Source organism: Nonomuraea guangzhouensis, assembly GCF_019396345.1.
In the GTDB taxonomy this organism is placed as follows: Bacteria; Actinomycetota; Actinomycetes; order Streptosporangiales; family Streptosporangiaceae; genus Nonomuraea; species Nonomuraea guangzhouensis.
The window spans coordinates 286052-396201 of the sequence record NZ_JAHKRM010000009.1 but is presented as its reverse complement, the minus strand read 5'-3'; the positions used below and the strand labels follow the sequence as shown (position 1 = coordinate 396201).

116 protein-coding genes and 3 pseudogenes (2 of these 119 running past the window's edge) are annotated in these 110150 nt (G+C 69.2%); 61 read left to right on the top strand and 58 right to left on the bottom strand.

The genetic code is table 11. The features are described 5' to 3' along the window. Nucleotides 1-290, top strand: partial view of a class I SAM-dependent methyltransferase gene (locus tag KME78_RS21120; RefSeq protein WP_219530807.1) — the 3' end only. 337 nt of this gene lie to the left of the window's left edge; only the last 290 of its 627 coding nucleotides appear in the window; its start codon lies off the left edge, out of view; its stop codon occupies nt 288-290. Continuing rightward, entirely contained in the window at nt 283-1881 is a 1599-nt protein-coding gene (locus KME78_RS21115; protein ID WP_219530806.1) for an MFS transporter, read from the top strand. Before KME78_RS21120 ends, KME78_RS21115 begins: the two co-directional genes overlap by 8 nt. Here the strand turns inward: KME78_RS21115 and KME78_RS21110 are convergent. Together KME78_RS21110 and KME78_RS21105 are read right to left on the bottom strand one after the other, a co-directional pair. Beyond that, nucleotides 1818-2543 carry a VOC family protein gene (locus KME78_RS21110; RefSeq protein WP_219530805.1) on the bottom strand — a complete coding sequence of 242 codons (726 nt, stop codon included), beginning with the start codon at nt 2541-2543 and terminating at the stop codon, nt 1818-1820. The genes KME78_RS21115 and KME78_RS21110 overlap by 64 nt on opposite strands. Before the next feature lie 152 nt (nt 2544-2695). Next, a complete protein-coding gene (locus KME78_RS21105) occupies nt 2696-4885 on the bottom strand; it encodes an ATP-binding protein (RefSeq protein ID WP_219530804.1) in 2190 nt (729 codons plus the stop codon). A 163-nt stretch (nt 4886-5048) separates the two neighbouring features. Between KME78_RS21105 and KME78_RS21100 the strand changes: the two genes are divergently transcribed. Further along, nucleotides 5049-6179, top strand: coding sequence for a NucA/NucB deoxyribonuclease domain-containing protein (locus KME78_RS21100; RefSeq protein ID WP_219530803.1), 1131 nt, complete (start codon nt 5049-5051; stop codon nt 6177-6179). Between the two features lie 32 nt (nt 6180-6211). Further along, nucleotides 6212-6709, top strand: coding sequence for a hypothetical protein (locus tag KME78_RS21095; protein ID WP_219530802.1), 498 nt, complete (start codon nt 6212-6214; stop codon nt 6707-6709). 122 nt (nt 6710-6831) lie between these two features. Here the strand turns inward: KME78_RS21095 and rox are convergent, their stop codons facing one another. Together rox and KME78_RS64475 are read right to left on the bottom strand one after the other, a co-directional pair. Then, nucleotides 6832-8256, bottom strand: coding sequence for a rifampin monooxygenase (gene rox / locus KME78_RS21090; RefSeq protein WP_219530801.1), 1425 nt, complete (start codon nt 8254-8256; stop codon nt 6832-6834). Between the two features lie 175 nt (nt 8257-8431). Further along, the gene (locus KME78_RS64475; RefSeq protein WP_308127053.1) at nt 8432-8734 is read right to left on the bottom strand and encodes a cytochrome P450; all 303 of its coding nucleotides are present in this window, start codon (nt 8732-8734) and stop codon (nt 8432-8434) included. 184 nt (nt 8735-8918) lie between these two features. On the opposite strand from KME78_RS64475, the gene KME78_RS21080 reads away from it, so the two are divergent. Beyond that, nucleotides 8919-9560 carry a TetR/AcrR family transcriptional regulator gene (locus KME78_RS21080; RefSeq protein ID WP_219530800.1) on the top strand — a complete coding sequence of 214 codons (642 nt, stop codon included), beginning with the start codon at nt 8919-8921 and terminating at the stop codon, nt 9558-9560. A gap of 10 nt (nt 9561-9570) precedes the next feature. On the opposite strand, the pseudogene KME78_RS21075 reads toward KME78_RS21080, so the two are convergent. Next, a pseudogene (locus KME78_RS21075) lies at nt 9571-9770 on the bottom strand (ferredoxin). A gap of 134 nt (nt 9771-9904) precedes the next feature. Between KME78_RS21075 and KME78_RS21070 the strand changes: the two are divergent. The 4 genes from KME78_RS21070 to KME78_RS21055 all read left to right on the top strand — a co-directional run bounded on the left by KME78_RS21070 (nt 9905) and on the right by KME78_RS21055 (nt 12977). Next, nucleotides 9905-10555, top strand: coding sequence for a TetR/AcrR family transcriptional regulator (locus KME78_RS21070; protein WP_219530799.1), 651 nt, complete (start codon nt 9905-9907; stop codon nt 10553-10555). 117 nt (nt 10556-10672) lie between these two features. Beyond that, nucleotides 10673-11116 (top strand): acyl-CoA dehydrogenase family protein, encoded by a 444-nt coding sequence (locus KME78_RS21065; RefSeq protein ID WP_219530798.1) that lies wholly within the window; start codon nt 10673-10675, stop codon nt 11114-11116. Nucleotides 11117-11223: 107 nt separating this feature from the next. After that, nucleotides 11224-12336, top strand: coding sequence for a CapA family protein (locus KME78_RS21060; RefSeq protein ID WP_219530797.1), 1113 nt, complete (start codon nt 11224-11226; stop codon nt 12334-12336). A 2-nt stretch (nt 12337-12338) separates the two neighbouring features. Then, nucleotides 12339-12977, top strand: a complete 639-nt coding sequence (locus tag KME78_RS21055) for a protein-L-isoaspartate(D-aspartate) O-methyltransferase (RefSeq protein WP_308127052.1) — start codon at nt 12339-12341, stop codon at nt 12975-12977. Between the two features lie 22 nt (nt 12978-12999). Here KME78_RS21055 and KME78_RS21050 read toward each other — a convergent pair whose 3' ends face one another. From KME78_RS21050 to KME78_RS21040, 3 genes are all read right to left on the bottom strand, one after another. After that, nucleotides 13000-13779, bottom strand: coding sequence for an NAD(P)-binding domain-containing protein (locus KME78_RS21050; protein ID WP_219530796.1), 780 nt, complete (start codon nt 13777-13779; stop codon nt 13000-13002). Between the two features lie 41 nt (nt 13780-13820). Further along, nucleotides 13821-14666, bottom strand: coding sequence for a TetR/AcrR family transcriptional regulator (locus KME78_RS21045; protein ID WP_246651480.1), 846 nt, complete (start codon nt 14664-14666; stop codon nt 13821-13823). 149 nt (nt 14667-14815) lie between these two features. Beyond that, nucleotides 14816-15520, bottom strand: a complete 705-nt coding sequence (locus KME78_RS21040; protein WP_219530795.1) for an IclR family transcriptional regulator — start codon at nt 15518-15520, stop codon at nt 14816-14818. Nucleotides 15521-15654: 134 nt separating this feature from the next. On the opposite strand from KME78_RS21040, the gene KME78_RS21035 reads away from it, so the two are divergent. The 13 genes from KME78_RS21035 to KME78_RS20975 all read left to right on the top strand — a co-directional run bounded on the left by KME78_RS21035 (nt 15655) and on the right by KME78_RS20975 (nt 31316). Next, entirely contained in the window at nt 15655-17136 is a 1482-nt protein-coding gene (locus KME78_RS21035) for an aldehyde dehydrogenase family protein (RefSeq protein ID WP_219530794.1), read from the top strand. 101 nt (nt 17137-17237) lie between these two features. Next, nucleotides 17238-17900 carry an NAD(P)H:quinone oxidoreductase gene (wrbA, locus tag KME78_RS21030; RefSeq protein ID WP_219530793.1) on the top strand — a complete coding sequence of 221 codons (663 nt, stop codon included), beginning with the start codon at nt 17238-17240 and terminating at the stop codon, nt 17898-17900. Beyond that, the gene (locus KME78_RS21025) at nt 17897-18589 is read left to right on the top strand and encodes a DsbA family oxidoreductase (RefSeq protein ID WP_219530792.1); all 693 of its coding nucleotides are present in this window, start codon (nt 17897-17899) and stop codon (nt 18587-18589) included. The genes wrbA and KME78_RS21025 overlap by 4 nt, the downstream gene beginning before the upstream one ends. 396 nt (nt 18590-18985) lie before the next feature. Further along, a complete protein-coding gene (locus tag KME78_RS21020; RefSeq protein ID WP_219530791.1) occupies nt 18986-20461 on the top strand; it encodes an APC family permease in 1476 nt (491 codons plus the stop codon). 59 nt (nt 20462-20520) lie between these two features. After that, a complete protein-coding gene (locus tag KME78_RS21015) occupies nt 20521-22473 on the top strand; it encodes a primary-amine oxidase (RefSeq protein WP_219530790.1) in 1953 nt (650 codons plus the stop codon). A 248-nt stretch (nt 22474-22721) separates the two neighbouring features. Then, the gene (locus KME78_RS21010) at nt 22722-24296 is read left to right on the top strand and encodes an acetolactate synthase large subunit (RefSeq protein ID WP_308127051.1); all 1575 of its coding nucleotides are present in this window, start codon (nt 22722-22724) and stop codon (nt 24294-24296) included. 8 nt (nt 24297-24304) lie between these two features. Beyond that, a complete protein-coding gene (locus KME78_RS21005; protein ID WP_219530789.1) occupies nt 24305-25816 on the top strand; it encodes an aldehyde dehydrogenase family protein in 1512 nt (503 codons plus the stop codon). A 26-nt stretch (nt 25817-25842) separates the two neighbouring features. Beyond that, nucleotides 25843-26637 (top strand): SDR family NAD(P)-dependent oxidoreductase, encoded by a 795-nt coding sequence (locus tag KME78_RS21000; RefSeq protein WP_219530788.1) that lies wholly within the window; start codon nt 25843-25845, stop codon nt 26635-26637. Nucleotides 26638-26660: 23 nt separating this feature from the next. After that, nucleotides 26661-27683 (top strand): WD40/YVTN/BNR-like repeat-containing protein, encoded by a 1023-nt coding sequence (locus KME78_RS20995; RefSeq protein ID WP_219530787.1) that lies wholly within the window; start codon nt 26661-26663, stop codon nt 27681-27683. Between the two features lie 10 nt (nt 27684-27693). Further along, a complete protein-coding gene (locus tag KME78_RS20990; protein WP_219530786.1) occupies nt 27694-28191 on the top strand; it encodes a VOC family protein in 498 nt (165 codons plus the stop codon). A 16-nt stretch (nt 28192-28207) separates the two neighbouring features. After that, entirely contained in the window at nt 28208-28810 is a 603-nt protein-coding gene (locus KME78_RS20985; protein ID WP_219530785.1) for an amino acid synthesis family protein, read from the top strand. 8 nt (nt 28811-28818) lie between these two features. Then, nucleotides 28819-29688: an alpha/beta fold hydrolase gene (locus KME78_RS20980; protein WP_219530784.1), complete on the top strand. Its 870-nt coding sequence runs from the start codon at nt 28819-28821 to the stop codon at nt 29686-29688. After that, nucleotides 29685-31316 (top strand): bifunctional 3-(3-hydroxy-phenyl)propionate/3-hydroxycinnamic acid hydroxylase, encoded by a 1632-nt coding sequence (locus KME78_RS20975; RefSeq protein WP_219530783.1) that lies wholly within the window; start codon nt 29685-29687, stop codon nt 31314-31316. Before KME78_RS20980 ends, KME78_RS20975 begins: the two co-directional genes overlap by 4 nt. 88 nt (nt 31317-31404) lie before the next feature. Here KME78_RS20975 and KME78_RS20970 read toward each other — a convergent pair whose 3' ends face one another. Then, a complete protein-coding gene (locus KME78_RS20970; protein ID WP_219530782.1) occupies nt 31405-32304 on the bottom strand; it encodes an aminoglycoside phosphotransferase family protein in 900 nt (299 codons plus the stop codon). 85 nt (nt 32305-32389) lie between these two features. Then, nucleotides 32390-32869 carry a MarR family winged helix-turn-helix transcriptional regulator gene (locus tag KME78_RS20965; RefSeq protein WP_219530781.1) on the bottom strand — a complete coding sequence of 160 codons (480 nt, stop codon included), beginning with the start codon at nt 32867-32869 and terminating at the stop codon, nt 32390-32392. 113 nt (nt 32870-32982) lie between these two features. Between KME78_RS20965 and KME78_RS20960 the strand changes: the two genes are divergently transcribed. Next, on the top strand, nt 32983-34077 hold the full coding sequence (locus KME78_RS20960) for an epoxide hydrolase family protein (RefSeq protein ID WP_219530780.1): 1095 nt from the start codon (nt 32983-32985) through the stop codon (nt 34075-34077). Here KME78_RS20960 and KME78_RS20955 read toward each other — a convergent pair. Then, complete coding sequence (locus KME78_RS20955; RefSeq protein ID WP_246651479.1) at nt 34070-35638, bottom strand: multicopper oxidase family protein; 1569 nt, start codon at nt 35636-35638, stop codon at nt 34070-34072. The two genes, KME78_RS20960 and KME78_RS20955, sit on opposite strands and share 8 nt — an antisense overlap. Beyond that, nucleotides 35631-36035, bottom strand: coding sequence for a hypothetical protein (locus KME78_RS20950; protein ID WP_219530779.1), 405 nt, complete (start codon nt 36033-36035; stop codon nt 35631-35633). Before KME78_RS20950 ends, KME78_RS20955 begins: the two co-directional genes overlap by 8 nt. A gap of 109 nt (nt 36036-36144) precedes the next feature. Here KME78_RS20950 and KME78_RS20945 point away from each other — a divergent pair, with 109 nt between their 5' ends. Both KME78_RS20945 and KME78_RS20940 read left to right on the top strand, forming a co-directional pair. Further along, on the top strand, nt 36145-37035 hold the full coding sequence (locus KME78_RS20945; protein ID WP_246651478.1) for a LysR family transcriptional regulator: 891 nt from the start codon (nt 36145-36147) through the stop codon (nt 37033-37035). Between the two features lie 90 nt (nt 37036-37125). Further along, nucleotides 37126-37560 (top strand): ester cyclase, encoded by a 435-nt coding sequence (locus KME78_RS20940; protein WP_219530778.1) that lies wholly within the window; start codon nt 37126-37128, stop codon nt 37558-37560. Between the two features lie 356 nt (nt 37561-37916). Here KME78_RS20940 and KME78_RS20935 read toward each other — a convergent pair whose 3' ends face one another. Together KME78_RS20935 and KME78_RS20930 are read right to left on the bottom strand one after the other, a co-directional pair. Continuing rightward, nucleotides 37917-38924 (bottom strand): Gfo/Idh/MocA family protein, encoded by a 1008-nt coding sequence (locus tag KME78_RS20935; protein WP_219530777.1) that lies wholly within the window; start codon nt 38922-38924, stop codon nt 37917-37919. Then, nucleotides 38921-39655, bottom strand: a complete 735-nt coding sequence (locus KME78_RS20930; protein WP_246651477.1) for a ThuA domain-containing protein — start codon at nt 39653-39655, stop codon at nt 38921-38923. The genes KME78_RS20935 and KME78_RS20930 overlap by 4 nt, the downstream gene beginning before the upstream one ends. 547 nt (nt 39656-40202) lie before the next feature. On the opposite strand from KME78_RS20930, the gene KME78_RS67220 reads away from it, so the two are divergent. Beyond that, nucleotides 40203-43172, top strand: coding sequence for a DUF7824 domain-containing protein (locus KME78_RS67220; protein WP_219530775.1), 2970 nt, complete (start codon nt 40203-40205; stop codon nt 43170-43172). Further along, nucleotides 43169-43609 (top strand): WD40 repeat domain-containing protein, encoded by a 441-nt coding sequence (locus tag KME78_RS20920; protein ID WP_219530774.1) that lies wholly within the window; start codon nt 43169-43171, stop codon nt 43607-43609. The genes KME78_RS67220 and KME78_RS20920 overlap by 4 nt, the downstream gene beginning before the upstream one ends. Before the next feature lie 67 nt (nt 43610-43676). Here KME78_RS20920 and KME78_RS20915 read toward each other — a convergent pair whose 3' ends face one another. Beyond that, a complete protein-coding gene (locus KME78_RS20915) occupies nt 43677-44594 on the bottom strand; it encodes an aminoglycoside phosphotransferase family protein (RefSeq protein WP_219530773.1) in 918 nt (305 codons plus the stop codon). A 49-nt stretch (nt 44595-44643) separates the two neighbouring features. Beyond that, nucleotides 44644-45888, bottom strand: coding sequence for an MFS transporter (locus KME78_RS20910; RefSeq protein ID WP_219530772.1), 1245 nt, complete (start codon nt 45886-45888; stop codon nt 44644-44646). 133 nt (nt 45889-46021) lie between these two features. Between KME78_RS20910 and KME78_RS20905 the strand changes: the two genes are divergently transcribed. Then, nucleotides 46022-46957, top strand: coding sequence for a LysR family transcriptional regulator (locus KME78_RS20905; protein WP_219530771.1), 936 nt, complete (start codon nt 46022-46024; stop codon nt 46955-46957). Nucleotides 46958-47032: 75 nt separating this feature from the next. On the opposite strand, the gene KME78_RS20900 is transcribed toward KME78_RS20905, so the two are convergent. Beyond that, entirely contained in the window at nt 47033-47314 is a 282-nt protein-coding gene (locus KME78_RS20900; RefSeq protein ID WP_219530770.1) for a hypothetical protein, read from the bottom strand. Here KME78_RS20900 and KME78_RS20895 point away from each other — a divergent pair, their 5' ends adjacent. Further along, entirely contained in the window at nt 47315-47506 is a 192-nt protein-coding gene (locus KME78_RS20895) for a hypothetical protein (RefSeq protein WP_219530769.1), read from the top strand. Between the two features lie 86 nt (nt 47507-47592). After that, on the top strand, nt 47593-48561 hold the full coding sequence (locus KME78_RS20890; RefSeq protein ID WP_219530768.1) for a TolB-like translocation protein: 969 nt from the start codon (nt 47593-47595) through the stop codon (nt 48559-48561). Between the two features lie 21 nt (nt 48562-48582). Here the strand turns inward: KME78_RS20890 and KME78_RS20885 are convergent, their stop codons facing one another. The 3 genes from KME78_RS20885 to KME78_RS20875 all read right to left on the bottom strand — a co-directional run bounded on the left by KME78_RS20885 (nt 48583) and on the right by KME78_RS20875 (nt 50180). After that, entirely contained in the window at nt 48583-48822 is a 240-nt protein-coding gene (locus KME78_RS20885; protein WP_219530767.1) for a type II toxin-antitoxin system RelE family toxin, read from the bottom strand. Further along, on the bottom strand, nt 48819-49115 hold the full coding sequence (locus KME78_RS20880) for a type II toxin-antitoxin system Phd/YefM family antitoxin (protein ID WP_219530766.1): 297 nt from the start codon (nt 49113-49115) through the stop codon (nt 48819-48821). Before KME78_RS20880 ends, KME78_RS20885 begins: the two co-directional genes overlap by 4 nt. A 129-nt stretch (nt 49116-49244) precedes the next feature. Continuing rightward, nucleotides 49245-50180 carry a GbsR/MarR family transcriptional regulator gene (locus tag KME78_RS20875; RefSeq protein ID WP_219530765.1) on the bottom strand — a complete coding sequence of 312 codons (936 nt, stop codon included), beginning with the start codon at nt 50178-50180 and terminating at the stop codon, nt 49245-49247. A 138-nt stretch (nt 50181-50318) separates the two neighbouring features. Here KME78_RS20875 and KME78_RS20870 point away from each other — a divergent pair, with 138 nt between their 5' ends. Beyond that, complete coding sequence (locus tag KME78_RS20870) at nt 50319-52034, top strand: serine hydrolase (protein ID WP_246651476.1); 1716 nt, start codon at nt 50319-50321, stop codon at nt 52032-52034. A gap of 47 nt (nt 52035-52081) precedes the next feature. Here KME78_RS20870 and KME78_RS20865 read toward each other — a convergent pair whose 3' ends face one another. The 4 genes from KME78_RS20865 to KME78_RS20850 are packed head-to-tail and all read right to left on the bottom strand — an operon-like array spanning nt 52082 to nt 55495. Continuing rightward, complete coding sequence (locus KME78_RS20865; RefSeq protein WP_246651537.1) at nt 52082-53041, bottom strand: HEAT repeat domain-containing protein; 960 nt, start codon at nt 53039-53041, stop codon at nt 52082-52084. Nucleotides 53042-53092: 51 nt separating this feature from the next. Then, a complete protein-coding gene (locus KME78_RS20860; protein WP_246651475.1) occupies nt 53093-53740 on the bottom strand; it encodes a HEAT repeat domain-containing protein in 648 nt (215 codons plus the stop codon). Between the two features lie 49 nt (nt 53741-53789). Further along, nucleotides 53790-54407 carry a hypothetical protein gene (locus tag KME78_RS20855; RefSeq protein ID WP_219530762.1) on the bottom strand — a complete coding sequence of 206 codons (618 nt, stop codon included), beginning with the start codon at nt 54405-54407 and terminating at the stop codon, nt 53790-53792. Between the two features lie 50 nt (nt 54408-54457). Beyond that, on the bottom strand, nt 54458-55495 hold the full coding sequence (locus tag KME78_RS20850) for an Lrp/AsnC family transcriptional regulator (protein WP_219530761.1): 1038 nt from the start codon (nt 55493-55495) through the stop codon (nt 54458-54460). Nucleotides 55496-55652: 157 nt separating this feature from the next. Between KME78_RS20850 and KME78_RS20845 the strand changes: the two genes are divergently transcribed. From KME78_RS20845 to KME78_RS20810, 8 genes are read left to right on the top strand one after another with little or no spacing between them, the layout of a single operon-like run. Beyond that, on the top strand, nt 55653-56891 hold the full coding sequence (locus KME78_RS20845) for a metal-dependent hydrolase family protein (protein ID WP_219530760.1): 1239 nt from the start codon (nt 55653-55655) through the stop codon (nt 56889-56891). Nucleotides 56892-56903: 12 nt separating this feature from the next. After that, a complete protein-coding gene (locus KME78_RS20840; protein WP_219530759.1) occupies nt 56904-57791 on the top strand; it encodes a sugar phosphate isomerase/epimerase family protein in 888 nt (295 codons plus the stop codon). A 55-nt stretch (nt 57792-57846) separates the two neighbouring features. Beyond that, a complete protein-coding gene (locus tag KME78_RS20835; protein ID WP_219530758.1) occupies nt 57847-58971 on the top strand; it encodes an ABC transporter substrate-binding protein in 1125 nt (374 codons plus the stop codon). Beyond that, the gene (locus KME78_RS20830) at nt 58935-59375 is read left to right on the top strand and encodes a periplasmic substrate-binding domain-containing protein (protein WP_219530757.1); all 441 of its coding nucleotides are present in this window, start codon (nt 58935-58937) and stop codon (nt 59373-59375) included. Before KME78_RS20835 ends, KME78_RS20830 begins: the two co-directional genes overlap by 37 nt. Before the next feature lie 26 nt (nt 59376-59401). Beyond that, nucleotides 59402-60343 carry an ABC transporter permease gene (locus KME78_RS20825; protein WP_219530756.1) on the top strand — a complete coding sequence of 314 codons (942 nt, stop codon included), beginning with the start codon at nt 59402-59404 and terminating at the stop codon, nt 60341-60343. Continuing rightward, a complete protein-coding gene (locus tag KME78_RS20820; RefSeq protein ID WP_219530755.1) occupies nt 60340-62118 on the top strand; it encodes a dipeptide/oligopeptide/nickel ABC transporter permease/ATP-binding protein in 1779 nt (592 codons plus the stop codon). Before KME78_RS20825 ends, KME78_RS20820 begins: the two co-directional genes overlap by 4 nt. Next, entirely contained in the window at nt 62115-62939 is an 825-nt protein-coding gene (locus tag KME78_RS20815; RefSeq protein ID WP_219530754.1) for an ATP-binding cassette domain-containing protein, read from the top strand. The genes KME78_RS20820 and KME78_RS20815 overlap by 4 nt, the downstream gene beginning before the upstream one ends. A 22-nt stretch (nt 62940-62961) precedes the next feature. After that, nucleotides 62962-63579 (top strand): response regulator transcription factor, encoded by a 618-nt coding sequence (locus KME78_RS20810; RefSeq protein ID WP_219530753.1) that lies wholly within the window; start codon nt 62962-62964, stop codon nt 63577-63579. Between the two features lie 25 nt (nt 63580-63604). On the opposite strand, the gene KME78_RS20805 is transcribed toward KME78_RS20810, so the two are convergent. Both KME78_RS20805 and KME78_RS20800 read right to left on the bottom strand, forming a co-directional pair. Further along, a complete protein-coding gene (locus KME78_RS20805) occupies nt 63605-64117 on the bottom strand; it encodes a flavin reductase (RefSeq protein WP_219530752.1) in 513 nt (170 codons plus the stop codon). Between the two features lie 96 nt (nt 64118-64213). After that, complete coding sequence (locus tag KME78_RS20800; protein WP_219530751.1) at nt 64214-65683, bottom strand: PAS domain-containing sensor histidine kinase; 1470 nt, start codon at nt 65681-65683, stop codon at nt 64214-64216. A gap of 135 nt (nt 65684-65818) precedes the next feature. Here KME78_RS20800 and KME78_RS20795 point away from each other — a divergent pair, with 135 nt between their 5' ends. Beyond that, nucleotides 65819-66982 (top strand): acyl-CoA dehydrogenase family protein, encoded by a 1164-nt coding sequence (locus KME78_RS20795; protein WP_219530750.1) that lies wholly within the window; start codon nt 65819-65821, stop codon nt 66980-66982. Between the two features lie 322 nt (nt 66983-67304). Here the strand turns inward: KME78_RS20795 and KME78_RS20790 are convergent, their stop codons facing one another. From KME78_RS20790 to KME78_RS20780, 3 genes are read right to left on the bottom strand one after another with little or no spacing between them, the layout of a single operon-like run. Beyond that, complete coding sequence (locus KME78_RS20790; RefSeq protein ID WP_246651474.1) at nt 67305-68096, bottom strand: MBL fold metallo-hydrolase; 792 nt, start codon at nt 68094-68096, stop codon at nt 67305-67307. Then, entirely contained in the window at nt 68093-68722 is a 630-nt protein-coding gene (locus tag KME78_RS20785; RefSeq protein ID WP_219530749.1) for an NAD(P)-dependent oxidoreductase, read from the bottom strand. The genes KME78_RS20790 and KME78_RS20785 overlap by 4 nt, the downstream gene beginning before the upstream one ends. A 32-nt stretch (nt 68723-68754) precedes the next feature. Continuing rightward, the gene (locus tag KME78_RS20780; protein ID WP_219530748.1) at nt 68755-69381 is read right to left on the bottom strand and encodes a TetR/AcrR family transcriptional regulator; all 627 of its coding nucleotides are present in this window, start codon (nt 69379-69381) and stop codon (nt 68755-68757) included. A gap of 51 nt (nt 69382-69432) precedes the next feature. Between KME78_RS20780 and KME78_RS20775 the strand changes: the two genes are divergently transcribed. After that, the gene (locus KME78_RS20775) at nt 69433-70014 is read left to right on the top strand and encodes an FAD-dependent monooxygenase (protein WP_219530747.1); all 582 of its coding nucleotides are present in this window, start codon (nt 69433-69435) and stop codon (nt 70012-70014) included. Between the two features lie 43 nt (nt 70015-70057). Here KME78_RS20775 and KME78_RS20770 read toward each other — a convergent pair whose 3' ends face one another. From KME78_RS20770 to KME78_RS20755, 4 genes are read right to left on the bottom strand one after another with little or no spacing between them, the layout of a single operon-like run. Further along, nucleotides 70058-70573, bottom strand: coding sequence for a VOC family protein (locus KME78_RS20770; protein ID WP_219530746.1), 516 nt, complete (start codon nt 70571-70573; stop codon nt 70058-70060). Further along, nucleotides 70570-71562 carry a zinc-binding dehydrogenase gene (locus KME78_RS20765; protein WP_219530745.1) on the bottom strand — a complete coding sequence of 331 codons (993 nt, stop codon included), beginning with the start codon at nt 71560-71562 and terminating at the stop codon, nt 70570-70572. The genes KME78_RS20770 and KME78_RS20765 overlap by 4 nt, the downstream gene beginning before the upstream one ends. Nucleotides 71563-71571: 9 nt before the next feature. After that, a complete protein-coding gene (locus KME78_RS20760) occupies nt 71572-72687 on the bottom strand; it encodes an MBL fold metallo-hydrolase (protein ID WP_219530744.1) in 1116 nt (371 codons plus the stop codon). Continuing rightward, nucleotides 72684-73130 (bottom strand): ester cyclase, encoded by a 447-nt coding sequence (locus KME78_RS20755; RefSeq protein ID WP_219530743.1) that lies wholly within the window; start codon nt 73128-73130, stop codon nt 72684-72686. Before KME78_RS20755 ends, KME78_RS20760 begins: the two co-directional genes overlap by 4 nt. Nucleotides 73131-73232: 102 nt before the next feature. On the opposite strand from KME78_RS20755, the gene KME78_RS20750 reads away from it, so the two are divergent. Continuing rightward, on the top strand, nt 73233-73871 hold the full coding sequence (locus KME78_RS20750) for a TetR/AcrR family transcriptional regulator (protein ID WP_219530742.1): 639 nt from the start codon (nt 73233-73235) through the stop codon (nt 73869-73871). A gap of 199 nt (nt 73872-74070) precedes the next feature. On the opposite strand, the gene KME78_RS20745 is transcribed toward KME78_RS20750, so the two are convergent. The 3 genes from KME78_RS20745 to KME78_RS20735 form a co-directional block, all read right to left on the bottom strand. Next, nucleotides 74071-74754, bottom strand: coding sequence for a hypothetical protein (locus KME78_RS20745; protein WP_219530741.1), 684 nt, complete (start codon nt 74752-74754; stop codon nt 74071-74073). A 160-nt stretch (nt 74755-74914) separates the two neighbouring features. Continuing rightward, nucleotides 74915-75673 (bottom strand): class I SAM-dependent methyltransferase, encoded by a 759-nt coding sequence (locus KME78_RS20740; RefSeq protein ID WP_219530740.1) that lies wholly within the window; start codon nt 75671-75673, stop codon nt 74915-74917. A gap of 140 nt (nt 75674-75813) precedes the next feature. Beyond that, on the bottom strand, nt 75814-76083 hold the full coding sequence (locus tag KME78_RS20735) for a fumarylacetoacetate hydrolase family protein (RefSeq protein WP_281428792.1): 270 nt from the start codon (nt 76081-76083) through the stop codon (nt 75814-75816). A gap of 71 nt (nt 76084-76154) precedes the next feature. Between KME78_RS20735 and KME78_RS20730 the strand changes: the two genes are divergently transcribed. Together KME78_RS20730 and KME78_RS20725 are read left to right on the top strand one after the other, a co-directional pair. Further along, nucleotides 76155-76649 carry a VOC family protein gene (locus KME78_RS20730; protein ID WP_219530738.1) on the top strand — a complete coding sequence of 165 codons (495 nt, stop codon included), beginning with the start codon at nt 76155-76157 and terminating at the stop codon, nt 76647-76649. Nucleotides 76650-76658: 9 nt separating this feature from the next. Beyond that, nucleotides 76659-77459 carry an IclR family transcriptional regulator gene (locus tag KME78_RS20725; RefSeq protein WP_219530737.1) on the top strand — a complete coding sequence of 267 codons (801 nt, stop codon included), beginning with the start codon at nt 76659-76661 and terminating at the stop codon, nt 77457-77459. A 77-nt stretch (nt 77460-77536) separates the two neighbouring features. On the opposite strand, the gene KME78_RS20720 is transcribed toward KME78_RS20725, so the two are convergent. Then, nucleotides 77537-78253 carry a FadR/GntR family transcriptional regulator gene (locus KME78_RS20720; protein ID WP_219530736.1) on the bottom strand — a complete coding sequence of 239 codons (717 nt, stop codon included), beginning with the start codon at nt 78251-78253 and terminating at the stop codon, nt 77537-77539. Nucleotides 78254-78359: 106 nt separating this feature from the next. Here KME78_RS20720 and KME78_RS20715 point away from each other — a divergent pair, with 106 nt between their 5' ends. From KME78_RS20715 to KME78_RS20700, 4 genes are read left to right on the top strand one after another with little or no spacing between them, the layout of a single operon-like run. After that, complete coding sequence (locus KME78_RS20715; RefSeq protein ID WP_219530735.1) at nt 78360-78884, top strand: flavin reductase family protein; 525 nt, start codon at nt 78360-78362, stop codon at nt 78882-78884. Between the two features lie 2 nt (nt 78885-78886). Then, nucleotides 78887-80056, top strand: coding sequence for an acyl-CoA dehydrogenase family protein (locus KME78_RS20710; RefSeq protein WP_246651472.1), 1170 nt, complete (start codon nt 78887-78889; stop codon nt 80054-80056). 8 nt (nt 80057-80064) lie between these two features. Further along, nucleotides 80065-80910 carry a fumarylacetoacetate hydrolase family protein gene (locus KME78_RS20705; protein ID WP_219530733.1) on the top strand — a complete coding sequence of 282 codons (846 nt, stop codon included), beginning with the start codon at nt 80065-80067 and terminating at the stop codon, nt 80908-80910. Next, nucleotides 80910-81818, top strand: coding sequence for a VOC family protein (locus KME78_RS20700; RefSeq protein ID WP_219530732.1), 909 nt, complete (start codon nt 80910-80912; stop codon nt 81816-81818). The genes KME78_RS20705 and KME78_RS20700 overlap by 1 nt, the downstream gene beginning before the upstream one ends. An 8-nt stretch (nt 81819-81826) precedes the next feature. On the opposite strand, the gene KME78_RS68020 is transcribed toward KME78_RS20700, so the two are convergent. The 5 genes from KME78_RS68020 to KME78_RS20675 all read right to left on the bottom strand — a co-directional run bounded on the left by KME78_RS68020 (nt 81827) and on the right by KME78_RS20675 (nt 86352). Next, complete coding sequence (locus KME78_RS68020; protein ID WP_219530731.1) at nt 81827-82063, bottom strand: RICIN domain-containing protein; 237 nt, start codon at nt 82061-82063, stop codon at nt 81827-81829. Beyond that, nucleotides 82002-83000 (bottom strand): carotenoid biosynthesis protein, encoded by a 999-nt coding sequence (locus KME78_RS20690; RefSeq protein WP_219530730.1) that lies wholly within the window; start codon nt 82998-83000, stop codon nt 82002-82004. Before KME78_RS20690 ends, KME78_RS68020 begins: the two co-directional genes overlap by 62 nt. A gap of 48 nt (nt 83001-83048) precedes the next feature. Further along, nucleotides 83049-83939: an RNA polymerase sigma-70 factor gene (locus KME78_RS20685; RefSeq protein WP_219530729.1), complete on the bottom strand. Its 891-nt coding sequence runs from the start codon at nt 83937-83939 to the stop codon at nt 83049-83051. Between the two features lie 89 nt (nt 83940-84028). After that, nucleotides 84029-85231 (bottom strand): NAD(P)/FAD-dependent oxidoreductase, encoded by a 1203-nt coding sequence (locus KME78_RS20680; protein ID WP_246651471.1) that lies wholly within the window; start codon nt 85229-85231, stop codon nt 84029-84031. Between the two features lie 272 nt (nt 85232-85503). Continuing rightward, nucleotides 85504-86352, bottom strand: coding sequence for a TrmH family RNA methyltransferase (locus KME78_RS20675; protein WP_308127050.1), 849 nt, complete (start codon nt 86350-86352; stop codon nt 85504-85506). Between the two features lie 145 nt (nt 86353-86497). On the opposite strand from KME78_RS20675, the gene KME78_RS20670 reads away from it, so the two are divergent. Then, nucleotides 86498-87271, top strand: coding sequence for a TIGR03084 family metal-binding protein (locus KME78_RS20670; protein WP_219530728.1), 774 nt, complete (start codon nt 86498-86500; stop codon nt 87269-87271). A gap of 75 nt (nt 87272-87346) precedes the next feature. Here KME78_RS20670 and KME78_RS67215 read toward each other — a convergent pair whose 3' ends face one another. Beyond that, nucleotides 87347-88810: an aminoglycoside phosphotransferase family protein gene (locus KME78_RS67215; protein ID WP_219530727.1), complete on the bottom strand. Its 1464-nt coding sequence runs from the start codon at nt 88808-88810 to the stop codon at nt 87347-87349. A 25-nt stretch (nt 88811-88835) separates the two neighbouring features. Beyond that, entirely contained in the window at nt 88836-89201 is a 366-nt protein-coding gene (locus KME78_RS64460; protein WP_246651470.1) for a signal peptidase II, read from the bottom strand. A 151-nt stretch (nt 89202-89352) separates the two neighbouring features. Here KME78_RS64460 and KME78_RS20655 point away from each other — a divergent pair, with 151 nt between their 5' ends. Together KME78_RS20655 and KME78_RS20650 are read left to right on the top strand one after the other, a co-directional pair. Beyond that, nucleotides 89353-89934, top strand: coding sequence for a TetR/AcrR family transcriptional regulator (locus KME78_RS20655; protein ID WP_219530726.1), 582 nt, complete (start codon nt 89353-89355; stop codon nt 89932-89934). A 120-nt stretch (nt 89935-90054) separates the two neighbouring features. Further along, nucleotides 90055-91071: an NADP-dependent oxidoreductase gene (locus KME78_RS20650; RefSeq protein ID WP_219530725.1), complete on the top strand. Its 1017-nt coding sequence runs from the start codon at nt 90055-90057 to the stop codon at nt 91069-91071. A 164-nt stretch (nt 91072-91235) separates the two neighbouring features. On the opposite strand, the pseudogene KME78_RS68015 reads toward KME78_RS20650, so the two are convergent. Then, a pseudogene (locus KME78_RS68015) lies at nt 91236-91418 on the bottom strand (MBL fold metallo-hydrolase); the annotation flags it as partial. 151 nt (nt 91419-91569) lie between these two features. Here KME78_RS68015 and KME78_RS20640 point away from each other — a divergent pair. Further along, nucleotides 91570-91728: a hypothetical protein gene (locus tag KME78_RS20640; protein WP_219530724.1), complete on the top strand. Its 159-nt coding sequence runs from the start codon at nt 91570-91572 to the stop codon at nt 91726-91728. Nucleotides 91729-91872: 144 nt separating this feature from the next. Here the strand turns inward: KME78_RS20640 and KME78_RS20635 are convergent, their stop codons facing one another. After that, nucleotides 91873-92871, bottom strand: a complete 999-nt coding sequence (locus KME78_RS20635) for an NADP-dependent oxidoreductase (RefSeq protein ID WP_219530723.1) — start codon at nt 92869-92871, stop codon at nt 91873-91875. A 178-nt stretch (nt 92872-93049) separates the two neighbouring features. Between KME78_RS20635 and KME78_RS20630 the strand changes: the two genes are divergently transcribed. Continuing rightward, on the top strand, nt 93050-93916 hold the full coding sequence (locus tag KME78_RS20630) for an alpha/beta fold hydrolase (RefSeq protein WP_219530721.1): 867 nt from the start codon (nt 93050-93052) through the stop codon (nt 93914-93916). Nucleotides 93917-94025: 109 nt separating this feature from the next. Here the strand turns inward: KME78_RS20630 and KME78_RS20625 are convergent, their stop codons facing one another. The 3 genes from KME78_RS20625 to KME78_RS20615 form a co-directional block, all read right to left on the bottom strand. Continuing rightward, nucleotides 94026-94598: a TetR/AcrR family transcriptional regulator gene (locus KME78_RS20625; RefSeq protein ID WP_219530719.1), complete on the bottom strand. Its 573-nt coding sequence runs from the start codon at nt 94596-94598 to the stop codon at nt 94026-94028. Nucleotides 94599-94926: 328 nt separating this feature from the next. Beyond that, nucleotides 94927-95127: a nuclear transport factor 2 family protein gene (locus KME78_RS20620; RefSeq protein WP_219530717.1), complete on the bottom strand. Its 201-nt coding sequence runs from the start codon at nt 95125-95127 to the stop codon at nt 94927-94929. Between the two features lie 644 nt (nt 95128-95771). After that, nucleotides 95772-96365, bottom strand: coding sequence for an alpha/beta hydrolase (locus tag KME78_RS20615; protein WP_219530715.1), 594 nt, complete (start codon nt 96363-96365; stop codon nt 95772-95774). A gap of 286 nt (nt 96366-96651) precedes the next feature. Between KME78_RS20615 and KME78_RS20610 the strand changes: the two genes are divergently transcribed. From KME78_RS20610 to KME78_RS68005, 3 genes and pseudogenes are all read left to right on the top strand, one after another. Next, nucleotides 96652-97002 (top strand): hypothetical protein, encoded by a 351-nt coding sequence (locus KME78_RS20610; RefSeq protein WP_219530713.1) that lies wholly within the window; start codon nt 96652-96654, stop codon nt 97000-97002. Between the two features lie 17 nt (nt 97003-97019). Further along, entirely contained in the window at nt 97020-97433 is a 414-nt protein-coding gene (locus tag KME78_RS68010; RefSeq protein WP_372454917.1) for a Tn3 family transposase, read from the top strand. Then, nucleotides 97430-97840: pseudogene (locus tag KME78_RS68005) on the top strand (Tn3 family transposase). Before KME78_RS68010 ends, KME78_RS68005 begins: the two are co-directional and overlap by 4 nt. 250 nt (nt 97841-98090) lie before the next feature. Here the strand turns inward: KME78_RS68005 and KME78_RS67205 are convergent. Both KME78_RS67205 and KME78_RS20585 read right to left on the bottom strand, forming a co-directional pair. Continuing rightward, nucleotides 98091-98738 carry a YdeI/OmpD-associated family protein gene (locus KME78_RS67205; protein ID WP_219530709.1) on the bottom strand — a complete coding sequence of 216 codons (648 nt, stop codon included), beginning with the start codon at nt 98736-98738 and terminating at the stop codon, nt 98091-98093. A 51-nt stretch (nt 98739-98789) separates the two neighbouring features. Beyond that, the gene (locus KME78_RS20585; protein WP_308127049.1) at nt 98790-99167 is read right to left on the bottom strand and encodes a carboxymuconolactone decarboxylase family protein; all 378 of its coding nucleotides are present in this window, start codon (nt 99165-99167) and stop codon (nt 98790-98792) included. Between the two features lie 184 nt (nt 99168-99351). Here KME78_RS20585 and KME78_RS20580 point away from each other — a divergent pair, with 184 nt between their 5' ends. Then, on the top strand, nt 99352-99954 hold the full coding sequence (locus KME78_RS20580) for a TetR/AcrR family transcriptional regulator (protein ID WP_219530707.1): 603 nt from the start codon (nt 99352-99354) through the stop codon (nt 99952-99954). A 4-nt stretch (nt 99955-99958) separates the two neighbouring features. Beyond that, nucleotides 99959-100192, top strand: coding sequence for a recombinase family protein (locus tag KME78_RS68000; RefSeq protein ID WP_219530868.1), 234 nt, complete (start codon nt 99959-99961; stop codon nt 100190-100192). Here the strand turns inward: KME78_RS68000 and KME78_RS20570 are convergent. Both KME78_RS20570 and KME78_RS20565 read right to left on the bottom strand, forming a co-directional pair. Beyond that, nucleotides 100148-100735: an HD domain-containing protein gene (locus KME78_RS20570; RefSeq protein WP_219530706.1), complete on the bottom strand. Its 588-nt coding sequence runs from the start codon at nt 100733-100735 to the stop codon at nt 100148-100150. The genes KME78_RS68000 and KME78_RS20570 overlap by 45 nt on opposite strands. Nucleotides 100736-100931: 196 nt before the next feature. Then, nucleotides 100932-101849, bottom strand: a complete 918-nt coding sequence (locus tag KME78_RS20565) for a helix-turn-helix domain-containing protein (RefSeq protein WP_308127048.1) — start codon at nt 101847-101849, stop codon at nt 100932-100934. 140 nt (nt 101850-101989) lie between these two features. Between KME78_RS20565 and KME78_RS20560 the strand changes: the two genes are divergently transcribed. Both KME78_RS20560 and KME78_RS20555 read left to right on the top strand, forming a co-directional pair. After that, nucleotides 101990-102655, top strand: a complete 666-nt coding sequence (locus KME78_RS20560; RefSeq protein WP_219530705.1) for a DsbA family protein — start codon at nt 101990-101992, stop codon at nt 102653-102655. A gap of 14 nt (nt 102656-102669) precedes the next feature. Then, nucleotides 102670-103320: an NAD(P)-dependent oxidoreductase gene (locus tag KME78_RS20555; RefSeq protein ID WP_219530704.1), complete on the top strand. Its 651-nt coding sequence runs from the start codon at nt 102670-102672 to the stop codon at nt 103318-103320. A 69-nt stretch (nt 103321-103389) separates the two neighbouring features. On the opposite strand, the gene KME78_RS20550 is transcribed toward KME78_RS20555, so the two are convergent. The 4 genes from KME78_RS20550 to KME78_RS20535 form a co-directional block, all read right to left on the bottom strand. Beyond that, the gene (locus KME78_RS20550; RefSeq protein WP_219530703.1) at nt 103390-104265 is read right to left on the bottom strand and encodes an NmrA family NAD(P)-binding protein; all 876 of its coding nucleotides are present in this window, start codon (nt 104263-104265) and stop codon (nt 103390-103392) included. A 69-nt stretch (nt 104266-104334) separates the two neighbouring features. Beyond that, nucleotides 104335-104553, bottom strand: a complete 219-nt coding sequence (locus KME78_RS20545) for an SCP2 sterol-binding domain-containing protein (protein WP_219530702.1) — start codon at nt 104551-104553, stop codon at nt 104335-104337. Nucleotides 104554-105144: 591 nt separating this feature from the next. Further along, on the bottom strand, nt 105145-105741 hold the full coding sequence (locus KME78_RS20540; protein ID WP_219530701.1) for a carbonic anhydrase: 597 nt from the start codon (nt 105739-105741) through the stop codon (nt 105145-105147). An 83-nt stretch (nt 105742-105824) separates the two neighbouring features. Beyond that, nucleotides 105825-106490 carry an HD domain-containing protein gene (locus KME78_RS20535; protein ID WP_219530700.1) on the bottom strand — a complete coding sequence of 222 codons (666 nt, stop codon included), beginning with the start codon at nt 106488-106490 and terminating at the stop codon, nt 105825-105827. 73 nt (nt 106491-106563) lie between these two features. Between KME78_RS20535 and KME78_RS20530 the strand changes: the two genes are divergently transcribed. Next, entirely contained in the window at nt 106564-107520 is a 957-nt protein-coding gene (locus KME78_RS20530) for a GlxA family transcriptional regulator (protein ID WP_219530699.1), read from the top strand. A gap of 253 nt (nt 107521-107773) precedes the next feature. Here KME78_RS20530 and KME78_RS20525 read toward each other — a convergent pair whose 3' ends face one another. Next, nucleotides 107774-110150 carry the 3' portion of a DNA/RNA non-specific endonuclease gene (locus tag KME78_RS20525; protein ID WP_219530698.1) on the bottom strand. The gene runs 6026 nt beyond the window's last position, so only the last 2377 of its 8403 coding nucleotides appear in the window; its start codon lies off the right edge, out of view — the gene reads right to left on this strand; its stop codon occupies nt 107774-107776.

Below are 110150 nucleotides of genomic sequence, written 5' to 3'. Positions count from 1 at the left end.
CCCACTCGGCGATGCCCCAGCTGGAGTTCTACGACCGCATCGCCGAATGGGTGGCTCCCGGCGGCACGCTGCTCATCGTGGGACACCTGCACACCCCGGGATCGACCGGCCACGGGCACCACCCTCCCGCCGAGGCGTCGGTCACCTCCGCGGCCATCACCGCGCGGATGGACGGCGCGGAGTGGGAGATCGTCACCGCGGAAGAGCACCTCCGCACGGTCACCGGCCGAGCGGTCCCCCTCCACGATGTCGTCGTGCGCGCCACCCGGCGGAAGGAATCCCATGCGTAGGAACACCCCCGCCCCGATCATCGACGACCCACGGCAACGACGTACGATCTTGGTCGCGGTCTGCATCGCGCTCATGGCGGTCATCGCTTCGGTGTCCGGGCTGAACGTCGCCCAGCCGGAGCTCGCCGTCGCGTTCGACGCCTCGCAGAGCGAGGTCTTGTGGTTCATCAACATCTACACCATCACGCTGGCCGCGGCGCTGCTGCCGCTCGGCGCGATGAGCGATCGGTGGGGCCGCAGGCCGGTGCTGCTGGCCGGCCTGCTCGTCTTCGGAACAGCGAGTGCGGCGGCCGGACTTGCCACGTCATCCGAGATCATGCTCGCCGCGCGGTTCCTGAGCGGCATAGGAGCGGCGATGATCATGCCGGTCACCCTCGCCGTCATCACCTCGACCTTCCCGGACGAGGAACGCTCCAAGGCGATCGGCGTGTGGACCGGCGTCGCCGGCGGTGGGGGCATCGTGGGGATGTACCTGTCGGCCGTCCTGGTCGACGTGGCGAGCTGGCGATGGCTCTTCGTCCTGCCGGTCGTGCTCGTCGTCGTCGCCGTCGTCATGGCGCTGCGATCCGTCCCGAACTCGCGCGAGGAGTCAGGGCACGGGTTCGACGTCGTCGGTTCGCTGTCGTCCGTGGTCGCGGTGGTCGGGCTCGTCTTCTTCCTCCACGAGGGCCCCGAACGAGGCTGGACCGCGCCCGTGACGCTCGTGAGCCTCCTGGTCGGCGTCATCGCCGCTGCCGGGTTCGTGGCCTGGGAACTGCGCCGGCAGGCTCCGCTCCTCGACGTCCGCCTGTTCCGCGAGCGAGGTCTCGCGAGCGGTTCCGTGTCGCTCCTGGCGGTCTTCGGTGTGCAGGCAGGGATCTTCGTGGTCCTCTTCCCGTATTTCCAGGCGGTGCTCGGCTGGTCCGGCCTTCGCTCCACCCTGGCGCTCATGCCGATGGCGCTGCTGATGATGTTCGCCTCGGGCCTCGCTCCGCGGGTGGCCGCGCGCATCGGCAACCGCGGGGCGATGGCCTCAGGGATCTTCCTGGGCGGCGCGGGGCTGGCCCTCATGGCCACCTCCGTCTCCGTCGACGGCGGCTACCTGTCGATCCTGCCCGGCATGCTCGCCATGGGACTCGGCATGGGTGTCACGATGACGCCCTCCACCGAGGCCATCACCACCGCCTTGCCGCGTGAGCGTCAAGGTGTCGCGTCCGCGCTCAACGACGTCACCCGGGAGCTGGGCAGCGCGCTCGGTGTCGCGCTGCTCGGGGCGGTCCTGACCGCCGGCTATCGCGGCGCCATCGGCTCCCGGCTCGACTCCCGGCTCGATGGGGTGCCGTACGACGCCGCCGACACCGCCCGCGAGGGCATCGCCAACGCCCTCGCGGCCGCCGACGGGCTCGGCCCCCAGGCGCGGGCGCTGACCCGAGCCGCCCAAGAGTCCTTCGTCGACGGCTGGCAGCAGGCCATGTGGGCAGGCGCGGTCGTCATGGCCGTCCTGTTCGTCTACGTTCTGGCGCGAGGTCCGCGGCAACGGACCTCGGGTCACGCTGCCGAGGGGGGCAACACACAGAACTCGTTGCCATCGGGATCGGCCAGCACCACATGACCGACCCCGTGCTGGCCGATGTCGATCCGAGTCGCTCCAAGTGAGACGAGACGGTCGACCTCCGCTCGCTGATCACCGTCCGCGGGTGGGGCGAGGTCGAAGTGCATCCGGTTCTTGCCGGTCTTCGGCCTCACCGGCGGGCCGCCCCACGTGATCTTCGGACCGCCGTGCGGCGAACGGATCGCGGTCTCCTCGTCCTGGTCCCAGACCAACGGCCAGTCCAGTGCCTTGCTCCAGAAGTAGCCGACCTCCTGCGAACCGTCGGACGCGAGCGCGCCGATGAATCCGCAGTCGGCGAGGAAGTTGTTGCCCGGCGGGATGACGCAGAACTCGTTGCCTTCGGGGTCGGCGAGCACCACATGGCCCTCCTCCGGCAGTTGCCCGACGTCGATGTGCCGGGCGCCGAGTGCGAGCGCCCTCTCCACCGTCCGTTCCTGGTCCGCGTGGTTGCTCGTCATGTCGAAGTGGATCTGGTTCGGTTCGGTCTTCTTCTCCTCGGTGGGAAGGCAACGGATCCGGAACCCGGTGTCATCGTTCGGCAGGAGCGTGATGCCCTCGTGGGGGTCGTCGGTCATCTCCCAGCCCAGGAATCCGGCCCAGAAGCGCGCGAGACCGAGGGGGTCGTTCGCATCGAAACAGAGCGCGACAAGCTGAGAAGTCATAGAGCATCCCCAATCCGCTGACCCACCTGCGCAGACAGGACACGTCCTCCTGGCGCATGACCCAGCAACGCTAGCCCGCTCAAAGACGGCGACGCCAACGATTTTGCGGCAGAAGGCGGTGCTTTCGGGTGAAAACCGCAGGCAGGCTGGGACTACGACGACGGGCCGGGCGACTGAAGCTTGCGGCGCAGGTCGCCCGTCTGGGGGTGGCCGAGCTCGCGGAGGATCTCGTACGCCTCCAGCCAGCGTTCGCGGGCAGTCTGCCAGTCGCCGATGGCCTCGCTCACGTCGCCGAGATGCCCGAGCAACTGGGCGCGCAACCCCGGGCTCTCCATCGTGCCGATCCGGCGCAGACCGCTCTCGTAGTGCCTGATCGCCGTCTCCGGGTCGCCCAGCCGCTGGTGGAGCACGCCCAGCGTGTCCCAGGTGACCACCTCGTTGGCCAGGTCGCCCGCCCGTTGTTGCAGTTCGAGCGCTCGTTCGTGATACGACAGGGCTTCCTGGCAGGCGCCGATCTCGGAAAGGTACCAGCCCACGGCGAGACTGGCCTTGCCCGCCCAGAGCGGGTCGTCGAGCTCGGTGAAGAGCGACAACGCCTGCTCGGCCTGGTCGAGCGCCTGCTCACGGTCGCCCTGGAGCCAATAGACGTAGGACAGCACGAAACGGCTCTCCGCCTCGCCTGCCCGATGTCCGGCGGCGAGGCTCAGGTCGAGCGCCTGCCGCATGTGGTCGTGCGCGTCGTCGAACCGGTCGAGGCGGCCGTGCACCGCACTCAGGAAGCGGTGCGCGTGCGCCGCCGCGGGCCGGTCGGTCAGGGCGGTCGCCGCGCGCAGCGCCACCGCCCACGCCGCGCCCTCGTCCTGCCAGCGCCGCTGGTCGTTCAGGAACGTGTCCAGCGCCCAGCTCAACTGCCAGGCGTGCCGATGCATGCCCTCCTCCTCGGCCTGCCGCAGCGCGGTGAGCAGGACCGCCTGCTCGGTTCTCAGCCAGTCCAGAGCGGCGGGCAGGTCGAACACGCGTTTCGGCTCGACGCCGTCCGTGGGCGCGGCGAGGGTCATCGGGATGGGCGCGCGCACCGGATTCAGCACCAGCTCGGCGTGGTACGCGGTGTGCGTGTAGTGGTCGAGCAGCCGCGTCAGCGCCGCCTGCCGCGCGGCCTCGGACTCCTCGGCCATGGCACGTTCACGCGCGTAGGCGTGCAGCAGGTCGTGCGTCCGGTAGCGGCCGGGCGCGTGCTCGATGACCAGGCTGGCGTGGGTCAGTTCGGCCAGCGTCCGCCGTACCTCGGGCAGCGCCCGTCCGGCCACCGCGGCCACCGCCGCCACCGCGATGTCGGCGCTGGTGGCGAGCCCGAGCAGCCGGAACAGCCGGGCGGCGGCCGGGCTCAGCGCGTCGTAGGACCAGGAGAACACGGCGTCGATCTCCAGGGCCGCGAGCCGGCCGCCCGGGTGGCGCAGCTCGGCGGCGATCGCCGAGGGCCGGAAGCCGGTCAGCCGTGCCCGCGCGCCGACCAGCGCCAGCGCCAGCGGGAGCCGTCCGCACGCGGCCACGATCGCCGTCACGCCGGCGGGATCGGTGTCCGTGCCCAGCCGGCGGCTGAGCAGTTCGACCGCCTCATCGACCTCCGGTATGTCCAGGCGCAGCGCGGCGGCGCCGGTCTCGGCGACCAGGGCGGTGAGCTGACGGCGGCTGGTGACCACGGTACGGGCGGCCGGGCCCCCGGGCAGCAGCGGCCGGACCTGGTCGGCGTCGCGGGCGTTGTCGAGCACGACCAGCAGGCGGCGGCCGACGGACCGGCTGCGGTAGAGCGCCGCCTGCGCGTCGAAGCCGGACGGGATGCGGTCGGGCGGCACCCCGAGCGCGTCCAGGAATCCGCGGATCACCTCGGCGGGATCGACCGTCGTGTGGTGTGAGAAGCCGCGCAGGTCCACGTAGAGCTGGCCGTCGGGAAAACGCGGCGCCGCCAGGCGGGACCAGTGCACGGCGAGCGAGGTCTTGCCCACGCCCGCCGGGCCGGAGACGGTGACCACTGCGGCCGTGGCCGCGTCGAGGGCGCGCAGCGCCGCGTCACGGCCGGTGAAACCGTCGACGTCGCCGGGTAACTGCGCGGGCGCCGGCGGATGACCGGCGTCCGGTTGCGCGGCGAGCTGGAAGGCGGCGCGGTCCGCCGGGGACAGTTTCAGCGTGTCGGCCAGCACCCGGACGGTGCTGGCCCGGGGAACCGTGACGCGGCCGGACTCGATCTCACGAATCTGCCGCTCGCTGACGCCGGACAGCGCGGCCAGTTCCTCCTGTGTGAGCAGTGCCCGAACCCGGAACTCGCGCAGTGCGTCGCCGAACATCGATCCCCTTCCGGCCGGTTCACAGTACGCGATCATGTCCGCGCGCCCGCAGCCTAACCGCCGGTCAACCGCCGGTCGAGCGCCTGCCGTCCGGATTGCCACGACTGGTTCCCTGAGGGGGTCTCACCCACCGGCCTGACGGGATGCCATGGGCACTATTCGGATGAGAACCATCACGCTTCTGCTCCTGTTCATGTGCGCGCTGCTCGCGGCGCCGGGCGCTGAGGCGTACACCACGAAGAAGGACAACGGCTGCGATCACATCAAGGACCGATTACCGTCCCTCGCCCGCCAGGGCAAGAAGAAGGTCCTGTGCGCCGCACCGGTGACCCAACCGCTCTCCAAGTCGGCCCTGACCACGGCGAGCGCCGCCGCCAATCCGCCGCCCCTGCCCGCCTGGTGCATCGACCCCCCTGACGACCAGACGAAGAGCGCGTGGAAGACCAGGCGATTCGCCTCCTGCCTGATCAACTACGCCACGGTCAGCCTCTACGACACCGCGACAGGGTCCCTGCTCGGACGCACCACCCTGAACTACATCCATTACATCGCCATGTTCTACGACAGCCTCGAACTCACCGACGTCTTCGCGATCGTGCGCTTCAACTCCGAAGGAGCGCTGACCTCGGATGATGCCATCAGTTTCCGTCTCGCGGTCAGTTGCTCCCACGGCTGCACGGCGGGCGACTTCGGCCCGGCGATCACGCTGCCGGAGAACTCCCCCCAATACCTGACCCCGCCCGTACCTCATCTGGTGAACGTGCCCGAGAACGGGGAACGCACCGTTCACACCACCTACGACCCGCAGGTGACGCATCCGGGCGGCGACACGGAAGTCGTCAACGTCTTCCCGCCCGAGAAGGGCCCCTACCCCTCGCCGGACATTCGCTGCGACAAGATTCTCAGCGGCGCCGGCTGCGTCATACCGACCTTCTTCCCCACGCTCAACGGGCTGACCGACTACCCGCAGGTCAGGGCGCACATCAGGACGGCGCAGGCCAGCGGGCTCCCCGGAGCACCGGGGACCACCCCGCTCCACCGGCTGGCCAACGAGGCCAAGGCCGACGAGAACCGGCGAATCGCCTGCCCCGACTGGCGGCCCCGCCCCACGGGATACACCTGCGACGAATATCCCATGGCGCGTACGTGGGAGGGCGCCTCCACGAGCGGCGGCGCGTTCAGCTGGGCCATGGTCCCCGAGAAGGAGAACGAGGGCGCCGGAGGGAAATACGGAGCGCTCGTCCGCTATCAGCGGCTGCTGGACCGGGACGGCTTCTGGGTTGATCCCAACTGATCACGCACATTTCTACCAATGAAGGGACAGTCATGAGTGCTGGAAAGTCAACGACCTCCAACCGGTTCGCGAAGATCCTCCTCGCCGTGATCGTCGGCGCGGCGGCCGGGGCCGTCGTTCCGGTCTCCGCCGCGAGCGCCACCCCGTCCGAGTGCGACCAGTCCGGGATTCCCGACTACTACCAGGTCGTCGTCGGCTCGAGCCCCGATCTGGGCGACCGCAGACTCCAACTGTGGAACGGCGGCGCCTTCAACTACAGCTACGCCAGGCTCTCACCTCGCTATTCGGGCGAGCAGGTCTGGGCGGACCGCAGCCTGCGGGGAATGCCCAGCAGCCTGCCCATGTATCCCACCACCGAACAGGTCAACGCGAACGGCGGCTGGAAGCAGTGCGGCCCCTTCTCCAGTTCGGAGAGCAGTCTCGTCCTGAACTGGAACACCAGCCAGCAGCGGCACTACGCGGTCCGGGCCTGCGCGCGCACCGCGATACTCGGTAGCTTCTGCGGCAACTGGTACATCGACCGGAGCTGACCGGCCGGCCCCGGTCGCCTGGTGTCGTTCACCTGGCGCAAGTGACCTGTCTTGCTCCACGGCCTCGTTCCCGCTCCGGGAACGGGGCCTTTCCGTTGGTGGCCGGGCGCCTGCCGCAGCGCTCAGCTGACGGCGGCGCCGAACCACTTGGGCAACTGGCCGAGCAGCCCCTGCTGATCTTCACCGGCCCATGCCACGTGACCGTCCGGCCGCAGCAGCACCGCGGGCACGTCCAGTTCCTCGCCGGCGTCGACGACGTGGTCGACCCGGTCCGCCCAGCCCGCCACCGAGAGCCGGCCGGTCTGGTCGAGCAGCAGCCCGCGCCCGCCGTGCGTCAACGCGTAGAGGCGCCCGCGCTTCAGCGCCACGTCCCGCATCCGCCGGCCGAGCAGTTCGTGCCCCTCGCCGAAGTCGTAGCGAATCCCGATCCCCGTGATCTTCTCGACCAGATACCGGTTCACCTCCTCGAAGTCCATCAGTTCCGACAACAGCCGGCGCACCGACCGGGGACCCGGCTCCAGGGACAGCAGCTCCATCCCCGCGCGGGTGTTGTTCAGCACGTCGGCGGCCACCGGGTGCCGTTCGGTGTGGTAGCTGTCCAGCAGCCCCTCCGGTGCCCAGCCGGCGACCTCGGCGGCCAGTTTCCAGCCGAGGTTGAACGCGTCCTGGATGCCGAGGTTGAGCCCCTGCCCGCCGACCGGCGGGTGGGTGTGCGCCGCGTCGCCGGCCAGCAGCACCCGGCCGGTCCGGTAGCGCTCGGCCAGCCGGGTGGCGTCGCCGAAGCGCGAGAGCCAGCGGGGTGAGCGCGCGCCGAAGTCGGTGCCCGCGGTGGCCCGCAGCTGCCGCTTGAACTCCTCGAGGGTCGGCGGAACCGTGCGGTCCTCGGCCACCCCGTCGGCGGGCACGACGACGCGGAACACCCCGTCCCCGAGAGGTCCGGCGCCGAACCGCAGCTGGGTCTTGCGGATCTCCGCGACGATGGCGGCGATCGTCGCCGGATCCTCGGTCAGCTCCATCTCGCCGAGCAGCGTCTCGACCTTGGTGGGCTCGCCGGGGAAGCCGACGCCGAGCAGCTTGCGCACCGTGCTGCGGCCGCCGTCGCAACCGACGAGGTAGCGCGCGCGCAACCGCGTGCCGTCGGCCGGCTCGACGGTCACCCCGTGCTCGTCCTGGCTCAGCCCGACCAGCTCGCAGCCGCGCCGGATCTCGACGCCGGCCTCGATGGCGTGCTCGGTCAGCAGACGCTCGGTGGTGGTCTGCGGGATGCCGAGGGTGTACGGATGCGCGGTGTCCAACCGGTCGGGCCACGGCTTGGCGATGCCGGCGAAACCACCGCCCACGACCTGCTTGCCGAGCGCGAGGAACCGCTCCAGCAGACCGCGCTGGTCCATCACCTCGATGCTGCGTACGTGCAGACCGAGCGCGCGGACGTACGTGGTCGGCTCCGTGTCCTTCTCCAGCACGAGCACGTGTACGCCGTGCAGCCGCAACTCGGCGGCCAGCATCAAGCCGGTCGGCCCGCCTCCGGCGACGATCACGTCAATCATGAACCCCCCTGATTTCCGCAGATTCCGGCCTCGGCCGCCGATTGTGCAGCACGACCTGGGCCTTGCCGCAAGCCCCCGGGTGCGCTATAGGTTGAGAGTGGCAGGGAGTTGCGTAACTCCTTGCCTTTCGCTTTTGCCGTCCGTTGCTGACGCTGTCATTCCTCGACGGTGATCTTCACAAGGTTCTCCTTGATGTCACCAGGTGATGGGCAGCTCGTAGGCCCCGTAGACGAATCCGTCGTGCTTGAAGGGGATCCGCTCCAGCCCGGCGGCGAGCGTCCATCCGGGCCAGGGGCTGTCCCAGGCACTGGTGCACCCCGTACCCGAAACTCACGTGGAGCCGAGCGTTGCGCTGCAGGTCCAGCAGGTCCGGGTCGGGGAAGACGTACGGGTCGCGGTTGGCGGTCTCGTCGACGACGATGATCCCCTCGCCGGCCCAGATGACCTGGCCGGCGATCTCGATGTCCTCGAGTGCCACCCCCCGTGGGTGATCGTCAGATTGCGCAGCAGCTCCTCGACCGCCGAGGCGACCAGCTTCGGATCGTCGCCGTCACGGAGGAGGGCCAGCGCGGGACTGGGTCGTCGCGGAGGAGGGCCAGCGCGGGACTGGGTCGTCGCGGGCTATGTGAAGTCCCGGTGCGGTGAGAGACGATGATCAGCAAGTGAGACGAGACGAGCAGGTCAGCGCGACGCGGGAGGCGCTCCTGGCCGCGGCCGAGCGGCTGTTCGCCGAACGCGGGGTGCACGCGGTCGCCAACCGTCAGATCAGCGAGGCCGCCGGGCAGGGCAACAACGCCGCGGTCACGTACCACTTCGGGGCCAAGGCCGACCTGATCCGCGCGATCGCCCGCAAGCACGCCGGGCAGATCGAGCGCATCCGCGAACGCATGATGGCCGACATCGCGGACTCCACCGACCTGCGGGACTGGGTCGCCTGCCTGGTCCGCCCGTTCACCGAACACCTGGAGACCCTGGGCAGCCCCACCTGGTACGCCCGGTTCACCGCTCAGGTCATGGCCGACCCCGCGTTCAGTGCGATCATGGTCGAGGAAGCGCTGACCGCCGCCCCGATGTTGCGGCTGTTCCAGGACGGCCTGGCCCGGTGCCTGTCCGACATGCCCGCTGAAATCCACCTCGAACGCGCCAGCATGACCCGTCACCTGGTCGTGCAGATGTGCGTCGAGCGGGAACGGGCCCTCGCGGAACACGGCCCCACCTTCCGCCCCACGTGGGACGCCACCGCCAACGGCCTGATCGAGGCGATCGTCGCGATATGGCAGGCACCCGTCCTGCGCCCATCGTGACCCGGGGTCTTCACGCGTCCTCGCTCACGAAGATCGCCGCTCCGGGGCAGACGTCGGCGGCATCACGACGACCGGATGGAGTTCCGCGGACGGCCGTTCGTCCAGCAGGATCACGATCCCGTCGTCGTCTCGCTGGTCGAACACGTCCGGTGCGAGAAGCACACACGTGCCGGCCCCACAGCACTTGTCGTGGTCAATGGTGATTTTCATGGGTTAGCGCCATCCGCCCTGCGTGCCACCCGGGAAATAAACCGTACGATTGACTCAAGTAAATCATATGATTGAATTGGGCAGGCGGGGAGGTTCCCGACGATGCGATGAGGGTCGAGATCGAGGAGACGGTGATGGCGGGTAGGACGGTGCGGCCCGAGCGGGGCAGTGCGACCCGGGAGTTGATCCTGGCCACGGCGGAGCGGTTGTACGCCGAACACGGTGTGCACGCGGTGTCGAACCGCCAGATCAGTGAGGCGGCCGGCCAGGGCAACAGCGCCGCCGTGGGCTACCACTTCGGTACGAAGGCCGATCTGGTCCGCGCGATCGCCCGCAAACACGCCGACCAGATGGAGGAACTGCGGGTGTGGATGGTGGCCGACGCCGCCGGTTCCACGGATGTCCGCGATTGGGTGGCCTGTCTGGTGCGCCCGTTCATCCGGCATTTGGCGGCTCAGGGCAGTCCCACCTGGTACGCGCGGTTCCGCGCCCAGGTGATGGCCGATCCGGCGCTGTATGAGATCACGATCGAGGAGGCGCTCCCGTCGCCCTCGCTACGGCTGCTCGTGGACGGCCTGAACCGGTGTGTCTCCCATCTGCCGCCCGCCGTGCGCGAGGCACGCTGGGCCATGGCGCGTCATGTGATCGTGCACATGTGCGTCGAGCGGGAACGCGCCCTCGCCGATGGCACGCCCACCCTCCAGCCGAGCTGGGACGACCTCGCCGCCGGCCTGATCGACGCGATCGTCGGACTGTGGCTGGCCCCGGTGACACATCGTTCGTGAACGGCCTGCTACCACGCTGCCGATGCTGTCGAAAGAGAAGGATTCGAGGCGCCGTTCGCCGACAAGATCGTCGGTCGCCGCCCGTACGGGGTCCTGACCGGTCCGCTACTGGCCGCGGTGATCCACTTCGCGCCGATCGTCGGTGCCGTCTATCTGGGCATCGCGCAGGGTGCGTACGACGAGGCGCTGCGGGTCGTCGCCGGCCGCGCCGGTGAGCCGGCCCCGGCGGCGGTACGCGGCCTGGGTGAGATGTCCGCCCGCCTGCGGGTGGCCAAGTGGGCGCTGCTCGGCGCCGTCGACGAGGCCGGGGAGGACCCGTCGGCGGACGAGCGCACACTGACCACGCTGATGGTGGCCAAACGGCACGCGGTGTGCGAGGCGAAGGCGATCGTGGACCTCGCCCTCGACGTCGTGGGCGGCGCCGCCTTCTTCCGGACCTCGCCGCTGGAGCGGGCCTACCGCGACGTCCGGGGCGGGCCGTTCCATCCGATCAACCCGGAGGCGACCCTGGCCATGGCCGGGACCGGCGCCCTGGCGGACGCCAAGCGCGTGTCCTGGTGAGCCGACCTGGCCAGGCTGCCACGGCTGTGACGCGCACGGCCTCGCCATCATCGGCCAGGTCGTGTGCTCGATACCAGGTCCTGTGCCTGGCCGCCTAGCATGGAGGCATGGGCGCTGACCTGGTGACCCTGTTCCTCGGTGGCGACGTCATGCTCGGCCGCGGCGTGGACCAGGTTCTGCCGCATCCGGGTGATCCCGTCCTGCGTGAGCCGCACGTCGACGACGCGCGCACCTACGTCGAGCTCGCCGAGGCGGTCAACGGGCCGATTCCGCGTCCGGTCGACTTCTCCTGGCCGTGGGGCGACGCGCTGTCGGTCCTCGACGCGTACGCGCGAGACGTCCGGGTGGTGAACCTGGAGACGAGCGTGACCAGGAGCGATGCGTTCGCCGCGGGCAAGGTGCTTCATTACCGCATGAACCCCGACAACCTTCCGTGCCTGGCCATGGTGCGGCCCGACGCCTGCGTACTGGCGAACAATCACCTGCTGGACTTCGGGCCCGCCGGGCTCGCCGAGACGCTCGACGCGCTGGCCGCGGCTGGGCTCGCGGCGGCCGGGGCGGGGCGGGACCTGGACGAGGCGCGCCGCCCAGTGGCCGTGCCCCTGCCGGGAGGCGGGCGCGTGCTGGTGTTCTCGTTCGGCATGCCCTCCAGCGGCGTGCCACCGGACTGGGCGGCGGCCGCGGACCACTCCGGCGTCGACTTCGTGCCGGGGCCGTCGCCGGCCGCCGCGGCCGCGATCGTCGAGCGGGTGCGGGAGGCGAAGCGACCGGGGGACATCGTGGTGGCCTCCATCCACTGGGGCTCCAACTGGGGGTACTGGGTCTCCCGGGAACAGATCCTCTTCGCGCACGCGCTCATCGACGGGGGCGTCGACGTGGTGCACGGGCACTCCTCGCACCATCCGCGCCCGATCGAGGTGTACCGCGGCCGGCTGATCCTGTACGGCTGCGGCGACCTGATCGACGACTACGAGGGGATCAGCGGGTACGAGGAGTACCGCGACGACCTGCGGTTGCTCTACCTCGCCTCGCTCGATCCGGACTCCGGACGGCTCGCCGCCCTGCGCATGGCGCCCGTGCGGGCCCGGCGCATGCGGCTCTGCCACGCCGACCCCGGCGACGCCGAGTGGCTGCGCGCGACCCTAGACCAGGCAGGCCGCGGTTTCGGGAGCCGGATCCGCAGCGAGCCGGGCGGCATGCTCGTCCTGGCGGAGGCCTGACCGTGGCGGGCTCCCCGTGGACCCTGGCGGACGACCTCCGGACAGAGGGCGTCCGCGACGAGCGCCTGCTCGACGCGGTGCGGACGACACCGAGGGCGGACTTCGTGCCCGCCGACGCCATCGGTACGGCCTACGAGGACGCCCCGCTGCCGATCGGGCATGGCCAGGTGACCACCCAGCCCTCGCTCACGGCCAGGATGATCGAAGGGCTGGCCCTGTCCGGCGACGAGCACGTGCTGGAGATCGGCACGGGGCTCGGCTTCCAGACGGCGCTGCTCGCGCGCCTGGCCGCCGACGTCGTGTCCGTCGAGCTGTGGCCCTGCCTCTCCGAGCAGGCCCGGCGTAATCTCGCCCGCCACGGCATCGGCAACGTGGCGCTGCTCGTCGGGGACGGCAGTGGTGGCGTGCCACAGCGCGCCCCGTACGACGCCGTCCTCGTGTCGGCCGCCTTCCCGCAGGTCCCGGCGCCGCTGGTCGAGCAGTTGGGGGTCGGTGGCCGCCTGGTGCAGCCGATCGGGCCCGGCGGCCGGGAGGAGGTCGTGCTGTTCGAGCGGGTGCCCGCCGGGCTGGAGCGCCGCGAGATCCTCACCTTGGCCCACTTCGTCCGCCTCCGCGGCTCGTACGGGTATCCGCTCGCATGATTGATCTACAATGTAAAGGCGGCTACCTCAGATCGGCGAGCAGATCATCAAGTGCCTTACTGAGAGCCTTCGAGTTGGTGGAGTCGAACCAGGTGGTGCGGATGCGTTCGTTGCTGCCGTTCGGGGTCTCGTGGTCGGCCGCGAGCTGGTGCAGGGTTCGGGTCTCGTCGCTCAGGGAGCGTCCGACGCCCTGGAAGAGGCTGCGAACGTAGCGGTCCGCCTCGCCGGAGGGGATGCCGTGGCCGGCAGCCCACGACGTGAGTGTGGCGAGGTAGGAGTAGTGGGCGGTCAGCGTCGCCGACAGGGCGGAGAAGACGTCGAAGGCCGCCTCGTCCGCGACCGGGAGCGACCCGCCCAGGCGCTCGAAGAGCGCGTTCGCCACCGGGTGCGACGGGTACGTCACCGTGACGCAGCGGCGTTCGCGTACGGTGGGCAGGGGGATGGCGCGTACCAGCGGGGCATCGGTCGCGAGTGTCTGGCGCAGCTCGTCGATGCCGACGCCGGCCATCACGTTGACTACCAGCTTGTCGTCGTCCACTCGCAAGCCGGCGAGTGCCTCGTGGCGGTCGGGGCGGCGAACGGCGATGATCACGATCTCGGAACGGTCCACCACCTCCTGGTTGCCGGCGCACACCCGCACGCCCTCATAGCGCTCGGACAGCTCCGCGGCCGCGCGGGCTCCCCTGGGAGAGAGGAACACCTCTGGCGGCGTGTCGGCCCCGTCGCACAGGCCTGCCACGAGGGCCCTGCCGATCTCGCCTACCCCGATGATGCCGATGCGCTTCACTGCGTCTTCCTCCATGGTGCGTGGTGGTCCTCGATGGGTCGGCGTCGTGCGAGGGTTCAACGGCCGGGCTGGTGTCCCTCGGCGTCGCCGGCCGGGTCGATGGCGTCGAGTAGCAGGTCGAGGCCGGTGTCGAAGGCGGTGGCCGCGCTGGGGTGGGTGGCGTCGCCGACTACCCAGGCCAGGGTGGGATAGCGGCCGGTGGCGAACATGCGGGTGAGGTACGGGCTGGTGGCACGCTGCCACTGGTGCTCGGTCAGGCCGCTGGCACGTTCGACGCGCCGCTCGGCGATCTCCATGCGGATCGCGCCCACCAGGTAGGCGCGGACGGCGCCGACCGCGTCGCGGACGGTGCCGGCATCCTCGAACCCCGGGACGCCGTGCAGCGCGGCCATGGACGCCTCGAGGTGGGCGAGCGCGTACGGGCCGAGGTGCGGGCGGCCGCCGAGCAGGTCGGCGAACCACTCGTGACGCAGCGCGGCCTGCCGGGTGCGGCGCGCCAGGGTCCGCAGCGCGGCCCGCCAGTCGCCGCCCGGGCTGGGCGGGTGGATCTCCGCGTACACGGCGTCGACCATGAGGTCGAGCAGTTCTTCCTTGGTGGACATGTAGCGGTACAGGCGCATCGGGCCCGCGTCGAGCTTGGCGGCGACCTTGCGCAATGACACCGCGGCCAGCCCGTCGGCGTCGGCGAGCGCGATCGCCGCGCGCACGATCAGGTCCCGGTTGAGCCAGACCGGAGCCGCCCGATCGGTCGGCTCCGGCCGCTCCCACACCAGCAGCGGCTCGCCCGTCTCATCCCGTACGTCTTCGGGATCGCCGTGGGCCTGGTTGCCTTGCGCGTCGTCCTCCGCGGGATGGCGGCCGGTCGTCGAGGCTCGCCCTCCCGTCCTGTCTCGTTCGGCCATTGCGTTCTCCGTCTGTCGGTCATTACGGCCTCTTCGATCGATGCAGTGTATCGAGCAATACGATGTATGCTGAGTCGGCCGCCTGGACTGACGTGTGCTTCGACGCCGCATCGCCGACGACTCGACGATCCGCCCGACGGATGCGATCCCTAGCGCTCGGCCACTTCGGCTCGGGGTGCGCCCGACAGCCGCGCGCTGGCCTCGGCCGCGGCGCCCATCACGGCGGGAACGAGCGCATCGTCTGCCTTGACGCCCAGCTGGACCACTCCGAGGCTCGCCGTAGCCCAGTCCGACGCCTGGATGGGCGCGGCAATGCCGACCGCGCCGGGCTGAAGCATGCCCACCGTGACGGCGTAGCCGCGCTCACGCGCCAGCCGGACGTCTTCGGTGTCGCCGGCGCTCGGTGGCCGACCGGCGAGGATCGCCACCCCGTCGGCGCCGACGCCAAGGGGGTGGCGCGTCCCTTCCCGCATCGCCAGGTGGAAGGTGGTGTTCGGAGGCTCGGCCGTCACAAGGATGAGCGCGTGATCTCCGTCGGCGACGCTCAGCAGCGCGGTGCTGCTGGTCTGCTCGCTCAGCTTGCGCAGAATGGGCCATATCGTGCTCTGGAGGCGTGGTTGGAGGCGTCCGGCCAGTTCGACGACGCCGAACCCGAGGACGTACCTCGCGCCTTCCCGGCTCACGAGATCGTGGGCCTCCAGAGTGCGCAGCAAGCGGTAAACGATGGCCCGGGCAGTGCTGAGCCGTTCGGCGAGGTCGGCGGCCGTCAGGCCGTCTTCGCTCCTGGCCAGCAATTTGAGCACGGTCAAACCGCGGTCGAGTGTCTGAGATGTCTCCCCGCCGGGTGCAGCCACGACAGCTCCTCACCCTCCTCTCCAGATCTCGCACATGGTGTCACATGTCGGCGTGCGGTGCCGTCTTGACGGTCCTCCGGCTCCGTGACTATCGTGCGCGTACGACTATCGGCCAAAAAGAACGGTAATCGAACATGATAGTACGTGCTGAAGCCGAACGGCTGGCCCTGAAGGTGCCCACCGAGCCGTATTACGCGGGACGGTGGGGTGTCACCCGAGGCGTGGGCACGTTCGACGTGGTCGATCCCGTGACAGAGCGACGGCTCATGACGGTTCAGGCGGCCGGCCCCGCCGAGGTCGACTCGGCCGTCTCCTTCGCGCGATCGGCCTTGGACGACGGCGCGTGGGGACGGACGGATGGCGCCACCAGGGGCCGGTTGCTCAACCGGGTGGCCGACCTGCTCGAGGAGCGCAGCGAAGAGTTCGCCGCACTGGAGTCGCTCGACGTCGGCAAGCCGGGCTTCGAGCCCCGCGCGATCGATCTTCCCCAGTCGGTTCGGACCTTCCGTCACTTCGCCGGCTGGGCGGACAAGGTGGAGGGACGCTCCATCCCGACGTCCGGCTACATGGGACGGCCCACGGTCAGCTACACGGTCCGTGAACCGGTCGGGGTCGTCGCCGCGATCACGCCGTGGAACTCGCCGACGATGATCGCGGCATGGAAGATCGCACCCGCCCTCGCCGCCGGGTGCGCGGTCATCCTGAAGCCTCCGGAGGAGGCGCCGCTGACATCGCTGCTGCTGGCGTCACTGATCGAAGAGGCCGGATTCCCTCCAGGGGCGTTCAGTGTGCTTCCCGGCCAGGGAAGCGTGACCGGCCAGCTCCTCATCGATCACCCGGGCGTCGACAAGATCTCTTTCACCGGAAGTCCTGAGACGGGCTACAAGGTGGCGGTCGCCGCGGCGAAGGGGTTCCGTCGCATCACTCTCGAACTGGGCGGGAAGAGCCCGCAGATCGTCTTCGCGGACGCCGGCCTCGACGCGGCGGCCGAGGGCGTGGCCGTCGGCATCTTCGCCAACCAGGGGGAGGTGTGCGCCGCAGGCAGCCGCATTCTGGTGGCCCGCGCCGTCTACGACGAGGTCGTGGAGCGTCTGGTGACCAGGGCGCGCGGCGTGCAGCTCGGCGATCCGTTCGACGAGGGCACGACGATGGGGGCTCTCATCAACGCGCGGCAGCTCGAACGCGTGTCCCGGTACATCGAGGCGGGCGTCGCGGACGGCGCGCGGTGCGTCGTCGGGGGTGGCCGGCCGGGACGTCCGGGCTACTTCGTCGAACCGACCCTGTTCGCCGACGCGACGAACTCGATGACCATCGCCCGAGAAGAGATCTTCGGCCCAGTCGGCACGATCATCCCGTTCGACTCCGAGGAGGAGGCGATCGCGATCGCCAACGACTGTGACTACGCGCTGTCCGCCACCTTGTGGACCTCGGACGTCGGCCGCGCGCACAGGGTGGCGCGCGGCGTCAAGGCGGGTGCGGTCGCGGTGAACGGCTGGTCTCCGCTCGACCCCAGCCTTCCCTGGGGAGGTTCCAAGCTCAGCGGTCAGGGCCGCGAGCTGGGGTGGGCGGGCATCGAGGCGAACACCGAGGAGAAGACCGTGACGATCGTTCTCTGACCTGCGCGGGCCGCCCTGCCCGGAAGGGAAGGCAGGCGGCCGCTCCTTCCCACATCTCACCGCTGATCCCACACATCCCCCCCGCCACTGAAAGGTTCGTCATGTCACCACGTATTCTCGTCGTCTACTACAGCGCCACCGGATCGGTGCACCGCCTCGCGGAAGCCGTCGCCGAAGGGGCCGAATCAGCCGGCGCCGAGGTCCGGCTGCGCCGGGTCGCCGAACTCGCCCCGCCCGAGGCGATCGCCTCGAACGAGGACTGGGCCAAGCACCGTGAGGACGTCGACTCGGTCGTCGACGTGGCCACGCTCGACGACCTCGAATGGGCGGACGGGTACGCCTTCGGGACGCCGACCCGCTACGGCACACCGGCGGCGCAGCTGAAGCAGTTCATCGACTCGGCCAGCAGCATGTGGCATGCGGGTAAGTTGTCCGACAAGCCCGTCACCACGTTCGTGTCCTCGGCCGAGCAGCACGGGGGGCAGGAGTCGACGATCATTTCCCTGAGCAACGTCTTCTACCACTGGGGAGCCGTCATCGTTCCGCTCGGATACACCGACGACGTCGTCTATGCCGCCGGCGGCAACCCTTACGGGACGTCCTGGCCGGCCGGCTTCCCCTCCTCTCCTCCCGACGAGGTGACATTGAGCTGCGCCCGCTACCAGGGCGCACGGCTGGCGAGATTCGCGCGACTGCTCGCGTCGGAACGGATGGAGCTGTCCGGCGCGTCAGAGGGGAGCGAGATGGGAGATCGGGTTCGGTGACGCGGCGAGTCGACATCTGGTCGGACATTCACTGTCCCTGGGCCCTGATCGCGGTCCACCGGCTGCGGCGGGCCCGGGCCCGCCTGGGCGCCGAGGTCGTCTTCGTCCCGCGGGCGTGGCCACTGGAATGGGTCAATCGCCGCGGGACCCCCAGGGACATCCTCTCGGTCGAGGTCGCCGCGCTTGCCTCGCACGAGCCGGAGCTGTTCAACGCCTATGCGGGGGAGTCGTGGCCTTCGACGTTCCTGCCGGCGTTCGAACTGGTGGCGGCGGCCGCCCGGACGGGTGGGGCCGAGCTCGCGGAGCATGTCGACTACGCCCTCAGAATCGCGTTCTTTCGGGATTCGGTGGATGTCAGCATCGAGGCCGGCCTGCGCCGATCCCTGGACATCGCTCTCGAGTACCGACGCGACTGCGACGTGGAAGGCATCATGTCCGCCTGGCGTACGCAAAACGTCCGAGCGGACGTCGTGCGGGACTTCACCGAAAGCCAGGGCGTGCGAATCCAGGGCAGCCCGCAGATCGTCTGGCCCGATGGAACCTCCGTTCACAACCCTGGAATGACCGATCATCACTGGAGTGGCGGGCTGGTGCGGATCACCTCGACGGATCCGATGGAGCCCGGCCGCCTGTTGGCAGAGTCCCTTTGCCGCGACGCGGCAGACCCTCCCGGGCCGCCGCGCCGATAGCCGACCGCACCGGACGGCTGCGCCGCTCTTGCCATAAAGCTCACCTATCTTCGCGATATAGGCTTAACGCGACAATTCGGGCGAGGTGTGACGTCGTCCGTTATCCGCACCTGCACCTGGTGGATCGCGAGGTGCTCGAACTCTTTGCTCCGCCACCCGCCGCGGCTGACCCGCACGAAGCCGCACCCCTGGAAGCCGCACCCCTGCTCCGGCATGCGATGCGTGCGGCTCGCGAGGCGGCCTTGGCCGATTTCTCATCGCGATTTCCAGGGGTTGACACCCTCTGGCCAGCGGGCGCACGATACGTCCAGTAATCGAACAATCTGCACGATTATCGGACAAATCAGGGACTCATCCTTCCGCGTGAAGACGCACGATCCCAAGGAGCTGCTCCGGATGACGCCAACCCCTGACAACACCCAGCTCGCGCAGGGACACCTCTCCCTGCTCGGCGTGCTCACCCAGTCCATCGGATTCCTTGGCCCCGTCTTCTCCATCGCAGCGCTCATGCCCCTGGTCGTCGGGCTGTCGGCGACCGGCCGCGGTGCCGGCGTCGCGACCCCCGCCGCCATCCTGATCGCCGCTGTGGGCATGGCGGGAGTGGGCTGGATCATCGCCCAGTACGCCAAGCGCATCCACCTGTGCGGCTCGCTCTACGACTATGTCAGTCTCAGCGCCGGTCCCCGAGCCGGTCTCATCGGCGGCTGGCTCTACTACGGCGCGATGCTGGTCCTCGCGGCCGCGACCTTCCTCCTGCTCGGCGGCCTCACGCAGGATCTCCTGCACGGCCTGCTGTCGGTCGACGTGCCGTGGTGGCTGCTGTCGCTCGGCTACGTGGCGATCGTCGTGGCCGTGCTCGTGATCGGCGTCCAGATCTCGATCCGCACGCAGCTCACCCTCGCGTTGCTGTCGATGGCGGTCGTGCTCGCCTTCTCGGTACGCATCATCCTCGCCGGCGGCCAGGGCGGGCACAGCCTGTCCGCGGCCCCTTTCAACCCGCTCTCCGTGGGTGGACTGGACCTTCTGTACGGCGTGCTCTACGGCATCAACATGTTCATCGGGTTCGAGTCCGCGGCCAACCTCGCCGAGGAGACGGCCGAACCGAAGCGGCACATCCCGCGGGCGGTCCTGCTGTCGCTCATTATCGCCGGGGCCTTCTACCTGGTGACCGCGTATGCCCAGGACATCGGATTCGGCCTGGACGCGGCGGCGTGGAAGAACAGCGTCTTCCCCCTGCAGGCTCTGGCGTCGGGCACCGAGTTCGGCTCCACCGTATTCGGCAACCTCGTGTCGCTCCTGGTCATCCTCGACGTCGTCGCGGTCGCGATCGGAGTGGGCGTCGCGGTGACCCGCGGGATGCTCTCGATGGCCCGCGAACAGCGGCTCCCGAAAGCCCTCGCCGTCGTCCACCCCCGATACCGTACGCCGGCCCGTGCCGCCGCTCTCCTCGGCGTCGTCTCGGTGGTCTGTGTCGTGGTGGTCGTGATCGGTGACGGACTCTTCTCCCGGGCGACCGGACAGCCGGGCGTCCTCCAGCCGCAGTGGGCTCCGATGTTCGGCTGGATGGCGGGCTTCGGTGGGACGGGCCTGGCCCTGATGTACCTCGTGGTGAGCGTGACAGGTGTCAAGGGCCTGTGGGGCCAGGTCAGCAGGGGCAGGCTGGTGGTCGCCGCCGGTGCCGGAGTGACGGTCGCGGCGGGCGCGGTGTTCGGCGCCTTCTACAAGGCGGCGAGCCCGCTGGACACCATCCCATGGGCTCTGCTCGTGTGGATCGCGCTCGGCACGCTCTGGTCGTACGTCGCGCTGCGCCGGCGGGCCGGGGTGGTCGAGGTCGATGGAGGGGTCGCCCAGGCCGCCCCCGCAGGAGAATGACGGTCCCGGCGCCACATGAGGCATCGCACCGTCGCCACGACAATGAAGAGGAACCGGTGATGACGACAGCGCGCGCCACGGCGCACCCCTACGACCCGCTGACCGCCGAGGAGATCGAACGGGCCGTGCACGCCGTACGTTCGGACCGACCCGATCTCGGCTCGCCGAGGTTTCCGCTGGTGCGGCTGGACCCTCCGGACAAGGAGGCCGTACGGCGCCATGACCCGTCGCGGCCCGTCGCGCGATCGGCGTTCCTGGCCGTATACGACCGCGACGCCGGGGCCACCTACGAAGCCCGTGTGGATCTCGCGCGGAACGTCGTGACCTCCTGGAAGCACGTGCCGGGAGTGCAGCCGCCGATCATGATCGAGGAGATCCTCGCCCTCGAGGACATCGTGAAGAACGACGACGCCTCGATCGCCGCGCTCGCCCGCCACGGGGTCGACGATCTGTCCCTGCTTCAGCTCGACCCCTGGTCGACGGGCACCCTGCCGATCGAGGGCGTGGACACCCGGCGCCGCGTCATCCGGGCCAGTGCCTACGTCCGGCGCTTCAAGGAGGACAACGGCTACGCGCGTCCCGTCGGAAACCTCGTGTTCGTGATCGACTGCGACGCCCGCTCCGTCGCCGCGATCATCGAAGGAGAGCCCGTTCCGCTGCCGCCCGAGAGCGGCAACTACGACGTCGGCAGCGTCGGCCCGTTGCGCGACGACCTGCGTCCCATCGAGATCGTCCAGCCGGAGGGCCCGTCGTTCACCGTGTCGGGCAACGTGATCGAGTGGCAGCGCTGGCGGCTCCACGCGCACGTCGACGCCGTGGAAGGCCTGGTCATCAGCGACGTCTCCTACCAGGACGGCGATCGGCGGCGATCTGTCCTGCACCGGGCGAGCATCGGCGAGATGGTCGTGCCCTACGGCGACACCAGCGAAGACTTCTACTTCAGGAACGTCTTCGACGCCGGCGAGTACAACCTGGGCAAGACCGTCGGGTCACTCAGCCTGGGATGTGACTGCCTGGGCGAGATCCGTTACCTCGACGCGGTGCTCGCCGACGAGTCCGGCAGCCCGCACACCGTGACCAACGCCATCTGCCTGCACGAGGAGGACTACGGCATCCTCTGGAAGCACTGGGACTTCCGCTATGTCGAGCGGGCGGAGGTCAGGCGCTCCCGCCGGATGGTCGTGTCGGCCATCCACACGATCGGCAACTACGAGTACGGCTTCTTCTGGTACTTCTACCTCGACGGAACGATCCAATTCGAAGCGAAGCTGACCGGCATCGTTCAGACACGCGCGATCGCCCCGGGCGAGGTTCCCGGATACGGCACCCTCGTCGCGCCGCAGCTGGACGCGCCCAACCACCAGCACCTGTTCAACATGCGTCTGGACATGGAGGTCGACGGCCCGGGGAACTCCGTCGTCGAGGTCGACGCCGTCGGCCTCCCCGTCGGACCGGACAATCCTCACGGCAACGCGATCGTGGCCCGGCAGAGATTGATCGAGAACGAGCGGGACGGGCGGCGCATGTGCGAGCCTCGCGCGGCCCGGACCTGGAAGATCGTCAACCCGGACGTGCGGAACCGCTTCGGGCAGCCGGTCGCGTACAAGCTGGTGCCCTTCGTCGGGCCGACGCTGCTCGCGGCCCCGACGAGCGATCTGGCCCGCCGCGCGGAGTTCGCCCGGGCGCACCTGTGGGTGACCCGCTACAGCCCCGACGAGTTGCACCCTGCCGGTGACTACCCGAACCAGCATCCCGGGGACGGGATCGGGGAGTGGGTCAAGCAGGAGCGAGACCTCGTGAACACCGACGTCGTGCTGTGGCACACGTTCGGCACCTCTCACCTGCCCCGGCCGGAAGACTGGCCGATCATGCCGTGCGAATACGTCGGCTTCACCCTCAAGCCCGCCGGGTTCTTCGACCGCAACCCCGCGCTGGACGTTCCACCGCCGTCGGGCCATGGCGCGGCACACTGTCACCCGTCGCCGGGCCAGGCTGCTCACGGTGCCACATGACCGGCGGGATCTGGTACGCGGTTGAGCCCTCTCGCCGCCGTCGCCCTCGTCACGGTGGCCCTCCTGGTGTGGGGGCCCACCGTGCCCGAGCGGCGTCAGCCGAGCGGATGACGCCGCCGGCCCTGGCCATCCTCACCCGGGTCGGCTGACCCAAGCTCCGCCAAGGGTTCCTCCAGGCCCTTTCGCGGGCTATGCTTTCCGATAAACGTGCAAAGTGTACGATAATCAGTAAAAGATGGTGAGTGTCAGTGACGATCGACCGCCACACCGCACACGAGAAGCCCACGGGAGCACAGGTTCTCCTGGACGCGGCCGCCGGACGTGGCGTGTCGGTGTGCTTCGCCAACCCCGGGACCACCGAAATGCCGCTCGTCACCGCGCTCGACCGGACCCCCGGGATGCGGGCGGTGCTCGGACTGCACGAGAACGTGTGCACGGGCGCCGCCGACGGATATGCCCGGATCGCCCGACGAGCCGCGCTGACCCTGCTGCACCTTGGGCCGGGGCTCGCGAACGGCCTGGCGAACCTGCACAACGCGCGTCGCGCGCACAGCCCGGTCGTCAACGTCGTGGGTGACCACGCGAGCTGGCACCTGCCCTTCGACGCGCCCCTGACCTCCGACATCGCCGCCCTTGCAAGCACGGTCGGAGCGCACCATGAGATCGTTGATCGAGTCGCGGTCGCCGCGGTGACGCGGCGGGCGATCGATGACGCACATGAACGCCTGGGCGTGTCCACGCTGGTCGTGCCCGCCGATCTCCAGCAGCTGACCGAGCAGGAGCCGCCACAGGAGGAGAAACGCTGTGCCGTCCCCCGGCCCGGCGTCGAAGGGGAGGCCGTGGAGCAGGCCGCCCGCCGCTTGCGGGCCGCCGGCTCCCAGGGTGTTCTCCTCCTGGGCGGAGAGGGTCTGAGCCGCCTGGGCCAGTTCGCCGCGGGCCGGATCTCGGCCGCCACCGGAGCCCGTCTCTACAGCGAGACGTTTCCCGCTCGGGCCGAGCGGGGCGGTGGGCTGCCCCCGATCGACCGCCTGCCGTACTTCCCGGAGACCGCGGTCGAGGCGCTCCGGGACGCCGCAGTGGTGGTGCTGGCCGGGGCCCCCGAACCGGTCGCCTACTTCGGATACGAAGGAATGCCCAGCCGCCTGGCACCTCAGCGGACACTGCACCGGCTCGCGGACGTGGGCCAGGACGTCGAACAGGCGCTGGTCGCACTGGCCGAACTCGTCGGCGTGGAGGATCGGCCCGCGGGCGCGCAGCCGTTGGCCGAGCCCGCACCCGGTGCCGCGCTGACCGGGCAGACCGTCGGCGCCGCCCTGGCGAGCCGGCTGCCGGAGCACGCCATCGTCTCGGTCGAAGGTGGGACCTGCGGCTACCCCTTCTACTCGGCATCGGCCGCGGCAGTGCCCCACACCGTCATGACCAACACCGGTGGCGCTATCGGCCAGGGACTGCCGGCCGCGCTCGGCGCCGCCATCGCCGCACCCGAGCGTCCGGTCATCGCCCTGCAGTCCGATGGCAGCGGCCTGTACACCGCGCAGGCGCTGTGGACCATGGCGCGCGAGTCGGCCGACGTCGTCGTGCTGATCGCCGCCAACCACACCTACAACGTCCTGCGCACCGAGCTCGCCCGCCATGGCAGCACCGAACCGGGTCCCCAAGCCGCGCGGCTGACAAGCCTCGGCGAGCCCGCGATCGACTGGGTGTCGCTCGCGCGGGGTTTCGGAGTCCCGGCGAGCGATGCCACCACCGTCGGCGAGTTGTGCGCCGCGCTCGGCGACGCTCTCCGGGCGCGAGGCCCGCACCTTATCCAGATGACGATGTGAGGATCGCGATGTCGTCCGACACTTCCCTCTCCCAGACAGTGCGGCGGTTCGTGAACCGGCCGCAGCGCATGCTCATCGGCGGCGCATGGGTGGAATCCCGAACCGGCGCGACCTTGGAGTCCATCGACCCGGCGACGGGCCGGAGGCTGACCACCATCGCGCGGGGTGACGGCGCGGATGTCGACCGGGCCGTTCGCGCGGCGCGCGACGCCTTCGAGTCGCCGGCCTGGCGGGACCTCTCCCCACTGGAGCGCGGGCTGCTGCTCAACACCCTGGCGGACCTGATCGAGGCGCATGCCGACGAACTGGCGCTGATCGAGGCGCACGACAATGGCAAGCCCGTCAAGGTGGCCAGGGCCGTGGACGTCGGCTCCAGCGCGAAGCTGTTCCGATACTTCGCCGGATGGCCGAGCAAGTTCGAGGGCAGCACCGTCCCGGTGTCGCCACGAGGCGGGCTGAAGATCCTCAACTACACGGTGCACGAGCCCGTCGGTGTGGTCGGCGCCATCGTCCCGTGGAACTTTCCCATGTCGATGGCCTGCTGGAAGCTGGCCCCCGCGCTGGCCACAGGTAACACGGTGGTGCTGAAACCGGCCGAGGAGACGTCGCTGTCCACGCTGCGACTGGCCGAGCTCATCCAGGAGGCGGGCTTCCCGGACGGGGTCGTCAACGTGGTCACCGGCACCGGTGCCGAGGCCGGCGCCGCGATCGCCGGCCATGCGGGTGTCGACAAGATCGCCTTCACCGGCTCCACCGAGGTCGGGCGGCTCGTCGCACGAGCCGCCACGGGCAACCTGAAGAAGGTGTCGCTGGAGCTGGGCGGGAAGTCGCCGCACATCGTCCTGCCGGACGCCGACCCCGCGCAGGTCGCGGAGGCGGCGGCGGACGCGATCTTCTTCAACCAGGGGCAGACGTGCACCGCGGGGTCGCGCCTGTACGTGCACAAGCGCATCTACGACGAGGTGATGGCCGCGCTGGTCGAGCGCGCCCGCCGCATCGTGGTGGGGCCCGGCACCGATCCGGGCACCGAGATGGGCCCGCTGGTGTCGGCGAAGCAGCTCGCTCGGGTGGGGGAGTACATCGCCTCCGGCCGGCAGGAGGGCGGCGCGCTGGCCACCGGTGGCGGACGCCCGGACGGGCTCGGCGAGGACCACCGCGACGGTTTCTTCCTGCAGCCGACGATCTTCGTCGAGACCGACCATTCGATGCGGGTGGTGCGCGAGGAGATCTTCGGCCCGGTCCTGGTCGCGATGGAGTGGGACGACATCGACGATCTCGTCGCCAAGGCCAACGACACCCCCTACGGCCTTTCCGCCGGAGTGTGGACGCACGACCTGAAGTCGGCCCATCGCATCGCGGCGGCGATCCGGGCCGGAACGGTGTGGGTCAACTGTTACAACCTCACCGATCCAGGCTCTCCCTTCGGCGGCTACAAGCAGTCCGGCTGGGGACGGGAGATGGGCCGCGAGGTGCTCGAGCACTACACCGAGACCAAAAGCGTGTGGGTGAACCTCACGTGAGAACACCGGACCAGGAGAGGAACGTCGTGGATCTCGAGCTTCGCGGGAGGGTCGCCGTCGTCACCGGCGGCGCGCTCGGCATCGGCAGGGCCGTGGCCCGTGAGCTGGTGAGGGAAGGCGTCACGGTGGTCATCGCCGCTCGGCGGCGGCACCTCCTCGAGGACACCGCCAAGCAGATCGAGGCCGAACTCGGCGGACGCGTCGTGCCGCTCGTCGCCGACACCACCAGCACCGAATCGGTGCGCGCCATGATGGACGAGGCGGCCGGCGAACTGGGCCGCGTCGACATCCTCGTCAACGGGGCCGCCGCGCCGTCGGGCCTGGTGCGCAACTCGGTCGACGAGGCCGACCCCGACCTCCTGCTGACCGACCTGAACACCAAGGTCGTCGGCTACTTCCGGTGTGCGCAGGCGGCCGCGCCGCACATGCGGAAACTCGGCTACGGGCGCATCCTCAACATCGGCGGGCTGACCGGCCGGTCCAGCCACGCCCTGTCCGGAATGCGCAACCTCGCCGTCGTGCACATGACCAAGGCCCTGTCGGACCAGCTCGGCCCGTTCGGGATCACTGTGAACACGGTGCACCCCGGGGTGGTGGAGACCGAGCACATCCACGAACTGTATGCGAAGGAAGCCGTCAAACAGGGCATCACACCGCAGCAGGTCGAGCAGAACTTCATCGATCGGACGCCCATCCGCCGGGTCCTGACCGCGCAGGAAGTGGCCCGCACGCTGTGCTTCCTGGCCTCGCCGCAGGCCGGCGGCATCACGGGTGAATCGCTCGGCATCGACGGCGGGCTCACCCGCGGCATTTTCCTCTGAACCCTCGACCAAGGAGCATCGCCATGGAAGGAACGATTCTCGTGGCAACCGCCGGACAGGGCGTGCTGTCCAGCGCGGACGACGGCAGAACCTGGTACCGGATCCCGCCGGGGCAGGAGGTGGAGTTCGACGCGGTGGTGCGGTGCCTGGCCGTCCACCCCGCCGATCCACAGGTGATCTACGCCGGGGCCGACGTTGGCCTGGTCCGCAGCGACGACACCGGCGTGACGTGGCACCGTGTCGACTCCCCGATGAACGGCATGCACATCTGGTCGCTGGCCATCGACCCCGACGATCCCGACCGCATGCTCGCCGGGACCGGCGCCCCCTCCCGCGCGGCGGTGTTCCGCACCGCCGACGCCGGGAAGAGCTGGGACCGGCTCCCCCCTGAGATTCCCGAGTTCTGCGCCGGCGTCAACCGCCCGCGCATCCTCACGGTGGCGTGGGATCACGTCGACACCGGGGGTGCGTGGTTCGGCGTCGAAGAGGGCGGCTTGTGGCGCACGCACGACCGGGGTGACACCTGGCAGCGCGTGGACGGCACCCCCGCGTCGCTGCCTGACGGGGTCACCAACTCCGACATCCACTGCATCGTGGTCCTCGCCGGTCCGCCCAAGACCATCGTGGTCGCCGTCGTCAACGCGCTGTTCGTCAGCCAGGACGACGGCCGGACCTGGACCCGGCAGGACACCCGCCGGAAGTACGGAATCTATTACACCCGCCTGGTGATGCCGATCCCCGGTACCGACGAACTCCTGCTCGGCATCGGCGACGCGACACCCGGCACGATGACGAAGATCCTCTACTCGACCGACCTCGCGCAGACCTGGACCGAGGCCGAGCTCGACACCCCGGCCAACTCCACGGTGTGGGCGTTCGGCACCCACCCGGCCGACCCTTCGACGGTCTTCGCCGGCACCAAGTACGGCCACCTCCTGCGGTCCACCGACGCCGGACGGACCTGGACCAAGGAATGGCGCGAGTTCCCCGAAATCACCGACGTGGCATGGACCCCGGCCGTTGCCGCGGGTCCCGGTGCCCACTAAGGAGGCAACGTTGACGACCAAGAACGACGCATCGCAGTCCACGAACGACGCCGTGAAACCACGCGTGCGGCGCACCCACCTGTCGCTGTTCGTCGCCGACCCCGAGGCCTCGGCGAAATGGTACGAGGACGTGCTCGGCATGGAGGTCACCGCACGAGGGCCGGAATGGGTCTTCCTCTCCTACGGGCTCAAGCACCACGACATCGCGCTGATCCGCGCCGAGGACGGTGCCCGGCCCGGCGGCATCGGGCTCCAGCACTACGGCCTGGAGATCGACGGTGACCTGGACGAGTTGCGCCGCCTGTACGGCATGCTGCTCAGCAAGGGTGTGCCCGTGGTGAAGACCACCGACCACAAGGTGGGTTTCGGGGTGTATTTCACCGACCCGGACGGCAACCGCTTCGAGTTCTTCTGCGAAACCGTGCAGGACGACGAGGAAGGCAAGCGGATCCTCGGCGCGCACAACGCGCCGAGCGAGACCGTCGATCTCGATCCGCTCTACACCTGATCACTGGAGAGACCTCATGCGCGACCCGAATTTCGAGGGTTACCACATCCGTAAGTGGTTCACCTCCATCGAGGACACCCTGGCCACCGAGACCGGCGCCCTCGCCGACGGCGAGCCGGTGCGGAAGATCGTCATCGCCGCGGCGATCCACAACCCCTACGCGGGCCGGTACAGCGAATCCCTCGACGAGATCGTGGGCCGCTCGGCCGCGCTCGGCCTGGAGTTCGGCCGCCGGGTCAAGTCGGGGGCCGAAGGCCGGCCGATCGAGAGCTACGGCAAGGCCTGCCTGGTGGGCGTCAACGGCGAGTACGAGCACGGCAACGCCTTCCTCACCCAGGTGTTCGCCGACCCGGTCCGGGAGGCGGTCGGCGGCGGGAAGTCCTGGGTGCCCTCCACCGGCAAGCGCGCCGCTCCCGGCACGAGCATCGACGTGCCGCTCGCGCACAAGGACGCCCTCTACGTGCGCTCGCACTACGACACCGTCACCGTGACCTTCACCGACGCGCCCGCTCCGGACGAGGTGGTGGCGATCTTCGCCTTCGCCACCCGGGGCCGGCTGCACGCGCGCCTCGGCGGGCTGACGGCCGGTGCGATCGAGGGCCGAGACGGGCTGCGGTGAGCGTGGCCGTGCCGACGAAGCCGACCGCGGGCGCCGACCGGTTCACCACGCTGAACGGTCTTCGCGCGCACTACGTGGAGTGGGGCGAGCCGGACGCGCCCCCGATCGTGCTGCTGCACGGGCTGCGAAGCTATGCGCGGACGTGGGAGGCGGTGGCGGCGGCGCTGGCCGATCGCCATCGGCTCATCGCCCTGGACCATCGGGGCCGCGGCGACAGCGCCTGGGACCCGGCGGGGGAATACGTCACCGATGCCTACGTCAGCGACCTCGAACAGCTCGTAGACGCGTTGGACCTGCGGCGCTTCACGCTCGTCGGTCATTCCATGGGCGGCACCAACGCGATCGTCTACGCGGCACGGCGCCCGGAGCGGGTCCGGCTCGCGCTGATCGAGGACATCGGGCCGGGTTCGTCGGCGTCCGGCGCGGGCGCGGAGCGGATCAGGCGTGAACTCGAGCGGACGCCGCGTGCGTTCGCCGGACGGGACGAGGCGCGCGCGTACTGGCGGAGCGTGCGCCCGGACGTCTCGCAGGCCGCGCTCGACTCCCGCGTCGACAACACGGTCCATGCGGCCGCCGACGGCACGTGGGTGTGGAAGTTCGATGTCGAGGGCATCGCGCGAGCGCGGCTGGATCCCGAACCCGGCCGCTCGGTGGACCTGTGGCCGCACGTCGAGGCGCTGCGGTGCCCGACGCTGGTGCTGCGCGGTGCGCGGTCTGACTTCCTGCCCGCCGAGACGTGCGCGGAGATGGCCGCCCGCCAGCCGCTGATCACCTGGGAGGAGATTCCCGAGGCCGGGCATTACGTGCACGACGACAACCCGGCCGGCTACCTGGCCGTGCTGCTGCGGTTCCTGGACCGGCATCGGGGCCTGCTGTGACCCCCACACTGCGGACCCAGGTCGCCGTGGTCGGCGCCGGCCCGGCAGGCGCCACCCTCGCGAACTTCCTCGGCATGTACGGCGTGGACGCCCTGCTCATCGAGCGCTCCCCTGAGATCATCGACTACCCGCGCGCGGTCGGCATGGACGATGAATCCCTGCGCAGCTTCCAGGCCGTGGGCCTGGCCGACGAGCTGATCAAGAACATGATCCAGAACGTGCCGCTGCGGTTCTTCGACGCCCGCAACCAGTGCTTCGCCGACGTTCGCCCGGCCACGCGCGAGTACGGCTGGTCCCGGCGCAATATCTTCATGCAACCCACCTGCGAAGAAACGCTGCGCCGCGGCCTGGACCGGTTCCCCTCCGTGCGGGTGCTGCTCGGGCATGAGGTCGTCCGGCTGGAGCAGGACGGCGACGGGGTCGAGCTCCACGTCCACGCTTCCGGAGACGAGACCCTGCGCGTCCGCGCCGAGTACGTGGTCGGCGCCGACGGAGGCCGCAGCACCGTCCGCGAACTGCTGGGCGTGGAACTGGAGGGCGACACACATCCGCACAAGTGGGTGGTCGTCGAGTGCGACAACGACCCCCTCGAGGCCCAGTACACCGGGTTGCACTGCGATCCGGCACGGCCGTACGTCTGCGTGCACCTACCGCACGACTTCCGGCGCTGGGAGTTCATGCTGTTCCCCGGCGAGGACGCCGATGAGATGCTCAAGACCGACAAGGTGCACGAGCTACTCGGTCACCATGTCGAGGACCCGACGCGGCTGAACATCATCCGGGCACGCGTCTACACCCACCACTCGCGCATCGCACGAAGGTTCACCGTCGGCCGCGTGTGCCTCGTCGGCGACGCCGCCCACCTCATGCCGCCCTGGGCGGGTCAGGGGATGAACACCGGCATCCGCGACGTCACCAACGTCGCCTGGAAGATCGCCGCGGCCGTCAGGCAGCACGCCGATCCCGGCATCCTGGCCACCTACGACACCGAGCGGCGCCCCCACGCGCAGGCGATGATCGACCTGTCGACCACGCTCGGCCGCATCCTGTCACCCACCAACCGCCTGGTGGCGACCGCGCGCGACCTGTTCTTCCGCGCCGTCGTGCGAGCGCCGGTGATGCGCGACTGGGTCCTGCAGATGCGGTTCAAGCCGATGCCGCAGTACACCGACGGCGTCGTGGTCCCCGACGGGCACGGCCGTCGGTCGCCGGTCGGGCGCATGTTCATCCAGCCTTTGGTCGAGAACGCCGAGGGTGACGTCCTGCGCCTGGACGACGTGCTCGGCCCCTGGTTCGCGCTGGTCGGCTTCGGCGCCGACCCGGCCGAGCACCTCTCCGGCGCCCAGCGCGACTACCTCATCCCGCTCGGCGCCACCTTCGTCAAGGTCGTGGACTCGCGCGCCGGGCTGGCGCGGCGCGCTACCGTCCACCCACGGACGCAGGTCGTCGAGGACCTCGAGGGGCACCTGCGCGAGTGGTTCACCCGGCACTCCACACGCTTCGTCGTCATCCGCCCCGACCGGTACGTCGCGGCGACAGCCGACCGGGCCGGACTCGGCCAGGCCGTGGACCGGCTACGCCGGCTGCTCCGACCACCCGGTACCGGTACCGAGAAGGAGGAATCGTGATCGTGGAAGAGCTCACTGACCCTGTCCCGCGTTGCCTCAGGACATGTCGGCCCGGGGGCCTTCCGGCGGCCCAAAGTCCGTACAGGCTCTAGCCGATGAGGGCCTCGGTGATCTGACGGGTGGTCTGCGCGGCGATCCTCGGGCTGACGGCGGCATAGGCGGTGTAGGCGTTCAGGCCGGTGGCGAGGGCCCAGCCGCGGCCCCGGGTCCAGGTGGCGTCGTCCACGCCGAGCGTGGACCGGAAGACGGCCCGGCTGCCGGCCGACATCAGGGTGAAGGCGATGGTCAGGTCACAGGCCGGATCGCCGATGCCGAGCTCGCCGAAGTCGATGACCGCGCTGAGACGGCCGTCGACGGTCAGCAGGTTGCCGGTGTGGAAGTCGCCGTGGAACCAGACCGGAGGGCGATCCCATCCGGGGGCGTTCAGGGCCGCGTTCCACAGTTCGGTCATGGCGGTGGCGTCGAACACGCCGCCGACCTCCGCGATGGCGGCCCGCGTCGCGCGGTCCCGGGCGGCCAGCGGCCGGCCGGTGAGGTCCTCGCGAGCCTCCAGGGGCTGAACGTCCTCGGGCCTGAACCGCTGAAGGGCGGCCAGGAACTCCGCCAGTTCGACGGCGGCCGTGGACGAGTCGGCCAGTGCCTCGACGGTCGCCACCTCGCCCGCCAGCCAGCGGGACACCGCCCACCGCCACGGATAGCCGAAGTCGGGCTCACCCACTCCCACCGGCACCGGGACGGCCAGGGGCAGTCGCGGGCCGAGCCGGGGGAGCCACTCAAGTTCCTTCGCGGCCTGCCCGACGGCGCCGGCGTGGCGGGGCAGCCGGACGGACAACTGCTCGCCGAGCCGGTAGATCACATGGTCCGAGCCGGCTGGATCGAGCAGGTCCAGAGGCAACGAGGCCCACTGCGGGAACTGCGTGTCGACCAGCCTCCTGGCCAGTGCGGCATTGATCGTGGGGCGGGTGTCCGCGGTCCTCGAGGTCGCCAAGAGCAGCTCCTGCGATCGGCCCACTCCGATGCGGCGGGCGGCCGGACCATCACAGTGCATCGTGGGTTCGCTTGTCGACCAGATTTCAGCGCCATGGCTCTTCAGGTGTGCCGGTTCGTCCGTTGTGGTGATCCAACAGCTTCGACAGCAGCTCGGTCAGCCGCTGGCGCTCCTCAGGTGACAGCGGAGCCAGCAGTTCGTCCTGGCTTTCTGCCAGTTGCTTCTCCAGCCGCCGCAGTTGCCGCTTGCCCGCTGAGGTCAGCGAGACGATGTTGCGCCGCCGATCGGAGGGGTCCGGGGCGCGCTCGACCAGTTGGTGATCGGCGAGCTCGTTGATCGTCGCGACCATGTCGCTGAGGTGGATGCCGCTACGGCGGCCCAGCGCGGCCTGGCTGGCCGGGCCGAGCTCCTCCAGCGTCGCCAGCAGGCGGTAGTGGTAGCCGCGGGCGCCGACGGCCGAGAACCCGTCGCCCACCAGGCGGTGCGCGTGGTTGGCGGTCTGGCCGAGCAGCCAGCTGGGCAGGTTCTCCCACCTGGCGGGCGTCTTTTCGGATGGGTTCTCCATGGGACAAGTCTAACGAATCGTTTGGAGCACTAATGATTGTGCTATCGTTTGGCGAGTAAACGTTAGTCGTCCGAACGTTTGGACGCCGAATGAGCCCCTCTGGAGTCAAGACCATGATCACGCCGTTCCGCATCGACATCCCCCAAGCCGATCTCGACGATCTGACCGACCGCCTCTCCCGCACCCGCTGGCCCAACGAGGTCGCCGACGCCGGGTGGGACTACGGTTTCCCGCTGGCGCGGCTCAAGGAACTGGCCGAGTACTGGCGCACCGGCTACGACTGGCGCGAGCACGAGGCCGAGCTCAACGAGCTTCCGCACTTCACCACCGAGATCGAGGGCCAGAACATCCACTTCGTCCACGTCCGGTCTGCGAAGCCGGACGCGCTCGCGCTGGTCCTCACCCATGGCTGGCCCGGTTCGTTCCTGGAGTTCCTCGACATGATCGAGCCGCTGTCGCGCGACTTCCACCTGGTGATCCCGTCCATCCCCGGCTACGGCTTCTCCGGGCCGACCCACGAGCGCGGCTGGGACGCCGTCCGGATCGCGCGGGCGTGGGCCGAGCTGATGCGGCGTCTCGGATACGAGCGCTACGGCGCGCAGGGTGGCGACTTCGGCGCGGGCATCTCCTTGGCGCTCGGCGCGGTGGCACCCGAGCAGGTCGTCGCGGTGCACATCAACTACCTGCCGACCCGGCCGGACCCGGACGCCGGCATCGAGCTGTCCGAAACCGATGAAGCCCGGCTGGACAAGGTCCGGCAGCTGATGGCGAACCGCCCGCCGTACCAGAGTCTGCAGGCCCTCACCCCGCAGACCATCGGCTACGCGCTGACCGACTCACCGGTCGGCCAGCTGGTCTGGATCGCCGAGCGATTCGCGCAGTGGACCGACCCGCGCACGCCGGTCAGCGACGATCGGATGCTCACCGACATCTCGCTGTACTGGCTGACCGCCACCGCGGCCTCCTCGGGGCGGCTGCACCACGACGTTCCCCGCGGGCAGGGCGTGCCGTGCCCGGTGCCGGTCGGCGTGGCGGTGTTGCCGCACGACATCACGCAGTCGGTGCGACCGCTGGCCGAGCGGCTGTACGACATCAGGCACTGGTCGGAGTTCGAGCGCGGCGGCCACTTCGCCGCGATGGAGGTGCCGGAGCTGCTCGCCGAGGATGTCCGGGACTTCTTCCTGTCCTATGCGCGAAATGTCAGATGATCTCGAGGTTGGCCATCATGCCCATGTCCTCGTGCTCGGCGTTGTGACAGTGGAAGAGGTACCGGCCGCGATATCCGTCGAACCGCGTGATGATCTCCACCGACTCGCCCGGCCGCAACGAGACGGTGTCCTTCAGACCCGCATCGTGCGGCAGCGGCGGCCGGCCGCTGCGCGAGAGCACCCGGAAGCCGACCAGGTGCAGGTGGACGGGGTGATGGACGTCGGCGACCAGCCGCCACACCTCGACCTCGCCCAGACCGACGGTGACGTCGGAACGGCCGGGGTCGAACGGCAGCCCGCCGATCAGCCACCCGTGACCACCGTTCATCCGCCCGGTGCGGAAGGCGAACTCGCGCACCCTGACGGCATCCGACCGGCGCCAGGCCGGCAGATCGGCGGAGAGCGTGCGCGGGACGCGGCTGCCGTCGGCGGCGGCGCGCGCGATGCGGAAGGCCATCACGTCGCGGGTACGGCCGGAGCCGAGCCGGTTGACGACTCGGACGCGGCTGCCGATCGCGACGCCGGAGAAGTCGACGATCACGTCGTAGCGTTCGGCCGGTGCGATCGGCAGGACGCGGTGGGTGACCGGCGCCGCGAGCAGTCCCTGGTCGGCGCCGACCTGGACGAGGTCGAGCCGGCGGCCGTCGTCGGTGACCGCTTCGAGCTCGTAGTGGCGGGCGTTGGAGGCGTTCAGGACGCGCAGCCGGTAGCGGGCGGCGTCGGCCTCGTGCTCGGGCCAGGGGGCGCCGTTGACCAGGATCACGTCGCCGAGGACGCCGCCGAGGTACGGGTCGGTCACGCCCGGTCGATCCCGCAGGGCGGGGTAGGCGAGGCTGCCGTCGGCCGCGAACGCCCGGTCGGCGATCATCAGGGGCAGTTCGCGTGGCCCGGCGGGCAGGCCGAGCCCGTCCTCGGCGTCGTCGCGGACGATGTGCAGTCCGGCCAGGCCGCGCCAGATCGCGGGGGCGGTGAAGTCCATCCGGTGATCGTGGTACCAGAGCAGCGTCGGCCGCTGGTCGAGCGGGAAGGTGTAGTCGCGGGTCAGCGTGGTCACTACCGCGCGCGGATCGTGCATGCCGTGCCCCATGTGCATGGCGGTCTCCTGCCGGCCGTCGGGCAGGAGGAGGTCGGTCGGGTAGCCGTCGGAAGCCGCCGGGGTCCGCCCGCCGTGCAGGTGCACGACGGTCGGCACGGGCAGCTCATTGCGGTGCGTCACGGTGACCGGCCGGCCGCGGCGCGACTCGATCGTCGGCCCGGGGAAGGTGCCGTCATAGGTCCACAGCGGCGTCCTGACACCGGGCAGGATCTCCGCGCTCGCTTCGCGCTGGGTGATCGCGTAACGGTCGGCGCCGCCCGAGGCGCTGACCGGCGCCAGTACGGAGGGAATCGGCAGCGGCACCTGGAAAGGCGGCGGCAGCGGTACGGCACTGCGCAACTCGGCGCCGGTGAACGACGGCCTGCGCGCCAGCGCCGCCGAGGCCGACAGCCCGGTGGCCGTCATCAGCCCGAGCGCCCCGCCGATGCCCAGTACCCGCCGCCTGGTCATGTCGCGCTCACGCATCGCGGGCCTCTCGCACTCGCCGGAGCAGGGGTTGGCGCCAGACGGCGATGAACAGCACGACGACCGCGACGACGGTCATCACCCCCAACGGGATGTGCAGCCACAGCGCGCCGTCCAATCCGGCGAAGTACTGCACGGTCTCGGCCGCCACCACCGCCATCGTGGCAACGAACGGCCAGACCTGACGTAGCCGCAGCCACACCACGATCGCCACGATCACCTGCAGGTAGCCGATGGAGGTGACCACGTCGGCGCCGACCGCGTGCGAGCGCAGGCTGTCGAAGTCACCGGTCAGGTACGCCCCGGCGAACACCGGCTGGCCGGCGATCGCCACCACGTGCGCGCTGACGACGGCCCGCAGTGTCCACCCCGTCCGATGCGCGGCAACGGTGAGCATGAGGGATCCTCCTCACTCTGTCTGTCTCATTCGCAAGCGCCTCGACACTATGGCTTGTGCGTTATCTTGCCTAAGATCAATATCGCTATGGTGTTATGTGCTGGGAGGCATGATGGACCTGCACACGCTCAGGCAGTTCCTGGTGGTGGCGCGGCTGGAACACCTCAGCCGCGCGGCCGACGAGCTGCGCGTCGCCCAGCCTTCGCTGAGCCGTACCATCGCCCGCCTGGAGAGTGAGCTGGGCGCGCCGCTGTTCGAGCGGAGCGGCCGGCTGCGGCTGAACGACACGGGCAAGCTCTTTCGCGGTTATGTCGAACGCTCCCTCGGTGAGCTCGACGCGGGACGGCGCGCCGTCGCGGAGGCCACCAGCGAGGGTGCGGGCACCGTGCGGCTTGGGTCGGAGACCTTCCTCACCCTCACCGGGCCGCTGGCGGCCTTCAAGGGAGCTCATCCCGCCATCGAGGTCGAACTTCTCTGGACGCCGGCCGAGGACATGGCCCGCCGCCTGCGGGCCCAGGAGGTGGATCTGTGCGTCGCCTCGCAGCCGATCCCCACCGAGGGCTTGGCGGCGACGCGGTTGCTGGATGAGGCGGTGGGGGTGGCCACGCCGTTGGATCATCCGCTGGCGGGCCGTACCTCGGTGAGCATCGACGAACTCGCCGATCAGCCCTTCATCACCGCCCGCCAGGGGCACTGGCAGCGCCGGCTCCTCGATCAGCTCTTCGCCGCCAGAGGTCTGACGCCGAAGATCGTCTGCGAGAGTGACGAGCACAGCGCCATAGCCGATCTCATCAGCGCGGGACTCGGCATCGGTCTCATCCCGGCCATCGCCCGGCGGGCCACCACCCGTGCCCCGCTCGTCTGGACCGCCGTCGACAGCCCCGACTGCCGTCGCGCGCTCACCCTGTTCTGGGGCGCCGACAGCAACCTGTCGACCGCCGCCCGCCTGATGCGTACCACGATCACCGGCTGGAACTGGATCACCGGCGAACCGCAGTGATCGTCCCCGTGGCGACGCCTCACAATCCGGGGGGCTGTCTGGTCGTAACTACCGAGACGCTGCTTTCACCACGATCCAAGGAGAGACGTCATGTCAGCAGGCCAGGAAGTGCGGAACAAGGAGACCTACCACCGCTTCCACGACGCCGTCAACAGCGGCGATCTGGAGATCATCTCGAAGGCGATCGACGAGTTCATTCACCCGGACGGGCGCTTCCACACCGCGGAGCCGACCGACATGCCCGCGGTGCAGGCGCAGAAGCGCATCTGGGGGGTCCTCCTGCGCGCGTTCCCCGACATTCACGTGACGATGGAGGATCTGCTCGCCGAGGGAGACAAGATCGTCGCTCGGCAGACGGTCACCGGGACCAACTCCGGTGAATACCGGGGCATGCCCGCGACCGGCAAATCCGTCATCTACCAGGAGATCTTCATCGCCCGCTTCGCCGACGGCCAGATCATCGACATCTGGGGAGTGGTCGACCTCTACTCACAACTGCGGCAACTCGGCCTCATCCCGGCGTAGCACCTCGCCCTTTCCGGGCCTTGACCCGCTGGTAGTGCCGGGCGGTCGCCGTGCCGCCCGTCGTGGCCAACGCGGCCTACCGCACGCTGTCGTTCGGCGTGCTCCCGCTGGGCGCCCTGATCGGCCTCCCCCCGCACTGCTGGCGGGAGGCATCGGGCTCGCGCCGGCACCGGTGTGGGTGCTGCTGTCACCCGTCCGCCACCTTCGCACCGCCGAGGACGCCCGCTCTCGCGAGGCCGAAGTCAGCGCCTGAAAGCTTGGCGTCCGACCAGGTCGCGGTGGTGGATTCCACGGGACCGTGACGTCCTCGAACAGCACGTGCCGTTCGCGTGCCGCGGCCCGGTCGGCCACGGCCGTCACCACCGCTCGACCCTCGTACGCTCCCCGGTGCGGGCCGAGGTCAGCGCGGCCTCCAGCATCGCGACGCTGCGCGCGTTGTCGGCGGCGGGCGAGGTCGGCGCGCCCGTGCCCGCGACCGCGTCGATGAACGCCCGCAGCACCCCGGCCCGCTCGAACAGCGGCAGCTCGGGCACCTCGACCGGGGTCACGTTCCCGTCCCCGTCGGTGATCGACACGGCCCGGTGGTCGTCCGGCGCGGCGCCCCACCTGAGCAGCCCGTCGTCACCGGAGATCCGCCACACCCCGGGCCACGGCGTCTGCGCGTCGACTCCCTGACTCGACAGCACGTAGTCGATCGTGATCCCGCCGTCCAGCTCGACGATGAGGCTCGCTCCCGGCGTACGGTCCTGGGCCGAACGCACCGGCGTCACCGGTACGCACGTGATCGCCACGCCCTCGCGCCCGAACAGGTGGCGCATCAGGTCGAAATGGTGGATGGCCAGCTCGATCAGCGCATTGGAGTCCCTGACGCCCTGGTGGATGCGGTGCCATTCGAGCGAGACCCGCCGGATGGTGCCGACGGCCCCCCGTTCGAGCAGCTCGCGGACGATCGGGACGCCGGGGAAGATCCGGTAGTTCTGGTCGATGCCGAAGACCAGGCCGCGCTCGGCCGCGAGGTCGGCCAGCTCCCGGGCGGTGGCCGCGTCCAGTGCGAACGGCTTCTCCAGCAACAGATGGGCGCCGGCCTGGAGCACCTGCCTGGCGACGGCGACGTGCGCGCCGATCGCGACCGGCGCGATCGCGGCCACGGCCCCGGTCGCCTCCAGCGCCTCCTCCACGGTGGCGAACACGGTGCCCGGGTCGGCGCCGGTCGCGGCGACGAACGCCGTACGCGCGTCAGGGGAGGCGTCCACCCAGCCGGTCACGTGGGCGTCGGGCAGCCGCGGGAGGATCTTGGTGGCCCAGTCCGTCCCCCACGGGCCGAGGCCGATCTGGATCAGGTTGGTGCGGTGGTCGCCGGTCATGCCTGGACCCACCAGTTCTTCGGGTACTCGCCCTGCCTGGCGGACCTCGGCTGGGGCTGGGCGGGCGGGGCCGCCCAGCGTACGGCGTTGGCCAGGATGCGCCTGATCTCGGGCTGGAAGTAGATCGGGGACTCCTCGTGCCCCGGGGCGAAGAAGAAGATCCGGCCCCGGCCCCGGTGGAAGCCGCAGCCGCTGCGCAGCACCTCGCCGCCCTGGTAGGAGCTGATGAAGACGAGCTCGTCCGGCGCGGGGATGTCGAGCGGCTCGCCGTACATCTCGCCAGCGGGGATGACGACGGGGTTGGGAACGCCGCTGACGATCTCGTGGCCCGGCAGGATCGTCCAGAGCAGCTCGCTGTCGCCGTGACGCCAGCCGGTCATCTGGCCGGACGTGCCGAGCAGGGCCTTGGCGATCTTCGAACCGATGGCGGAGTGGAGGATGAGCAGGCCCATGCCGTCGAGTACGCGCCGTTTGACCCGCTCGACCACCTCGTCGCCGACCTCGTCGTCCTTGAGATGGCTCCACCACAGCAGGACGTCGGTGGCCTCCAGCACCGCCTCACTGAGACCGTGCTCGGGCTCCTCCTGAAGCGCGACGCGTGTGTCGGCCTCGGGGCCGAGGTGTTCGGCCAGCGCCTGTTCGAGCACCACGTGCAGACCGTCGGGATACACCGACGAGACGCTGGGAAACTTCTTCTCCTCGTAGAACTCGTTCCACACGGTCACGTTCATCGTTCTCGCACCCATCGGATGTATGGCGGGGGGTCGTGCTCACTTATGCAAGCTCTGTCCACAATAGGAGGCGATCTCACGGAAGACAATGGGCGGCTTCAGCATGGATTACGTCCCAGATGGTGAGATCACGCGGCTCTGTGAGCGTCGCCGACTGTGAGATTGTTTGCTTGAGACATCCGATGAAAATGGGCTTTGGTCCAAACTGTAGGTGACGAAGGAGAATGGCCGAGGAACGCCTTTTCGCCAACCTCTCCCCAACCCCCAAACCGGCCACGGTCTGACCGGCTGCCTTCGCCGCGACACTTCCGGCCACCTCCTTCGGAGAGACGGCCGAGGTGACGGCCACCCGCACGTCCCTGGCCAGGGGAGGGGCTGGTGATACGGCGGCGGGTGCTCCAGGCGGCCATCGGATTCTGTCCCGACGGCTTCTGTCGGGGACGATCTCTATGGTCTGCGTCATGACCACCGCTCTGTCGGCGCCTCACGGCGCCCGCCTTCCGCACTCCCGCTCCCCTCGGCGTGACGGCCTCGTGGGGGTGGGCGCGTGAGCGGGTGGGAGCGTGTGGCGCGGGCCATCGACGAGGGTGACGCGTCCAGGACGGCCGATGAGGTGTTACGCCTGGATACGGCCGGGCGCCGCGAGACGGCCCGTCGGCTGCCCCGCCACATCGGCGCTGCCCGGCAGTCCACGCACGAGCGCTTCGACCGTTTGCGGGCCCAGGCCACAGCCGAGAAGGAACAGGCTCGCAAGACGTTCATCGACGCCGAGGTGGCCCGCGGCGTGCCCGAGGAGGAGGCCTTCCACCGGTGGTGGTCGACCGGCTCCCATCGCGCCCACCAGCACCGCCACGTCCCCTGGACGATGCGCGACGACTGGATCGCCCCCATGCTGATCGCGGGCGCGGGCACTCTGGGTGGCGCGGCAGCGGTCGCCGCCTGGATCTTCCGGCGCGACTTCGCCGGCCGGAGCGCAGGCCTCCCCCTGGAGCCGCTGTTGCGGGTCATCGCCGCGCGCCCACCCGAGTGGCAGGCCGACCTCGCCGTACGCGTGGCAGGACGCCTGCGCGGCACCCGTCGGCAGCTTGAGGACAGCACCGTCGCGCTGGCGCTGGAACTGCTGCGCCGCACCGCAGCTCCGCTTCCCGACCACGAGCCGCTGGTGGTCGCCTGGGTGTCCACCACGCCCGACCTCGAAAACGACCCCCTGGCCGAGCACCTGATCCCGCGCCTGTTCGAAGCCGAAGGCGTGGGCCGGGTGCTGCGCGACGACCGGGGCGCGGAGGGGCAGGAGGGCCGCCGGTCCTGGCTGTACGCGCTGCGCGACCTGGCCGAGGCCGGGCGTGTCGAGCGGGAGGCACTGGTCGACGGGTGCGTACGCCGGTTCCTGCGCGGCGGCAGCGCGACGGACCTGCGGTTCTTCGTCCGCCTGCACGATCTGCTGGAGCCCCGGCACAGCCCGGAACGTGTGCGCGACTACCTGCGGCTGCTGCCCGCCGCTCCGGGTCCGGTCGCCGAACTGGCCCTGCGGCAACTGCGCGGCGCGGGCGGGCCGAGCGGCGGAGACGGGCCGAGCGGCGGACTTGGGCCGAGCGGCGAGGACGGGCCGAGCGGCGAGGACGGGCCGAGCGGAGCGGGCGGGTTGAGTGGCGAGGACGTCAACGAGGCGGTGGCGGCGCTCCTGTTCCGCCCCGAAGGCAAGCTCGTGCGCGCCGGGCTCACCCTGCTCGACCAGGCCGCCCGTGCGGCCGGCGGTGACCTCGACCATCTGGCGCCCGCGCTGGCCTCGGCGTTCCTGTGCGAGTCCTACGAGGTCAGGCAGCGGTCCGTCCGGCTGGCCGTCAAGCACGCCGGACGGTTCACGCTGGCCGGAGCCGAGGCGGTCCGGGAGGCGGCGGGCGTTCTGCCCCCGGATCTGGCGGCCCACCTGACCGAGGCCTACGGCACCACCGCGCCGCCTCCCGGCGCCTTCGATTCCGACGGCTTCGAGGCCGTCGGGCTGCCGGCGTTCAGTGTGCCGAGCCGCCGGTCCTTCCCCGGCCCGATCGACGACCTCGCCGGCACCTTCGACCAGTTCCACCACGAATACGCGCTCGATCGGTGGCTCGACGGCTTCGTCCGCAACCCCCACAACAGGAAGCATCCACTCCGCTCGACCGACCTGTACGCCCGAAAGGAGTGGCCGAACCTGACCGACTGGACCGAGGCGCTGCTGCGCGAGTCCACCAACCCCGGACAGGAACCGCGTACCACTACCCGTCCCACTCCTCTGACTCCGGGCGTGCTCCACAACCTCGCAGCGAGCCTGGGAGAGTTGGGCTTCCCCCTTCAGGACGCCGAGAGCCTCACCGCGCCGCAACCGGAAGGGGAGCGCGTCTTCCTGGCCACGGTGCGCCAACGCGAACCGAGCCCGCGGGAGGCCGAGCCACACGAACGGCTGCCCCGCCGGCAGGCGATGTCACCGCCGTACTGGGCCATGCTCCTGCGCTGCGCCGAGATCCACAGCGCGCTGAAGGAAGAGACGCTGCCGCCGTACCTCCTGGCCACCCCGACGCGCATCTCCGGCCACATCGACCCCGCCGAGCTGGCCGACCGCATCGAGGGCTACCAGAACGCGGACGTACGGCCCCTGCCCGCCGACCTGCAGCAGGCGCTGCTGCGGCTGCCACGCGAGGTGGATCCCGAGGTGCGCGCCCAAGCCGGCCGGCTGGCCCGCCACTCCGAGGCGGGCGCCGCGCTGGAGCGCTGGCTGAGGCAGCGGCCCGAACCCGAGACGCGGCTGGAATGGCCGCCGGCCGATGCGCCCCTCGGGGCTAGGGGATGGCCGGCACCTTTCCCGCGCGCCGTCGTCCGGCTGGAGCCGACGGGGATGCCGCTGGTGGACGCGCTGCTGTCCGACCCGCCCCACTCGATCTGGAGCGTCCCCGCCGTTGGTCCGGACTCGGTGCGGCTGATGCTGCCCTCCGACCGGGAAGCGGCGGCCATGCACCTCGTCCCGCAGATGGCTCACAGCTGGCAGCACCCGGGCTACCTGCACACGTACGTGACCGCGCTCTGCTACCAGGACGGCCCCGTGGGCGAGGGGATGGCCTTCCTGCTCGGCATGCTGCTGGCCGAACACGGCTGGCACGCCGAACACTGCCGCGAACTGCTGCTGCGGGCAGCCGCCGCCAAGTGTCTGCCCGCCGAGGAGTGCGGCCGGCAGCTCGGCCTGTGCCTGCGCAGGATCGGGATCCCCATGAGCCAGGCCTGCGCGGGCCTGGAGGACGTGGCGCGCAAGGGAGCGCACCATGAGGCCTGGGCGATCATGCGCGGGTTGCTGCCGGTGTTCCTGCCGGAGCCGGGGGAGCGGGGCAACGCCGCCCACACCCGGGCCCTGGAGCTCGCCGTCCGCCTGGCCCGCTGGGCCGCGGCGCGTGGCCCGATTCCCGAGGTCGCCGGGATCGCCGCCCGCAAGGGGTCGAGCGGACTCATCCGCGCGGCCCGCCACCTGGACGAGCACCTCGGCCGGGCGTGACGCCTCACCACCCGCTGGGCCGAATCATCCGCAGAACCCTTGCCCGTCTCGCCGGCAGCGATTCCCGCGCCAGTTTCGGCGGTGAGTCCAGCTGGAACACCGAAAAGATGGCGATGTCGCCGGACGGCGACTGGCTGGCCACCGGCAGCCAGGACGGCCGGGTGCGCATAGGGGATCCGGACGGCCGCGAACGCGCCCGTCCGACCCCTCACCGGAACCGGGTCAATGCGCTTGCGATCTCCCCCGATGGTGCCTGGCCGGCCACCGGCGGGCAGGACGGGGTCGTCAAGCTGTGGAACGGCTCGCGAGAGCTGGCCTGCCAAACTGCCGAGGAGATCGCCGGCCTCGCCTGGCCGGCGGACGGAAGCGCAGTGTGCGCGGAAGGCGCCCAGAGTCTGTACGTCCTGGGCCGCCCGCGTTCGATCATGGAACGATGAGTGCGAGCAGACCCCGGCATGGCCCGGACCGCCGCGAAGGTATCCGAGCGCGGTGGGCACCGATTGATCAGCGATCGGCCGTCGCGATGAGGCGTCGCAGTGCGGCATGGGCGGGTGGGCCCCACGTGGCCTTGCCGCCTGGGCGGCCGCGGACGCCGGCTTCTCCGATATGAATGCCGCCGAGGGCGCGGCGTGCCGCCCATCCGCGTGCGCGGCGCAGGGTCGCGGCGTCCGGGGTCGGTTGGTAGGCGTCATAGAAGCGGTCGGCGGCGCCGTCCGGCAGCAGGCTCCAGGCGGCGGCGAGGTCGGCGGCCGGATCGCCCGCGAACAGGTCGCCGAAGTCGATCACGCCGCAGATGGTGCCGTCCGCGGTGAGGACGTTGGCCGGATGCAGGTCGCCGTGGAGCCATAGCGCCGGGCCTGTCCAGTCGGGCGCGGCGACGGCGTCGTCCCAGACCGCGCGGACGGCGTCCGGGTCGGGGATCAGCCCCATCTCGGTGGCCGAGGCGAGCCCCTTGACGAACCCCTCGGAGTAGTCGGCCAGTCGCCCCCCGCGGTCCCGGCCGGCGGGCGCCTGTTCGGGGGCGGGTTGGTGCAAAGCCGTCAGGAAAGCGGCCAGGACGTCGGCCGCCTCCGCGGCGCGCGTGACGGGGGCGCGGTCGGCGGGCTCGCCCTGCACCCAGGTGGTGACGATCCAGGGGTGCGGAAACAGAGCGGAGGGCTCGCCGAGGCGCTGCGGGACGGGAACCGGCAGCGGAAGGCGCGGGGCCAGGACGGGCAGCCAGGTGTACTCCTTGCGCAGCAGCTCGTCCGCGGATTCCGTCGCCCAGGGCAACCGGACGGCGAGGTCGCCGCCGAGCCGCCACAGCTGGTTGTCCCAGCCACGCGCACCGAGTCTCACAGGGTGATCAGCCAGGTCGGGGTGCTGGTCACGCAGCAGATCCCGTACCAACTCCGCGGTGATCTCGATCTCCGTGTGCGTCATGCGGAGCAACAGTAGCCGGACGGCGGCGCGGTCACAGCCTTGGCGCCGTTCAGGCGCGGCTCGGTGCCGGCTCCGGCTCGGGGAGAAGGGCGGCCGGGCGGCGGGGGAGGAGCAGCGGGGTCGCTAGCAGGAGCACGCCGGCCAGGCCGATGGCCGTACGCGGGCCGAGCAGGCCGCCCAGCACGCCCCAGACGGCCGTCAGCAGCGCGGTCGAGACCTTGATCGTCACCGACCAGGCGGACAGCATGCGGGCGACCCGGTCGGTCGCGGTGCGCTCGAGGCGGTACGTGGCGCAGACGGGGTTGAAGACCCCGCAGCAGAAGATGAGCCCAAGCTCGACGCCCATCACCAGCAGCAGGCCTCCGGTGCCCGGCCCCACGAAGACCAGGCCGATGGGCCAGAGCGCGCGCAGCGCCCCGGCCACGACCAGGACCCGGGGCTGCCCGAGCCACGTGACGAGCGGCCGGGCCAGCCGCGAACCGAGCAGCCCGCCGATCGAAGGCACGGCGAAGGCGAGGCCGTACTGCCACGGTGCGAACCCGAGTGGGCCGAGCATCAGAACGGTCAGCAGCGGCTGGGTCGCCATCACCAGGCCGTTGAACAGGGCGGTGTCGCACAACAGCCGACGCAGCGTCGTGTCGGCGAGGATGTACCGCCAACCGTCGAGCAGGTCCCGGGCCCGCATACGCGCGGCGTCCCGGCGCTGGGGCCGCGGCTCGTGCCCGCCCATCGCGCCGATGCCCAACGCCGAGAGCAGGTAGCTCACCGCGTCGGCCACCACCGTCGCCACCGGACCGAGGAGCCCGATCGCCGCGCCGCCCAGCGGCGGGCCGATGATCGTGGTCGTCCAGGACGTGGACTCGAATCGGGCGTTGGCCACCAGCAGGTCCTCGGCCCGCAGCAACGTCTTCAGGTACGCGCCGGAGGCGGCGCGGAAGGTGATGTCGGCCGCCGCGACGACGACCGAGACCAGCAGGAGCTGAAGAAAGGTGAGCACGCCGAGCGCGAACGCGGCGGGGACCGTCAGCAGCGCCCCGAACCGCACCAGGTCCATCGCGATCAGCACCGGCCGCTTGCGGCGGAACTCCACCCACGGGCCGAGCGGCACCGCCACCGCCGCACCCACCAAGGCCCCCACGCTGGAGAGCGCGGCGACCTCGGCCGGTCCGGCGTGCAACACCTGGACGGCGATCAGCGGGAACGCGCCGAAGGCGAGCCACGTACCCAGCGCGCTGGTCCCGTACGCTCCCCAGAGCCACCCGAACCGCCGCCCCAACCGGTGTCCGTTCCTCATGCCCGATGCTCCTCGCTACCCATCCGTACAACCGATCCGCGATCGGAAGCATCAAAGCGCGCGCCATATCCGGTGATCAAACAACTGCAGGGCCGTCAGCCACAACCAACGGTTGTGCCCCTAGAGTGTCGGCATGGACCTCGACACCGTCCGGACCTTCGTCGCCGCCGCCGACGCGGGGCAGTTCCAGGAGGCCGCCGCCGAGCTGGCGGTCACCCAGCAGGCCGTCTCCAAGCGCATCGCCGCGCTGGAGCGCAACCTCGGGGTGCGGCTGTTCACCCGCACCCCGCGCGGCGCCGAGCTCACCATCGATGGGCAGGCGTTCCTGCCCCACGCGCGCGAGCTGCTGCGCGTGGCCGAGCGCGCGGTCGCGTCCGTGCGCACCGGCCGCCGTCCGCTGCGCGTCGACATGCTCGCCTCGCGTAGCGCGGCATCGGGCCTGATGCGCGGCTTCCACCGCGTGTATCCCGAGATCGAGCTCGATGTGGTGATGCTGTTCGATATCGAGACGGCCATCGCCGCCATTCGGTCCGGTGCGATCGACGCGTCCTTCCGCGCCGTCGCCGTGCCCGGCCGGCCCCTTCCCGAGGACATCGACTCCGTCCGGGTGCTCGACGAGGCGCTCCAGCTCCTCACCGGACCCGCTCACGCGCTGGCCGGCGCCCGGTCGGTGACCGTCGCTCAGCTCGCCGGGCACCGGATCTGGATGCCCGGCATCGTTCCCGGAACCGAGTGGGCCGCCTATTACGACGATCTCGTCGCCGAGTTCGGCCTCACCATCGAGGCGACCGGCCCCAACTTCGGCTCCGACGCGCTCCTCGACACCATCGCCGACACCCCGGCCTTGGCCACCTTCATGGGTGAGCAGACCCGCCTGGTCTGGCCCGCCGGCCATGGCCTGCGCCGCATCCCGGTGACCGACCCGACGCCCGTCTACCCGCACTCGCTCCTATGGCAGCGCGACAACCCCCACCCAGCGCTGGCCACCCTCCGTACTCACCTCGCCGCCACAGCGACCGGCCACGACGCCGCCGGGACTTGGACGCCGAGCTGGACGATTCCGCACTGAACGCCGTTCGGGCCGATCCGCCGATCAGTCGTCCGCTGGATCCGAAGCCCCCGCACGCCGACATCGCTGCGTGGTCTAGCGGCTGGCCGCGAGGAGTTGGTGGGCGTATTCGGCGCGCAGGTCCTCCACGATGCGTCGTTGCCAAGGACGGCGGATCACGGCGTGGGTGAGTCGCCGTGAGGTTCGGGGCGTGGCCGCGATGGTCGAGGTGGCGACCACTTCCAGATCCCCACCGTCGGCGTGGCCGTCGACCCCACCTACCTCCAGCTGGACGATCCCGCGGTCCAGGCCGTCGTACGAGCCCACCGGCGCGCCCTCCAGGTGATCCAGAACGAGCCCGACATCACGGTGCGGCATATGCGGACGTTCCTCGGCGGACATACCGCGGACGAAGTCCGGGCGCATTACGAGAAGTTCATCGGACCGTACTTCACGTCCGACGGCCAAGCCGACCTCGCCGTCGGCGCCAGCGCCATCAGCGCGGTCGCCACCGAACTCGGCGTCCCCGCCACGTTCACCGCAGCCGAGTACTACCGCACCACACCCTAGGAGCCCGGCGCCGCCGAGATCCGCGTTCTGGCTTCCCCGTGATCTTGTAGGATCCGCTGACGCATCCGAGCCTGCCAGGAGCAGACATGATCATGAACTTAGCCGCCGCCATGGCCATGACCGCCGCGCTGGGCACCGCCCTCGCCCAGCCGCCGGTCGGCAAGCTGCCGGGCACCTCGGCCAAGATCGTGGCCAAGATGGCCGGTCGGCCGATCCAGCTCACCTCCTACTCGACGCCGTCGACCAGGCCGCCCTTCGCGATGCGGGTCTGGGATCCGGCCAAGCGCGCGTTCGTCGAGACCGAGGGGGACGTCGCCGTGTCGCCCGACGAGCGCTGGACGGCCACCCTCGCCCGGACCAGGCCCCCCGGCAAGCCGACGATGACGTTCGTGGACCGCGAGTCCGGCGACAGGACGAACGTGGAGCTGCCCGTCCCGGCCGATCCCGCGCAGGAGGGCCAGTACCTGCAGACACTCTGGCCCACCTGGTCCCCGGACGGCCGCCACCTGCTGCTCAACGTGTTCGAGGCGGGGTCCGAGCCCCGTTCGGAAGGCATCGTCCTGATCGACGTGCCCACGTTGAAGGCCCGTTTCGTCCGCATCGAGAACGCCCTCATCACCGTCGGCGGCTTCCAGTGGACCCGCGACGGCAAGGGTGTCGTGGTGCGCTGGGGCAAGAACGGAAAATCCGCCATCCGCCAGTACGACCTCACCGGCGCCGTCAAGCGGACCTGGCACGTACGCGGGCGCCCGGCGGATCAGGGCCAGGGGACGTTCACCCCGTCGGGCCGTCGCTTCGTCACCGCCTGCATGTCGCTGGAGACGTCGGCCTGCGTGTGGGACACGGCCACCGGCAAGGCCGTCACCAGGATCAAGCTGGGCTTCAGCCCTGTCTGGAGTCCCGTGCTGGGCTGGTACGACGAGCGCCATCTGCTCGCGGCGACCTCCAAGGGCGTGGGCATCGTGGACCTCAAGGGCAAGGTCGTCGAGACCTTGCTCACGGTGCCGAAGAAGCAGGGCCTCTATCTCCGGTTCGAGGCGCGCGGCAAAGGCTGACAACCCTCGCGTCTTATGGGCTCAGGTGTTGATCTGGAGGACCCAGATGGAGACGTGATCCGCGCTGTGGGTGTAGATCACGCGGAAAGTGTCGGTCCGTAACTCCCATGCGCTGGGAATGCCGCCATACGGTACGGCCGCGAGTGGCTCAGGATCCTCGGCGAGGTCGAACAAGGTGTCCGCGATGATGGTGCGCAGGCCGGGCGCGGCATGGCCCAGGATCTCGCGGACCGGGACGTCAACGTGGAGGAGCCGTTTCAAGAGCGCTCGCCGGGGGCTGGGAGGTCGAGGTCGGCGTACAGGGCGGCCTTGCTGTCGTACGTGATCATCTCGCGCTCGCCTCGCTCGTGGGCGGCGATCGCCTCCGCCACGCGGCCGGCCTCCAGCTCGCGGTGGGCGCGTAGGAGTTCCTGGTAGTCCTGCTCGGAGACGAGGACGGCGCGCTCGCTGCTGGAACGGCGGATGGTGGTGGGCTGGTGGCCGTGCACGGCGCGTGATACCAGGGTGCCGAGTTGGCTGCGGGCTTCGGCGATGCCCAGCGCCTCAATGGTCATGTGGATCCTCCGAGGTGTTCTCCTGCTTCGGACGGTTCTACGATACGCGGCTGGCGTGAAAAGTTGTACAACCTGAGCAACTTGTACAACTTTACCTGATTCGCACAACGCGTTGATCGCTGGAGCCCCTCAGGCCGAGCGCGGACTGCCGATCAGGGCGTCGCGTTGTGCGGAGCTCAGGCGGTCCGGCCTCGGGGCGATGGCGTACGCGCCGCGCCCGACCTGCTCCACGACGAGCGGGTCGGTGAGGATCGGACGACGGCTGATCGCGTCCAGGGCATCGGCCGCCCGCTGGACGGGCCAGTCCAGTGCCGTGGTGAGTTCGTCCACGGTGAGTGGCCGAGCGGCGTACACCAGCGCGGCCAGCACCGTCAGCACGTCGCGCATGACGGCGTCGGTGAGGCCGCTGCCGTTCATCTGCTCGCTGATCCAGGCGAAGAACTGGGCCATCTGGCCCAGCCGGGTGCCGGCGGGCGTGCCGGCGCCGAAGATCTCGATCCCGTGCCGCGCGGCCGCCGCGACCTCGGCGTGTGCCCCGGTGTCGGCTTTGAACGCCCGGAGCCAGACGTCGTCGTCGATGACGTACCGCTCGCGGCGGCCGGCCTCCTGTGTGCGCCTGACCAGCTCGATCGGCTCGAGGTAGCCGATGGCCTTGGACACCGACGCCGGGCTGACCTGGAGCCGGCGTACGAGCTCGGCGGACGTCAGGCCCCCGGAGTCGGAGGTGAGCAGGCAGACGAACACGCGAGCGGGCATCCGGGGAAGGCCGGTCTCGACCAGCAGCGTCGCGAACCGCTCCACGAAACCGCGCACGGACTCGTCCGGCCGGCCGTCGGCCGGTGACTCCGGGGCCTGAACCGGTCTGCGGCGGCGGGCGCGCTGCCCGGCGGCCTGCTGGGCGCGGTCGGCCAGGTATCCGTCGCGCGCGCTGTTGCGTGCCACTTCGCGGCTGATCGTGGACGTGGGCCTGCCCAGCCGCCGGGCGATCTCGGCGTATCCCAGCCCGTCGGCCAGCCAGATCGCGATCTGCCGGCGATTCTCGTGGGTCAGCCTGCCTCCAGGCATCGGCTCTCCTCCTCCACGGGTGCGTTCACCAACAGTACATTGCAACGACTGGTTGGCATGGGTTGCATTCATCGACAAAGCTGTTGCAACGATCTGTACGAATGACCAGTATAAAGGCGCATCATAAGGGATTTCTCGTTGACCGCATTTGAAATGCAACGTAGCCTTTTCTCGCTTGGAAAGGAACGAGGAACACCTATGACAAGAGCGTTGGATGTGGCCCGGATGCGGGCTCGCGTCTCTGAGCTGCTCGCGGAATACCGGATCCCGAGCGCCGTGATCGGCGTCCTCCGCGACGGAGAGATCACCGACTTCGCCGTCGGCGTCAAGAACATCTCCACGCGGGAGCCCGCCAGGACCGACACCATCTACCAGTGCGGCTCCGTATCCAAGACCTGGACCGCCCTAGCCTTCATGCGGCTCGTCGACGAGGGGAAAGTCGCCCTGGACGAGCCGGTGCGGACCTACCTCCCTGACTTCCGGGTCGCCGACCCCGATGTCAGCGCCAAGGTCACCTCCCGCCATCTCCTCAACCACACCAACGGCATCGAGGAGAGCTTCGGGGACCCGGGCGAGGGCGACGACGTGTACGAGCGCATGGTGGCGAACATCGCCGGCGCGAGCCAGGTCCACCCCTTGGGCCGCACGCACGGCTACAGCGCGGCCCTGGGCTACGCGATCCTCGCCCGCATCATGGAGGTGATCGACGGCAAGGGGTGGGACGACATCATGAAGGATCGCCTGTTCGACCCCTTGGGACTGACCTCGACGACCAGCCGGCATGAACACGCGGACCAGAACCGGGCCGCGACCGGATACCTGATCCGATCCCTCGAAGAGGGGCCCATCCTCTCACCGCTGGATCACCTGCCGCGCTCCTTCGGCCCCGGAGGCAATGTCAATACGACAGCCCGGGAATTGCTCACGATGGCGTACGTCTTCCTCAATGAAGGAAAGGCGCCGAACGGGACCAGAATCGTTTCACCCGGCATCATCCGCGAGATGATGGAATCACGGGTCCCCGTACCTGACCCGTACATGTTCGGGCCTGAATGGGCACTCGGCCTCATCGCGTGCGACTGGCACGGCCAAACCGTCTACGCCCACGACGGCAGTGCGGTCAGCCAGAGTGCCCGCCTGCGGATCCTGCCGGAATCGAACATCGCCATCTCGATGCTGGCGAACGCCGGCCCGCGCGACAGTTTCTACCGGAAGGTGTTCAACGAGATCCTGGCCGACCTCGGCGCGGTCACGATCCCCGACCTACCGGAGCCCGACCCGACCCTGGCCCTCGATCTGTCCAGGTACGAAGGCTCCTACGAGCGCCCCGGCACCCGCTACGACGTGGCGGCCGAACACGGGAAACTCCACCTCAGATTCACCCTGAACCCTATGGAGGCCCAACTCCTCAACAGACCACAACAGCTCGACTACGAATTGCTCCCGATCAGCGAGACCCACTTCTTGATGCCTTCTGACGATCCGCTCGAAGACCCTCAGACCGTCGCGATCTACGATTTCAAGAATGGTGCCGCACAGTATCTTCACATCAATTGCCGAGTAAGTCCGAGAGTCAATGAGGAGGATGCCACGATGCACGTCATGGCTGTTTCCACGATTTCCGACATCGATGGTTTCTGGGATTCCCTAAAGGTGGCGTACGGTCAGCTTCCCAAGGGTGCCAAGTGGACGCTGGCGGTGTCGAGCACCGACGGGACCAAGGCGGTGAACGTCATCGTCCATGACTCGATCGACGGCGTCAGGAGCTTCTTCGAGGATCAGGCCGGCGCCTTCGCCACAACGGAATACTTCGAGGCCGACGCGGCCAACGCGGTCGGCCTCCCGGCGACGTAGCCGCTCGTCGCACTGCCGTCCGCCCAAGCCCGCGCAGGAAAGATCTGTCATCGTGCGTCGCGGATCCCGAGAATGTAGGTCGCGGTGAGCGCCACGGCACGGTCTTCGTCATGTGACAGATCCGCGAGGGCCCGTGACGCCCTGGTTCCCGGGATGTCCGCGAGCGCCTGCGTCAGCCGTCGACGTGCGGACGATTCAACGCCGGCGTGGGTGAGACGATCAACGAGCCCGGTAGCGATGTGATCCGCCAACGCGGGACGACTCGCCAGCGCGCTCAGGGCGTCGGCGGCATCGACGTCATTCGTTCCCTCGACGACGATATCGATGAGCGTCGGGATCGCGTCGGCCACTCCACGGGCCCCGAGTTCCAGAGCCGCGTACCTGCGGACCACGGTGTCGGGGTTCGTGAGGGCGTCCTGCAGCAGGGTGGTCGCCGCACCGTTCGGAATCTCGGCGATGGCTTGAACGGCACGTTTGCGCACCTCGGCCGTTGGTGAGCCGAGGCCCTCCGCCAGCAGCGCGAACCCGTCATCGCCCGATTGCGCCAAAGCCCATCGAAGGGCTCCGGCGACGTTCGGGTCCGTCTCGCTCAGCACCGCCTCGACCAGTGCTTCCACCGGCATCGGAGCCTCCCCGACCGAGGACAAGGCCGCGCGCTGGCGTTTGTCGGCGCTCTTCGACCCCAACGCCTGAAGGAGCGCGACGATCTGGAGGACGTCCTCCCAGCCGCCGGGTTCCACGGCGTCGATCCGGCGCAGTCGCGTGAGCAGCTCCGTCTCAGCCGCGATGCGTTCTCGCGTCTGGCGGATGAGGTCGTCGACGAGCTCCGAGGGCGTGAAGCCGGGATCATCGAGCGCGCGCCCGACGTCACGCAGCGACAGCCCCAAGGACCGCAGACTCTCGATCTGGAAGATCCGCTGGATGTCCTCGCTGGAGTACTCCCGATAGCCGGCGTGGGTACGGCCCGTCGGTCGCACCAGGCCGAGCGCGTCGTAATGCCGGAGCATGCGGGCGCTGACCCCGGACCGTCGGGCCACATCACCGATCAACACTGCCCATCACTCCTCCTTGCCGGTGCCGCCGAGGGCCACGACGCGCTTGGCCTCCTCGATCGCGAACTCGAATCCGGCATCCGGGTCGTGCAACAGCCGTTCCGTGGCGATCGCGTGGGCGCGCACGCGCGGGTCGAGATCCGTCATCGCCACGCTCAGCGTGGGCACGATCACCTCACCGAGCGCGACCATCGCCCGGCTGAGGCTCAGCTGCGTCTCGCGTTCGCCGCGCCCGAGCTGTGTCGACAGCACCGCAGCCAAGGCGGGTTCTTCACCTTCGGGTACGAGCACGACCGCCGTCCGCCAAGCGCTCCGCGCCACCTCGTCGTCGGCGTCGCACAGAAGCGCCCGGGTGATCGCCGGCCACGCTCGCCGATCCCCGATCTTGGACAGCGTGTGCAACGCCTGACTACGTGCCTGCGCATGCTCCGAGCGGAGTTCCTTGAGCAGCTCCGGAACCGTCATGGATGCCGCGTGCCGGGTGAGTGCCCACGTCAGCATATCGCGCACATGGAACGCGGGTTCGATCGCGCAACGTTCGATGAGCTTGTCGATGAACCGCGGGTCAGGGGTCGTACCGACCGCCATCGCCGCCCGCAGCCGTACCGACGAGCTGCTGTCCTCCAGCGCCTGAAAAGCTCGAACCGTATCCATGTCTTTGCTCTGCATGGTCGACAGTGAAGACCTTGTCACCGTGTCAAGGTCAAGCGGGGAGCTGGGAGTCCAGTTCGTCTGCTCGCCGGAGGTCCTTGGGGCGGCCCAGGGCGCGACGCATCCGGATGAGGTCCTGCCGGGAGACGTAGTGGACTTCCAGGCCGCCCGGGTCGACCGCGGTGATCGCGTGGTCGAGGAACTCCTGGACCTGAAGGTCGCCCCAGGGGAGCGCCGGGGTGCAGCAGTCGCCACTGGCCCCGGGCGAGGTGAACTGCGCTTTAGGGCGGAGGAAGGAACCCGGGTGATTCGGTACGGGGTTGCCCTTGTCATCGATCAGCTGGGCGTCGGCGGAGGTGAACGCGGCCGCCAGGGCCGGGGCGTGCGCCGGGGTGCCATCCCAGAGCAGGTCCAGGTCGCCGGTCAGCTCCGTGGATCCATGCATGATGCCGGCGACCTGCCCGATCACCACGACCCGGACGCCGCTGCGATGGAGGGCTTCGAGCAGCGGGAACGGGTCGAACCCGATGGCATCGTCCGTGCCGATCGTGCCGACGACGTCGGCGTCCTGGTGGCTCAGCCCGGTGCTCGGCCGGTTCAGGGCCAGTTCGCGGGTGCGTCGGGCGGCGGCGCGGAGTCGGTCCAGCGGTTCGTCGATCATCTGATCCATGTAACACCTGGCCGCATTCATGGCGCACGCGAATTTCGCATCGGCGCGGATCAGCGGTGCTGGGGCATCGCCGAGAACGGGGGAACGGTGTTCACGCACCGGCCCGCCGCGTCGAGGATCCGTCCGCTGTGCTTGATGACGCGCAGGGTGATGGCGCGGTCGTCGACCGCCATGCGGGGCAGCCGGGCGGTGAGCCGCTCCTCGAAGCGCACCACGTCCGACGTGGTACGCAACCACGCCTCCAGATACAGGTTCTGTGGCCCGGCGGTGAGAAAGGCGACGCGGACCTCGGGGATCGCGGCCAGTTCCTTGTTCGTCTCGGCCAGGGAGTCCATCGGCACCCGCGCCCAGAAGCAGGCGGTGACCGGCCAGCCCGACAGCGTCCGCGCCATGTCGCAGCGCAGTGTCAACTGTCCGCTGCCCAGCAGCGCGTTCATCCGGCGGCGTGCGGTGGCAAGGCTGGTGCCGATCTCCGCGGCGAGTTCGGCCAGGCCCAACCTGCCGTCCCTGGCCAGCGCGCCGGCCAGGGCATGGTCCACCTCTCGCAGCGCGAGGGGCGGGGCCGGTCGCGGGCGCGCCGCCTCGCTGAGGCGGGCCGCCGCGGCGGGCTCCAGGTTGCGCAGCCGCCAGCGGCTGCTGGCCCGTGCGTCACCGACCATCAGGTAGCTGCCCATGCGCGCCACGCCAGGTAGCCGGCCGGGGCGTTCCAGCAGGTAGTGCGAGAGATCTTCCAGGTTCCGCGCCACGACCAACGCGACCAGGTCCCGGCGTCCGCTCATGAGCTTGATGCCGTACGCCTGCGGATCCGCCGCCAGGGTCTCGGCGACCTCGACGACGCGTCCTGGATGGCAGTTGATCTCCAGGATCGCCCCGCATTCCTGCGTGAACCCGTTGGTGAGGAAGCCGGTGACCCAGGCCTGGCTGCCGGACCGCATCCGGCGCCAGCGTCGTGACGCCGTGGCCGGGTCGACCTGCAGGACCTCGCCGACGAGCGACCATGGGGCGCGGGGGTGGATCTGCAGGGCGTTGACGATCGCCAGGTCGAGTTCGTCGGGCAGCTGCGCGGCGGAATCTGGCCGGTCGGCCATGTCATATCCCTGCATCTCAAGGTTGGGCGTAATCCGGCATTCAGCCGACCGTGGTGAAAAAATCCGGCGAATTCCCGGAGTTCGGCGAATGTCGTACCGAGACTACCGGCCTAAGGGCTCCACACCACCGGCGCGAACTCACCCCTGGAGACAGCCAATGACCTGGGCTCCGGCCTGCGACACCTCCCTGCGGTTCGAAGGCGCCGTGCTCATCGACGGCTCCGGCGCCCCGCCCGTTCCGAACGCCACGGTCATCACCGATGAGCACGGCCGGATCAGCTACGCCGGCTCGGCCGCCGAGGCACCGGCCACCTCCGAGGCGGTCGTGATCGACGTGACCGGGCACACCCTGCTGCCAGGGTTCTTCGACTGTCACGTCCACATGGCCATGACGCCCGGCCGCCGGCTGACCGAAGGGCTCGGCGCCGACCCGGTGGTGGACGTCTTCGCCACCGCCGGTCGGCTGCGCGAGACCCTGCACGCGGGAGTCACCACCGTCCGCGATCTGGGCGGCACCCCCGCCGGCTTCCGTACGGCCATCGAGCAAGGCCTCATCGAAGGACCTCGCCTGCAGGTCGCCGTCAAGGTCATCGGGCATACCGGCGGCCACGCGGACTGCTCGCTACCCAGCGGGATCAACGCCGCTCCCTGGCTCACCGAGCTCGCCGACACCCCTGATCAAGTACGCGTGGCCGCTCGCAGGATGCTCCGGGACGGCGCCGATGTGATCAAGGTGTGCGCCACCGGGGGCATGGGCAGCCCACACGACGATCCGGACGACGAGGGGCTGACCATAGAGGAGATGCGGGCGGCGGTCACCGAGGGTCGCCGGCATCGTGGCCGCAAGGTCGCAGCCCACGCGCAGGGAGCCGCCGGAATCCGCAACGCTCTGCTCAGCGGAGTCACCAGCGTCGAGCACGCCTACGGCATCACCGATGAGCTGTGCGACCTCGCCCGTCAGCAGGACGCGTTTCTGGTGCCGACCCTGGCGACCGCGTTCCGGCCGCTCGACCCGGCCGCCATGCCCGAATATCACTATCGCAAGAAGTCCCGCTGGGCGGGCGTGACCAAGGAGAACATCGCCCGCGCCATCTCCCATGGCGTCAAGATCGCCGTAGGTACCGACGCGGGAGTGACACCCCATGGGTTCAACCTGCGAGAGCTGTCCTACCTCGTCGAACTCGGCATGGAGCCGATGGCGGCCATCGTCGCCGGCACCCGCACCTCGGCGGAGCTGCTCGGCCTCGCCGACACCCTCGGCACCGTCGAGGCAGGCAAGATCGCCGATCTCGTCGTCGTGGCCGGCGACCCGCTCGCCGACATCTCCCTCCTCGGCCGTCCGCAGAGCGTCGTCCTGGTCGCTCAGGCCGGAGTCGTACGCAAGAACCTGCTCTGAAAAGGACCAGATATGAAGATCAGCCGAAATCGCATCGCCATCAACCCCCTGCAGTGGGTGGCCAGTCCTGATGGCTGGATCGACCCTTCGCTCGCGCCACCGTTGGCGGAGCAGCTGCGGACGATCCGTGAGGCCGGACTCACGGCCGTGCACAGCTCCGTGCCCGCCGGCGTGACGGTCGAGGACTACGCGAAGGCGCTCGCCGATCACGGGCTGAGCGCCGCGCCGGGGTACCTCCCGGTACGGCTCAGCGACGACGCGACCGAGAAGGCGCAGGCGATGGAGAGCGCCGCCCGAGCGGCCGAGCAACACGCGGTGCTGGGCGTGCCGACGATGTTCCTGGCCATGGGCATGGCCAAGGACGCGCCACGCGTGGCCCGGCCGGCCGTCGGTCACCTGGCCGACCAAGACCGTCTGGAACGGGTGCGGGACCTGCTGGCCGAGGTGGCCGGCGTCATCAGGGCCGGCGGGATCATTCCGGCCTTTCACCCGCACGTGGGCACCTGGGCCGAGACAGAGGAGGAGACCCGGTTCGTCCTGGACACCGTGGACGCCTCGCTGCTCGCCTTCGGCCCGGACATGGGCCACCTGGCCTGGGCCGGCGCGGATGCGGCGCAGCTCGTCCGCGACTACGCCGACCGGGTGGCGAGCGTCCACATCAAGGACCTCCGGCTGACGATCGCCGAACAGGCCAGGAGCGAGGGCTGGGACTACCGCAGGACCGTCCTGGCCGGCCTGTGGTCCGAACCGGGCCAGGGCGACGCGGACGTCGACGGTTTCCTGCGGGCGCTGCCGGAGGACTTCGACGGCTGGCTGATCGTCGAGGTCGACCGCGGCGCCCAGGCGACGCCGGAGGACAGCGTCCGGCTGTGCGGAGCATGGGCTGCCGCGCATACGTAAAAGTTCCTGCGACCAGAGCAGGAGGAGCGGGGGAGAAGGAACCAGTGGAGAAGCCATGCACAAGACAGCAACGCTCATAGGAGCGGGAATTCTGATGTTCGGCGCGGCGGCCTGCGGAAGCGGGGGAGCGTCCGCGTCCGGCGGAACGAGCGGAACGAGCGGAACGGGCAGCGTGCTCACGCTCGCCCAATCGGTGCCGGCCAAGCCGTGGGACCTGGCCAAGGCCAGCATCGGCCCGGAGGCCTACTACTATCAGCCGGTCTACGACACACTGATCCGCCTCGACGCTCAAGGCGCCCCGGCCCCGAACATGGCTCAGTCGTGGAGCTACGACGGCAAGCAGACCACGCTGACCCTCAAGCTCCGCCCGGGCCTGAAGTTCACCGACGGCACCGCGGTCACCGCTCAGGTGGTGAAGGACAACCTCCTGCACACCAAAGGCGGGGCGGACACGGCCGCCGCGCAGTTGGCGGACATCGCGGGAGTCGAGGCCGTGGACGACACCACGGTCGCCATCAAGCTCGACCACCCCAGCCCCTCGCTGCTCCCCGCGCTGGGCCAGGTCTCCGGGATGATCGCCGGCCCCAAGGCGCTGACGGACCCGCAGACCCCGATCGGCTCAGGCCCGTACCGGCTGGACACCTCGGCGACCATCGCCGGCCAGCAGTACACCTACGTGCGCTACCCCGGCTACTGGAACGCCCGGGCCTTCCCCTACGACACCATCGTCATCAAACTGCTTCCTGACCCGACGGCGAGGACCAACGCCCTGCTCGCGGGCCAGATCAACGGCACCCTGGTCAGCCCCCAGAGGGTGAAGACCGTCCAGGACGCCGGGATGAAGACCGTCGTCTACTCCTCCGGTGACATCGAAGGCCTGTTCATCTGGGACCGTGCCGGTAAGAAGGTGCCCGCGCTGGGCAACGTCAAGGTCCGCCAGGCGCTGAACCACGCCTTCGACAGGCAGAGCATCGTCAAGACCGTGAAGCTGGGCCTGGGCAAGGCCACCACGCAGGTCTTCGACCCGGATCAGCCGGCGTACGACGCGTCCCTGGACGACAGATATCCCTACGATCCGGCGAAGGCGAAGCAGCTTCTGGCGGAGGCCGTTACCCGGACGGCTTCTCGGTCACCATGCCGGACATGGCGTCCCTCTTCCCTCAGCAGCAGGCGGCGCTGACCCAGGCGCTGCAGAACATCGGGGTCAAGGTCACGCTGCAGAACCTGCCCACCAACCAGATCTTCACCACCATGCTGTCCGGCAAGTACCCGATGTCGTTCTTCAAGCTCGGTGCCCCGAGCGACTGGGGAACGGTTCAGCTGCAGCTGAAGAAGGACGCGACATGGAATCCGGCCAAGTATGAGGATCCCAAGGTCGACGCCCTCGTCTCGCGGATCGAGTCGGCGACCGGGGCGCCGCGGGCGGCCCTGATGAAGCAGCTCAACGCCTACGTCGTCGACCAGGCGTGGCACGCGCCCTGGGACGTCATCCGGTACGTCTACGCGACCACGAAGGACGTGACGGTGACGCCGCAGCCGGGCTTCCAGTATCCGCCGATCTACAACTTCAAGCCCGCCCAGTAGCGGACGGCGGCGGGAAGGAACGCACAATGGCTCTGTTCTTGCTCCGGCGCCTGGTCGCTGGAGTGGTCATGGTGTTCGTCGTGGCCACGGGCACATTCGGGCTGCTGAGCCTGGCCGGCACCGAGGTGGCGCGCAACATCGTGGGCGAGACCGCCACCCGGGCGCAGGTCACCGCCAAAGCCCACGAGCTGGGACTCGACCAGCCACTGATAGTCCAGTACGGGCGCTGGCTCGGCGACGCCGTACGAGGTGACCTGGGACGATCCTGGTTCACCGGTGCTTCCGTCGGCCAGTCCCTCGCGACCACGCTCCCGGTCACCATGTCCATCGTCATCGCCGGACTGCTGCTCTCGGCGGTCGTCAGCGTCGCCCTCGGCGCGACGGCGGCGCTTCGAGGCGGCTGGATCGACCGGATCCTCCAGATCGGCGCGGTACTCGGCACGGCGCTGCCGAGTTTCCTGATCGCGCTGGTGCTCGCCGTGGTCGTGGCCGTCAAGCTGCGGTTGCTGCCCGCGACGGGATACGTCGCACCGACCCGATCCGCGGCGGAATGGCTGAGCTCGATCACCCTGCCCGCGCTCTCCCTGGCGATCGCGGCGACCGCGGCGACGGCCATGCAGGTACGCGGCTCGCTGATCGACGTGCTCCAGAGCGACTTCGTACGGACGCTGCGCAGCAGAGGCCTCGGCAGGGGCAGCGTGGTGTTCCGGCACGCGTTGCGCAATGCCGCCCCGCCCGCGCTGACCGTCCTCGCCCTGCAGTTCATCGGCCTCATCGGGGGAGCGGTGGTCGTGGAGAAGGTGTTCGGGCTGCCGGGGATCGGTTCGCTGGCCAACTCGGCCACGACCCAGGGCGATCTGCCCGTCCTGCTCGGCACGGTCACCGTGACCGTCGCCGTGGTGGTGCTGGTCAACCTGCTGCTGGACATCGCGTACGGCTGGCTCAACCCGAAGGTGCGTGTCCGATGACCGAAAAAAGTGCGCCACCACCCTTCGCCGCACCGCTCAAGCGCGACCACCTCATGCGTCGTACCCTGCGCGACCCGGCGGCCCTGGGGGGCCTCGCGGTGCTGGTGCTGGTCGCCGCCGCCGGTGCGGCCGCCCCGCTGCTCTCCCCGTACGGTCCCGACAGCAGCGCGTTGTCCGCGATCCTGGCACCACGTTCCGCCGCCCACCCGCTCGGCGGAGACGGGGTCGGACGGGACGTGCTGGCCAGGCTGCTCTACGGAGGCCGCACCAGCCTGATCGGCGGGGCCATCGCGGTCCTGGTCGCCTTCGCGATCGGTGGCCCGCTGGGCCTGGTCGCCGGCTTTCACCGGGGCTGGGTGGACGCGGCCGCCCGGTGGGTCAACGACGTCATCATGGCGGTCCCCGCCATCATCGTGATGCTGGCGGTGATGGTCGTCATCTCCCAGGATCTCAATGTGGCGATGGCCGTCCTCGGAGTGATCGTCGCGCCCTTGGTCTTCCGCCTGATCCGCGCCTCGGTGATGGCGGTCCGTGAGGAGCTGTACATCGACGCGGCCCGCGTCTCCGGGCTCGGCGAGGCCCGTATCCTGCGCAGGCACGTGCTGCCCATGGTGATCGCGCCCTCGGTGAGCCAGGCCGCCCAGCTCTTCGCGATCGCGATCGGCATCCAGGCGGGGCTGGGCTTTCTCGGGCTGGGCAAGGCGTCCCAGGCCAGCTGGGGGGCCATGTTGAATGATGCCTTCACCAACGTCTACAACGCCCCGATTCTGCTGCTGTGGCCGGGCGTGACGATGGCGGCGACCATCGTGGCCTTCGGCCTGCTCGGCACGTCCATCCGTGACGCGATGGGCGGCGACGACACCGTCATCCAGCCCGTCCGGCGCGGGCCGCGGCCCCACACCGCCGCGCCGGTGTCCGCGTCGGTGTCCGAAGGGGAGCGGCCCCTGCTGGCGGTCGATGATCTTCGCGTCACCTACGCCCGGCCTGACGGCGACCGTACGGTCGTCGACGGGGTGAGCCTGACGATCCACCGAGGTGAGGTGCTCGGTCTGGTGGGCGAGTCGGGATCCGGTAAGAGCCAGACGGCGTTCGCCGTGCTCGGCCTGCTGCCGCCGCAGGCGCGGGTCGGCGCGGAGCGGCTGGAATTCGACGGAACCGACCTGACCCGGCTTGGCGACACCGCCTACAACCGGCTCCGGGGCAGGCGTGTCGGCTACATCCCGCAGGAACCGATGTCCAACCTCGACCCCAGCTTCCGCATCGGATTCCAGCTGGTCGAGCCCATGCGCCGGCATCTGGGCCTGTCCTCGGCCGGCGCCCGCGACAAGGCACTGGCGCTGCTGGAGCGGGTCGGCATCCCCGATCCGATGCGGGTCTTCCGCTCCTACCCGCACCAGATCTCCGGTGGGATGGCCCAGCGCGTGCTCATCGCCGGCGCCGTCTCCTGCGACCCCGACCTGCTGATCGCCGATGAGCCGACGACCGCGCTCGACGTCACGGTCCAGGCCGAGGTGCTCGACCTGATGCGCTCGCTGCAGCAGGAACAGCGGATGGGAATGCTCATCGTGACCCATGATCTCGGCGTGGTCGCCGACATCTGCGACCGCGTGGCGGTCATGCGGACCGGCAAGGTCGTGGAGACCGCCTCGGCGCGTGAACTGTTCCACGCTCCGCGGCACCCCTACACCCGCACGCTGCTCGACTCCACGCTGGAAGGGGCCGAACCGCGCAAGGCGCTCTCCGCGCCGAGCCAGATCAAGGACGGAAGCCGATGATCCCGCGACCGCTGCTCGAACTCGACGAGATCGTGGTGGAATATCCCGGCAACGGCCGCCTCAAGCCCGGATTCCGGGCCTTGCACGGCGTATCCCTGTCCGTCGCGCCGGGGGAGACGCTCGGCCTGGTCGGGGAGTCCGGCTCGGGCAAGACCACCCTCGGGCGTGCGGTGCTGGGACTGGCCCCGGTGACCGCGGGCGACATCCGCTACGACGGCCGGTCCATCGCGCACCTCACCAGACGCGCACGGCGCGCGCTCAGCAAGGACATCCAGGTGGTCTTCCAGGACCCCTACACCTCGCTGAACCCGGCCATGACGGTGATGGACATCCTCACCGAGCCGCTCCTCGTCACAGGCGTCTCCCGATCCGAGGCCGAACGCCGCGTACAGGCTCTGCTCGACCAGGTCCACTTGCCGGAAGACGCCGCCCGGCGGCTGCCGCGGGAGTTCTCCGGCGGCCAGCGCCAGCGGATCGCGATCGCCCGGGCCCTGAGCCGCGGCCCGCGGCTCATCGTCTGTGACGAGCCGGTGAGCGCCCTGGACCTGTCCACCCAGGCCCGCGTACTCGACCTGTTCGTGGAGATCCAGGAGGCGACCGGGGTGGCGTACCTGTTCGTCACCCATGACCTGGCCGTGGTGCGGCACATCAGTCACCGGGTGGCGGTGCTCTACCGGGGCGAGGTCGTGGAGACCGACGAGGCCACCAAGATCACTGAGAGCCCGGACCACCCCTACACCCGACGGCTGTTGCTCGCCGCCATGGTGCCCGACCCCGACCGCCAGGCACAGCGGCGCGCCGAGCGGCGATCAATGGGATGACCGCGCCCACAGGATCAGGCTGATGAGCGGTGCGGAACCGGTCGTGCACATCGTGGACGACGATGACGACCTGAGGCAGTCGCTGGCCTTTCTCTTCGAGAGCGTCGGAATCCAGGCGCTCACCTATCCCGACGCCGTGACGTTCCTCGCCGAGTACGACCCGGCCGAGCCGGCCGTGCTGATCGTCGACGTCCGGATGCCTGGCGTGAGCGGGTTCGAGCTGCAGGAGCGGTTGCTCGGGCTCGACTATCCCGCCCCGATCGTCTTCTGCTCCGCTCATGGTGACATCGCGATGTCGGTGCGGGCGCTGCGACGGGGAGCGGTCGACTTCCTGGAGAAGCCGTACAAGCCGCAGCAGATGCTCGAGGTCGTTCAGGAGCAGTTGCGGGAGGCCGGGCGGCGCTTCACTGAGCACGCTCACCGGCGGGCCGTCCGTGAACGGGTTGATTCGCTCACCGCGCGGGAGCTCGAGGTGCTCAGACTGGTCGTCGATGGCCTGCCCAGCCGGCTCATCGCCCGCCGGCTCGGCACCAGCGTGAAGACCGTCGATGTGCACCGTGCCCGGATCAGGGCCAAGACCGGCGCCGAGAGCCGGGGCGCGCTGGTGCGTGATGTGCTCCAGCACCGGATCGAGCCGTGACGGCTCGGACGCTCGCCAGGAGGAGTCAGGCGCTGAGCGACGTGGCGGAGAGAGCGTGGAAGCGGCGCTGGAAGTAGACCAGCGCGCCGCCGTCCACACGCGCGGTGACCGCGTCGATCTCGACGAAGGCCACCGTGTGCGAGCCCTGCGTACGCCTGGTGACGATGCGTCCGACGACCGAGGCGAGCGCGTCGCGCAGGACGGGCACGCCATGGGTGTCGAAGTCCCAGGAGCCCGCGCCGAAGCGCTCGGAGGTCGGCACGTTCGTCGCGCCGGCGAAGTGCATCGCCAGCTCCTCCTGGTCGGTGCCGAGGACATTGACGCAGATGCGCCCGTTGGCGAGGACGATGTCGTGCGAACTGCTGGAGCGGTTGACGCAGACCAGCATGGTGGGCGGGGTGTCGGTGACGGAGCACGCCGCGCTCACCGTCACGCCTGCTCGGCCGTGCCGGCCGTCGGTGGTGACGACGTTGACGGCGGCGGACAGGTTCGCCATCGCGGTACGGAAACTGCGCTGGGCCTCGGTCTGGTCGTCCACGGCTACCTCCTGAGGGTGAGCGGGTGCTTCCGAAGCTAGGCCGCGACCGTCGGGCGCCGATAGTGAGACTTCATCCGCACCGGCTGAGGGTTTCCCCTACTCGCCGGGTTGCGCGAGCGGTAGGGCGAACCCGAACCGCGATCCGCCCTCGTCCCGTTTCGCCGCCCAGATCGTGCCGTGCTGACGGGTGATGATCCGGTAGCTGAGCGCCAGGCCGATTCCGCTGCCGTGCTCCTTGGAGGTGAACGACTCCGTGAACGGGTCGCGCGGCAGGCCCCGGCCCCGGTCGTCCACGGTGAAGGTGCCGTCAGCGGCCGTGGCGATGGCGATCGACTTCGCCGCGGACGGTGACTGCGCCATCTCGTCGACGGCGTTGAAGGCGAGGTTGAGCACCACCTGGCCGGTCAGCACCCGTTCGCAGCGCACCGGCACCGGCTCGGGACAGAGCCGGACCTGGACGTCGACGCCGAGCGGCGCCGCCCGCAGCCGGACGAAGTAGAGGCATTCCTCGACGATGTCGTTGAGGTCCGCCACCTGGCCCACCTGCTCCAGGTGGCCGACGAAGGCACGCACCGAGCTCACGATCGCGGCGGCGCGTTCGATCTGGTTGACCGCACCGGTGATGCCTTCCTGTAGTCGCCCCCGCTGCTCCACCTGCACCCCGGCCAGGAAGTTGGCGGCCGCCGCCAGCGGCTGGCCGAGTTCGTGGGCGATCGCCATGGCCATGTCGCCCATGGCGTTGTAGCGGGCCAGGTGGTTCTCCCGGTGCAGCTCGCGGCTGCGGCGGACCTGATCCTGGACCCGGTCGGAGACGTCGTGCAGGATCATCAGCAGGGCGTCGCCGTCTTCCTCCCGCAGCCGTTCCAGCGACCCTTCCAGCCACACCCGCTCGCCATGGGGGTAACACACCTCCAACTGGACCGGCGTGACCGGGGTGGCGCGGGTGAGGACGTCCGGCCAGCTCGCCTCGCGGCCGTCGAGCCGCAACCGGGCGAACGCGGTCAGCGGCCGCATCGGCTCGTCCGCCTGCTCGTTCACCGGTGCGCCGATCGCGCTGAGCGCGGTGTCGGTCGCGAAACGGATCATCCCTGTCGCGTCCAGCATCAGCGCGAGGGTGGAGGTGTAGTGGGCCAGCGCGTCGACGTACGACGTGGTGAGCCGCAGCTCGCGCTCGACCCGCTGCTCTCGCTCGATGTCGCGGAACTGCACCATGACCGCCGGCCCCTGGGCGAGCTCGACCCGCACCGCGAGGGCGTCCGTCGGGATGACCCGCCCGGACTTGGCGCGGTAGTGCCATTCGATCCGGCTCGCGCCCTTCTCCACGGCGTCCTGCAACCAGTCCCGGCCGATGATCCGGTCGTACTGCCGTGCCGGGCTGCTCATGTGGTTGGCCTTGAGCGGCCGGATCTCGTTCAGCGTGAATTCCAGCAGCTCGCAGGCGGCCGGGTTGGCCCACAGGATGTTCTTGGTCGCCGCGTCGTGCACGAGGACGCACATCCGGGAGGCGTTCATCATCGCCACGAAGTCGCCGGCGACAAGCTCGGGAGCCTGCGGATCCACTGACATCACCACAGCGTAGGTCCCGGGCCGGAGAACGGGTGTTAAAGAAATCCCCTACGTCAGCCCGAGGAAATGACGACTGACGGATCGGGAGCGCTCTTCTTACTCTGGATCACATACCGAACCTCATAAGGAGCTGTGATGGCGCAGAGTCAGGGGACCGAGCCCGAACGCGCGGCGCACAACAGTGCCACCGCGTTCGACGAGATGCTCGCCGAGCTGGCCGAGCGTCGCCAGGAGTTCCGCGAGCAACGCTATGTCTCCAAGGACTTCGTCCACCGGCTCAAGGGGCTCGGCCTGTACCGTTCCGCGACGCCGGAGCGGTTCGGCGGGCAGACGATGCCGCCCGCGGAGTTCCTCAGGAAGATCGAGCGGATCTCGGCCGTCGACGGCTCCACCGGCTGGGTCGCGAGCTTCGGCTCCCAGCTGGTCTATCTGGGCTCGCTGCCGCTGGAGACCCAGGCCAAGCTGTACGCCGACGGCCCGGACGTCGTCTTCGCCGGGGCGCTGTTCCCGATCCAGCAGGCCACCCCCACCGACCGTGGCTTCCTGATCAGCGGCCGGTGGAAGTTCGCCAGCGGCTGCATGGCCGCCGACATCATCTGCGTCGGCATACCCGGCGACGACTCGACCTCCGGCAAGCCCCGTGGGGCTCTGGTGCGTCCGGAGGATGTACAGATTGTGCAGGACTGGGACGTCGTCGGCATGCGGGGCACCGGCTCCTTCGATGTGCTCGCCGACAATGTCGAGGTCGATCGCGAGTGGACGTTCATCCGCGGCGGGGAGCCGGTGGTGGACGAGCCGCTCTACCGCTATCCCGCGATCACGTACGCCGCCCAGTCGCTCTCCGTCGTCTCCGCCGGCGTCGCCCGGGCCGCCCTCGACCACGCCAAGGAGGTCGGCAGCGGCCGGGGCAGCATCACCGGCGCCCCGAAACTCGCCGACCGCGCCTATTACCGCGCCGGCATCGCCGAGGCCGAGGCCGTGCTCCGCTCCGCCCGCGCCTACTTCTACGAGGCCGCCGACGAGGCGTGGCAGACGCTCGTCGCCGGCGGCCTGGTCAGCGACGAGCAGAACGCGCATCTGCGCCTGTCCGCCGCCTACCTCGCCCGGACCTCCTCGGAGGTGGTCCACAAGGTCGTCTCCCTCTCCGGCACCGCCGCGATCTACCGCGATCACCCGCTGCAGGCCCTGCTCGGCGACGCGCTGGTGCCGCAGGAGCACGCCTTCCTCAGCCCGGCGATGTACGACGCCGCGGGCGCTGTCCTCATGGGCCGGCCACCAACCGTCCCCGCCTTCCGCTGAGCCAGTCCCGTGCCTTTCGACGTCCGGTCCGGTGCGACGCCGCCGGCCAGGGCGCGCATGGTGTGGATCACGGTTTCCGGCCTTCTCGGTCTGGGTGGGTCCAGGTGAAGACGGGCGGTCGGTGTTCGAGGAGGCGGTGATGCCCTCGGCGGCCTCATCGCTGGTGAGGACCTGTTCCTGCCAGAAGCGGTCGGCGGTGAGGATCGCGATGGTCAGGTGGTCGAGAGGAGCATCGCCGGCGCCGAGCAGGACGGCGTTCTGGCGGATCCACTCGCGGCTGCGGAGTTGACAAGGGGCACAGAACTCGGGGGATGAATACTCCTCAAGTACGGCGGCGCGCCTGCTCGTACAGGGTCGGATCGTGGGCGTTGATGATCACCAGGTCGGGGTCCGCGCGGCGGTGGAGCTCGGCGAGGCGGGCGTGGTTCTGCCTGACCTGCTTCAGGTCGAAGGCGATGAGGGTCTCCATGGTCCGCAGCGCGGCAGGGACGCGCGAGCGGCCGTCAATCGTAGCGGGATGGTAGAAGGCGTCTCCCGCATGGAGTAGCCACCGGTCGCCCGCGTCGACCGCCACGCACGCATGTCCGCGGGTGTGGCCGGGCAACGAGACCAGGACGATGCCTGGAGCGATGCCATCGAGCTCCTTGGCCGCGGCGAATCCCCGCCACCGCTCCCCGTCCGGCTCGTGCTCGACGATCGTGGGTCCGTGTGCCCACTGCGCCGCGTTGTAGCGGATCTTCTCGCGCCACGACGGCGACCACATCGCCCCGGAGGCCTCCGCCACCGTGACGTGGACCTGGGCCTGCGGGAAGTCGGCCAGGCCACCGATGTGGTCGGCGTCGAAATGGGTCAGGACGATGTGCCGGACGTCGTCCCGGCGGAAGCCGAGCCGTTCGACCTGGCGGGCGGCGGTCTCGTCGGGATTCAACACCGGCCGGATGACGTGACGGAAAGGCCCGATGCGCTGGGCGGGATCGGCGATGTCCTCCAGCCCGAAGCCGGTGTCGACCAGGACCAGGCCGTTCTCGGTTTCGGCCAGCAGGACGTGGCAGACCATGTGGGCGGTGGGCATCAGCATGGTGCCGCAGTTGAGGTGGTGGACCTTCATGGTCATCGCGTGAGCAGGACAGCGTCGCGGTGTGACCACTCCTGGCCCTCGGCCGCGTGGAGCAGGAATTCGGCGACGTCGGCGCGGCTGATGCGATCGCCGACCTTGCGGGTGGGTTTGTCCACCGCGCGGTAACGTCCGGTGTGCCGGCCGTTGGTGAGGATCGCCGGGTAGACCAGGGTCCAGTCGAGGGCGCTGGCGCGGATGAGGCCGTCGGCCACGGCCTTGTCGGCGAAGAGCTTGCTCATCAGCAGCTTGATGGCGAGCTTGGGCAGGGCGGCGATGTCCGGCTCGGTCCTGCCGGAGCCGAGCGCGGACAGCACGACGACGCGGGTCACGCCGGTGGCCTCGGCGGCGGGGACGAGCGCGCGGGCGGCGCGGCCGGCCAGATCGGACTTGAAGTCCTTGCCCGCGCCGAGCGCGGAGATGAGCGCGTCGCTTCCGTCGAGCGCCCGCTTCAGGTCATCGGTCCGGGTGGCGTCGCCGGTCACGACGGTGACCCGCTGGTCACCGCGCTGGGGCAGCTTGGCGGGGTCGCGGACCAGCACGGTGATCGTGTGCCCGGCTTTGAGCGCCTGGGTCAGGACCTGCTGGCCGGTGGGGCCGGTGGCGCCCAGAAGAGTGAGATGCATGAACGTGCTCCCTTGTAACGGTGTGGTGTGGTTTACGGGTTGAGGTACGGCGCGCAGGCGTCGACCAGGATGCGGGTCAGGCGGGCGCGGACCTCGGTGTCGGGGTAGTCGAAGCGAGTCGGCGACTGGGTGCCGAACAAGAGTTCTTGCTGGGCCAGGCTGAGCAGAGTGCGCACGGCGAAATCCAGGTCGCGTTCGGCCTGTGCCATCCGGTCGGCCGGGATGTGCTCCGCCAGCCGCCCCGCGATCGCGGCCGACAGCGCCCGCCAGATCTCGGTGGCTCTGCCGTACATCACGGGGTTGTCGGACAGGAGGACGCTGCGCAGCAGTCGGTGATTGTCCCGGTAGACGGTGACGAGTTCGCCGACGGCATAGGCCAGGAACTCCTCGGGCGGTAGTTCCACGCTGTCGATCGCATCGATGATCTTGTCTAGGGTCCGTTCTTTGAAGCGCTCGTGTACGGCGAGCAGCATCGCGGTCTTGTCGGAGAAGCGCGCGTAGATCGCTGTTGGCGCGCTGGCCGAGCGGGCGGATACCTCGGCGATGGTGATCTGGTCGAAGGGCTTTTCGGCCAGCAGTTCCTCCAGTGCCGTCAGGATTCGCTCCATCGTGGCCCGGCTGCGCGCCTGGCGTGGCTTGACGACTCGCAGTTCGTTCATGGTTCCAGTCTACCTCTTGACGGTAATGGTAGTATCGTTACTATTTCGATTGTGAAGCAGATCTCACCCGTGACCGTGCTGGGTGGCGGCCCTGTCGGATTGGCCGCCGCCCTGGAGCTGGCCCGCTTCGGCGTGCCGTCAGTCGTCCTGGAGCAGCGCTCGCAGACCTCCTGGCATCCCAAGACCCGTAACTTCAACACCCGCACGATGGAGATCGCCCGCGGCTGGGGGCAGGCGACCTACCAGCGGCTACGCGGCATCGACACCCCGCCCGGCTGGAAGAGTCCCATCCGTTTCTTCGACACCCTCGCCGGCAAGCAGGCCGGACAGATCGACTCACTCGGCTTCCTCGGCCCCGGACCGGACATCAGCCCTGCCCTGCCCGTCATGTCCTCCCAGGACCTCATCGAGAAGATCCTGGTAGACGCGGCCGCCGCCACCGGCCTGGTCGACTTGCGCTTCGGCCACCGAGCCACCCGCGTGCTCCCGGAAGAGCCCGGCCTAGAGGTGATCGACCCGCAGGGTGACACTTACCCCGTCACCGGTAGCGCCCTGGTCGCCGCGGACGGCGTGGACAGTCTCGTCCGCGCGCAGCTCGGGATAGGCCTGGACGGCGAGCAGCGAGCCGCATGATGGATCTCTTTGATGGTGTTGCGCTTTCACGGGGCGTCCGGGGTCAGAGCTCGATGATCGGTTTGGTGCCGTCCCAGGTGGCGGTCGCTTCACGGACGAAGGCGAACAGCTCGCCCTTGACGCTGCCGGTATCGGAGATCTCGATCATCGTTCCGGGGTCGTGTTCGGTGTCGAGGTAGGCGAACCGGCCGCCGCCCAGCAGCCCCTCCTGCGCCACCCGATAGCCCAGTGAGAGCGCTTTGTCGTAGAGGGTCTGATAGTCGCTGGTCCAGTAGGCCACGTGTTGGGCGCCCTCGCGTCCGGCAGTGAGGAAGTCGCGATAGACAGAGGGGGCGTCGTTGCGCTGCTGGATCAGCTCGATCTGGATGCCGCCGGAGTTGGCCACGGCGGCACTCATCTCCAGTGGGGAGTCGGCGCCCCGGTAGCGGAAGTAGTCCAGTTCGACCTTCTCCAGGTAGAACCAGGGGCCGACGCCATGGCTGATCCAGTGGTCCATCGAGGCCCTGATGTCGCGCACGACGTAGCCGATCTGGGAGATCTCACCGAAGACGCGACTCATGCCGTCACCTCGAACACGACCTTGCCGACGGCCTGGTATGACCGCATGTACTCGATGGCCGCCGTCGCGTCGTGGAGGGGGAAGACACGGTCGACGACGGGGCGGACGCGGCCGTCGGCGACGGCCGGGACGGCCTCCGGCACCAGCGCGGCGCAGACGTCGGCGAGTTCGTCGGGGGTGCGGACGCTGAAGGTGGTGCCGAGCACGCGCAGCCGCCGGAAGGCCAGGTCGTTGAGGTCGATCGTGGACTCGGCGCCGGCGAGCCGGCCGATGTTGACGATCGTCCCGCCGATCCGGGCAGCGCGGAAGGTGTCGGCGAACAGCCGGCCGCCGACGTGGTCGAGGACGACGTCGACGCCCACGCCGGCGGTCGCGCCGCCGACAGCTGCGGCGAGGTCCTCGGTCGCGGTGTTGACGACCAGGTCGGCTCCCGCCGCCTTCACGGCGTCCGCCTTGCCGGCCGATGAGGTGGTGCCGATGACCTGGGAGGCGCTGAAGGCCTTGGCCAGCTGGACGGCGAGCAGGCCGATCGCCGAGGTGGCACCGACTACGAGCACGCTCTGCCCGGCGGTGAAGCCGCCCTGGGTGATCAGCGCGTCGTGTTCGGTGGCCAGGGCGACGGGTAGCGCGGCGGCGCCGGTCCAGTCCAGCGACGGCGGCATCGGGATCACGTGCCGGTGGTCGACGATCGCGTACGGGGCGAACGCGCCGAGCGTCAACCCCATCACCTGATCCCCGACCGCCGGCGCCGTCACGCCGTCGCCGACCGCGGCTACCAGACCGGCGAATTCGAACCCGGCGGTGTAGACGCTTCCGGTCTTTGAGTTCGGGTTGTAGCTGCCTTCCAGCATGTACAGGTCGGCGCGGTTGATTCCGGCGGCGTGGACGCGGACGAGGATCTGGCCGGGGGCAGGCGTGGGCACCGCGACGTCGCGCGGCTCCCAGTCGGCGGCGACGCCTCCGATGAGCGCGCGCATGGTGTCGGTCATGGGTGGTCCTTACAGTTGGCCATGGCGGAGGGCGCCATGGGTGAACGTCGGTTTGGTGCCAGGGCTCAGCCGGTGCGCGGTGAGCTCGCTGGAGGGGAAGAACTGGGGAAAGCGCGGGTCGGCCTGGGATCGGTCGACGAGGGTCTTCTCAAGGACGAGGGAGTTGTACTGGTCGGCGGTGGTCTCGATGGTGTTGGCGTTGAGCACGACCTCCTGCTGCCATCGACGTGACCAGCCCCGCAGACCCGGAAGACGGCTGTGCTGGGGGACGAGGCACTCGGCGGCGATGGCGTTCTCGCTGCTCGCCCAGATGCCGGTGCCGGAGTTGAGCACCAGGGTCTGGTTGCCGAGCACGTGCCCGGGGGTGGCGAGCAGGGCGATGCCCGGGCCGAGCAGGACGTCGGCGTCGATGGCCAGGACGGCGTCGGTGCGCAGGTCGCGGTAGGTCTCCGGCTGATACCAGGGGCGTTGCATCGGATGCAGGTCGGCCATCGCGGCGAGTTCGTGCCGCTGGGCGATCAGCTTGGCGTTGGGAAACAGCGGTTCGACGGGGCGGTCGGGGTTGATGTCCGGCTGCGGGCGGGTGGTGCCGATCCAGCGCCGTACGTCCTGGGTGTGCAGATGGTCGAAGACCAGGTAGTCGACCTCCGCCGGGTCGATGCCCGCAGCTGTCAGATGACCCGGCACGGTGCCGTGCTCGGCCACGATCGCCTTCCGCAGCACGGCCGGGGTCTTCGCCGTCAGCGCCGCGAAGTACGGGGTGTTGCGGCCGAGCGTGACGTCGCTCGGCTCGAACAGCAGCGTGCGGCGGCGGCCGTCGCTGTCGTGCCAGCGGACCAGCAACATCCGATTGGTGATGCTCAGGAACGGGGCCGGGCTGAGCGGGGCGCGCCAGAGCCCGAACCGGGTCGGATACGGCAGCGACACCAGGTCGAACGTGGCCACGACGTCGGGTGCGCCGGTGGCGGCGAACTCGGATCGGAAGGCTGTGGCCCGGTCGCGTACCCAGCGCAGCCTGGCCCCGAACCCTCCAGGAATGTCCGCGGCGCCGCGCAAGGTGTCGATGGTGGTGCCAGGTGTGGCCGATTCCAGGGACGCGACGGCGAACGTCGCGGGTGTGGTCATAGCGCCGGCCCCGGGAGGATGCCCAACTGGGTGGCGATCGAGGCGGAGTCGAAGTAGATCCGCTCGCAGGTGATCAGGTCGCCGTCCTCGCCGTCGAAGAAGAAGAACGCCACCATCGGAACCCGGAAGGTCTTGCCTGTCGGGGGGATCCCGAAGAGGTCGCCCAGGTGCGTGCCCAGCAGTTCGAACTCGGCGATCACGGCGTCCGCGGCGTGATGCAGCCGGACGCGGTCGTGCCGCAGGTCTGGGAACGACGTTCGCGACCTGCGGTGATAGGCCAGCACCGCCTCGGCGCCGTCGAACGTCTCCCCAGTGCCGACCAGCTCGTAGCGCGGATGGTCCATCGTCGCGAGCGTCGCGTCGAAGTCCTGCCTCACCTCCGACTCGAAGTGGGCGTGCACGAGCGCCTCACGCGCCTCACGCAGGATGACCGTCGCCGTCATGATCTTTCAACCTCCTGAGACATTGCCGATACACTCGATACAGAAACGTACTCGATACAAGCATGTATTCAATACGCGAGTGTATTCATCTGGGAGCGAGTCATGTCAACACCTCACGCGGTCCCCGAGCGCGTACGCCGCCGGCCGCGCGCCGAGACGAGGGCGCTCGTGCTGGAGGCCGCCATGCGCGCCTTCGGTGAGACCGGTTACGCCCAGACCTCCCTGGAGCAGGTGGCGGCCATGGCAGGGCTGAGCCGCGGCGCGGTCTACTCGAACTTCTCCGGCAAGGACGAGTTGTTCCTCGAGCTCCTGCGCGAGACGATCGCGCAGCGGATCCGGCAGATCGCGCAGGCCATGGCCCCGGCTCCGACCCGGGCCGCCCAGACGCGGCAGGCCGGCGAGGTGATGGTCGGGGAGCTCCGCGAGCACCCCGAACGCCACCTGCTGTTCATCGAGTTCTGGATGCGGGCGGTCCGCGACCCGGGCATTCGCGAGCAGTTCCGTCTCCACCGGCAGGAGACCCGCGACGTCCTCGCCACGGCGCTGCAGGAGCAGGCGACCCGGTGGGGAGTGGCGCTGCCGATACCCGCCCCGGAGCTCGCCATCGGGCTGATGAGCCTGTTCAACGGGTTCGGGTTGGAGCACCTGGTCGACCCCGACGTGGCGACGTCCGAGTTGTTCGACAAGCTGCTCTCGGCCCTGCTGTCAACACCTTCGGGGCAGGGCGCGCCGCCGGGATGAGGGATCTGCCCGCGACCGCCGAACTGGTGGCCGACGCGGCTTTCGCTCCGGGCGGCGAGACCGTCTTGTACGAGCTCGCCCCTTTCTGGGGGCGAGATGCCGCAACCGCACTGTGGCGGAGCTGATGCAGGATCCACCCCTGGCGGTGCGGGTCGAGCTTGGCGGTGGTCTGACGAGACGGCAGATGATCTTTGGCGGGCTACTCTCGTGTCTCGAGGAGTCGTGCCACAGCCGTCTTGGCGGCGGACTTGGTGAGCGCAGAGTCGAATTCGCCGACGTTGCCATCGTGCTCCAACACCATCAGGGTGTTCTTCACCCGAATGATCACAACGTCGATGGCGACCATCATGCTGCTCGCCAGTTCGGAGTCCCGCTCCAGATTGCTGTTCGGGAACCCGCTACGGAACTTGATGCCATATGTGCTGTCACCGAGCCGGCCGATCGACAACTGGCGGATGATATCTCGCGAACCGTCCGTCTTGACGGTGATCTTGCGGCAATGACGGACCATGGCCTTGGCCGCGCGCTCCAGGGTGGAGATCTCGCTGGAGGTGCCGCTCACGATGTATTCGCTGATCCCCTCCCACCGCTCCTGGTGTTTCAAAGCCGTCGCGATCTTGGTGCGATAAACCGCGGTGAGGCGCTTGGAGGCTTTGCCGCACGCTGTTGAATGGGCGAAAGTGGAGTTCCGCAGCCCTGTGGTGCGGTAGTCGCGACGGCTGAAGTCGCTCCCGAGATCCTTCGGTACGAGGAGGGCGGCCTTGAGCGGATCGGCGGACCGCTGGGCCGACACGTTCTGCGCCAGTCCGGGACTCGACGTCAGCAGTGACCCAGCTAAGACACCTGCCAGAGGAAACGACCACTTAGCGATCACCCCAGCCACTCTAGGATCATCCTCCCCGAACTTTGGGGAGTGCCCCCATAGCGATCTGAGAACGATCCACGTCCGCGATCGCCAACATGCCGTCAGGGCGCTGTTGTTTTCTGATCGACACCTTGGCCGGTTCAGGCACTAGGCGGAAGCGTGGGGTGCGATATCGCGTCTAGCGCCGTTCGAGCGTGAGCAGTGGCTCAGCGAACTCCGGCGCCGGTGCGTCGGGATCCGCGGCGACAGCCTGCTCCAGGCGGCGGAAGCCGGCCTCCAGTTCCTCGGGGCTCAGCTGAGCGAAGAAGGAAAGGGTGCGCAGGCGCAGCCGTTCGAGCATGTCACCGCACGTGCCGGAGGACGGCTCGGTAACCGTGCCGAAGCCGGTGACGCGCCAGCCGGCCGACGTGAACATCTCGATGACCTCGTGCAGCGGCTGAAACAGCGCGGCGTCCGCCTCGTAGCCGCGGGGGAAGTGCTCCAGCCACCACGGCCTGGGATGGTGGTCGCGGAAATTCGCGCGCAGGAGCAGCCGCCCGCCGGGCCTGAGCACTCTGGCCAGCTCCCGCACCGCCCGCGGCTTGTCCTGGACGTGATGCCAGGACAGGAACAGGAGAGCGTAGTCGGCGCTGCCGGACGGCACCGGCAGGTCCTCGGCGGAGCCTGCCAGATACCGCACACCGGGATGCGGGGACTGCGCCTGCGCCACCTCACGCATGCGGACCGACGGCTCGACGCCGGTGACCGGCCCGAACGTCCGCGCCAGCGCCGGGGTGAACCTGCCGGTCCCTGAGCCGACGTCCAGCCCCGCCAGCGGACGCCGCTCGGGCATCACCGCTTCAAAGGCAGCGATCCATGTCCGCAGCTGCTGCTCGGCGAGCGCACGGCCACGCGCGTAGTCCTGGTACTGCTCCGTGTCGTAGTCGATCCGCCTCATCGCAGCTCCCGTGTCCGGTCAAACTGACGGCCCGATATATCAACTTGATACATCGGTGCGATATGCACTGTCACGTCATGCTGCAAGGCGGGCATTGCGGCCGGACCGCTCTTGAGTGGAGTGACACGTGTCGCGTCATGTCACGTCTCAGCGATCCGAGGTGTCCTGAGGTCGCAGCGGATCTCCAGGTCGGGCTCGCTGCCACCCAGTTCGTCGGGAGTCACCAGGACGGGGCCGACCGGAGTGGTGGCCTCGAAGGTCTTGCCGGACAGGAACTCCCTGGTGCGTCGCTGGTAGTCGCGAACGGTCACGTCATTGACGACGGTGTAGCCGGCAACGTGGTCCAACGCCTTCTCCCTGGATACGTGCCGTCCCGTGCGGCCGATCACAAAGCCCTCTCTTGTCGACATAGAGAGCCCCATCGTATCTTTGTATCGAAATACAGGATAGACATCCTGCAAAACGAGACATCGGAGAAGAGATGGCGATCGCGGAGCTTGGCCACACAGGGCTGTGGGTGTGGGACCTGCCGCTCATGCGTGACTTCTACGAGCGCGTGCTCGGTCTGACCGTCACGGATGAGGACGCCGACCTGGGGATCGTCTTCTTCAGCTCCCGGCCGGATGAGGAACATCACGAGTTCGTGCTGCAGACGGGCCGGACGGCGGAGCCCGGTGCCAAGCAGCAGCACCAGATCTCTTGGCGGGTGGAGAGCCTGGACGACATCATCACCTTCCACCACCGTTTCCGTGAGGAGGGAGTCGAGGTCCAGCAGGAGGTCACCCATGGCAACGCCTTCGGCATCTACTTCTTCGACCCGGAGGGCAACCGCAACGAGGTCTATCTGCGTATCGACCGAGACGTCCGGCAACCGTTCCGCAAGACGCTCAACCTCGACCTGGCCCCGGAGGAGATCTACGCCGAGGCCGAACGGCTGCTCGCCGAGGGCGGGCCCGTGTATCAGCCGGCCCAGTAGCCTTTTCGCATGTCAGGAATCGACTCTCAGGCATCGGGATACCGCAGCCGCAACTCCACTGCGGATCGAGCACTGGACATCCTGCTGCTGTTCGACGACGACGTTCTTGTCCTGTCGGCGAGCCGCGTGGCCGAGCACCTGAACGTGGCGCGCTCCACCGCCTACCGCTACCTGCAGAGCCTGACCTCGACGGGATTCCTGGAGGAGAACGACGGTGGGTCGGGCTTCCGGCTCGGTCCCCGCGTTCTCGATCTGGCTCGGCTCGCCCGTAAGGGCATCGGCCTGTCGGATCTGGCACGGCCGATCATGCGCGGACTGGTTCGGGAGACCGGCTTCCCGGTCCTGCTCACCCGCCGCACCGGCTTGTCCGCTGTCTGTCTCGAACGCGAGGAGAGCGGTCAGGCTCTGCGGCTGTCGTACGAACGTGGCCAGGTCCTGCCGATCAACGCCGGCGCGGCGGCGCTCTCCCTGCTCGCCTGGGCGCCCGACGAGGTGGTCGAGGAGATCCTGCGCCGGCCCCTCGCCCGCTTCACCGACGCCACACTGATCGACGCGGGGCTGCTGCGTGAGCGGTTGTCGCAGATCCGGGAGCGGGGATATGCCGCCTCGCGCGGCGAACTGGACCCCGACGTGCTGGGCGTCGCCGCGCCCGTGTTCGGCCAGGACGACGTGGTGGTCGCCGCCGTGAGCATCGCCGCGTTGTCGCACCGTGTCGGCGATGCTCAGGTGGTCGACGTCGCCCAGGCCGTGATGCGGGCCGCGCGCGAGCTCACCGCCCAGGTCACCAGGCTCGAAGTCGCCACAGCCTGATCGCGTCCACGGATCCAGGACCATCCGGCTGCGTTTCTGTGAGGTGAAGAGCGTCGCGCGGCCTTTGGGTTCGCGCGTCAGGCGGTGACGTTGTGCGCGTGAATGAGCCGGATCGCCTCATCCCGGTCGCGCCGTTCGAGCGCGTCGATGAGGCCGGCATGCAGGGCGAGCCGCTCGTTGATGTAGTCCGGCAGCGGCTTGCCGTCCCCGGGCAGCACCGACAGCGTGTGGGATTCGATCAGGTCGAGCAGGCTCAGGTAGAGCGAGCGCAGCAGCGGATTGGGGCTGATCTCGGCGATCGCGGCGTGCAGTTTCCAGTTCGCGTGCACGAAAGCCGCCGCGTCGCCGCCCTTGGCCGCCTCGGCCATCACGCCGAGCCGGTCCCGCAGGCCGGCGAGGTCGGCGGGGGAGGCGTGCCACAGGGCGTCCTCGATCAGCAGCGGGTCGAGTGCGTCGCGGATGCGGACGGCGTCGGCGACGTCGGTCTGCTGGGCGTCCAGGGCCAGAACGGAGTTGCCCAGTCGCACCATGGGCGACTGCTCGGCGGCGAACAGCCCCCCGCCAGGCCCGGGGCGCACCGTCACCAGCCCACGGGCCTGCAGGATCCGCAGCGTTTCGTTGAAGGTGCCGACCGACACGCCGCACCTCGCGCGCAGCTCTTCCCGGGTGCCCAGCCGCGCCCCCGGCTCGGTCGCCGCGACGAGCTCGGCGATGCTGTCGGCGGCTTGCTGGGCTCGGCGCAGCGCGGGCTTGTCCCAGTCCGCGCGCCGCAGCGCCGGATCGTTGCCTACCACGAGATCTCCTCTCAATCCTTCATGAACAATACCGCCCATCGTCCTTGACGTGCCCTGGACTTCGGTTGCAATATGCCCGTAATCATCATGAACAATTGGAGCGAGCATGGTGACAGACCGCGAGTTCCGCGACCTCATGGCCGGAGTGTGCGCTCCGGTGACGGTCGTGACCGCCGCCGCCCAGGACAAGACACCGCACGGGACGACCGTGAGCGCGTTCGCCTCGTTGTCGCTTCGGCCGCCGATGGTGACGGTCGCCCTCGATCGCTCCTCCGCGGTGCTCGGTCTCATCCTGGCGAGCCGGCGATTCGGCGTGAACGTGCTCGGCCAGGCTCAGGACGACCTGGCGCTGACCTTCGCCCGGCGCGCCGCCGACCGTTTCGCCGGTGTGCCGTGGCACGTCGAGAACGGCCTGCCCTGCCTGGAGGAAGCGCCGGGCTGGCTGGCCTGCCGGCTGACTCAGGCGGTCGAGGGCGGTGACCACCTGCTGCTTCTCGGTCTGGTCACCCATGCGCGTACGGTCACCGCCGCGCCGCTGGTGTACGGCCACCGCACGTTCGGCACCCACTCCGGCTTCGCCCGCCGCCCACGGCGGGCCATCACCGATCACGTCGACGCTTTGAGGAGATGACGATGGAAACCACTGACGAGCTGGTGGAGCGCGCCGAAGCGCTGCTGCCGCTGCTGCGCGAGCAGGCGGCCAAGACCGAGGAGGACCGGCGGGTCCCGGACGAGGTGATCGACGCGCTGGGCGCGGCCGGTCTGTTCCGTCTTTCGGTGCCCAAACGGTACGGTGGGCTCGGTACCGACATGCGCACCATGCTGGAGGTCTCGGCGAAGGTGGCCGAGGGCGACGGGTCCACCGCGTGGGTCGTCACCCTGATCAACGTATGCAACTGGCTGACCTCGCTGTTCCCCGCGCAGGCTCAGGAAGAGGTCTTCGCCGACCCGCAGGTCAAGGTCTCCGGCGTCCTCACCCCCTCCTCCAGCGCCCGCCGGGTCGAGGGCGGCTGGCGGGTCTCAGGCCGCTGGTTCTACAACTCCGGCTCCTGGCACGCCACCTGGGCCGTGCTCGGCGTCCCCCTCACCGATGACAGCGGCGAGGTCGTCGACCAGGCGCTGGTCCTGGTGCCCAGAGCCGACTTCGAGATCGAAGACGTCTGGTTCGTCGCCGGCATGCGCGGTACGGGCAGCAACTGCCTCATCGTCGGCGACGTCTTCGTACCCGAGCATCGCGTGCTGTCGGTTCCCTCCGCGATCGAGGGCGATTACGGCACCCAGCACACCGACGAGTTGCTCTATCGGGCCGCGTTCGTGCCGGTGTTGGCGCTGGTGCTGGCAGCGCCGCAGATCGGGCTCGGCAGGGCCGCGCTGCGTTACGTCACCGAGCGGGCCGGTCGCAAGGCCATCTCCTACACCTTCTACGAGACCCAGGCCGAATCGACCGCCTTCCAGCTGCAGATCGCCGAGGCCGCCAACCGCATCGACACCGCGTACCTGCACGCCGTACGTGCTGCGAGCGACATCGACTCCTTCGCCGAGCGCGGCGAGTATCCACCGACGCTCCTGCGGGCACGCGTGCGCTCCGACACCGGCGTCGCCGTGCAGAACGTGGTCGCCGCCATCCAGACCCTCCTCGACGCGCATGGAGCGGGCAGCTTCGCCGAGGTCAACCCGCTGCAGCGCATCTGGCGCGACGCCAACGTGGCCGCCCGGCACGCCGTCGCCGTCCCCCAGATCGGCTTCGAGGTGTACGGCAAGGCATTGCTCGGCGTCGACGACCAGATCACCCCGCTCATCTAGGAGACTTCATGAGAGTCGCCAACCTGTCCGGTCGGCTCGTCCTCATCCGGCACCACAGAGCCGTTGACGTCGCTGAGGCCAGCGACGGGCTGTTCGCTTCGGACCCCCAGGCCGTCTATGACCGCTGGCAGGAGTTCACCGCGTGGGCGGCCGCGGCCGAACTGCCCGACGGCGCCGCGTTCGACGAACGGGACCTCGGCGCACCCGTGCCCGCGCCGCGCCAGGTGTTCGCCATCGGGCTCAACTACCGCGAGCACGCCGCGGAGTCCGGCTTCGCCGTCCCCGACACCTTGCCGCCGGTCTTCACCAAGTTCGCCTCCGCGATCACCGGACCGGTCACGGAGGTGGCCCTGCCGCCGGGCGGGCACACCGACTGGGAGGTGGAACTGGTCGCCGTCATCGGCAAGCGCGCCCATCACGCCGAACCGTCCTGGGAGTATGTGGCCGGACTCACCGCGGGGCAGGACCTGTCCGAGCGGATCACCCAGATGGCCGGACCCGCACCGCAGTTCGGCCTGGGCAAATCCTTTCCCGGGTTCGCGCCCATGGGGCCCTGGCTGGTTTCGCTGGAGGAGTTCGCCAACCTGGACGAGCTCGAGCTCGGCTGCTCCATCAACGGTGCGGAGATGCAGAAGGGCCGTACCCGGGACCTGGTCTTCTCCGTTCCCGCCTTGATCGCGAAGCTGTCGGCGGTGCTGCCGCTGCTGCCCGGCGACGTCATCTTCACCGGCACACCGGCCGGGGTCGGCCTCGGCCGTAATCCGCAGCGCTGGCTGGCGCCGGGCGATGAGCTCGTCTCGTACGTGGAAGGTATCGGCGAGCTCCACCAGACCTTCATCGAAGGAGGCCACTGATGTCCCTGCACCGCCTCAGCTCGATCACCATGGGCGTCCCCAACACCGCGGAGACGGGCGCCTACTACACCGACTTCGGCCTGAAGCCCGAGGACGACGGCTGGTTCTCCACCCAGGATGGCGGCCGGCAGCTCCGCATCGTGCCCACGGCGACCCGGCGGCTGGTGGAGATCGTCGTCGGAGTCGATCACCCCGACGATCTGGCCGCCGTCGCCTCGCGACTGGAGGTTCCCTTCGACGGCGACACCCTCACCGTCCACGAGCCGGTCACCGGAATGCGCGCCGTGCTCCGCGTCGAACCGCGGATCGAGCAGCAGGCGGTCCTAGCCACCCCGTACAACGGGCCCGGACGCCAGGAAAGGGCCGGCACCCGCGCGCCCGGCGTGCTGCGCGAAGGGCGGGTCCGGCCCCGCAAGCTCGGCCACGCCGTGCTCGCCACCACCGACCTGGCCGTGACCAGCGCCTTCTTCATCAAGGGGCTCGGCTTCAAGGCCAGCGACTTCATCAAGGACGCGGGGGCGTTCCTGCGCTGCTCGACCGACCACCACAACATCCTGGTGCTGCGGGCCCCGGTCACCTTTCTGCACCACACCTCCTGGCAGGTCGACGACATCGACGAGATCGGCCGAGGCGCCTTCGCCATGCTGGAGGACCACCCCGAGCGGCACGTGTGGGGCCTGGGACGGCACCACGCCGGATCCAACTTCTTCTGGTACCTCAAAGATCCCGCGGGCAACTTCAGCGAGTACTACTCCGACATGGACTGCGTCATCGACGACCAGCTGTGGACCCCGGAAACCCTCGAAGGCGCCAAAGGCCTGTTCAACTGGGGGCCGCCTCCGCCGCCGAGCTTCCTGCACCCCGAAGACCTCGCCGCGCTCATGACCGGTGCGCACAGCCCTCGATAGGACCACGATCAGGCGTGGTCATCGGCCCCAGAGCGCCGCGTGCAGGTCCACTGGTGGACGGGAGCCCGGGCAGCGGTCGAGATGCCGCTGACGTCGACGCACTTGCCGCTGTGGCGGGCGACGAGCTGGTAGTCCTGGGGATGTTCCGGCCCGGCGGCGAGGTGCTCCGGACGCGGCCGTGCGCTACACGGAGGTGTTCGCCCGGTTGATGGCCGAGCCGACCGACGTGACCGTCGCTCCGCCACTGCCGAAGGGGAGCGCGGTGTCGCGAGTGGGGATCGTGTTACCGGTGGTGTCGTGGCGTGCCAACTTGACCAAGGCGAGGAAAGCCACGAAGACCACGGTGAACAGGTTGATGGTCATCATCGTCTCGTTGAGCGCGTGCGCGTTCCAGACCGTTCCGGTCGCATCCGTGATGTCCTCGCCCGAGGCGGCCGCGAAATAGGGGATGGTGCTGAGCCCGAGCCCCGCGTAGACGAGAACCGACTGCAGCGACGGTTCGAGCCCGGTGCTTCGCACGGGTGCCTGGCGGCGGGCCAGGTAGAGGGCGAAGATCTGGAAGAATAGGTAGGTGACCAGCCACCAGCCGAGGTAGTTGGTGTAGGGGACGCCGAACACGCCGCCACCCCGCTCCCAGATCCACAAGTGGTTGACGGTCGAGGCGATCGAGTCGCTGCCGAGGTCGAACATCGTCATGATGGCTGCCGCGGTCATGGGCAGGGCGACCACGTTGACGCGGTGCCCGGTGCCCGCCCGCCAGGAAAGCCGGGTGTCCGCCTCGTCGAGCAGGACGTTGGCCACCTGCCAGCACAGGTAACCCAAGCCGAAGTAGATGGGGCCGATGAAGATCGGCACATCGATCAGCTTCGGGCTACCGGTGTAGTGATAGTGGCCGAAGGGAAAGCCCGTGGAGATGCTGAGGTTCTCGAAGAAGTTGCTCACCACGAAGGTCACGGCGAAGAAGAGCAGCAGCGCCTTCGCCCCGTAGCGACGCACGCCGCAGATGAACGCCAGCGGAATCGACAGCAGCAGAACGAACATGTAGGGCGCCGACCCGGAAAGCGGTGCTATCAGGGCCACAGCCAGCGCGGCCGCCGTCATCACCCAGGTGATCACTCTCCAACCGTCGAGCCCCGACCGGCGCGGTAGCCCGCCGTGGGTGCCGGTGGCAGTAGTGGTCATTGTGGAACTCCTTGGTTGGCTGAGTCCCCCCGGCGGAGAGGGGGACGGTCAGCGGGAGGTAAGAGGGGTTTCGGACTCAACGCGGGTGAGCTTCTCGGGGTTGCGGACGTAGTAGAGGCCTGTGACGCGGGCGTTCTCCACGCGGAAGGCCAGCACGCCGTCGATCACGCCGTCCAGGCGCAGAATGAGTCCGAGGTTGCCGTTGATCGTCGTGGGCTCACTGGTGAAGGTGCCGCCGGCCTTGACGAGGCTGCCGGCCATGTAACTGAGCACCTTGTCGGCGCCGGCGACCGGCCGCAGGGCCGCCAACTTGAGGCCGCCGCCGTCGCTGACGAAAACAACGTCCGGGGCGAGTACGTCGAGCAGCCCCTGCAGGTCCCCGGTCACCAGCGCGGTCTGGAACGAATGCAACGCTGCCCGGGCTTCTTCCGGGGAAGCCGGTGTGCGCGGCCGGCGGGCGTCGACGTGCCGGCGGGCGCGGTAGGCGAGCTGGCGTACGGCGGAGGGGCTCTTGCCGATCGCGGCCGCGATGTCGTCGTAGTCGATGTCGAAGACCTCGCGCAGCACGAAGACGGCGCGTTCGGTCGGTGAGAGGGTTTCGAGGATGAACATGAGTGCCAGCGACAGGTTCTCGGACAGCTCGACGTCCTCGGCCACGTCCGGCGCGGTGAGCAGCGGCTCGGGCAGCCAGGGGCCGACGTAGGCCTCCTTGCGTCGTTTGAGGGTGCGTAGCCGGTTGAGTGCTTGCCGGGTCGTGATCCGTACCAGGTAGGCGCGCTGGTCCTGTACCTGCGCCAGGTCGACCTTGACCCACCGCAGCCAGGCCTCCTGGAGGACGTCCTCGGCGTCCGCCGCCGATCCGAGCATCTCGTAGGCGACGGTGAACAGCAGGTCGCGGTGGGCGACGAAGGCCTCGGTCGCGGAGTCGGGGTCGTTCATGTCGTGCGTTTCGCTCTCTCGCGGTTGTCCCACCTGCCGGAAGGCGGCCGTGGATATGTACCCGGTACGAAGATGAGCCTCGCCACTGATCAGGCCCCGCGTCGGGTGTCGGACGGCGTCGTGCGGGGTTTCGGCTGAGGCGTTTCCAGGCGAGCGGCGCTGTCGCCGTGGGATGCGCGGGAACTGGCCTTGCGTGCCCCGGACGCCAACTGGTTGAGGGGGAACCGGCAGGCGAACTCCTTGACCTTGGCACCGAGCCGCCCGCTGATGCGAAGCGGGTTCGCCCTGTCGTTCAGGTAGGAGAACTGGGTGACGCCTCCGTTCCGACCGAGGCTGATGCACTGCCCGGCGAACATCAACCGGACGGGCGCGGGTGTTCTCCCCGCGATCCGGCGCAGGATCGTAGCGGCGGCCCCCGCGCCCAGTTGCACGGCGGCCTGGCAGCTCATCCGGAATGGCCGGTCCGTCATCGCCGCCGCGTCCCCAGCGGCGACGATGCGTACGTCGTCCACACTGGTCAGCGTCGCGTCGGTGAGCAGGCGGCCTTCGGTGTCGGTGCGCAACCCGCTGCGGGCGGCCAGGTCCGGGACCCGGAATCCCGCGGTCCAGATCGTCACCGCGCTCGGCAGCACGCGGCCGTCGTCGAGCTGTACGGCGTCGCGTGTCACTTCCGTCACCCGCGCGCGCGGACCTTCGAGGACGGTCACACCCAGCTCGGCGAGCCGTCGGGCGACCGGGCGGCGGCCCCGGGGATGCAGGTAGGGGCCGAGTACGTTGCCGCAGACCAGGGTGACCTTGCGGCCCAGTTCCGCCAGCTCGGCCGCGGTCTCTATACCGGTCGGGCCGGCCCCGACCACGGTCACCGGAGCCGTCGCGGGCGCCGCGGCCAGCGCCGACCGCAGTCGTTTCGCCCCCTCGAGGTCCGACACCGAATGAGCGAACTTCGCCGCTCCGGGCACGCCGGGATCGGCGGCGCCGCTGCCCACCGCGTAGATGAGGTAGTCGTACGAGACCGTGCCGCCGCCCGCCAGCGACACCCGGCGCGCGGCCGCGTCGATCCGGGTCGCGGCGTCGACCACCAGCCGGACGTTCCCGCCCAGAACCTCGCCGAAGCCCTCGACCGCGTCATCGGAGCCGGTCACGAGCTGGTGCAGGCGGATCCGCTCGACGAAGTCGGGACGTCGATTGACCAGGGTCACCGACACGCCATCGCGCCGTGCCAGGCGGTTGGCCGCCATCACGCCCCCGTACCCGCCGCCGACCACGACCACCTCGACGTTCGCGTTCATCATGTCTCCCTTGTGCGATGGACTCGGCATGGAGACACCGGCCACGCACCCCGCGTAACGGCCCGCGGATGAGACATAGCGCACATCGGACTCGGCGGGCCGCCCCTTCCGCCTCGAGTGCGTGACCGGCCCTGATGAAGTCGGGCCGGGGGAGCGGGCGCCACCTTCGTCGAGAGGTATCCCGGATGGGCGGTCGACGTGTGATCGACTAGGTCGTTATTAATCTACAATGTAAAGGCGATGGACCAGGATCTGATGATCGCGTGCCGAAAAGCTCATACGGTGTGGCTTCGACGCTGGCGGGCGGCCTCGTACAACACCACGGTCGCCGCGCTGGCGGCGTTCAGCGAGCTGGCTGAGCCGGCCATCGGGATGCGTGCCATCGTGTCGCACGCCTGCCGCCATCCCGCGCTCAGTCCGGTGGTCTCGTTGCCGATGACCAGCAGGGTGGGGGCGGTCAGGTCCAGGTCGGCGACGTCGCAGGTGCCGTTCTCGTCGGTGCCCACCACCGTCAGCGGCAGCCCCTGGGCGCGCAGCCGCTCCACCCACGCCAGCACCTCCCGGTGAGAGTGGAGCCGCACCACCGGCAACGCCAGCAACGACCCGGTGGAGGCCCGCACCGATCGGGGATCATAGGGGTCGGCGGCGTGGCCGGTGACGATCAGGCCCGAGCCGCCGAACGCGTCCAGTGAGCGCGCCATCGTCCCGATGTTTCCGGGGTTGTTCGGCCGGTCGAACACCGCGCCCAGGAAGGACGGGCCCACCTGGATGCGGGACAGCTCATCGTCCGGCAGCCCGGCCACCGCCACCAGCTCGGGTATGTCCTCGTCCTTGCCGCCCAGCTCTCGCAACAGGTCGGGGGCCATGGCCACCCGCTCGCCGCCGGCCGCCTTCAGTATCTGCTCGGCCCAGTTCGACAGCGGCCGCTCGGCGTCGTAGATGAGCGCATGCACCGGCCAGCCGAACTCGACCACCAGGCTGATCGGGCGTACGCCCTGGACCAGGAACTCTCCGGCCCGCTGCCGCTTGGCCCGGTTGCCCAGCAGCGCCTGCCACTGCTGGAAGCGCGCGTTCGCACGCGTGATGCGTACGTCCCCCGATGCCGGATGCCCTCGATTCACCACGGACTACAGAATAGGGGGATCCTTCTCCCACGTTCCGTCTCCGCAGTCCTGTCAGGGGCAGTGTCGGGGACGCGTGGGCCCGATCAACCTCAGGTAGCCTGACCACACTAGATCAACTTTACCTGTCAATGTGAAGGTGACACCGATGTTGGACTATGGCCTTGACCTGTCCGGTGTAGAGCGCGATCGGGCTCTGCCCGACTTGGTGGCTGAAGGTGATGAGCTTGACGCGCTGGTATCAGCGCAGGCCGATTGGTCGAAGCCTACGCCGGCAGCGGGGTGGACGATCGCCCACCAGATCGCTCATCTCGCCGCAGCTGATGCGAACGTTCTCATCGCTGTTCGGACTCCGGAGGCGTTCGACGCTGTGCTGAAGCAGGCGGAAGCCGCAGGCAGCCAATACGCTGATCTCGACGCCGCAGCGGGAGCGGCCAAACCGCGATCGGTGCTGCTGGAACAATGGCGCGCCGGTCGAACCGAGGTGGCGGCGGAGCTCCGTGACCTTCCCCTGGACCAGGGGTTTCCGTGGTACGGCTCGCAGTTGACCGCAGCGCTTATGGTGCCGCTTCGACTGATGGAGACGTGGGCTCACGGGCAGGACGTTTTCGACGCGCTGGGTGTCTCGCGGCGTCCGACGGGTCGGCTCCAGCATGTGGCCTCGTTGGGAGTGGTCGGGCGAGAGCTGTCGTTCTACGCTGCCCAATTGCCTGGTCCGGCAGAGCCGTTCCGTGTCGAGCTGACCGGTCCCGACGGCCAATCCTGGGCATGGGGGCCAGAAGATGCCAGGCAACGGGTTCAGGGGAGTGCCTTGGACTTCTGCCTTCGAGTCACCCAACGCAGGTCCCGAGCCGAGACCGACCTCACAGCAGTCGGTGAGGACGCGGACAAGTGGCTTGACATTGCTCGCGTTTTCCTCTGAAGAGGCACCTTCACTGTCAGGCGCACCGTCCGTGCCCGGCCTCAAGCGGTCCTCGAATGCGGCCGATGAGCCTTACTATCGCCAACCGTTGATGGTCAGGTCGGGGTCGGCGGCCGCGTTCAGCAGCCGCCGGCCCCAACCGTAGGTCATCGGTAGCCAGTTGAAGTCGTGATCCGGTCCGACGATGTCGGCCAGCTCGATCAGCTTCATCAGCTCCACCACCGCGGAGAGCGGCTTCGCCACGCGCCACGCACCCCGCATCCGTTCCGGAGCGACGATGTCGGCCCAGGCGGCGAAGCAGGCGTCGAGGTAGGTCGCGGCGTCCGGCTCGGACGCGTCGTGCAGCCATGAGGCCAGATCGAACAACGGGTTCGTGACGGTGGCGAAGCTCCAGTCGTGCAACAGGATCCCGTCGTCGCGCATGACCACATTGCCTGGGTGGAAATCGCGGTGGACGATCGTCACCGGGATGCCCGCCTCGTCCAGGCGCTCGGCGCACTCAACCAGATACGGCGTCAGTGCCTGCAGCCGGTCGGCCTCCTCGTCGGTCAGCGCCCGGCCCAGGTTCTTGGCAAGCCTGGGTGCCCGCCAGATGTCGTCGCGGGCCAGGATGGATCGCACGCCGTCGGCCAGCGAGGCCGAAGTGAGCGTGACACACCCCGCGGCGATCAGCTCGTCCCCGCGATGAACGGTCTCCTTCTGCACCATGACCAGCTGGGTCAGGCATGCGCGACGCTGCTCTTGGGAGAGGGCCCGACCGTCCACACCACCGAAGTCCTCGGCGAGCCACCAGCGGTCACCGGGTGAGATCGCGGTGATGGTGGCGAATGGAGCAGTGCGTAATGACGCCAGGTACCGAGTGATGTCCGGTTCGCGAGCCAGCCTCGGCAGAACCGCTTTCAAGTACATGTCACCCCGGTCGGTCGGCGTGCGGAGCACGGCGGACATGCTCCAGTGCTTGATCTGGCGGCTCGGACCGAGCCGCAGGCGACCGGCAGCCTTGATCTCCCCGTCGATGTAGGACTCGGCTCGCTCGAACCAGCCGGGCCTGAACCAGTCGGGGGCGGGCGGCCGGGATCGCGCCGTCCGGGCGTCGAGTACCAGGCTCTGCCCGGTCACCGCATCATGCCCGTGCCACGCGAACCCATCGGCGGATACCGGCCGCGCCCCATCTGCCGCGAGCAGTACCACTGTCGTAAAGTCCAACGGCTCCAGGACCACCGTGGTCAGCTCGAGTTCGCGACGAACGCGATCGGTCAGCTCGCTGTCCATCGGCGGCAACCTGACGTCGAACCGCATCCGCGGCAGCGCCGGACTGCCGCCGGCCATGTCACACAGCAGGGCACCGTCCTGGTCGACGATTACCAGCACGGCTTCCGCGGATTCGGACGACGTGATCAACCCACCAAGTATCGACGGAGTTTGGGCTTTGGAACGCAGGAACGGGGTCTTGGGAGTATCCGGCCGGAATTGAACGATAAGCCTCCGCCGCAAGTCAGGGAGGTTGCGAAGGGGCGTGGGTGGATGGGGGGCGCCCACGATGCGCCTGTCCCTATCTGATAGGTCATCGGCCTGGAAACGACCGGTACGATCGGGAGAAGATCACGAGCTGTTGCGCAGGCGTGGCACGAGGAGACCGGTTGAGTGACAGTGGGGCCGCCGATGGATGGCCCGCGTCTCGCACCGCTGTTCTCGTCCGTGACGATCGAAGGGTTCGGCGGGGCAAGGTGATCCACGACAAGTGGCCCGGCTGCGAGCCGCCGTCAACGCGGCGTGCCGGTCGCGGCAGGCGATCGGCGGACCAGCTGATGGAGACTTCGGTCAGGTTGAAGGTGGGCCACCAGCCGGTGTGCAGGTAGCTCGTGACCACGCCGTCACCGGCACGGTCGATCAGGTTGGCCATCGCGGCGCCGAGCACCGCGTCGGCCATGTTGTCAGCCCAACTTTAATATTACACTCATACGACCATATGGTGGAAGCGCGTTGGGGGGCAAGGGCTGCGCAAAATTAAATTATGATCGTACTCTTTGGGGTCCGGGGCGGCGGGCTTGCGACCGGCCGGACGAGTGAAGGAGTGCGTGGTGCGGTACGGGCAAGAGCACAAGCAGGCGACGCGACGGCGGATCATCAAGATGGCGGGCCGCCGGTTCAAGGCCGCCGGCATCGACGGCTCGGGGATCGCCGCAGTCATGGCCGAGGCGGGGCTGACCAACGGCGCGTTCTACGCCCACTTCGACTCCAAGGACGACCTGGTGGCTGCCGCGGTCGCCGATCAGCTCCGCGAACAGTGCGAGGCCGTGGGCGCAGCGGCGCCCGGCCGCGTCGGGGTCGAGCAGATCCTGCGCACATACCTCTCGGTTCAGCATCGCGACGGCCCCGAGTACGGCTGCCCGTCCGCCGCCTTACTCGACGAGATCGCCCGCTGCGCGGACGCGACCAGGCGCGCGTACACCGACGGCGTGCTCGCCGTCATCGACGACGTCGCCGCCCGGGTGGCGCCGCACGATCCGCAGTCGGCGCGGGTGCAGACGTTCATCGTCTACGCGCTGATGGTCGGGACGCTGCAACTTTCCCGCGCGCTGGCCGACCGGCAACTCGCCGACATGATCCTTGAGCAAGGCATCCGGAGCGCTCTCATGCTGCTGAGCGCCGAGGGCCCCTGAAGCCTCGAAGTGAAATTACGAGCATAATCTAATCATCGGGAGAGCCTTGCCCCCGAATCTTCCCTCAGGCTATGGTCGTATGATCGTAATATAAAGCCTTGTCGAAGGGACTTGATCGTCATGTCCGAGCAGACGCTGCCCACCATCGGGCGCGCATGGTACCTGCGGGCCCGCCCGCAGGGCTGGCCGCAACCGTCCGAGTTTGCCCTGCGCGAGGTGGAGATCCCCGCGCCAGGCGCGGGGCAGATCCTGGTCGCCAACGAGTATCTGTCGGTCGACCCCTACATGCGCGGCCGGATGGGCGACAAGAAGTCCTACATCGAGCCGTACGAGGTGGGCGCGCCGATGGACGGCCCCGCAGTCGGCCGGGTCCTGGCGTCCAACGCCGAGGGCTTCGCGCCCGGCGACCACGTGGTGCACGTCCTGGGCTGGCGCGACCACGCGATCCTCGACGCGGCGGCCGCCGTGAAGGTGGACCCGCAGCTGGCGCCGCTGCCGGCCTACCTGGGCGTGCTCGGCGTCCCCGGCTTCACCGCGTACATCGGCATGACGCGGTTCGCCGAGGTCAAGGACGGCGACACGGTCTTCGTCTCCGGCGCGGCGGGCGCGGTCGGCAGCGTGGCTGGCCAGGTCGCCAAGCTCAAGGGCGCCGCCCGGGTGATCGGCAGTGCCGGCTCGGACGACAAGGTCAAGCTGCTGGTCGAGGAGTACGGCTTCGACGCGGCGTTCAACTACAAGAACGGGCCGGTCGCCGAGCAGTTGGCGCAGGTGGCGCCGGACGGCATCGACGTGTTCTTCGACAACGTCGGCGGCGAGCACCTCGAAGCGGCGATCGGCGCTCTCAAGCTGCACGCCCGGATCGTGCTCAGCGGGATGGTCTCGCAGTACAACGACGAGAAAGTGGTCGGGCCCCGCAACCTGTGGAACATGTCCGTGACCCGGTCGCGGATGCTGGCGTTCATGGTCACCGAGGAGATGGACCTGCAGCCGGAGTTCGTGCGTGAAGCCGGAGGCTGGATCTTCGCCGGCAAGCTGCACCACCGGGAGACCGTCGTGGACGGCCTCGAGAACACCCTGGACGCCTTCCTCGCGTTGATGCGCGGCGAGAACGTCGGAAAGATGATCGTCCGGCTCTGAGCCGCCGACAGGGAACGCACTGCGAGGTACGGCGTGCGCACGGCCCCGCGCGGTGCCCCGTTGCCCATGCTCGGGACGCCGTCCAGGTCCTGCAGGTCGCCGCGCGCGGCCATCTGATCACGCACGACCGCGAGCGCGTGGATGGGTGCGTTGAAGCGGCCCGCGCCCTGGTAGTGGTCTGGGTGCGCGTGGGTGACGATGAGCCGGTCCAGCGGCTTGCCGAGCCCCTTGGCGTATGCGACGACCTCCTCGGCGTCCGCGACCGTGACCTGACCGTCCACCGCGATGAGTCGGCTCGGGGTCTCGATCAGTTGGGTGGTGACGTTCAGGCTGCGGGCGGGCGCCATGTAGCTGTGCACCCGAACGTTGCCCTTGTCGATGACGGTGACTGTGCCTCTCATTGTTCTGCTCCTTCTCGTGGTTCATCGGATGGGGAATCGGGTTGGCCGGCCGGACCGACCGGACGTGCAGGTCGGCCTGCGGTGTGGTGACGGGTGAATGCAGACGGTGGTTTGGGCACCGGCCGGCATGTCGCCGGTGGCCGGCTGTGCGGTGGCCGACGCGACGGTGAAGATCCCGAGCCCGATGACGAACAGCCGTCGGCGGCCGAAGCGGTCGCCGAGCGCGGCGCCCAACATCAGCAGGACCGCGAAGTGAGCGTGTAGGCGCTCACGGTCCTGAAGCGGACGGACGCCGACAGAACCCGAACCTATTGAATTATGATCATAATCCGGGCGACACTCGTTCCATCATTAAAGTATGACCGTAAGTCCATGTAGAAGTGCCCATGTCGGCGTCGAGCTAGTCCAGCGTGACGACGACCTTGCCCTTGGCGTGGCCTTGTTCGACGTACGCGAGCGCCTCGAGCGTCGCGTCGAACGGGAACATCCGGTCCACGACCGGGCGCACATGTCCGGCGTCGATGAGGGTGGTGAGCTCTCGCAACTGCGGCCCGCTGGCCCGCATGAACAGGAACGAGTACCGCACGCCCCATCGCTTCGCCTGCCGCCGGATGCGGCGACTGAGCAGGGTCATGGCCACGCGCAGTACCGCTGAGGCTGCGATCTCCTTCGCGAAGCCGGGATCCGGCGGGCCGGCGACGCCGATCACCAGCCCGCCGGGCTTCACCACTGTCAACGACTTCGCGAGCGTCTCGCCGCCCAGCGAATCCAGGACGACGTCGTAGCCGGAGAGGACCGCCGCGAAGTCCTCATGCCGGTAATCCACGACGATGTCAGCGCCGAGGCTCTTCACCCAGTCCACGTTCGCGGTGCTCGTTGTCGTCGCGACGGTCGCGCCCAGATGTTTGGCGAGCTGGATCGCCATTGTCCCCACGCCACCGGAGCCGGCGTGGATGAGGACCTTCTGGCCGGCGGTCACGTTCGCCCGCTCGACGAGCGCCTGCCATGCGGTGAGGCCGGCCAGCGGTACCGCGGCCGCTTCCGACATGGACAGTGAGGCCGGCTTGAGCGCGACGTCGTCCTGGTCGATCGCGATGAGCTGCGCGAACGTTCCGATGCGGTCCTTTCCGGGCCGGGCGTAGACCTCGTCGCCCACCTTGAGCCCGCGCACCGCAGGGCCGACGCGTGTGACGACGCCCGCGACGTCGTTTCCGAGCACGAACGGCCGACGATACCGCAGGATGAGCTTGAACTCGCCGTCGCGGATCTTCGAGTCCAGCGGGTTGACGCCGGCGGCGCGGACCCGGACCAGGACGTCACCGTCTCCCAGCCGGGGTTCTGGCACGTCGGCGGCCCGAAGGCCGTCCTTGTGGTAGCGCTCGACGACGAAGGCCTTCATGTGCGCCTCCTCTGCATCTCGTGGGGTCCGCGGGCTTGCGGAGCAATCATATTACGACCATACTTCAATCGACGCCAGGGCGCGGCGAAAGGCCCGACCGCACGCGACCCACCCCGTCGCCCCGCTTGAAGGGCTCGCACACAAGGCTCACGGAATCCCACCCAAAGAGGAGTTAATCGTGAATAACAGTCAAGAAGCACGAGACGGCGTGGTGACGTCATACAAGAACGCACCGAACCGCACCGTCTCCGCCGGTGGCGTCGATTTCGCCTACCGTGAGCTCGGCCCGAAGACCGGCGTCCCGGTGGTGTTCGTGACGCACCTGGCCGCCGTCCTCGACAACTGGGACCCCAGGGTCGTCGACGGCATCGCCACGAAACACCGGGTCATCACGTTCGACAACCGGGGCGTCGGTGCCTCCACCGGCTCGACGCCGAACACCATCCAGGCGATGGCGAAGGACGCCGTCACGTTCATCCGGGCGCTCGGCCTGAACCAGGTCGACCTCTTGGGCTTCTCCATGGGCGGCATGATCGCCCAGGTGATCGTGCAGGACGAACCTCGGCTCGTGCGCAAACTGATCCTCGCCGGCACGGGGCCGGCCGGCGGCGAGGGCATCAAGAACGTCACCAGGCTCTCGCACCTGGACACCGTCCGGGCACTGCTCACCTTCCAGGACCCGAAGCAGTTCCTCTTCTTCACCAGGACCCGCAACGGGCGTCGGGCGGGTAAGGAGTTCTTGGCCCGGCTGAAGGAGCGCACCGCCAGCCGGGACAAGGCGATCTCCCTCACGTCCTACTTCACACAGCTCGCCGCCATCCACCGCTGGGGCCTGGAGCGGCCCCACGACCTCTCCGTCATACACCAGCCCACACTCGTCGCGAACGGTGAGAGCGACCGGATGGTGCCGACCACGAACTCAACCGACCTGGCCCGGCGCCTGCCCGACAGCGAGCTGGTGATTTACCCCGACGCCGGGCACGGCGGCATCTTCCAGTTTCACCGGCAGTTCGTCGGCAAGGCCCTCGAATTCCTCCAGCGGTAACGACGGAAGGGGCGGCTCCTTCGCTCCCGGCAGCCGCGGTCGAGGTGGCCGGCCGTGCGGCAATCGCACGATCGGTGCTCAACCCGCACGGCTGAGCCGCGCGTGTTGCTCAGCGAAGGAACGCACGGGCGTTCTGGATGCCATGTTCGAGGACCTCGTCGGCGAGCTTCGGGTCGGACAAGGCACGGGACAACTGCAGCGTTCCCACCGCCATCGTGAAGAGCCCGAGCGCCTTTCCGTACGTGGACTGCGGATCGTCCGGAGCCAGGCGGGCGGCGATCTCGTCCACAATGGACCGCGCGCCGTCGGTGTAGGCATCCTTGGTCGCGGTCTCGCAGCGCCCGATCTCGTCGAGCAGGGCGGCGGAGGGGCAGCCGGCGCCGGGGTTGTCCCGGTGCTGCGGCGACAGGTAGTCGTGGAGGAACTCCTCCAGCCCCGCTCGGCCGGGCGCCAGCGCGCTGAACGTCTCGGCCTGGGTGCCCAACTGGTCGGCGACGACGTTGGCGACCAGGTCGTCCTTGGATGCGAAGTGGGCGTAGAACGCGCCGTTGGTCAGCCCCGCGTCCGCCATCAGCGTGGCGACGCCGGAGCCGTCGATGCCGTCCTGCTTGAACCGATGGCCGGCGGTCTCGATGATCCGCTGCCGCGTCGCCTGCTTGTGCTCCTTGTCATAGCGCGCCACAGGAACGCCTCCATTCGCTCAACAAGGCCAATACCCCTTACGCAAGCCTAGCCCATAGCCTGACGTACGTAATATTACGATCATGCAAGGTGGCGGCGACGCCTACCCCGCCGAACCACGGGACGCCTGGGTTGAGGCGCTGCGGGTGCGGCTGATGTCGGCGGGGTCGTCGGCCCGGGCGGCGTCTTTGGCCGGCCACCACGAACTGCGCTCGGAGCGCTTCCACCGTGTCGGGCGCGCGTCGCCAGTCGGCGCTGTACGTCGATGGGAGTCGTCGGGATCCGGCCCGGGAACAGCGCGTCCGGCTGTCGCGACGCCCCCGCGGCCGTCAGTACATCGTGTTGTCGTTGGCGGAGTTCTCCGGCACGTCCTGCGAGGCGTCCCAGTGTTCGACGATCTTGCCGCCCCGTACTCGGAAGAGGCCGATGACCGCCCGGCCGCGTTCGCCCGGTGTGTCGATGTAGTGGCCCTTCGCCGCCCTGCTCCTGCTCCACCTCGAGCAGCGCCTCAACCTGACGACCGCGACCAATCAGACCTCCTGCTGGCTCTTCCCGGGCCGTCGCGGCGGCCAGCCCATGACCACCGACGCCGTCGAGCAGCGGCTGCGAACCCACCAGATCGCCACCCTCAACAGCCGGGCCGCTGCACTGCGGCACCTGGTCCTTCAAGCACCAGCACCGGTCATCGCCCGAATGCTCGGCCTTCGCCGGCGGCACGTCGCTACGGGAACACCTGCACGCCGCGATCGGTGTCTCACCGCTCGCCTACCGGCGCACCTTCCGAGGCGTGCTGGCAACGCGAAGCTGAGTCCGCGAGCTCGAACAACTCCATGGGATGCACCAGGCTGGTCCGTACGATCAATGTCCTCATGCGCGAGGACCGGAAACTGCGCGAAGCACACGAACAGACGGACCAACTGTCGCGCCGTTCCGACCCCGGAACACCGGACAACCACCGCCACCGCCACCCGGGGTCGAGGAGCACGGTGGGCCAGTGGCGATGATCTCCACCCGACACGCCTCACGGAGCCGGACGTCGCACGCGGACTTGCTTGTCTCGCGCGAACAGCGCTCCTGCGAGCGCGTCGGCCGCGTCTCGGCCCGCCCGCGAGCTGACGGGTCCGAGGCGCGGCGAACGTAGAGCTGGTTGGTGGCGCCGGGAGGGCGCCGTGAGTCAGCGACCGAGATGGCGGCGGAGCCACTGACCCATGTGCTCGATGGCCTCGTCCACCTCAGGGACGCGTCCGGCCCCGAGGATGAACGAGTGCTGGGTCTGCGGCAAGGAGTGGACCTCGGAGGTGACTTTGAAGTCCGAGAGCCGGCGCCCGAGCTCGGCGTCCTCTCCCGCGAGAAGCTCGTAGTCGCCGTAGAGGAGGGCCGTGGGCGGCAGTCCGGTCAGGTCCGCGGACAGGATGCTGATTTTGGGGTCGGTGAAGTTGAGCGTGGGATCCTGCAACCACGCCGATCGGAAGAGCTCGAGACTCTGCCTGCTGAGCGTGATGTCCTTGTCCGCGTTGTCGTTGATCGTCGGGTTCTGGATGGTGAGGTCGCACCAAGGGGAGATGCTGACGATGGCCCCGGGGGTCGGCTCCCCTTTGGCGAGGAGCCGCAGCGGCGGCATCACCGCGAGGGTGCCCCCGATCGAGTGCCCCGTGCTGCCGATGTTCTGGGGCTCGTAGCCCTGGGACAGCAGCCACCGGTAGGCGGTCTCGGCGTCGTCGAGCTGCGCCGGGTAGGGGTTCTCGGGTGCAAGCCGGAAGTCGACCACGAGCGAAGTGCAGCAGCGCCCGGTCGGGGTCGGCGCCCTGCGGGATGCACCAGATGGCGGGAACGCCGCCGGCGTCCACCTCGGCGTAGGTGACGCCCTCCGGCTCGGTGGACGCACGCTGGAGCGAATCCACGATGTCTCGCGCGATGGCCAGGTCGAGGCCCGGCTCGGACGACCTCGCGCTCACGCTTCCCAGGAACTGCTCGAACTGCTGCGACTGCGGACTGATCGCCATGCTGACTTCCCTTCTGCGCTTCTGCGAGAATTGAATTATATTCATAATTTAATGTGGGAGCGCGTAGTGAACGGCGGGCGGTCTGTGATCTTGGGCCTGCGGGACGGACACCGGTCCGGGGACATCTTCGTGCCGGGATCGCGCCGGTTCGCTGACCCGTCGACCTACCTGTACACACCCGAGCAGTGGCGGCCCAAGCAGGCCGCGTTCTGCGCGCTGGTCGGCAGGCCAGCCACGGCCGCTGACGCCCTGGCCCAGGGTAGGAGGAGCTGCACGCCGCGCTGGCGGAGCTGGAGAAGATCCTGGCCGGCGCGGCGCGGCGCGGTCCGGTTGGACGGTGATGACAATTTGGTGATCCCCAAGCTCGCGGCCGAGGATGTCCTGCCGAGGCCGGGGAGCTGAAGGACGAGCTGGCCGGGATGCTGCCGTTCGCCTCGTTGCTGATCGAGCTGGACGTACGCACTGGCCGTGTTGATCGCGATGGCCACCAACCTGGGCGTGGCGCGCATGTCGAGGCATGCGGCGTCCCCTACGACGTCTTGGCCTGGACGATGGAGTGGTACGTACGCGAGGACACGCTGCGCGAGGCCAACACCTGCATCATCAACCACCATCACGGTCTGGAGCCGGCAGGAGTGTTCGGCGGCGGCACCATGTCCTCCTCCCGACGGGCAGCGTTTCCCCGTGCGCGGCAAGTCGACCACCGCCCGGGAGATGCCCATCCACGGCGGGAAGGTGCTGTCCACCTACACCCACGTGTCCGACCAGCACGTCACCTACGGCACCAAGATCCTCATCCCGACCCAGCGGGAGGCCCAGTTCGTACTCGATGAGCTGCTGGGAAACGCCACCGACCCCCACCGAGACGGCCAAGCGCCACCCGCACGCCGGTCCGCAGCTGGGCGCCCGCTGGAACGAAGCACTGGTCGCCGACTGCTGGCCCGACCTGCTGCGCATGGCCGGATCGCTCAAGTACGGGCAGGCGACCGTGTCGCTGGTGGTCGGCAAATGGTCGGCCGCCTCCCGGCAGAACACCCTGGCGGCCGCGCTGAAGGAATGAGGCACCTTGCGCCGCACGGTCCACGCCGCGAAGTATCTGTGGGATCCCTCCTATCGCCGGCGGATCGGGCGACAGTTGAACAAAGGCGAAAGCCTGCACGCGCTGCCCCGGGACCTGCACTACGCCCAGCAGGCCACCATCACCACGCCGCACCTTGCCGACCAGAGCGAACAAGCGTGATGCCTGACGGTGCTGACCAACGCGGTCATCACGTGGACGACCGAGTACTACCAGCTCGCCGTCAAAACCTGCGCGAGCTCGCCAAACTCGACGGAGGCGGCTGGTGCTCCTTGCGCCCGGCCGCTGTTGAGCCGAGCCTGCGCCCATGACGGGTTATTGGGGGCTGGGTAGGGTTCCGGGTCCGGCCGAACGCCGAGCCGCCATGTGCGTGGGCTTGGAGGAGCGAGGCGGGAGAGGAGTGGGCCCGCATTCAACTGCCGAGGGCGCGCTTTTGTGGGTGGATCGCTTCGCCGCGGGCGAGCATGTCAACGAACTGGGTTATGCGGCGGGCTCGGGTCTCGGCGCGTTTGGCGTTCGCGATCCGATAGAGAATGGCGTAGCGGTTTTGGGAGGTGAGGATGTCGAACATCGCTTGTGCCTGGGGTTTCGCGGCCAATGCGGCGGCCAGGTCGGCTGGTACCTCGATGCCGGCTTGTCCCGCGTAGGCCGTGTCCCAGCGGCCGTCGGCCTTGGCGCGTTCGACCTCGGTCATTCCGGCCGGATGCATCCGGCCCTCGCTGATCAGACGGGTGACGATGGAAACATTCCGCACTGACCAGAGACTTTGCCTTCCGCGAGGGGTGAAGCGCCGGCAGAAGGTGATCTCATCCCGCCGTCGTAGCCGACCATCGATCCAGCCGTGGCACAGGGCCTCGTCGAGTGCCTGGTCATAGGTCAGGCTGGTGGGCCGGGTCGTGTTCTGCTTGGCGAGGACCAGCCACACCCCTGCCGAGCTGTCGTGGTGCCTGCTGAGCCACTCCCGCCAGGCTCGGGCATCGGTAACGGTCAGTTCCAGTAGTTCGTTGCTCATCGTCATGTGCCCCTGATGATCATCAAAGGGATGGTTGTCGGCGGTCACCCGAAGGTGGGAGCCCAGGATAGGGGTCTGCCAGAAGTGGCGTCGGATCGGTCAGCGGTGGAGCTGGCCGATCACGTCCTTCGCCACGTCGCCACTGCGGCCTCTGGACGGATGACGCCCGCCCGCCTTCACCAGATCTTGCCGGCCTGCTCCCGGATCGTGTGGTTGATCCGTTTGAACAAGTTGGTGATTGCGATGTTCTTTTCGTGATCTCGGACTTCTGGTTCTCGTCGAGGTGGGTGGCAGCAGTGTCCCAGATCTCGTCGTCACGCCCGGCGCGCCGTCCTGGATCCGGGTGGCGGCCTCGGTCAGCGCGAGCGCTGCCCGCTCCTCCTCGGTGAAGAACGGGGTCTCGCGCCAGGTGACCACGTTGTGCAGCCGCTCCTCGGTCTCTCCATGCTTCTTCGCCGACTGGACGCCTAGGAACACACACGGGCTGCAGCCGTTGATCTGGTCGGCCCGCAGATGGACAGCTCGACCGCCGGGCCTTGTGCGACTCCGCTGGGGATGGTTCTGATTGCTCTCGAGGTAGTATGGGCATGTGCCCACCTAAGTGGGCGCATGCCCACTAAGCAGCGGATGTCAGCGGGTTGACGCACGAAAGGATCTCTGAGTGCCGACTGGAGTGCACCTTCGCGACGCGCGGCAGCAGCTGTTCGACGCTGCCGAACGCGTGCTTCTGCGGGACGGGCCGAACGGGCTGACCAGCCGGGCCGTCACCGACGAGGCGGACTGCGCCAAAGGCGTCCTGCACCGGTACTTCACCGACTTCGACGCCTTCCTCACCGACCTCGTACTCGACCAGGCCGCACAGCTCGAGACGCGGGCGAGTGCGCTGCGCGAGTCCGTCGGCACCGGCACGGTGGCCGACAACCTCACCAGCGCGCTGACCATCCTGTTCGGACCGATTCCGATGGCCATCATCCCGCTCATCACTTTCCGGGATGAGCTGCGCGCACGGCTGCGGCAAGCCAGACCTGGAGGCGGCATGGCGATCCTCGCCCAGGCCACGGCCGCGATCTCCGGCTATCTGGCTGACGAGCGTGAACTGGGCCGCATCGCGGCCGACGCCGACATCGACTCACTCACCCTCTCCCTGGTCGGTGGCGGGCATCTCCTGTTCGCCGACCGCGACCCCGGCCCGCCGGACACGGCGGTCGTCAACAAGTTCGTGACGGCGGCCATCGCCGACGCCGTGCAACGACGACCGGCGTAGGACCCTGAGTGACGGCAAAGGACCGTTAGCCGGGCGGGTCTCCACCCATGACCAGAACCCCGGCAGCCGGCGCGTCCGTCTCACCGACGCCGGATGCGAGCGCGTCTACATCGACACGATCAGCGGAACGCTGTCCAGCCGGCTTGAATTCGACACGGCCATGGACGCGCTCCTCATGGCGGCAGGACAGAGGTCACCCTTCGGCTCGTCGCTGGTGCAGGTACCAGGCTGCGACTGAGTACGGCGGTGCGGCGGCCTGGGAGCGGGCGGCATGCTCGACGATCGCGTCCTGCATGAAGCGCAAATCGGCGGGTCGGGGGTATGTGGCGTAGATCGGCTGGAGCATCGCGGCGACGAGGTCGGTGAAGTGGCCGGCGTCGGTGAAGACACCTTTGTGGGTCAGGTAGGTCAGCAGTCCGCGCCGGTCGGCAATGCCTACGGAGGAGTGCAGGGCGATCGCTTCCCACACCCGGTCGACGTCCGCCGCGGCGATGCCGTGCTCGGTCAGCACGGATGCCGCCAGATCGGCGCCTTCCACCTCGAACCGGGCCTGGCCGGCCGCGAGGGTGCCCAGCCCCAGGTCGTGCATCACGCAGGCGGCGAAGAGCAGGTTCTCGTCGTAAGCCGCGTCGTTCAGGCAGCCTTCCTGCTCGGCCAACAGGCGGGCGAACAGGAAGCTGCGGATGCTGTGGTCGGCGATCGGCGTGCTCTCCGTCTTCTGTACGAGGGCGAGGCTCGCGTCGGCCAGCAGCCCCGTGGGCAGGGCGAGTAGGTCGTTCATGCCTGGAACGTATGAGGGCGGAGCAAGAAACGAAAAGAGGGCCGAGTGCCGTGCATCGCCAGGATCGGGTCATGATCAGCGCCTTTGCCCGGTGTGCCGGCGATTCTCAGTGATCGCGCCCAGAGAGCGCACCGCGCCTCGTCCTTCGTGGACGGCGCCGCTGCTGCCGGCGTGAAGGAAGGTACGTCTGGCGGCTTCAGCGGGCGGCCCGGGCCGGGCGGTACCGGCTACGGAAGGTGGCTGGTGTGGTGCCGGTGCGCTGGATGAAGTATTTGACGAAGTTGCTGGTGTCGAGGAAGCCGAGGCGGACCCCGATGCTCGCGACGGGTTCGTCGCCGTGGGCGAGGAGGCGTTTGGCCTCCAGGACGACGCGACGGTCGATGAACTCCTTGGCGCCGACGCCGGCCGCGGCGAGCGCGGCCCGGGTCAAGGTGCGCGTCGAGTATCCGAGGACACGTGCGTAGTGTCCGACGTCGCGGGCCCGGGTGAAGGTGGTTTCGACGGCGGCGCGGAAGCGCTGGAAGGTCTCCGTGTGCTCGGCGGGCAGGGTGCCCACGGGTGCGGTCAAGTGGGTCAGGCGCAGCAGGAGTACGGCGAGCAGCCGCTGGAGGATGGCAGAGCGGGTGGGGGCCGGCATGTGCGTGGTGCCGTATTCGTGGGCGAGGTGGTCGAGGGCCCGGCGCAGGGCGGGGGCGTCCTCTCCGGTGATCTGCCACAGGGTGCGTCCGAAGGGGTCGTCAAGGCGGACGTCGGTGGCGGTGGCGGGGTCGAGGAAGTCGGGCTGGAACAGCACCAGAGTGCCGGTCGCCGCGCTGAGGTCGCCGAAGCGCTGTACCTGGCCGGGGCGGACCCACAGCCAGGTGCTGTCGGTGACGGCGTAGTCGGCGAAGTCGACCATGTGCCACAGCAGCCCCTGTTCCACCGTGAGAAGCAGGTGGAAGTCCGGGCGCTGGGCGCCGCCGGCTCCCTCGGCGTCCTGGGCGCCGTCCGCCCCGCCGTGGTGATGCATGCGGCGGCGCAGTTCGGCGATCGGCATCACCTCGACACCGACCGCGCCGGCCGCCGGCGGGACGTACTGGATCTCCGGGATCGCTTTGTGTCCGTTTTTCACCACGATGAGTCCTCACCGTACCTGGGCGGAACCTTTCGCAGCTCCTATGTTTGACATCAGTCGAGAGCATATGCGACGGCAAGGACGTCGCGGCTCCCGGCCGATATCGATGACTGACTTCTACCAATGTCAGGAGGCCCGGAATGGCAGACCGTATCCGTCTGACGTACGCGTTCGACGCCTACTGCGGCTGGTGCTACGGCTTGGGCCCGGCGCTGCGGCAGTTCGCTGACGGCAACGCGGACCGTATCGATCTGCGGGTGTTGTCCGGGGGTCTCTTCTCCGGCCCGCGCGCCCTGCCGGTGGCGGCGTATCCGCACATCCCGGACGCCAGCCGGCGTATCGCCGCCGCCACCGGGGTCACCTTCGGTGAGGGCTACCATCGCGCCGTGGCCGAGGGGACCCTGGTGCTGGACTCCACCGACGCAGCCGTCGGCCTGGTCGCGCTGAGCCGCCAGGCTCCCGGACGCATCCTGGAACTGGCGAGCGCCCTCCAGCGCGTCTGGTGCGTCGACGGCCACAGCCTCTCCGACCTCGACGTGTACCGGTCCATCGCCGCCGGGTACGGCCTCGACACCAACGCCGTGATCGAAGCCTTCCTCGACCCGGCCACCCGCACCGAAGCCGAAAGCGGCTTCCGGGAACTGCGCCGGCTCGGCGTCGACGCCTACCCGACCCTGCTCCTGCACACCCCCACCGGCATCCACCGGCTCGGCGGACCGATCTCCAGCGCCGTCCAGCTCACCGAGGCCCTCGACCGGCACCTGGCCCCCGACTCCGCCCACCTGACTACCACGACAAGATCATGAAGGAGAACACTGCCATGACGAACATCGCTGTCTTCGGCGCCAACGGCACCATCGGCTCCGCCATCGTCCGCGAGGCCCTCGACCGCGGCCACACCGTCACCGCCGTCGTCCGCGACCGTGCCAAGGTCACCGAACGCCAAGCGAACCTGGCTGTCACCACCGGCGACGTCCTCGACCCCCAGTCGGTCGTCGCCGCCGCGAAGGGCCACGACGTCGTCGTCAGCGCTGTCGGCGGCGGTGACGGCCCCGGCCACATCGCCACCATCAAGCCTGCCGCCGTCGCCCTCACCGAAGGGCTGCGGACCCTCGGCGAGCAGGCACCCCGCCTGATCACCGTCGGCGGCGCCGGGTCCCTGCGCACCCCCGACGGCAGGCAGGTGTGGGACGCTCCGGGCCTGCCCGACTTCCTGCTGCAGATCATGCACGCCCACGGCGACGCCCTCGACTACTACCGGACCGTCGACGACGTCGACTGGACCAACATCAGCCCCGCGGCCATGATCGAGCCCGGTGCCCGTACCGGCAGCTACCGTACCGCCCTGGACGACCTCATCACCGACGACGACGGCAACAGCACCATCTCCGTGGAGGACTACGCGGTCGCCCTCCTCGACGAGATCGAGCAGCCTGGCCACCGCCGGCAGCGCTTCGCCGTCGGCTACTGACCGACAGGCGCGCAGGCGTTCCAGGGGACAGGACCATCAGCAGAAGTTCTGCTGATGGTCCTGAGGATTTCAGGCGGTGTGCGGGTCGAAGGCCGCCCGGTTCTGGGCGACGAAGCTCTCGACATCGAGGGGGTCGGTGCCGCCGATCTTCTTCACGATGTCGTTCGTACCGGCGAAGATGCCGTTGCGGTAGTCGACCGCGACCGCGAGAAGGTGCTGGATCAGGTGCTCCGGCGCGCCGCGGTTCTCGAGGATGGTCCTGAACTCGTCGAGACTGATGGGCACGTAGGTGACCTGACGACCGAGCGCCTTCGACATCTTCTCGGCGATCTCATAATGGTTGAGCTCCACCGGCCCGTACAGCGGGTAGATCTTGCCGGCGTGCGGGGCGGGGTCCTCCAGGATGGCCGCGATCACCCTTGCCTGGTCGCTTTCGGCGATCGGGGCATGGCGTCCGTCGGCGAAGGGCAGCCGCAGTTCGCCGGTCCCATCGGCCCAGGTATCGATCAGCCACTGGGCGAAGAAGGTCGGCCGGATGTGGGTGACGGCCACCGGGAAGCGGTCCAGTACACTCTCGGCGACCCAGTGCTGGCGCGCCGCGTTGCTGGCGGAGTCACGGCGAGCGGAGATCTGCGACATGTTCACGATCGCCTGCACCCCGTTCTCCTCCGCCGCCACGGCCACGTTCGCCGTGGCGTCCATCAGGCCATTACGGATCGGGTAGGTGAAGTACAGGGCGTCGATCCCCTTCGTCGCCTCCGCCAGGGAGTTGAGGTCCTGGACATCGCCTTCCACGATCTGCGCTCCGAGGCCGGCAAGCCTCTCGGAGCGCTCATCGACTCGGCGGACGAGCGCGCGGACGTGGTGGCCGTGCTGAAGCAGCAGGTTGGCCGTGTGGCCGCCGGTCTTGCCGGTCGCCCCGATCACCAGAAGATTGCGTTCCATGATGATTTTCCCGTTTCTGGAGAAGAGCCGGTGCGGGGGAGTGAGTCCTTTGAGCGGCCCCGCACGGGCTTAGAGAGAGGTTGCGCGATGTCCGTCGGGCAGGCGGAACAGTTCGAAGAACAGCCGGGCGGTGTCAGGCTCGCCGTCCACGACGAGTCGCCCTGAGGCCACCGCGTCGTCGATGGCCACCTGCCCCTTCGCGAGGACGTAGAACGTCTCCTTGTCGCAGGTCAGGCGCAGTTTGGGCCGGTTTTCGCCTGTACCCGCTCGCCGTCGCCCTGCAGCCACAGCGTCTCCTCGCCGACCACCAACTCCGTGAGCGTGTCGAAACGCGCCGCCTCTTCCGGAGCCGTGAGGCGCACCCGGCAGCGTGGTGCGACGCAGCACGTCATGTTGCTCGAGGTGCTTGAGACGTGCGGCCAGCGTGAGCGCGGGTCGATCATCGGGTTCGCGTCGATCCGGGCGTCGGCTCATCGTGCCGCCTCGGCTGGCGATATCACCGAGCATGCGGAGGGCGTCGGCATCGCGGCGGGTGCAGGAGCGGACAGCCTGACGCCGTCCATCGGAGAGAAGCACTCAATGATCACTCCCACCCCAGAGCGGGGCGCTGGCGGATCCTCTCGCGGGAGATGCACCCGCGCCAGCAGGATGTCCCCGCAGGCCCCGGAGCTGGGGAGGATCCGCACGGCCTGGTGCCGGGAGATGGGGCTTTCTCGCCAACGCGGTCCACGCGAATGCAGCCTTGGCCGCGCTCACTCACCTGTTCGCCGCTGCTTTCCAGGGCGGCATGCCGCTGATTCCGCAGCCAGAAAGTGAAGTCAAGTTGCAGGTGCGGCGGACATGGATCAGATTCTCCTGCCGGCCGCACCTGCACTTGGATTATGGTGCGGCCTTGGCGGGAACGTCCCGGACGACCTCTGTCAGTTCGCCGGAATCGATGTTGTAGAAGAGGCCATAAATCTCAAGGTGCTTCGGCGTGCCTGGGTTGTTGCGGATCAGGCTCACGTCGTAGTTGAGTGACTGCTCGAAGTCGGCGATGCGGATGCCATCCCAGTCGTACAGAGACGAGATGTCCCTGTGCTGTTCACGTTTCCACGAATCGACGATCCCCTCCTCGGAGAAGGAGCTGGCGCCACAGAAGGAGTGGTGTACGACGACAACCCGCTCGAGTCCGAAGAGGTACTGGGAGACGGTGATCGAGCGAAGAGCGTCCGCTGCCCGGCCACCCCCGATGACGAGAGGGAACACCGTCGCTGTAGCACCTACCATCTGGCCGTCCTCGTTGAGGATAAGATCACCGGGGTAGACCTCGTCACCGAAGTAATCGGCCACTGCTTTCGGAATGCCGGCCGCCCGGGGGTCAAAGCAGTGGATGGCAATCGTCCTGACAGGGATGGAACCGGTGAGGAGCTCGCGAGCCGCCGGTTCGCTGTAGCCCGGCTGCGCTCTGAATGTGAATTCGACAAATTTCGACATGCTTGACTCGATTCTCGCAGTACGGTCAATATGAGAGAGGGCTTTCCTGGAACAGGAAACGGGGCGCCGGTCGATCGCTGCCGCTACTCGCCCCACGGGCCATTGGCGACGCCACGCTCCATGATGGTGACTCCATCTGCTTCCCGCTCGCGCGCGAGGTGATAGGCGATCGCGTAGGGGGGCGCGGCCGTTTCGGAGTGGGCTCCGTGGGCGAGGACTTCGTCGGTCAGATGACGGACCATCTCAAGCCGTGGGTAGGCGGCATGGATCTGCCTCTGCTCCTTGGCCACGACGTCGAAATGTTTGCCGAAATCTATCCAGACTCCTTCGTAGGTGAGGTAGGTCAGCAGTCCCATTCGTTCGGGGATCTGCGGAGTGGTGTGAAGAGCGATCGCCTCCCAGACCCGGTCGACGTCCCGGGCGGGGGTGCCGAGACCGGTCAGCACTGTGGCGGCAAGATCGGCGCCTTCCATCTCGAACCGGAGCCGGCCCGGTGCGTCGGGGCCTGTTCCCAAGTCGTGCATCACGTGGGCGGCGAACAGGAGCTCCTCGTCGTAGTCCGCGTCGTTCAGGACGCCTCTGTGGGCGGCGAGCAGACGGGCCCAGTAGAAACCGCGAATGCTGTGGTTCAGCACAGATGGATGCACCGCAGCCCGTGCCGCGGCGAGGCTCGCCTCAGCCATGGGTCCAGTGGGACGAGCAAGTACCTCGTTCTGCAGCCCTCCCGAGAGGGCGAGGGTGTCGTTCATGGCTCAACGGTACGAGGCCGGCCCTCCTCCCAAAAGTGGCACGGATGCCAAGCAGCGCTAAAATCGTGCCACTATGACAAACAGACACCACGTTGCAGTGCTCGCACTGCCCGGTGTGCTCCCGCTCGAGTTCGGTACCGCGACGCAGATCTTCGGCATGGACCCCCACTATGAGCTGACCGTGTGCGCTGACACCGAGACCGGACAGGTGCCAGGGCCCGGCTTCGCGATCACGGTCGCGGCCGGCCTCGCGGCGCTGAACGACGCCGACACTGTGATCATTCCGGGGTACGACGACATTGACACGGCCCCGTCAGCGGAGCTTCTGGCGGCGCTACAGGCGGCTCACGCCCGAGGCGCCCGACTCGTCTCCATTTGCACCGCGGCCTTCACCCTTGCCGCGGCCGGGCTGCTCGACGGGCGCCCCGCGACCACGCACTGGCGGCACGCCGAGCAATTGCGTCAGCGCTACCCACGCGTCGATGTCCTGCGCGATCAGCTCTACGTCGACGACGGTGACATCCTCACCTCCGCCGGCGTGACCGCGGGAATCGACCTGTGCCTGCACCTGATCCGCACCGACCACGGCGCCGCAGCGGCGAACACACACGCACGCGCTCTCGTCGCGCCGCCACGACGACGGGGAGGCCAAGCACAGTTCGTCGACCAATTCCGCCCCGAAGCGAGCGGAGACGAACTTGCTCTGCTGCGTGAGTGGATGCTGGACAACCTTGCGAAGCCCCTGACCGTCGACGACCTCGCAGGACGCGCCCACATGTCGCGGCGGACACTGATCCGCCGCTTCCGCAAGGAGACCGGCACCCCGCCGATGACCTGGCTGACCGACGCACGCATTGACCGAGCACGCGAACTGCTGGAGGCGACCACCGTGCCCATCGAGCAGATCGGCCGCCTCGCCGGGCTCGGCGCTCCCGCTTCCTTGCGGGCCGCGTTCCATCGGCACCTTGGCACTTCTCCTCAGGAATACCGGACCCTGTTCCGCCACAAGGACGAGATGGTGAACGCATGACCGCCGCATCTTTGCCGAAGGTGACGGCAGCTGTAGTTCTTGATCGGTAGGGCATCCTTGCCGGTCAAGCGGTCGCGGTGGCACCAGGACGGTCCATCAGGAGCGGCCGGGCGCGGGGGCCTTGGCCGGGAGGCGGTGCGGCAGCGTGCCGAGGTTGGCCTGCTCCTCGGCGTCCTCCTCCGCCACACGGTGGTACCCCGCCCGGAGACCCCGGCGCCCGTCGGTGGGGCCGGGGTCTTGGGGCGTCCGGGGGTCAGCGGGCCATGGGGAACACGCTCTGACCGGGGCTGTTCTGGATGGTGATGTTGAAGTACAGCCCTTTGTTGCCCCGCGCGTACATGTGGATCGCTGAGGCGCGGTTCGAGTGTCCCAGGTACACGGGCCGGACGTCGTAGTACACCTGCTCACCCCTGTCCACCGCGTTCTTGACCTTGTACTCGTAGCTTTTCATGGCCGAGTTGTTCATCTTCTGGTAAATCGTGAACAGGTTGCGCGGGTCCTTGCCGTTGCCGCCGAGCTGGTTACCGATGAGGTGGCCGCGGGAGAAGGTGTTGCCGGGGTTGGTGTACTTGCCGGTGACGGGGTCCTTCGGCCAGCCGGACGGGTGGATGCTCTTCTTCGCGCCGGAGCCGCCCTCCAGGTCGGCCGGGCTGCAGTACTGGGCACGCGCCTCGGTGGTGCGGCCGGCGCTGTCCAGAGGCATGTACTGCTTGTACGCGCGGCAGTCATCGTCGTCGTCATCGGCGGAGCCGGAGGGCCGGGAGCTCGGGTTGGTCCAGGTCGGCGCCGGATATCGGAAGGTCTGGCCGATGTCGATGGGCAGGTTGATGGGCCGGGGTCGGGGAGCGCCGGCCGTGACGGTGGTTCCGGGGGAGGAGGGCGGGGTGCGGCCGGCGGAGAAGTCCGGCAGCGGCAGCGCCTCGGGCGGCGGTGAGACGGCGGCCCTGGACACGGGTGTGACGACCGGGCCCGCGGCGCGTACGGCGTCGTTGTGGATCTTCCGCAGCGTGGCCACCGTGTCGCGGACCACGTCGACCTTGCCGTTGATGGCGCGCGGCGGACGCTTGGCGCCTTCGGAGATGTTGTCGTTCGGACTGGCGTAGCCGGGATCGGTCAGATCCGGGTCGATGCGGAACGGGTTGCGCCTGGCCTGCTCTGATTGGCGGCGCTTGGCCTCCTCGGTGCGGCGGCGGGCCCGTTCGATCGCGGCCCGGCGGGCCCGTTCGGCCAGTTCCTCGGGGGAGGGGCCGGTCGGGGCGCGAACGCCACCACCACCGCCGCCGCCGGAGCCACCGTTGCTGTCGCGGCTGGTGTCGCCCGGGTCGATGGGGACGTATTTCTCGCCCTCCGGAGGCCCGATGTGCGGGCACGGGAAGGGGATGAGGATCGGGCCGGCCCAGCCCCAGCAGATGCAGGGTGCGGCGGCGCCGGGGCTGATCATGTCGATCGGCGCGCCGTGGCCGTAGGTGTAGCGGTTGCCGTTGATCGACTTGGGGGTCGGGTCGGGGTACTGGTCCTCGGGCCGGTCGAAGGTGGCGGTGCCGGGGGCGTACCAGTTGTCGTCCAGCCGGACCTGGCCGGTGGCGGGGTCGGTCCAGTCGCCGTGGAAGCCGGCGTTCGGCATGCTGCCGGTCTCCGCCGTGACCGTGCCGAACGGGTCATAGGTGGCCGAAGCGGCGGGCTTGCCGTCCGGGGTGAGGGCGGCGATGACGTCCTTGCGCCGGTCGGACAGGGCCAGGCGAGCCTCGCCGTCCTGGTCGAAGGAGAGCAGGTCGCCGGCCGGGCTGCGGGTGTAGTGGTCCGAGCCGTCGGACACCGGCTTCTGCTGGGTGCCCGCGTAGCCGAAGCCGGTGCCGTTGCGGGTGGCGGGCCGGTCGAGGCTGTCGTAGGTGAAGGTGGAGGTGCCCGCCGTGGTCTGCCGGTCCAGGGCGTCCGACGTGTACGCCGTCTGCTGCCCGCCCGGCCCGCTGACCTTGGCCAGCGTGCCGCGCGGGGTGTAGGAGTACGTCGAGTCGCCGGCGGTACGCAGCCGGTCGCGTTCGTCGAAGGTCCTGGTGGAGGTGCCGGCGGTGGTCAGGTTGCCGGAGTCGTCCCACCCGTACTTCGTGGTGGAGCCGTCCTTGGTCCACGAGGTGATGCGGCCGGCGTAGTCGTAGGTGTAGGTGTTCTGGGCGGTCCCGGCCGTGTCGGTGCTCTTCTTGCTGGTGGTGCGGTTGCAGTTGTCGTAGGCGTAGGTGTTGGAGACGACGCCGGGCAGGGTGTCGCTGGTCAGCCGGCTCATGTCGTCGTAGCCGAATGAGCGCGCCCGGCCGCCGCCGAAGTCGACCTTCGAGGTCATCCCCGCCGCGTCGTAGCCGAGCGTCTGGGTGGCGGCGGTGATGCCGTCCTTGAGCGTGTCGAGCCGGCCGCCCTTGTAGCCGTAGGTGGTGGTGCCCGCCGCGTCGCTCTGCTGGGTGAGCTGGCCTTCGTCGTTGTAGGCCATGGTGGACTGCCCCGACGGGCCGGTGGCCGTGAGCAGCAGGCCGCGGTCGTCGTAGGTGTAGGCGTCGTCGCCGGCCTTCAGCATGCGGCCGGCTAGGTCGTAGGCGAACGTGCGCTTGCTCGTCGCCGCCTCCGCCCCCGAGCCGCTC

Coding starts and splice junctions, on each gene's coding strand:
- KME78_RS21115 (WP_219530806.1), top strand. CDS start 283: ATGCGTAGGAACACCCCCGCCCCGATCATCGACGACCCACGGCAACGA.
- KME78_RS21110 (WP_219530805.1), bottom strand. CDS start 2,543: ATGACTTCTCAGCTTGTCGCGCTCTGTTTCGATGCGAACGACCCCCTC.
- KME78_RS21105 (WP_219530804.1), bottom strand. CDS start 4,885: ATGTTCGGCGACGCACTGCGCGAGTTCCGGGTTCGGGCACTGCTCACA.
- KME78_RS21100 (WP_219530803.1), top strand. CDS start 5,049: ATGAGAACCATCACGCTTCTGCTCCTGTTCATGTGCGCGCTGCTCGCG.
- KME78_RS21095 (WP_219530802.1), top strand. CDS start 6,212: ATGAGTGCTGGAAAGTCAACGACCTCCAACCGGTTCGCGAAGATCCTC.
- rox (WP_219530801.1), bottom strand. CDS start 8,256: ATGATTGACGTGATCGTCGCCGGAGGCGGGCCGACCGGCTTGATGCTG.
- KME78_RS21070 (WP_219530799.1), top strand. CDS start 9,905: ATGGCGGGTAGGACGGTGCGGCCCGAGCGGGGCAGTGCGACCCGGGAG.
- KME78_RS21060 (WP_219530797.1), top strand. CDS start 11,224: ATGGGCGCTGACCTGGTGACCCTGTTCCTCGGTGGCGACGTCATGCTC.
- KME78_RS21050 (WP_219530796.1), bottom strand. CDS start 13,779: ATGGAGGAAGACGCAGTGAAGCGCATCGGCATCATCGGGGTAGGCGAG.
- KME78_RS21045 (WP_246651480.1), bottom strand. CDS start 14,666: ATGGCCGAACGAGACAGGACGGGAGGGCGAGCCTCGACGACCGGCCGC.
- KME78_RS21035 (WP_219530794.1), top strand. CDS start 15,655: ATGATAGTACGTGCTGAAGCCGAACGGCTGGCCCTGAAGGTGCCCACC.
- wrbA (WP_219530793.1), top strand. CDS start 17,238: ATGTCACCACGTATTCTCGTCGTCTACTACAGCGCCACCGGATCGGTG.
- KME78_RS21020 (WP_219530791.1), top strand. CDS start 18,986: ATGACGCCAACCCCTGACAACACCCAGCTCGCGCAGGGACACCTCTCC.
- KME78_RS21015 (WP_219530790.1), top strand. CDS start 20,521: ATGACGACAGCGCGCGCCACGGCGCACCCCTACGACCCGCTGACCGCC.
- KME78_RS21005 (WP_219530789.1), top strand. CDS start 24,305: ATGTCGTCCGACACTTCCCTCTCCCAGACAGTGCGGCGGTTCGTGAAC.
- KME78_RS20995 (WP_219530787.1), top strand. CDS start 26,661: ATGGAAGGAACGATTCTCGTGGCAACCGCCGGACAGGGCGTGCTGTCC.
- KME78_RS20985 (WP_219530785.1), top strand. CDS start 28,208: ATGCGCGACCCGAATTTCGAGGGTTACCACATCCGTAAGTGGTTCACC.
- KME78_RS20965 (WP_219530781.1), bottom strand. CDS start 32,869: ATGGAGAACCCATCCGAAAAGACGCCCGCCAGGTGGGAGAACCTGCCC.
- KME78_RS20960 (WP_219530780.1), top strand. CDS start 32,983: ATGATCACGCCGTTCCGCATCGACATCCCCCAAGCCGATCTCGACGAT.
- KME78_RS20955 (WP_246651479.1), bottom strand. CDS start 35,638: ATGCGTGAGCGCGACATGACCAGGCGGCGGGTACTGGGCATCGGCGGG.
- KME78_RS20950 (WP_219530779.1), bottom strand. CDS start 36,035: ATGCTCACCGTTGCCGCGCATCGGACGGGGTGGACACTGCGGGCCGTC.
- KME78_RS20945 (WP_246651478.1), top strand. CDS start 36,145: ATGATGGACCTGCACACGCTCAGGCAGTTCCTGGTGGTGGCGCGGCTG.
- KME78_RS20940 (WP_219530778.1), top strand. CDS start 37,126: ATGTCAGCAGGCCAGGAAGTGCGGAACAAGGAGACCTACCACCGCTTC.
- KME78_RS20935 (WP_219530777.1), bottom strand. CDS start 38,924: ATGACCGGCGACCACCGCACCAACCTGATCCAGATCGGCCTCGGCCCG.
- KME78_RS20930 (WP_246651477.1), bottom strand. CDS start 39,655: ATGAACGTGACCGTGTGGAACGAGTTCTACGAGGAGAAGAAGTTTCCC.
- KME78_RS20915 (WP_219530773.1), bottom strand. CDS start 44,594: ATGACGCACACGGAGATCGAGATCACCGCGGAGTTGGTACGGGATCTG.
- KME78_RS20910 (WP_219530772.1), bottom strand. CDS start 45,888: ATGAGGAACGGACACCGGTTGGGGCGGCGGTTCGGGTGGCTCTGGGGA.
- KME78_RS20905 (WP_219530771.1), top strand. CDS start 46,022: ATGGACCTCGACACCGTCCGGACCTTCGTCGCCGCCGCCGACGCGGGG.
- KME78_RS20900 (WP_219530770.1), bottom strand. CDS start 47,314: ATGCCGCACCGTGATGTCGGGCTCGTTCTGGATCACCTGGAGGGCGCG.
- KME78_RS20895 (WP_219530769.1), top strand. CDS start 47,315: ATGCGGACGTTCCTCGGCGGACATACCGCGGACGAAGTCCGGGCGCAT.
- KME78_RS20890 (WP_219530768.1), top strand. CDS start 47,593: ATGATCATGAACTTAGCCGCCGCCATGGCCATGACCGCCGCGCTGGGC.
- KME78_RS20880 (WP_219530766.1), bottom strand. CDS start 49,115: ATGACCATTGAGGCGCTGGGCATCGCCGAAGCCCGCAGCCAACTCGGC.
- KME78_RS20875 (WP_219530765.1), bottom strand. CDS start 50,180: ATGCCTGGAGGCAGGCTGACCCACGAGAATCGCCGGCAGATCGCGATC.
- KME78_RS20865 (WP_246651537.1), bottom strand. CDS start 53,041: ATGCTCCGGCATTACGACGCGCTCGGCCTGGTGCGACCGACGGGCCGT.
- KME78_RS20860 (WP_246651475.1), bottom strand. CDS start 53,740: ATGGATACGGTTCGAGCTTTTCAGGCGCTGGAGGACAGCAGCTCGTCG.
- KME78_RS20855 (WP_219530762.1), bottom strand. CDS start 54,407: ATGGATCAGATGATCGACGAACCGCTGGACCGACTCCGCGCCGCCGCC.
- KME78_RS20850 (WP_219530761.1), bottom strand. CDS start 55,495: ATGGCCGACCGGCCAGATTCCGCCGCGCAGCTGCCCGACGAACTCGAC.
- KME78_RS20845 (WP_219530760.1), top strand. CDS start 55,653: ATGACCTGGGCTCCGGCCTGCGACACCTCCCTGCGGTTCGAAGGCGCC.
- KME78_RS20840 (WP_219530759.1), top strand. CDS start 56,904: ATGAAGATCAGCCGAAATCGCATCGCCATCAACCCCCTGCAGTGGGTG.
- KME78_RS20835 (WP_219530758.1), top strand. CDS start 57,847: ATGCACAAGACAGCAACGCTCATAGGAGCGGGAATTCTGATGTTCGGC.
- KME78_RS20830 (WP_219530757.1), top strand. CDS start 58,935: ATGGCGTCCCTCTTCCCTCAGCAGCAGGCGGCGCTGACCCAGGCGCTG.
- KME78_RS20825 (WP_219530756.1), top strand. CDS start 59,402: ATGGCTCTGTTCTTGCTCCGGCGCCTGGTCGCTGGAGTGGTCATGGTG.
- KME78_RS20820 (WP_219530755.1), top strand. CDS start 60,340: ATGACCGAAAAAAGTGCGCCACCACCCTTCGCCGCACCGCTCAAGCGC.
- KME78_RS20815 (WP_219530754.1), top strand. CDS start 62,115: ATGATCCCGCGACCGCTGCTCGAACTCGACGAGATCGTGGTGGAATAT.
- KME78_RS20810 (WP_219530753.1), top strand. CDS start 62,962: ATGAGCGGTGCGGAACCGGTCGTGCACATCGTGGACGACGATGACGAC.
- KME78_RS20800 (WP_219530751.1), bottom strand. CDS start 65,683: ATGTCAGTGGATCCGCAGGCTCCCGAGCTTGTCGCCGGCGACTTCGTG.
- KME78_RS20795 (WP_219530750.1), top strand. CDS start 65,819: ATGGCGCAGAGTCAGGGGACCGAGCCCGAACGCGCGGCGCACAACAGT.
- KME78_RS20790 (WP_246651474.1), bottom strand. CDS start 68,096: ATGACCATGAAGGTCCACCACCTCAACTGCGGCACCATGCTGATGCCC.
- KME78_RS20785 (WP_219530749.1), bottom strand. CDS start 68,722: ATGCATCTCACTCTTCTGGGCGCCACCGGCCCCACCGGCCAGCAGGTC.
- KME78_RS20780 (WP_219530748.1), bottom strand. CDS start 69,381: ATGAACGAACTGCGAGTCGTCAAGCCACGCCAGGCGCGCAGCCGGGCC.
- KME78_RS20770 (WP_219530746.1), bottom strand. CDS start 70,573: ATGAGTCGCGTCTTCGGTGAGATCTCCCAGATCGGCTACGTCGTGCGC.
- KME78_RS20765 (WP_219530745.1), bottom strand. CDS start 71,562: ATGACCGACACCATGCGCGCGCTCATCGGAGGCGTCGCCGCCGACTGG.
- KME78_RS20760 (WP_219530744.1), bottom strand. CDS start 72,687: ATGACCACACCCGCGACGTTCGCCGTCGCGTCCCTGGAATCGGCCACA.
- KME78_RS20755 (WP_219530743.1), bottom strand. CDS start 73,130: ATGACGGCGACGGTCATCCTGCGTGAGGCGCGTGAGGCGCTCGTGCAC.
- KME78_RS20750 (WP_219530742.1), top strand. CDS start 73,233: ATGTCAACACCTCACGCGGTCCCCGAGCGCGTACGCCGCCGGCCGCGC.
- KME78_RS20740 (WP_219530740.1), bottom strand. CDS start 75,673: ATGAGGCGGATCGACTACGACACGGAGCAGTACCAGGACTACGCGCGT.
- KME78_RS20735 (WP_281428792.1), bottom strand. CDS start 76,083: ATGTCGACAAGAGAGGGCTTTGTGATCGGCCGCACGGGACGGCACGTA.
- KME78_RS20730 (WP_219530738.1), top strand. CDS start 76,155: ATGGCGATCGCGGAGCTTGGCCACACAGGGCTGTGGGTGTGGGACCTG.
- KME78_RS20725 (WP_219530737.1), top strand. CDS start 76,659: ATGTCAGGAATCGACTCTCAGGCATCGGGATACCGCAGCCGCAACTCC.
- KME78_RS20715 (WP_219530735.1), top strand. CDS start 78,360: ATGGTGACAGACCGCGAGTTCCGCGACCTCATGGCCGGAGTGTGCGCT.
- KME78_RS20710 (WP_246651472.1), top strand. CDS start 78,887: ATGGAAACCACTGACGAGCTGGTGGAGCGCGCCGAAGCGCTGCTGCCG.
- KME78_RS20705 (WP_219530733.1), top strand. CDS start 80,065: ATGAGAGTCGCCAACCTGTCCGGTCGGCTCGTCCTCATCCGGCACCAC.
- KME78_RS20700 (WP_219530732.1), top strand. CDS start 80,910: ATGTCCCTGCACCGCCTCAGCTCGATCACCATGGGCGTCCCCAACACC.
- KME78_RS20690 (WP_219530730.1), bottom strand. CDS start 83,000: ATGACCACTACTGCCACCGGCACCCACGGCGGGCTACCGCGCCGGTCG.
- KME78_RS20685 (WP_219530729.1), bottom strand. CDS start 83,939: ATGAACGACCCCGACTCCGCGACCGAGGCCTTCGTCGCCCACCGCGAC.
- KME78_RS20680 (WP_246651471.1), bottom strand. CDS start 85,231: ATGATGAACGCGAACGTCGAGGTGGTCGTGGTCGGCGGCGGGTACGGG.
- KME78_RS20670 (WP_219530728.1), top strand. CDS start 86,498: ATGTTGGACTATGGCCTTGACCTGTCCGGTGTAGAGCGCGATCGGGCT.
- KME78_RS64460 (WP_246651470.1), bottom strand. CDS start 89,201: ATGGCCGACGCGGTGCTCGGCGCCGCGATGGCCAACCTGATCGACCGT.
- KME78_RS20650 (WP_219530725.1), top strand. CDS start 90,055: ATGTCCGAGCAGACGCTGCCCACCATCGGGCGCGCATGGTACCTGCGG.
- KME78_RS20640 (WP_219530724.1), top strand. CDS start 91,570: ATGCAGACGGTGGTTTGGGCACCGGCCGGCATGTCGCCGGTGGCCGGC.
- KME78_RS20635 (WP_219530723.1), bottom strand. CDS start 92,871: ATGAAGGCCTTCGTCGTCGAGCGCTACCACAAGGACGGCCTTCGGGCC.
- KME78_RS20610 (WP_219530713.1), top strand. CDS start 96,652: ATGTGGGAGCGCGTAGTGAACGGCGGGCGGTCTGTGATCTTGGGCCTG.
- KME78_RS68010 (WP_372454917.1), top strand. CDS start 97,020: ATGCTGCCGTTCGCCTCGTTGCTGATCGAGCTGGACGTACGCACTGGC.
- KME78_RS20570 (WP_219530706.1), bottom strand. CDS start 100,735: ATGAACGACCTACTCGCCCTGCCCACGGGGCTGCTGGCCGACGCGAGC.
- KME78_RS20560 (WP_219530705.1), top strand. CDS start 101,990: ATGGCAGACCGTATCCGTCTGACGTACGCGTTCGACGCCTACTGCGGC.
- KME78_RS20555 (WP_219530704.1), top strand. CDS start 102,670: ATGACGAACATCGCTGTCTTCGGCGCCAACGGCACCATCGGCTCCGCC.
- KME78_RS20550 (WP_219530703.1), bottom strand. CDS start 104,265: ATGGAACGCAATCTTCTGGTGATCGGGGCGACCGGCAAGACCGGCGGC.
- KME78_RS20540 (WP_219530701.1), bottom strand. CDS start 105,741: ATGTCGAAATTTGTCGAATTCACATTCAGAGCGCAGCCGGGCTACAGC.
- KME78_RS20535 (WP_219530700.1), bottom strand. CDS start 106,490: ATGAACGACACCCTCGCCCTCTCGGGAGGGCTGCAGAACGAGGTACTT.
- KME78_RS20530 (WP_219530699.1), top strand. CDS start 106,564: ATGACAAACAGACACCACGTTGCAGTGCTCGCACTGCCCGGTGTGCTC.